The organism is Streptomyces sp. NPDC027962 (assembly GCF_055566095.1).
In genome coordinates this window covers 81,090-194,245 of record NZ_JBVHTA010000007.1, presented here as the reverse complement: position 1 = coordinate 194,245, position 113,156 = coordinate 81,090, and the positions used below count along the sequence as shown (strand labels likewise).

Annotated in this window: 102 protein-coding genes, 2 tRNA genes, 3 pseudogenes and 2 riboswitches (1 of these 109 only partly in view); of the genes and pseudogenes, 57 read left to right on the top strand and 50 right to left on the bottom strand. The window is 70.5% G+C overall.

Going from position 1 to position 113,156, the window contains the following annotated elements:
* On the bottom strand, positions 1–93 hold the start of the coding sequence (locus ACZ4SA_RS09570; RefSeq protein ID WP_468271658.1) for a YciI family protein. The gene continues 207 nt to the left of window position 1, outside the view; only the first 93 of its 300 coding nucleotides appear in the window; the start codon lies at positions 91–93; its stop codon lies off the left edge, out of view.
* A gap of 414 nt (positions 94–507) precedes the next feature.
* Here ACZ4SA_RS09570 and ACZ4SA_RS09565 point away from each other — a divergent pair, with 414 nt between their 5' ends.
* Together ACZ4SA_RS09565 and ACZ4SA_RS09560 are read left to right on the top strand one after the other, a co-directional pair.
* A complete protein-coding gene (locus ACZ4SA_RS09565) occupies positions 508–744 on the top strand; it encodes a hypothetical protein (RefSeq protein WP_468271655.1) in 237 nt (78 codons plus the stop codon).
* Positions 745–781: 37 nt separating this feature from the next.
* Entirely contained in the window at positions 782–1,480 is a 699-nt protein-coding gene (locus ACZ4SA_RS09560; RefSeq protein WP_468271652.1) for an endonuclease V, read from the top strand.
* Between the two features lie 307 nt (positions 1,481–1,787).
* Here the strand turns inward: ACZ4SA_RS09560 and ACZ4SA_RS09555 are convergent, their stop codons facing one another.
* Entirely contained in the window at positions 1,788–2,987 is a 1,200-nt protein-coding gene (locus ACZ4SA_RS09555) for a saccharopine dehydrogenase family protein (protein WP_468271649.1), read from the bottom strand.
* 377 nt (positions 2,988–3,364) lie between these two features.
* Here ACZ4SA_RS09555 and ACZ4SA_RS09550 point away from each other — a divergent pair, with 377 nt between their 5' ends.
* From ACZ4SA_RS09550 to ACZ4SA_RS09535, 4 genes are read left to right on the top strand one after another with little or no spacing between them, the layout of a single operon-like run.
* The gene (locus ACZ4SA_RS09550; protein WP_468271647.1) at positions 3,365–4,516 is read left to right on the top strand and encodes a CaiB/BaiF CoA transferase family protein; all 1,152 of its coding nucleotides are present in this window, start codon (positions 3,365–3,367) and stop codon (positions 4,514–4,516) included.
* The gene (locus ACZ4SA_RS09545; protein ID WP_468271644.1) at positions 4,513–5,655 is read left to right on the top strand and encodes an acyl-CoA dehydrogenase family protein; all 1,143 of its coding nucleotides are present in this window, start codon (positions 4,513–4,515) and stop codon (positions 5,653–5,655) included. The genes ACZ4SA_RS09550 and ACZ4SA_RS09545 overlap by 4 nt, the downstream gene beginning before the upstream one ends.
* A gap of 50 nt (positions 5,656–5,705) precedes the next feature.
* On the top strand, positions 5,706–6,920 hold the full coding sequence (locus tag ACZ4SA_RS09540) for an acetyl-CoA C-acetyltransferase (RefSeq protein WP_468271641.1): 1,215 nt from the start codon (positions 5,706–5,708) through the stop codon (positions 6,918–6,920).
* A 37-nt stretch (positions 6,921–6,957) separates the two neighbouring features.
* Positions 6,958–9,132, top strand: coding sequence for a 3-hydroxyacyl-CoA dehydrogenase NAD-binding domain-containing protein (locus tag ACZ4SA_RS09535; protein WP_468271638.1), 2,175 nt, complete (start codon positions 6,958–6,960; stop codon positions 9,130–9,132).
* Positions 9,133–9,150: 18 nt separating this feature from the next.
* Here ACZ4SA_RS09535 and ACZ4SA_RS09530 read toward each other — a convergent pair whose 3' ends face one another.
* Both ACZ4SA_RS09530 and ACZ4SA_RS09525 read right to left on the bottom strand, forming a co-directional pair.
* On the bottom strand, positions 9,151–9,426 hold the full coding sequence (locus tag ACZ4SA_RS09530; RefSeq protein ID WP_468271634.1) for a DUF2087 domain-containing protein: 276 nt from the start codon (positions 9,424–9,426) through the stop codon (positions 9,151–9,153).
* Positions 9,427–9,528: 102 nt separating this feature from the next.
* Positions 9,529–10,260 (bottom strand): MerR family transcriptional regulator, encoded by a 732-nt coding sequence (locus ACZ4SA_RS09525; RefSeq protein WP_468271631.1) that lies wholly within the window; start codon positions 10,258–10,260, stop codon positions 9,529–9,531.
* Between the two features lie 116 nt (positions 10,261–10,376).
* On the opposite strand from ACZ4SA_RS09525, the gene ACZ4SA_RS09520 reads away from it, so the two are divergent.
* On the top strand, positions 10,377–10,856 hold the full coding sequence (locus ACZ4SA_RS09520) for a macro domain-containing protein (protein ID WP_468271628.1): 480 nt from the start codon (positions 10,377–10,379) through the stop codon (positions 10,854–10,856).
* A gap of 96 nt (positions 10,857–10,952) precedes the next feature.
* Here the strand turns inward: ACZ4SA_RS09520 and ACZ4SA_RS09515 are convergent, their stop codons facing one another.
* The 6 genes from ACZ4SA_RS09515 to ACZ4SA_RS09490 form a co-directional block, all read right to left on the bottom strand.
* Positions 10,953–12,014: a S1 family peptidase gene (locus ACZ4SA_RS09515; RefSeq protein WP_468271625.1), complete on the bottom strand. Its 1,062-nt coding sequence runs from the start codon at positions 12,012–12,014 to the stop codon at positions 10,953–10,955.
* 130 nt (positions 12,015–12,144) lie between these two features.
* Positions 12,145–13,146, bottom strand: coding sequence for a sphingomyelin phosphodiesterase (gene sph, locus ACZ4SA_RS09510; RefSeq protein ID WP_468271622.1), 1,002 nt, complete (start codon positions 13,144–13,146; stop codon positions 12,145–12,147).
* Between the two features lie 121 nt (positions 13,147–13,267).
* Positions 13,268–14,506 (bottom strand): cytochrome P450, encoded by a 1,239-nt coding sequence (locus ACZ4SA_RS09505; RefSeq protein WP_468271619.1) that lies wholly within the window; start codon positions 14,504–14,506, stop codon positions 13,268–13,270.
* Between the two features lie 24 nt (positions 14,507–14,530).
* Positions 14,531–15,922: an NAD(P)/FAD-dependent oxidoreductase gene (locus ACZ4SA_RS09500; protein WP_468271616.1), complete on the bottom strand. Its 1,392-nt coding sequence runs from the start codon at positions 15,920–15,922 to the stop codon at positions 14,531–14,533.
* Positions 15,912–16,139: a ferredoxin gene (locus tag ACZ4SA_RS09495; protein WP_468271614.1), complete on the bottom strand. Its 228-nt coding sequence runs from the start codon at positions 16,137–16,139 to the stop codon at positions 15,912–15,914. Before ACZ4SA_RS09495 ends, ACZ4SA_RS09500 begins: the two co-directional genes overlap by 11 nt.
* A 107-nt stretch (positions 16,140–16,246) precedes the next feature.
* Positions 16,247–16,885 (bottom strand): hypothetical protein, encoded by a 639-nt coding sequence (locus ACZ4SA_RS09490; protein WP_468271612.1) that lies wholly within the window; start codon positions 16,883–16,885, stop codon positions 16,247–16,249.
* A gap of 295 nt (positions 16,886–17,180) precedes the next feature.
* Here ACZ4SA_RS09490 and ACZ4SA_RS09485 point away from each other — a divergent pair, with 295 nt between their 5' ends.
* Complete coding sequence (locus ACZ4SA_RS09485) at positions 17,181–18,050, top strand: oxygenase MpaB family protein (RefSeq protein WP_468271610.1); 870 nt, start codon at positions 17,181–17,183, stop codon at positions 18,048–18,050.
* Here the strand turns inward: ACZ4SA_RS09485 and ACZ4SA_RS09480 are convergent.
* From ACZ4SA_RS09480 to ACZ4SA_RS09465, 4 genes are all read right to left on the bottom strand, one after another.
* Complete coding sequence (locus tag ACZ4SA_RS09480; protein ID WP_468271608.1) at positions 18,025–19,422, bottom strand: GH1 family beta-glucosidase; 1,398 nt, start codon at positions 19,420–19,422, stop codon at positions 18,025–18,027. The genes ACZ4SA_RS09485 and ACZ4SA_RS09480 overlap by 26 nt on opposite strands.
* Positions 19,423–19,667: 245 nt before the next feature.
* The gene (locus ACZ4SA_RS09475; RefSeq protein WP_468271605.1) at positions 19,668–20,579 is read right to left on the bottom strand and encodes a carbohydrate ABC transporter permease; all 912 of its coding nucleotides are present in this window, start codon (positions 20,577–20,579) and stop codon (positions 19,668–19,670) included.
* On the bottom strand, positions 20,576–21,523 hold the full coding sequence (locus ACZ4SA_RS09470) for a carbohydrate ABC transporter permease (RefSeq protein ID WP_468271603.1): 948 nt from the start codon (positions 21,521–21,523) through the stop codon (positions 20,576–20,578). The genes ACZ4SA_RS09475 and ACZ4SA_RS09470 overlap by 4 nt, the downstream gene beginning before the upstream one ends.
* Positions 21,524–21,686: 163 nt before the next feature.
* The gene (locus tag ACZ4SA_RS09465) at positions 21,687–22,991 is read right to left on the bottom strand and encodes an ABC transporter substrate-binding protein (protein WP_468271600.1); all 1,305 of its coding nucleotides are present in this window, start codon (positions 22,989–22,991) and stop codon (positions 21,687–21,689) included.
* Positions 22,992–23,228: 237 nt separating this feature from the next.
* Between ACZ4SA_RS09465 and ACZ4SA_RS09460 the strand changes: the two genes are divergently transcribed.
* Complete coding sequence (locus tag ACZ4SA_RS09460; RefSeq protein WP_468271597.1) at positions 23,229–26,003, top strand: glycosyl hydrolase; 2,775 nt, start codon at positions 23,229–23,231, stop codon at positions 26,001–26,003.
* 35 nt (positions 26,004–26,038) lie between these two features.
* Here ACZ4SA_RS09460 and ACZ4SA_RS09455 read toward each other — a convergent pair whose 3' ends face one another.
* Both ACZ4SA_RS09455 and ACZ4SA_RS09450 read right to left on the bottom strand, forming a co-directional pair.
* On the bottom strand, positions 26,039–27,064 hold the full coding sequence (locus ACZ4SA_RS09455; protein ID WP_468271594.1) for a LacI family DNA-binding transcriptional regulator: 1,026 nt from the start codon (positions 27,062–27,064) through the stop codon (positions 26,039–26,041).
* A 206-nt stretch (positions 27,065–27,270) separates the two neighbouring features.
* Entirely contained in the window at positions 27,271–28,782 is a 1,512-nt protein-coding gene (locus ACZ4SA_RS09450; RefSeq protein WP_468271590.1) for a M1 family metallopeptidase, read from the bottom strand.
* 180 nt (positions 28,783–28,962) lie between these two features.
* On the opposite strand from ACZ4SA_RS09450, the gene ACZ4SA_RS09445 reads away from it, so the two are divergent.
* A complete protein-coding gene (locus ACZ4SA_RS09445) occupies positions 28,963–29,349 on the top strand; it encodes a nuclear transport factor 2 family protein (protein WP_468271587.1) in 387 nt (128 codons plus the stop codon).
* 46 nt (positions 29,350–29,395) lie between these two features.
* On the opposite strand, the pseudogene ACZ4SA_RS09440 reads toward ACZ4SA_RS09445, so the two are convergent.
* Positions 29,396–29,518 (bottom strand): annotated as a pseudogene (locus ACZ4SA_RS09440) (GntR family transcriptional regulator); the annotation flags it as partial.
* A 123-nt stretch (positions 29,519–29,641) separates the two neighbouring features.
* Between ACZ4SA_RS09440 and ACZ4SA_RS09435 the strand changes: the two are divergent.
* The 4 genes from ACZ4SA_RS09435 to ACZ4SA_RS09420 all read left to right on the top strand — a co-directional run bounded on the left by ACZ4SA_RS09435 (position 29,642) and on the right by ACZ4SA_RS09420 (position 36,574).
* Positions 29,642–31,603 (top strand): Xaa-Pro dipeptidyl-peptidase, encoded by a 1,962-nt coding sequence (locus ACZ4SA_RS09435; protein ID WP_468271584.1) that lies wholly within the window; start codon positions 29,642–29,644, stop codon positions 31,601–31,603.
* A complete protein-coding gene (locus ACZ4SA_RS09430; protein WP_468271856.1) occupies positions 31,603–32,880 on the top strand; it encodes a M14 family metallopeptidase in 1,278 nt (425 codons plus the stop codon). Before ACZ4SA_RS09435 ends, ACZ4SA_RS09430 begins: the two co-directional genes overlap by 1 nt.
* 78 nt (positions 32,881–32,958) lie before the next feature.
* Positions 32,959–34,758, top strand: coding sequence for a BCCT family transporter (locus ACZ4SA_RS09425; protein ID WP_468271581.1), 1,800 nt, complete (start codon positions 32,959–32,961; stop codon positions 34,756–34,758).
* Between the two features lie 178 nt (positions 34,759–34,936).
* Entirely contained in the window at positions 34,937–36,574 is a 1,638-nt protein-coding gene (locus ACZ4SA_RS09420) for an ABC-F family ATP-binding cassette domain-containing protein (protein WP_468271578.1), read from the top strand.
* 43 nt (positions 36,575–36,617) lie between these two features.
* Here the strand turns inward: ACZ4SA_RS09420 and ACZ4SA_RS09415 are convergent, their stop codons facing one another.
* From ACZ4SA_RS09415 to ACZ4SA_RS09390, 6 genes are all read right to left on the bottom strand, one after another.
* On the bottom strand, positions 36,618–37,391 hold the full coding sequence (locus tag ACZ4SA_RS09415) for an SDR family NAD(P)-dependent oxidoreductase (protein WP_468271574.1): 774 nt from the start codon (positions 37,389–37,391) through the stop codon (positions 36,618–36,620).
* Positions 37,392–37,422: 31 nt separating this feature from the next.
* Positions 37,423–38,589 (bottom strand): MAB_1171c family putative transporter, encoded by a 1,167-nt coding sequence (locus ACZ4SA_RS09410; RefSeq protein ID WP_468271571.1) that lies wholly within the window; start codon positions 38,587–38,589, stop codon positions 37,423–37,425.
* Entirely contained in the window at positions 38,579–39,070 is a 492-nt protein-coding gene (locus tag ACZ4SA_RS09405; protein WP_468271568.1) for a hypothetical protein, read from the bottom strand. The genes ACZ4SA_RS09410 and ACZ4SA_RS09405 overlap by 11 nt, the downstream gene beginning before the upstream one ends.
* Positions 39,071–39,337: 267 nt before the next feature.
* Positions 39,338–41,722 carry a Tex family protein gene (locus ACZ4SA_RS09400; RefSeq protein WP_468271565.1) on the bottom strand — a complete coding sequence of 795 codons (2,385 nt, stop codon included), beginning with the start codon at positions 41,720–41,722 and terminating at the stop codon, positions 39,338–39,340.
* Between the two features lie 93 nt (positions 41,723–41,815).
* The gene (locus ACZ4SA_RS09395; RefSeq protein ID WP_468271562.1) at positions 41,816–41,947 is read right to left on the bottom strand and encodes an LPFR motif small protein; all 132 of its coding nucleotides are present in this window, start codon (positions 41,945–41,947) and stop codon (positions 41,816–41,818) included.
* An 88-nt stretch (positions 41,948–42,035) separates the two neighbouring features.
* Positions 42,036–42,899, bottom strand: a complete 864-nt coding sequence (locus ACZ4SA_RS09390; RefSeq protein ID WP_468271559.1) for an SCO6745 family protein — start codon at positions 42,897–42,899, stop codon at positions 42,036–42,038.
* A gap of 123 nt (positions 42,900–43,022) precedes the next feature.
* Here ACZ4SA_RS09390 and ACZ4SA_RS09385 point away from each other — a divergent pair, with 123 nt between their 5' ends.
* Positions 43,023–43,991: a GlxA family transcriptional regulator gene (locus ACZ4SA_RS09385; protein ID WP_468271556.1), complete on the top strand. Its 969-nt coding sequence runs from the start codon at positions 43,023–43,025 to the stop codon at positions 43,989–43,991.
* Positions 43,992–44,014: 23 nt separating this feature from the next.
* The gene (locus tag ACZ4SA_RS09380; protein ID WP_468271553.1) at positions 44,015–44,650 is read left to right on the top strand and encodes a DJ-1/PfpI family protein; all 636 of its coding nucleotides are present in this window, start codon (positions 44,015–44,017) and stop codon (positions 44,648–44,650) included.
* Here ACZ4SA_RS09380 and ACZ4SA_RS09375 read toward each other — a convergent pair.
* On the bottom strand, positions 44,643–45,434 hold the full coding sequence (locus tag ACZ4SA_RS09375) for an enoyl-CoA hydratase/isomerase family protein (protein ID WP_468271551.1): 792 nt from the start codon (positions 45,432–45,434) through the stop codon (positions 44,643–44,645). The genes ACZ4SA_RS09380 and ACZ4SA_RS09375 overlap by 8 nt on opposite strands.
* A gap of 328 nt (positions 45,435–45,762) precedes the next feature.
* Between ACZ4SA_RS09375 and ACZ4SA_RS09370 the strand changes: the two genes are divergently transcribed.
* Entirely contained in the window at positions 45,763–46,239 is a 477-nt protein-coding gene (locus ACZ4SA_RS09370; RefSeq protein ID WP_468271548.1) for an ATP-binding protein, read from the top strand.
* 23 nt (positions 46,240–46,262) lie between these two features.
* Here the strand turns inward: ACZ4SA_RS09370 and idi are convergent, their stop codons facing one another.
* The 4 genes from idi to galE all read right to left on the bottom strand — a co-directional run bounded on the left by idi (position 46,263) and on the right by galE (position 50,618).
* Complete coding sequence (gene idi / locus ACZ4SA_RS09365; RefSeq protein WP_468271545.1) at positions 46,263–46,856, bottom strand: isopentenyl-diphosphate Delta-isomerase; 594 nt, start codon at positions 46,854–46,856, stop codon at positions 46,263–46,265.
* Between the two features lie 167 nt (positions 46,857–47,023).
* Positions 47,024–48,271: a bifunctional class I SAM-dependent methyltransferase/N-acetyltransferase gene (locus tag ACZ4SA_RS09360; RefSeq protein ID WP_468271542.1), complete on the bottom strand. Its 1,248-nt coding sequence runs from the start codon at positions 48,269–48,271 to the stop codon at positions 47,024–47,026.
* Between the two features lie 278 nt (positions 48,272–48,549).
* Positions 48,550–49,491, bottom strand: a complete 942-nt coding sequence (locus tag ACZ4SA_RS09355) for a cation diffusion facilitator family transporter (protein ID WP_468271539.1) — start codon at positions 49,489–49,491, stop codon at positions 48,550–48,552.
* A 143-nt stretch (positions 49,492–49,634) separates the two neighbouring features.
* Positions 49,635–50,618, bottom strand: coding sequence for a UDP-glucose 4-epimerase GalE (galE, locus tag ACZ4SA_RS09350; protein ID WP_468271536.1), 984 nt, complete (start codon positions 50,616–50,618; stop codon positions 49,635–49,637).
* Positions 50,619–50,876: 258 nt separating this feature from the next.
* Between galE and ACZ4SA_RS09345 the strand changes: the two genes are divergently transcribed.
* The 17 genes from ACZ4SA_RS09345 to ACZ4SA_RS09265 all read left to right on the top strand — a co-directional run bounded on the left by ACZ4SA_RS09345 (position 50,877) and on the right by ACZ4SA_RS09265 (position 69,348).
* Positions 50,877–52,691 (top strand): DUF5941 domain-containing protein, encoded by a 1,815-nt coding sequence (locus ACZ4SA_RS09345; protein ID WP_468271853.1) that lies wholly within the window; start codon positions 50,877–50,879, stop codon positions 52,689–52,691.
* The gene (locus tag ACZ4SA_RS09340; RefSeq protein WP_468271533.1) at positions 52,688–53,425 is read left to right on the top strand and encodes a phosphocholine cytidylyltransferase family protein; all 738 of its coding nucleotides are present in this window, start codon (positions 52,688–52,690) and stop codon (positions 53,423–53,425) included. Before ACZ4SA_RS09345 ends, ACZ4SA_RS09340 begins: the two co-directional genes overlap by 4 nt.
* On the top strand, positions 53,413–54,474 hold the full coding sequence (locus ACZ4SA_RS09335; RefSeq protein ID WP_468271531.1) for an iron-containing alcohol dehydrogenase family protein: 1,062 nt from the start codon (positions 53,413–53,415) through the stop codon (positions 54,472–54,474). Before ACZ4SA_RS09340 ends, ACZ4SA_RS09335 begins: the two co-directional genes overlap by 13 nt.
* Positions 54,452–55,231, top strand: a complete 780-nt coding sequence (locus ACZ4SA_RS09330; protein ID WP_468271528.1) for a CDP-alcohol phosphatidyltransferase family protein — start codon at positions 54,452–54,454, stop codon at positions 55,229–55,231. Before ACZ4SA_RS09335 ends, ACZ4SA_RS09330 begins: the two co-directional genes overlap by 23 nt.
* Positions 55,228–56,112 (top strand): glycosyltransferase family 2 protein, encoded by an 885-nt coding sequence (locus ACZ4SA_RS09325; protein ID WP_468271524.1) that lies wholly within the window; start codon positions 55,228–55,230, stop codon positions 56,110–56,112. The genes ACZ4SA_RS09330 and ACZ4SA_RS09325 overlap by 4 nt, the downstream gene beginning before the upstream one ends.
* Positions 56,113–56,201: 89 nt before the next feature.
* Positions 56,202–57,131 carry an ABC transporter permease gene (locus ACZ4SA_RS09320; protein WP_468271522.1) on the top strand — a complete coding sequence of 310 codons (930 nt, stop codon included), beginning with the start codon at positions 56,202–56,204 and terminating at the stop codon, positions 57,129–57,131.
* Positions 57,124–57,930 (top strand): ABC transporter ATP-binding protein, encoded by an 807-nt coding sequence (locus ACZ4SA_RS09315; RefSeq protein ID WP_468271519.1) that lies wholly within the window; start codon positions 57,124–57,126, stop codon positions 57,928–57,930. The genes ACZ4SA_RS09320 and ACZ4SA_RS09315 overlap by 8 nt, the downstream gene beginning before the upstream one ends.
* Positions 57,931–58,372: 442 nt before the next feature.
* Positions 58,373–59,293 (top strand): squalene synthase HpnC, encoded by a 921-nt coding sequence (gene hpnC / locus ACZ4SA_RS09310; RefSeq protein WP_468271517.1) that lies wholly within the window; start codon positions 58,373–58,375, stop codon positions 59,291–59,293.
* On the top strand, positions 59,290–60,240 hold the full coding sequence (gene hpnD / locus ACZ4SA_RS09305) for a presqualene diphosphate synthase HpnD (RefSeq protein ID WP_468271514.1): 951 nt from the start codon (positions 59,290–59,292) through the stop codon (positions 60,238–60,240). The genes hpnC and hpnD overlap by 4 nt, the downstream gene beginning before the upstream one ends.
* Positions 60,241–60,667: 427 nt before the next feature.
* Positions 60,668–62,056 carry a hydroxysqualene dehydroxylase HpnE gene (gene hpnE, locus ACZ4SA_RS09300; protein ID WP_468271511.1) on the top strand — a complete coding sequence of 463 codons (1,389 nt, stop codon included), beginning with the start codon at positions 60,668–60,670 and terminating at the stop codon, positions 62,054–62,056.
* Positions 62,053–63,171: a polyprenyl synthetase family protein gene (locus ACZ4SA_RS09295; protein ID WP_468271508.1), complete on the top strand. Its 1,119-nt coding sequence runs from the start codon at positions 62,053–62,055 to the stop codon at positions 63,169–63,171. Before hpnE ends, ACZ4SA_RS09295 begins: the two co-directional genes overlap by 4 nt.
* A 135-nt stretch (positions 63,172–63,306) precedes the next feature.
* Positions 63,307–65,331 (top strand): squalene--hopene cyclase, encoded by a 2,025-nt coding sequence (gene shc / locus ACZ4SA_RS09290; RefSeq protein ID WP_468271506.1) that lies wholly within the window; start codon positions 63,307–63,309, stop codon positions 65,329–65,331.
* Positions 65,331–65,987, top strand: coding sequence for a phosphorylase family protein (locus ACZ4SA_RS09285; protein ID WP_468271503.1), 657 nt, complete (start codon positions 65,331–65,333; stop codon positions 65,985–65,987). Before shc ends, ACZ4SA_RS09285 begins: the two co-directional genes overlap by 1 nt.
* Before the next feature lie 5 nt (positions 65,988–65,992).
* Positions 65,993–67,012 (top strand): adenosyl-hopene transferase HpnH, encoded by a 1,020-nt coding sequence (hpnH, locus tag ACZ4SA_RS09280; RefSeq protein WP_468271500.1) that lies wholly within the window; start codon positions 65,993–65,995, stop codon positions 67,010–67,012.
* 103 nt (positions 67,013–67,115) lie between these two features.
* Positions 67,116–68,510 (top strand): aspartate aminotransferase family protein, encoded by a 1,395-nt coding sequence (locus ACZ4SA_RS09275; RefSeq protein ID WP_468271497.1) that lies wholly within the window; start codon positions 67,116–67,118, stop codon positions 68,508–68,510.
* 64 nt (positions 68,511–68,574) lie between these two features.
* Positions 68,575–69,165 (top strand): helix-turn-helix domain-containing protein, encoded by a 591-nt coding sequence (locus tag ACZ4SA_RS09270; protein WP_468271494.1) that lies wholly within the window; start codon positions 68,575–68,577, stop codon positions 69,163–69,165.
* Between the two features lie 18 nt (positions 69,166–69,183).
* A complete protein-coding gene (locus ACZ4SA_RS09265; protein WP_468271491.1) occupies positions 69,184–69,348 on the top strand; it encodes a DUF6126 family protein in 165 nt (54 codons plus the stop codon).
* A gap of 25 nt (positions 69,349–69,373) precedes the next feature.
* Here the strand turns inward: ACZ4SA_RS09265 and ACZ4SA_RS09260 are convergent, their stop codons facing one another.
* Positions 69,374–70,186 carry a tyrosine-protein phosphatase gene (locus ACZ4SA_RS09260; RefSeq protein ID WP_468271488.1) on the bottom strand — a complete coding sequence of 271 codons (813 nt, stop codon included), beginning with the start codon at positions 70,184–70,186 and terminating at the stop codon, positions 69,374–69,376.
* Positions 70,187–70,861: 675 nt separating this feature from the next.
* Positions 70,862–71,019, top strand: a riboswitch (cyclic di-AMP (ydaO/yuaA leader).
* A 2-nt stretch (positions 71,020–71,021) separates the two neighbouring features.
* Here ACZ4SA_RS09260 and ACZ4SA_RS09255 point away from each other — a divergent pair.
* Positions 71,022–71,948: a M23 family metallopeptidase gene (locus tag ACZ4SA_RS09255; protein ID WP_468271485.1), complete on the top strand. Its 927-nt coding sequence runs from the start codon at positions 71,022–71,024 to the stop codon at positions 71,946–71,948.
* A gap of 238 nt (positions 71,949–72,186) precedes the next feature.
* Positions 72,187–72,978: an SGNH/GDSL hydrolase family protein gene (locus ACZ4SA_RS09250; RefSeq protein ID WP_468271482.1), complete on the top strand. Its 792-nt coding sequence runs from the start codon at positions 72,187–72,189 to the stop codon at positions 72,976–72,978.
* Here the strand turns inward: ACZ4SA_RS09250 and ACZ4SA_RS09245 are convergent.
* The 5 genes from ACZ4SA_RS09245 to ACZ4SA_RS09225 are packed head-to-tail and all read right to left on the bottom strand — an operon-like array spanning position 72,939 to position 78,176.
* A complete protein-coding gene (locus ACZ4SA_RS09245; RefSeq protein ID WP_468271478.1) occupies positions 72,939–73,844 on the bottom strand; it encodes an STM4011 family radical SAM protein in 906 nt (301 codons plus the stop codon). The two genes, ACZ4SA_RS09250 and ACZ4SA_RS09245, sit on opposite strands and share 40 nt — an antisense overlap.
* Positions 73,845–73,854: 10 nt before the next feature.
* Positions 73,855–75,222, bottom strand: a complete 1,368-nt coding sequence (locus ACZ4SA_RS09240; RefSeq protein WP_468271475.1) for an STM4012 family radical SAM protein — start codon at positions 75,220–75,222, stop codon at positions 73,855–73,857.
* The gene (locus tag ACZ4SA_RS09235; protein ID WP_468271850.1) at positions 75,219–76,025 is read right to left on the bottom strand and encodes an STM4013/SEN3800 family hydrolase; all 807 of its coding nucleotides are present in this window, start codon (positions 76,023–76,025) and stop codon (positions 75,219–75,221) included. The genes ACZ4SA_RS09240 and ACZ4SA_RS09235 overlap by 4 nt, the downstream gene beginning before the upstream one ends.
* Positions 76,026–76,068: 43 nt before the next feature.
* Positions 76,069–77,220: an STM4014 family protein gene (locus tag ACZ4SA_RS09230; RefSeq protein WP_468271472.1), complete on the bottom strand. Its 1,152-nt coding sequence runs from the start codon at positions 77,218–77,220 to the stop codon at positions 76,069–76,071.
* Positions 77,217–78,176, bottom strand: coding sequence for an STM4015 family protein (locus ACZ4SA_RS09225; protein WP_468271469.1), 960 nt, complete (start codon positions 78,174–78,176; stop codon positions 77,217–77,219). The genes ACZ4SA_RS09230 and ACZ4SA_RS09225 overlap by 4 nt, the downstream gene beginning before the upstream one ends.
* A gap of 181 nt (positions 78,177–78,357) precedes the next feature.
* On the opposite strand from ACZ4SA_RS09225, the gene ACZ4SA_RS09220 reads away from it, so the two are divergent.
* Together ACZ4SA_RS09220 and ACZ4SA_RS09215 are read left to right on the top strand one after the other, a co-directional pair.
* A complete protein-coding gene (locus ACZ4SA_RS09220; protein ID WP_468271466.1) occupies positions 78,358–78,684 on the top strand; it encodes a hypothetical protein in 327 nt (108 codons plus the stop codon).
* A gap of 61 nt (positions 78,685–78,745) precedes the next feature.
* Positions 78,746–79,771 (top strand): DUF6745 domain-containing protein, encoded by a 1,026-nt coding sequence (locus tag ACZ4SA_RS09215; RefSeq protein WP_468271464.1) that lies wholly within the window; start codon positions 78,746–78,748, stop codon positions 79,769–79,771.
* Positions 79,772–79,801: 30 nt separating this feature from the next.
* Here ACZ4SA_RS09215 and ACZ4SA_RS09210 read toward each other — a convergent pair whose 3' ends face one another.
* A complete protein-coding gene (locus tag ACZ4SA_RS09210) occupies positions 79,802–80,422 on the bottom strand; it encodes a TetR/AcrR family transcriptional regulator (RefSeq protein ID WP_468271461.1) in 621 nt (206 codons plus the stop codon).
* A 75-nt stretch (positions 80,423–80,497) separates the two neighbouring features.
* Positions 80,498–81,079 carry a carboxymuconolactone decarboxylase family protein gene (locus ACZ4SA_RS09205; RefSeq protein ID WP_468271458.1) on the bottom strand — a complete coding sequence of 194 codons (582 nt, stop codon included), beginning with the start codon at positions 81,077–81,079 and terminating at the stop codon, positions 80,498–80,500.
* Positions 81,080–81,372: 293 nt separating this feature from the next.
* On the opposite strand from ACZ4SA_RS09205, the gene ACZ4SA_RS09200 reads away from it, so the two are divergent.
* The 6 genes from ACZ4SA_RS09200 (at position 81,373) to ACZ4SA_RS09175 (ending at position 86,826) form a co-directional block, all read left to right on the top strand.
* Positions 81,373–82,575 carry an MBL fold metallo-hydrolase gene (locus ACZ4SA_RS09200; protein WP_468271455.1) on the top strand — a complete coding sequence of 401 codons (1,203 nt, stop codon included), beginning with the start codon at positions 81,373–81,375 and terminating at the stop codon, positions 82,573–82,575.
* Positions 82,576–82,947: 372 nt separating this feature from the next.
* Complete coding sequence (locus tag ACZ4SA_RS09195; protein ID WP_468271452.1) at positions 82,948–84,849, top strand: sensor histidine kinase; 1,902 nt, start codon at positions 82,948–82,950, stop codon at positions 84,847–84,849.
* A gap of 7 nt (positions 84,850–84,856) precedes the next feature.
* On the top strand, positions 84,857–85,291 hold the full coding sequence (locus ACZ4SA_RS09190) for a roadblock/LC7 domain-containing protein (protein ID WP_468271450.1): 435 nt from the start codon (positions 84,857–84,859) through the stop codon (positions 85,289–85,291).
* Positions 85,292–85,293: 2 nt separating this feature from the next.
* Positions 85,294–85,665, top strand: a complete 372-nt coding sequence (locus ACZ4SA_RS09185; RefSeq protein ID WP_468271447.1) for a DUF742 domain-containing protein — start codon at positions 85,294–85,296, stop codon at positions 85,663–85,665.
* Positions 85,643–86,272: a GTP-binding protein gene (locus ACZ4SA_RS09180; RefSeq protein WP_468271444.1), complete on the top strand. Its 630-nt coding sequence runs from the start codon at positions 85,643–85,645 to the stop codon at positions 86,270–86,272. The genes ACZ4SA_RS09185 and ACZ4SA_RS09180 overlap by 23 nt, the downstream gene beginning before the upstream one ends.
* Entirely contained in the window at positions 86,269–86,826 is a 558-nt protein-coding gene (locus ACZ4SA_RS09175) for a GAF domain-containing protein (RefSeq protein WP_468271441.1), read from the top strand. The genes ACZ4SA_RS09180 and ACZ4SA_RS09175 overlap by 4 nt, the downstream gene beginning before the upstream one ends.
* A gap of 118 nt (positions 86,827–86,944) precedes the next feature.
* Here the strand turns inward: ACZ4SA_RS09175 and ACZ4SA_RS09170 are convergent, their stop codons facing one another.
* The gene (locus ACZ4SA_RS09170) at positions 86,945–88,141 is read right to left on the bottom strand and encodes an acyl-CoA dehydrogenase family protein (RefSeq protein WP_468271438.1); all 1,197 of its coding nucleotides are present in this window, start codon (positions 88,139–88,141) and stop codon (positions 86,945–86,947) included.
* 701 nt (positions 88,142–88,842) lie between these two features.
* Here ACZ4SA_RS09170 and ACZ4SA_RS09165 point away from each other — a divergent pair.
* Positions 88,843–89,595: a L,D-transpeptidase family protein gene (locus ACZ4SA_RS09165; RefSeq protein ID WP_468271435.1), complete on the top strand. Its 753-nt coding sequence runs from the start codon at positions 88,843–88,845 to the stop codon at positions 89,593–89,595.
* A gap of 20 nt (positions 89,596–89,615) precedes the next feature.
* Here the strand turns inward: ACZ4SA_RS09165 and ACZ4SA_RS09160 are convergent, their stop codons facing one another.
* Positions 89,616–90,503 carry a transketolase family protein gene (locus tag ACZ4SA_RS09160; protein ID WP_468271432.1) on the bottom strand — a complete coding sequence of 296 codons (888 nt, stop codon included), beginning with the start codon at positions 90,501–90,503 and terminating at the stop codon, positions 89,616–89,618.
* Between the two features lie 33 nt (positions 90,504–90,536).
* Complete coding sequence (locus ACZ4SA_RS09155) at positions 90,537–91,271, bottom strand: transketolase (RefSeq protein ID WP_468271429.1); 735 nt, start codon at positions 91,269–91,271, stop codon at positions 90,537–90,539.
* A gap of 138 nt (positions 91,272–91,409) precedes the next feature.
* Here ACZ4SA_RS09155 and ACZ4SA_RS09150 point away from each other — a divergent pair.
* Positions 91,410–91,483 (top strand) — tRNA-Pro (locus tag ACZ4SA_RS09150).
* Between the two features lie 324 nt (positions 91,484–91,807).
* Here the strand turns inward: ACZ4SA_RS09150 and ACZ4SA_RS09145 are convergent.
* The 7 genes and pseudogenes from ACZ4SA_RS09145 to ACZ4SA_RS09115 form a co-directional block, all read right to left on the bottom strand.
* On the bottom strand, positions 91,808–92,368 hold the full coding sequence (locus tag ACZ4SA_RS09145) for a DUF7676 family protein (protein WP_468271425.1): 561 nt from the start codon (positions 92,366–92,368) through the stop codon (positions 91,808–91,810).
* Positions 92,365–93,078 (bottom strand): (2Fe-2S)-binding protein, encoded by a 714-nt coding sequence (locus ACZ4SA_RS09140; RefSeq protein WP_468271423.1) that lies wholly within the window; start codon positions 93,076–93,078, stop codon positions 92,365–92,367. Before ACZ4SA_RS09140 ends, ACZ4SA_RS09145 begins: the two co-directional genes overlap by 4 nt.
* Positions 93,072–94,160 (bottom strand): ABC transporter ATP-binding protein, encoded by a 1,089-nt coding sequence (locus ACZ4SA_RS09135; protein WP_468271420.1) that lies wholly within the window; start codon positions 94,158–94,160, stop codon positions 93,072–93,074. The genes ACZ4SA_RS09140 and ACZ4SA_RS09135 overlap by 7 nt, the downstream gene beginning before the upstream one ends.
* Complete coding sequence (locus ACZ4SA_RS09130) at positions 94,157–95,251, bottom strand: FecCD family ABC transporter permease (RefSeq protein ID WP_468271417.1); 1,095 nt, start codon at positions 95,249–95,251, stop codon at positions 94,157–94,159. Before ACZ4SA_RS09130 ends, ACZ4SA_RS09135 begins: the two co-directional genes overlap by 4 nt.
* Positions 95,248–96,480 (bottom strand): ABC transporter substrate-binding protein, encoded by a 1,233-nt coding sequence (locus ACZ4SA_RS09125; protein WP_468271414.1) that lies wholly within the window; start codon positions 96,478–96,480, stop codon positions 95,248–95,250. The genes ACZ4SA_RS09130 and ACZ4SA_RS09125 overlap by 4 nt, the downstream gene beginning before the upstream one ends.
* 295 nt (positions 96,481–96,775) lie before the next feature.
* Positions 96,776–96,949, bottom strand: a riboswitch (cobalamin riboswitch).
* A gap of 229 nt (positions 96,950–97,178) precedes the next feature.
* Positions 97,179–97,469 (bottom strand): TIM barrel protein, encoded by a 291-nt coding sequence (locus tag ACZ4SA_RS09120; RefSeq protein WP_468271411.1) that lies wholly within the window; start codon positions 97,467–97,469, stop codon positions 97,179–97,181.
* A 95-nt stretch (positions 97,470–97,564) separates the two neighbouring features.
* A pseudogene (locus ACZ4SA_RS09115) lies at positions 97,565–97,957 on the bottom strand (hypothetical protein); the annotation flags it as partial.
* Positions 97,958–98,528: 571 nt separating this feature from the next.
* Between ACZ4SA_RS09115 and ACZ4SA_RS09110 the strand changes: the two are divergent.
* Positions 98,529–98,720, top strand: coding sequence for a hypothetical protein (locus tag ACZ4SA_RS09110; RefSeq protein WP_403869923.1), 192 nt, complete (start codon positions 98,529–98,531; stop codon positions 98,718–98,720).
* Positions 98,721–98,921: 201 nt separating this feature from the next.
* On the opposite strand, the gene ACZ4SA_RS09105 is transcribed toward ACZ4SA_RS09110, so the two are convergent.
* Positions 98,922–101,345, bottom strand: a complete 2,424-nt coding sequence (locus ACZ4SA_RS09105; RefSeq protein ID WP_468271408.1) for a SpoIIE family protein phosphatase — start codon at positions 101,343–101,345, stop codon at positions 98,922–98,924.
* A gap of 232 nt (positions 101,346–101,577) precedes the next feature.
* Between ACZ4SA_RS09105 and ACZ4SA_RS09100 the strand changes: the two genes are divergently transcribed.
* From ACZ4SA_RS09100 to ACZ4SA_RS09085, 4 genes are all read left to right on the top strand, one after another.
* Positions 101,578–101,961 carry a DUF488 domain-containing protein gene (locus ACZ4SA_RS09100; RefSeq protein WP_468271406.1) on the top strand — a complete coding sequence of 128 codons (384 nt, stop codon included), beginning with the start codon at positions 101,578–101,580 and terminating at the stop codon, positions 101,959–101,961.
* Positions 101,962–102,146: 185 nt separating this feature from the next.
* Positions 102,147–102,884: a (Fe-S)-binding protein gene (locus ACZ4SA_RS09095; protein ID WP_468271404.1), complete on the top strand. Its 738-nt coding sequence runs from the start codon at positions 102,147–102,149 to the stop codon at positions 102,882–102,884.
* Positions 102,881–104,299, top strand: a complete 1,419-nt coding sequence (locus ACZ4SA_RS09090) for a LutB/LldF family L-lactate oxidation iron-sulfur protein (RefSeq protein ID WP_468271401.1) — start codon at positions 102,881–102,883, stop codon at positions 104,297–104,299. The genes ACZ4SA_RS09095 and ACZ4SA_RS09090 overlap by 4 nt, the downstream gene beginning before the upstream one ends.
* The gene (locus ACZ4SA_RS09085) at positions 104,296–104,943 is read left to right on the top strand and encodes a LutC/YkgG family protein (protein ID WP_468271399.1); all 648 of its coding nucleotides are present in this window, start codon (positions 104,296–104,298) and stop codon (positions 104,941–104,943) included. The genes ACZ4SA_RS09090 and ACZ4SA_RS09085 overlap by 4 nt, the downstream gene beginning before the upstream one ends.
* A 7-nt stretch (positions 104,944–104,950) precedes the next feature.
* Here the strand turns inward: ACZ4SA_RS09085 and ACZ4SA_RS09080 are convergent, their stop codons facing one another.
* Positions 104,951–105,418: a DUF309 domain-containing protein gene (locus ACZ4SA_RS09080; RefSeq protein ID WP_468271396.1), complete on the bottom strand. Its 468-nt coding sequence runs from the start codon at positions 105,416–105,418 to the stop codon at positions 104,951–104,953.
* 145 nt (positions 105,419–105,563) lie between these two features.
* Here ACZ4SA_RS09080 and ACZ4SA_RS09075 point away from each other — a divergent pair.
* Positions 105,564–105,637 (top strand) — tRNA-Pro (locus tag ACZ4SA_RS09075).
* A gap of 669 nt (positions 105,638–106,306) precedes the next feature.
* A complete protein-coding gene (locus ACZ4SA_RS09070; protein WP_468271393.1) occupies positions 106,307–107,476 on the top strand; it encodes an acyltransferase family protein in 1,170 nt (389 codons plus the stop codon).
* Positions 107,477–107,576: 100 nt separating this feature from the next.
* Here ACZ4SA_RS09070 and ACZ4SA_RS09065 read toward each other — a convergent pair whose 3' ends face one another.
* Both ACZ4SA_RS09065 and ACZ4SA_RS09060 read right to left on the bottom strand, forming a co-directional pair.
* Positions 107,577–107,858 (bottom strand): hypothetical protein, encoded by a 282-nt coding sequence (locus ACZ4SA_RS09065; protein WP_468271390.1) that lies wholly within the window; start codon positions 107,856–107,858, stop codon positions 107,577–107,579.
* 658 nt (positions 107,859–108,516) lie between these two features.
* Positions 108,517–109,080: a hypothetical protein gene (locus ACZ4SA_RS09060; protein ID WP_468271877.1), complete on the bottom strand. Its 564-nt coding sequence runs from the start codon at positions 109,078–109,080 to the stop codon at positions 108,517–108,519.
* Positions 109,081–109,158: 78 nt separating this feature from the next.
* On the opposite strand from ACZ4SA_RS09060, the pseudogene ACZ4SA_RS09055 reads away from it, so the two are divergent.
* From ACZ4SA_RS09055 to ACZ4SA_RS09040, 4 genes and pseudogenes are all read left to right on the top strand, one after another.
* Positions 109,159–109,272 (top strand): annotated as a pseudogene (locus tag ACZ4SA_RS09055) (LPXTG cell wall anchor domain-containing protein); the annotation flags it as partial.
* Between the two features lie 494 nt (positions 109,273–109,766).
* Positions 109,767–110,906, top strand: coding sequence for a glycosyltransferase family 4 protein (locus tag ACZ4SA_RS09050; RefSeq protein WP_468271387.1), 1,140 nt, complete (start codon positions 109,767–109,769; stop codon positions 110,904–110,906).
* A gap of 132 nt (positions 110,907–111,038) precedes the next feature.
* A complete protein-coding gene (locus ACZ4SA_RS09045) occupies positions 111,039–112,022 on the top strand; it encodes an NAD-dependent epimerase/dehydratase family protein (protein ID WP_468271384.1) in 984 nt (327 codons plus the stop codon).
* Positions 112,023–112,116: 94 nt separating this feature from the next.
* Entirely contained in the window at positions 112,117–112,911 is a 795-nt protein-coding gene (locus tag ACZ4SA_RS09040; RefSeq protein WP_468271381.1) for an O-methyltransferase, read from the top strand.
* The last annotated feature ends 245 nt before the right edge of the window (positions 112,912–113,156 follow it).

Genomic DNA, 113,156 nt, shown 5'->3' with positions numbered 1-113,156 from the left:
TTCGTAGAGGGCGTCCAGCCAGGCCACATGGGCCTCGAGGAGGGGTTCGACGCGCTCGACCGGTGCGGTGTAGGTCAGTTCCATCACAAACATGATCGCCAGGCTACCGGCGCGGGGCGCACCGGCCGGATCCAGCCGAACCCTGGCGGACCTACCGCGGCCGACTGCAGCGGAACCGCCTCCGGCGGGCCGGCGTCCGTGACCGGTGACCGGACACTGCCGTGTTCCCGCCGTGCACGCCAGGACCGGCAATGAACGGCCTTGAAGTCAGCAGTGTCGCCTGACCAGCAGACACATGGGGGAAGAGGGTTCATGTCGCGCCGACTCATGAAGACCGTGCTGGCAGCCGCCGGTGCCGCCGCCGTCGTAGCCGTCACCCCGTTCACCGCCCAGGCCGCCTCGTACTCGGGTGGCAACTACGGTGCCTAAGCCTTCGAGGGGCAGTACCCGACCGTCGGGGGATGTGCGGGGACGTTCTCCCAGAAGTACGTGCGCCACGCCGAGGGTATGACGCTGCGTTACTACTGCTCCGGCCGGTGCGGTTCGTTCGCCCGGATCGAGAACTCCCGTCCGGGCTGTGTGGCCGTGGCGCAGCGCGCCGACGGCGGCGGCTGGGTCTCGGAGTCCGTCGACCCCGGCATCGACTACGCCTACACCAAGATCACGAACAACCTCGGCGGGCGCCTCTCGCGCGCGATCCTGTCCTGCGACGGCCACGACCTCGCGAGCACGCCCTGGTACTGAGCCGACCGGCTCGTACGGGTCGTAGGCTGGGCGCACCATGAAGATCGTCGAAGCGCCCGCCGACTGGCCCGAGAACGAAGAAGCCGCTCTGGCCGTCCAGGACGAGCTGCGCGAGCGCGTCGTCCTGGACGAGCTCGGCCCGCCACCCGGCAGCGGGCTGGTGACCGGCGTGGACGTGGCGTACGACGACGAACGCGATGTCGTCGCGGCGGCGGCGGTGGTACTGGACGCCGCGACCCTGGACGTCGTCGAAGAGGCGACGGCGATCGGCCGGATCACCTTCCCCTACGTGCCCGGCCTGCTGGCTTTCCGGGAGATCCCGACGGTGCTGGCCGCCCTCGGGTCGCTCACGGCCGGCCCCGGCCTCGTCGTCTGCGACGGCTACGGACGGGCGCACCCCCGCCGGTTCGGGCTCGCCAGCCATCTGGGCGTGCTGACGGGGCTGCCCGCGATCGGCGTGGCGAAGAACCCGTTCGTCTTCAGCTACGACCGGCTCGGCGACGAGCGAGGCGACTTCGCGCCCCTCCTCGCCGACGACGGCGAGGAGGTCGGGCGGGCGCTGCGCACGCAGAAAGCCGTGAAGCCGGTCTTCGTGTCGGCCGGCCACCGAGTCACGCTGCACGCGGCATGCGCGCATACGCTGCGGCTGGCGCGGGACTTCCGCATCCCGGAAACGACGCGCCGCGCGGACGCGCTGTGCCGGCGGGCGCTGCGGGAGGCGTCGGGAACCTGCTGACGAAGGCAGCCCGTCCCGCGTTCGAGCACTCCGCCCGAAGGGCGGCGGTACCGGGCCCCGTGGTCCCCGCCAAGCCGGCAGGCGCTGGGGCGGGGAGGGGAGGGGAACGGCCCGTGACGCGGCCGCCTCCACCCCGCCGTCCCAGGCCGCCAGGCGCAGGAGGCGGTGCCCGTCAGGCCGCCGAGCAGGTCCACGCTGCCGAGCCCGTGACGCGGCGGAGCCGTCACGCGGGGATCCGTCCGTCGGCGCTGCGGGAAGGCGCGAGCCGGGGAGTGGCTCCGCCCGGTAACCGTCCCCGCCCGCCGTCCTACCGCTTGTGCGCCACCCGGAACGTGATGCCCGCCGCGTCCAGTCGCGTCAGCAGTGCGTCACCCATCGCCACCGCCGTCGTCACCTGCCCGGACGTCTTCGGCAGGGAGTCGTGCGCCAGGCACAACGCGGACTCGGCCAGGATCTTCGCCGTCTCGTCGTAGCCCGGGTCACCGCCCGTCACCTCGGTGAAGACGCGACGGCCGCCGCCCTCGCCCACGAATCGGACCGAGAACCAGCTCCGGGCGCGGCGCTTGGCGCTCGGCCCGTCGCCCGGGGCGTAACGCTCCATCAGCCACCGCCGGGCCGCCGGGACCTGGGCGAGGGCGAAGCCCACGCCCACGGCGGCCGGGCCGCCCAGGGCCATCGGCAGGCTCTTGACCGCCGCGTAGTGGCGGTATCGGAAGTCGGGGCCGTAGCGTTCGAGCGCGCGGGCGGAGCGTGCCACGATCTGCGGGTCGATCGTCGGCAGGGGCACTGCCCACGCCCCCGTCTCCCGGCTGAAGCGGGGCCCGCCGAGGGGTGCGCGTGCCCGGCGGTCGACGAGCCGCGGTTCGTGCAGGCGGCGTTCCCGTGCGGCGCGCAGCGACTCCCGGCCCCGGCTCATCGCGGTGAGAGCGGAGGCCATCGTGCCGCCGGAGAACATCGCGTTGGAGCGGACGAAGCCGTCGACCGAGAGCGGCACGCCCTCGGGCAGCTGCTGCACCGTGAAGTACACGCCGAGATCGTGCGGGACCGAGTCGAATCCGCAGGCGTGGACGATTCGTGCCCCGGTCTCCCGGGCCCGCGCGTCGTGCCGCACGTACATCAGGTCCACGAACTCGGGCTCGCCGGTCAGGTCCGCATAGTCCGCGCCGGCGTCCGCGCACGCGGCGACCAAGGCCTCGCCGTACCAGACGTAGGGGCCGACCGTCGTGGCGACGACGCGTGTGGACGCGGCGAGCTCCCGCAGCGACTCCTCGTCGGCCGCGTCCGCCTCGATCAAGGGCAGGCCCGCGCATGCGGGGTTGATGACTGCGAGCTGCTCCCGCAAGTGCTCGAGCTTCTGCCGGTTGCGGCCCGCGACGGCCCAGCGGCAGTCGGCGGGCGCGTGCCGGGCGAGGTACTCGGCCGTCAGCGCCCCGACGAATCCTGTCGCTCCGAAAAGCACGATGTCGTACGGGCGCTGTGCGCGATCCGTCCCGTTCTGGCTGTTCAATGGCTCCTCCGCCGTCAGGGCCGTCCGCAGGAGAGCGCCCCCGCCACCACCGCGCCGACGTCGGTGGTGAGGTCAGGGGCCTGACCGGCGGATCAGGGCCGGACAGACCCTAGCGCGCGAACCGGCCGCGCAGAAGATCCGTTCCCCATCGGTGACGGTGACACGCATCGGTGACGGCGACACGCTTTGGTGACGGCGACACGTATTGGTGGCGCGCATCGTTGAACCCGCAGGGTGCCGCGCGCGATGGCGGCGGTCTCGGAGGATCTAAGCGCTTGCTCGCCCGAAAGCCTTGTGCCGGGTGGAACACGTTCTTACCATCACTGGTGTTACATCACTTGTGTCAAAGCAGTTGTGCCGAAGCCGCTGGGGGCTGGATGTCACTGTCAGGGAACGGCCCGCTGGCCGGCGTGCGCGTCGTGGAGCTGGCGGGCATCGGACCGGGCCCGTTCGCCGCGATGCTCCTCGGCGACCTCGGCGCCGACGTCGTGAGGGTCGACCGCCCCGGCGGCGCCGGCCTCTCCATCGATCCGGCGTACGACCTCACCAACCGCAACAAGCGGTCCGTGCTGATCGACCTCAAGTCCGACGAAGGACCCGCCCAGGTCCTCGACCTGGTCGAGCGTGCCGACGTGCTCATCGAGGGCTACCGGCCCGGCGTCGCCGAGCGTCTTGGTGTCGGCCCCGACGCCTGCCTCGCCCGCAATCCGCGTCTCGTCTACGGGCGGATGACCGGCTGGGGCCAGGAGGGCCCGCTCGCCCCGCGGGCCGGCCACGACATCGGTTACATCGCCCTCACCGGCACCCTCTCCATGATCGGCAAGGCCGACGAGCCGCCCGTCGTCCCCGCCAACCTCGTGGGCGACTACGCGGGCGGCTCGCTCTACCTCGTCATCGGTGTGCTCGCGGCCCTTCAGCACGCCCGCAGCGAGGGCGGCGGTGGGCAGGTCGTCGACGCGGCCATCGTCGACGGCGCGGCGCACCTCGCCACGATGATCCACGGCATGATGGCGGCCGGCGGCTGGCAGGACCGGCGCGGCGCCAACCTGCTCGACGGCGGCTGTCCCTTCTACGGCAGCTACGAGACGGCCGACGGCGCGTACATGGCCGTCGGCGCGCTGGAGCAGCAGTTCTACGACCAGTTCGTCGAGCTGCTCGGGATCAAGGACGAGATCCCGGCCCGCAAGGACTTCGCCCGCTGGGACGAGCTGCGCGACGCGGTCGCAGCCAGGTTCAGGACACGTACCCGCGCCGAGTGGACCGCCCTCTTCGAGGGGTCCGACGCCTGCGTCGCACCCGTGCTCTCGCTGCGCGAAGCCCCCGCCCATCCGCACCTCGCCGCAAGGGAGACTTTCGTCGACCACGGAGGCATCGTCCAGCCCGCGCCCGCACCCCGTTTCTCCGCCACCCCGGCCGCCGTGACCCGGCCGCCGGCCCTGCCCGGCGCGGACACCGCGGACGTCGCCCGCGACTGGGACGTGCGCAGCATCCAGCCCCACGTGCCCCACGAGTCCCGGGAGAACCGATGAAGCGCCGCATCTTCACAGCCGAGCACGAGGCGTTCCGCGAGAGCGTCCGCACCTTCCTCACCAAGGAGGTGCTGCCCCACTACGAGCAGTGGGAGAAGGACGGCATCGTCAGCCGCGACGCCTGGCTCGCCGCAGGCCGTCAGGGCCTGCTCGGCCTCGCCGTGCCGGAGGAGTACGGAGGCGGCGGCAACGCCGACTTCCGCTACGCCGCCGTGCTCCACGAGGAGTTCACCCGCGCGGGCGCGGCCGGTCTCGCCATCGGCCTGCACAACGACATCATCGGCCCGTATCTCACCTCGCTCGCCACCGACGAGCAGAAGCGGCGCTGGCTGCCGGGCTTCTGCAGCGGCGAGACCATCACCGCCATCGCGATGACCGAGCCGGGCGCCGGCTCCGACCTCCAGGGCATACGTACCACCGCCGAGGACCGGGGCGACCACTGGATCCTCAACGGCTCCAAGACCTTCATCTCCAACGGCATCCTCGCCGACCTGGTGATCGTCGTCGCGAAGACGTCACCCGAGGGAGGAGCGCACGGCCTGTCCCTCCTCGTCGTCGAGCGGGGCATGGAGGGATTCGAACGCGGCCGTAACCTGGAGAAGATCGGCCAGAAGTCCCAGGACACCGCGGAGCTGTTCTTCAAGGACGTCCGCGTGCCCAAGGCCAACCTCCTGGGCGAGCTGAACGGCGCCTTCATCCACCTCATGACCAACCTCGCGCAGGAGCGCATGGCGATCGCCGTCTCCGGGATCGCCGCCGCCGAGCACCTGCTGGAGATCACCACCCAGTACGTCAAGGAGCGTGAGGCCTTCGGACGGCCGCTCGCGAAGCTCCAGCACATCCGCTTCGAGATCGCGGAGCTCGCCACCGAGTGCGCCGTCACCCGCGCCTTTCTCGACCGCTGCATCGAAGACCACGCGAACGGCGAACTCGACGCCGTACACGCCTCGATGGCCAAGTGGTGGGCGACCGAGCTGCAGAAGCGCGCGGCGGACCGCTGCCTGCAACTGCACGGCGGATACGGCTACATGAGCGAGTACCCCGTCGCCAGGGCCTTCACGGACGGCCGCATCCAAACGATCTACGGCGGCACGACGGAGATCATGAAGGAGATCATCGGCCGCTCCCTGCTCGGCTGACCCCACCCACACCGTCCCGCACGGCACACCCTCATGAAAGGCTCCAGACAGTGAGCACCGAAGCTTACGTGTACGACGCGATCCGCACCCCGCGCGGGCGCGGGAAGGCCAACGGCGCCCTGCACGGCACCAAGCCGATCGACCTCGTCGTCGGACTGATCCACGAGACCCGGGCCCGTTTCCCCGGCCTCGACCCCGCCGCGATCGACGACATCGTGCTCGGCGTCGTCGGCCCCGTCGGCGACCAGGGCTCCGACATCGCCCGGATCGCCGCCATCGCGGCCGGGCTGCCCGACACCGTCGCCGGCGTCCAGGAGAACCGCTTCTGCGCCTCGGGTCTCGAGGCGGTCAACATGGCTGCCATGAAGGTCCGTTCCGGCTGGGAGGACCTGGTCCTCGCCGGCGGTGTGGAGTCGATGTCCCGGGTGCCGATGGCCTCGGACGGCGGCGCCTGGTTCGCCGACCCGATGACCAACTTCGACACCAACTTCGTCCCGCAGGGCATCGGCGCCGACCTGATCGCCACCCTCGGCGGCTGGTCGCGCCGTGACGTCGACGAGTACGCGGCGATGTCGCAGGAGCGGGCCGCCGCCGCATGGAAGGACGGCCGCTTCGACCGCTCGGTCGTCCCAGTCCGCGACCGCAACGGCCTGGTCGTCCTCGACCACGACGAGCACATGCGGCCCGGCACCACCGCCGACTCCCTCGCCGCCCTCAAGCCCTCCTTCGCGGGCATCGGCGAACTCGGCGGATTCGACGCCGTCGCACTGCAGAAGTACCACTGGGTCGAGAAGATCGACCACGTCCACCACGCGGGCAACTCCTCCGGCATCGTCGACGGCGCGGCCCTCGTCGCCATCGGCTCCAAGGAGGTCGGCGAGCGCCAGGGCCTGACCCCGCGCGCCCGGATCGTCTCCGCCGCCGTCTCCGGCTCCGAGCCGACCATCATGCTCACCGGCCCCGCGCCCGCCACCCGCAAGGCACTCGCCAGGGCCGGGCTGACCATCGACGACATCGATCTCGTCGAGATCAACGAGGCTTTCGCCGGCGTCGTCCTGCGCTTCGCCCAGGACATGGGCCTGTCCCTCGACAAGGTCAACGTCAACGGCGGCGCGATCGCCCTGGGCCACCCGCTCGGTGCGACCGGAGCGATGATCCTCGGCACCCTCATCGACGAACTGGAGCGCCAGGACAAGCGGTACGGCCTCGCCACCCTGTGCGTGGGCGGCGGCATGGGCATCGCCACCGTCGTCGAGCGTCTCTGATCCCCGTCCTCTTCCGCCTTACGGAGCACCCACCACCATGAGCGAGCCCACCACCATCCGCTGGGAACAGGACGAGACCGGCGTCGTCACCCTCGTCCTCGACGACCCGAACCAGTCCGCCAACACGATGAACCAGGCCTTCAAGGCCTCGATCGCGGCCGTCGCCGACCGGGTGGAGGCCGAGCAGGACTCCATCCGCGGCATCATCTTCACCTCCGCGAAGAAGACCTTCTTCGCCGGCGGCGACCTCAAGGAGATGATCCAGGCAGGGCCCGACGACGCGCAGTTCGTCTTCGACGCGGGCATGGGCATCAAGCATGCCCTGCGCCGTATCGAGACCATCGGCAAGCCCGTCGTCGCCGCCGTCAACGGCGCCGCCCTCGGCGGCGGTTACGAGATCGCCCTGGCCTGCCACCACCGCATCGCGCTCGACGCGCCCGGCTCCAAGATCGGCCTGCCCGAGGTCACCCTCGGCCTGCTCCCGGCCGGCGGCGGCGTCACCCGCACCGTACGGCTCATGGGCATCGCCGACGCCCTGCTGAAGGTGCTGCTGCAGGGCACGCAGTACAGCCCGGCGCGGGCGCTGGAGAACGGCCTGATCCACGAAGTCGCCGCGACGAAGGACGAGATGCTCGCGAAGGCCCGCGCCTTCATCGACGCCAACCCCGAATCGCAGCAGCCCTGGGACGTCAAGGGCTACAAGATTCCCGGCGGTACCCCGTCCAACCCGAAGTTCGCCGCCAACCTTCCCGCGTTCCCCGCCAGCCTGCGCAAGCAGACCGCCGGCGCGCCCTACCCGGCGCCGCGCAACATCCTCGCCGCGGCCGTCGAGGGCTCACAGGTCGACTTCGAGACCGCGCAGGTCATCGAGGCCCGCTACTTCACCGAGCTGGTCACCGGCGCGATCGCCAAGAACATGATGCAGGCCTTCTTCTTCGACCTGCAGGCCGTCAACGCCGGCCGCAGCCGCCCGGAAGGCAGCGAGCCGCGCCCCGTGCGCAAGGTCGCCGTCCTCGGCGCCGGCATGATGGGTGCCGGCATCGCCTACTCCTGCGCCCGCGCCGGGATCGACGTCGTCCTCAAGGACGTCACCGCCGAAGCCGCGGCCAAGGGCAAGGGCTATTCGGAGAAGCTGTGCGCCAAGGCGGTGTCCCGGGGCCGCACCACCCAGGAGAAGGCCGACGCGCTGCTGGACAGGATCACGCCGACCTCGGACGCCGCCGACCTCGCCGGCTGCGACGCCGTGATCGAGGCGGTTTTCGAGGACACCGCGCTCAAGCACAAGGTCTTTCAGGAGATCCAGGACGTCGTCGAGCCCGACGCACTCCTGTGCTCCAACACCTCCACGCTCCCCATCACCGTCCTCGCCGAAGGCGTCTCGCGGCCGGACGACTTCGTCGGGCTGCACTTCTTCTCGCCCGTCGACAAGATGCCGCTGGTCGAGATCATCAAGGGCGAGCGCACCGGCGACAGGGCGCTGGCCCGCGCCTTCGACCTGGTCCGGCAGATCAACAAGACGCCGATCGTCGTCAACGACTCCCGCGGCTTCTTCACCTCCCGGGTCATCGGCCAGTTCATCAACGAGGGCGTGGCGATGGTCGGCGAGGGCGTCGACCCCGTCTCCGTCGAACAGGCGGCCGCGCAGGCCGGCTACCCGGCGAAGGTGCTCTCCCTGATGGACGAGCTGACCCTCACCCTGCCGCGCAAGATCCGCAACGAGACCAGGCGGGCGGTCGAGGAGGCGGGCGGCACCTGGACCGGCCACCCCGCGGACGCGGTGATCGACCGGATGGTCGACGAGTTCGGCCGCCCCGGCCGCAGCGGCGGCGCGGGCTTCTACGACTACGACGAGGACGGCAAGCGCGCCGGACTGTGGCCGGGGCTGCGCGAGCACTTCACCCGCGCCGACGCCGAGGTGCCCTTCGAAGACATGAAGGAGCGGATGCTCTTCTCCGAGGCGCTGGACACCGTCCGCTGCCTCGAGGAGGAGGTCCTCACCTCGGTCGCCGACGCCAACATCGGCTCCATCATGGGCATCGGCTTCCCGGCCTGGACGGGCGGAGCCCTCCAGTACATCAACGGCTACGAGGGTGGCCTGCCCGGCTTCGTGGCCCGCGCCCGTGAACTGGCCGCGCGTTACGGCGAGCGCTTCCAGCCGCCCGCGCTGCTCGTCGAGAAGGCGGACCGCGGCGAGGTCTTCACCGACGCCTGACCGTCACGACGGCGGCAGTCACCGGCCACGCCGGTAGCTGCCGCCGTCCTTCGTCCGGGTCAGCAGGCCCGCCACCACCAGATAGCGGCGCAGCGCCGCGCAGTCGTCGTGCACGGTGCGCAGCGCGTCGTTGACCTCGCGCTCGGTGTAGTCGCGGTCGCCGTCGAAGAGCGTTCCGGCGAGGTGCACGAGCAGCTGCTCACGACGGGCCGGCCTGCGGGGGATCGCGGTCAGCCGCCCCTGGGAGAAGAGGGCGTGGACGCCGCGCGCGGAGCTGGTTCCTTGATCGGACATGGCTGGAACCCTCGCGCACGACCACGGCCCGGGCAACGCATTTACGTCCGCCGGCGCTCCGAGGACCCTCCCCACTCGCCCCACTCGCCCGCAGACCGCCGATCACCCTTCCTCGTCCGTGAACGCCGCCCGGAGCTCCTCCCGCAGCGACCGCTGGAACGCCGTCACCAGGGCCTGGATCACCATCGGCTGCATATGGGCGGAGAGCGACTTCATGGCCGCCACGTGGTCGGGGTCCGACTCGCGCTCACGGTAGGGACCCCAGACCTCGTCACGGAACAGCCGGCTCAGGTCCTCGGCCGCGGCCCGCGCATGCTCCAGCAGCACCGTGCGGGACGCCAGGATCGTCTCGTGCGCGATCGGCACGTCCAGGAGCTCCACGCCGAGCCGCAGCAGCCCGCCGTCCAGCCGGAACGCGTCAGCGCCGGCCCGGTCCAGGACCCCCATCGCGGCCAGCCGGTCGACGTCCTTGTCCGACAGCGCCCGCCCGGCCCGGCGCTCCAGCTCCTCGCGAGTGACCTCCTCCGCGGACTCCGGCGCCCACGAGGCGACCAGGGCGCGGTGGATGGCGAGGTCCTGTGCGCTCAAGTCGGGCGGCAGCTGCTCCAGATAGCGTTCGATCGCGGCGAGCGTCATGCCCTGGTGCTGGAGCTCCTCGATCAGGGCCAGCCGGGAGAGATGGTCGTGACCGTAGTGACCGACCCTGCGGGGCCCGATCACGGGCGGAGGCAGCAGTCCACGCGTGCTGTAGAACCGGATGGTGCGCACGGTGACCCCGGCGCGCGCGGCCAGCTCGTCGACGGTGAGCCGCGGCTCCTCTGTTCCGGTCGCCATGACGCTCCTTCTGCTGAAACCGCACCGATGAAACAGTATTGCTGTCTCACCAATGTTGTGAAAGCCGTGGGGGACATCCGGCGGGCGTTGTCAGTGGTGGATCGTACGGTTGCTCCGTGTCCGAGATCAGATATGTCCGGGGGGACGCCACCACGCCGCAGGGCAAAGGCGTCAAGGTGATCGCCCATGTCTGCAATGATCTGGGTGGCTGGGGGAAGGGGTTCGTGCTCGCTCTTTCCCGCCGCCGGCCCGAGCCGGAGGCGGCGTACCGCCGTTGGTACCGGGAGCGCGAGGGCAACGACTTCGCGCTGGGCGCGGTGCAGTTCGTGCAGGTCGGCCCGTATCTGTGGGTGGCCAACATGGTCGGCCAGCGCGGGATGCGGACCGGGAGCAACGGTGTCCCCGTGCGTTACGAGGCCATCGACAAGGCCTTGGTCGCCGTCGCGGACAAGGCGCTGGAGCTCGGCGCCACCGTTCACATGCCGCGCATCGGCTGCGGTCTAGCAGGCGGCAAGTGGCCGCGGATGGAACCGCTGATATCCGAGCGCCTGACGGCTCGCGGCGTCGCGGTCACGGTCTACGACCACGGCGACTGACTCCGCGGCCACCTCCCTGGCCCTACGGCCGGCCCGGCCCCGCACGCCGAAGGCGTGCCCACCGCCGTGGGCACGCCTTCAGGTGGTACGCGAGTGTCAGTAGACGGCGACGCCGAATGCGCCGAGTGCCTCACTGACCGGCTGGTGGAGCGCCGATCCGCCGGCGCCCCTGCAGCCTGCGCTGCCCGAGTGGATGCCCAGGGCTGTCGTGCCGGCGAAGTGGGCGCCGCCGCTGTCGCCGCCCGCGGAGCAGGCGGTGGTGCGGACCAGGTCGTGCACCGGCCCGTCGCCGTAGTTCACCGTGACGTTGACGGCGGTCACCGTGCCGCTGGTGAGTTTGGTGGTGGAGCCGCTCTTGTGGATCGACTGGCCGACGATCGCGTCGGCCGCAGATGTGATGTCCTGGTGGTCGCCGTTGTAGAGGTTGACGTTGCCCGCCGGCAGCGACCCGTCGGTGTAGCGGACGAGACCGTAGTCGTTGGCCGGGAAGCTGGTGCCCTCCCGTGTGCCGATCGAGGGGCCTCCCGAGGTGGCGGACCAGTTGCTGGCGGCATCGGTGCAGTGCCCGGCGGTCAGGAAGTACCGGTCGGCGCCCCTGGACACGTTGAAGGCGGTGGAGCAGCGGTAGCCGCCGCCGTAGATCGCTTCGCCGCCCGCCATCTCCTTCCTGAACGCGCCGTCGATCTGCTTGATGCGGACGGCGTCGCCGAGTGTCGCGGCGACGCTCCTCAGCTTCGTCATCGAGGCCGCGGACACGGTGCTGTCGGCCTCGATCACGACCTGGTTCGTCGAGGGGTCCAGGCCCCAGGAGGTCCCTGTGATCCTCGCCCTGGATTCCAGGGTGTCCACAGCGGCCTGCAGTTGGGCCATGGTGCGGGTGACGAGCTCGGCTCGGGCACCGGTGGCCCGTACCTCCTCGGCGGCTTCCGCGTCGGTGACGGTGACGACGAGTTCACCGCTCTCCGCGTCGAGGTACGAGCCGGCGCTGCGGTCGCCGAGGTCGCGGGCGAGCGAGGTGTGCAGGGAGTACTGGGCGGGCGATGCGGCGACGCCCGGGCTCGGATTCTCGGCGGCGCCGGCCGTTGCGGAGCCGAGTCCGACGGCGGCCAGGGCCAGCAGGGCGGGAAGGCAGATGCGCGCGCGGAGCGTGCGTCTCATGGGGGGCTTCTCCTTCGTACGAGTCCGTGTGGGGGTGCCTGACGGCATGTGGACTGGACCAGTCCGGAGTTGCGGACCCACTGTGGCATGGCCCTGACATGGACACCAGGCCGCCGTCGGCGGCTTGCGCCTACTGGCCGGAGGCAACCACCGGATAGTGGTCGGACAGATTGGTGTACGTGTAGGTGGTGCCCCAACTGGAGACCGACCAGGGTGCGCTCTGCTCCTTGATCACCTCATTGGTCCAGCCGGCAGGCCTGGCGTGCCCCGCACGGTGCAGTACGTGGTCCAGATCCTCGCGGGCGTCGTCGGGGTAGCGCTCGGCCGCGATCGAGTTGTCCTCTGTGTCGAAGGAGTACGGGTGGCCGGTCCGGGCGTCGGCTCCCACCAGACCCCCGTCGGCGAGCATCGAGGCGTACTCGGGTGTGCGCGAGTCCACGTTGAAGTCGCCCGCCACGACGACCTGCTCGGAGGCCGGGATCTTCTTGCCGTCCAGGAAGGCGTCCATCGCACGGAACTGACGGCTGCGCATCTCCGCGGCCTCACCCGCGTCGCAGCCGGGGTCGGTGGACTGCGCGTGGGTGCCGACGACGTGTACCTTCGTGCCGTTCACGTCGAGCACCGCGTAGACGAAGCCCTTGTTCGACCACCAGTCCGCGCCGCACGCGTCCTTGTAGACGTACTGCTCCTTGCGGACGATCGGCCACTTGCTGAGGACGGTCACCCCGCCGTCCTCGGGTGTGGTGGCCGAGTACGAGCCGCTCGTCGCGTCCCAGCCGTCCTTGCTCCGGCCCATCACCGGCGTGCGGTGCGGATACTGCCCGGCGGCGTTGCGCATCAGCGCTTCCGAGGAGGAGTTGTCGAAGGCCTCCTGGAGCACGACGACGTCGTTGCCCCGGAAGAACGGGGCCGCGGGGATGGCGGCGGCGCGGTGGTCCTGGCCCCAGTTGGGGTAAAGCGTCTTGCTGAACAGGAACGCGTTGTACGTGAGGACCTTCAGGCGCGGCGTCTCCGCGCTCGGCGCGGCGGCGGCGGACGGCGCGGCACCGGCGAGCGCGGTGGCGGCGAGTACGGCCGACAGCGCGGCGGAAACGGCGGCGGTGGGAACACGGCGGAGCTCGGAATGCGGCACAGGATCTCCCGTTGCAGGGTGGGGGGTTCCACCGGTCGACGGACCGGCGCCGCACATCAAATCAGCCGTAGTTACCTGCTGGTAATGGGTAGGTGCCCGGATTCTTTACGCCACGCCACGATCAGGGGCGGATCCCGTCGCAGGCGATCGGAAGATGCCGTGGCCCGCGCAGCACGGCGTTCTGCCGGTACGGGGGCGGGTCCTCCAGCAGACGTGGGTTCTCCAGCCTGCGGGCCAGTTCCGACAGGGCGAACTGGGCCTCCAGCCGGGCGAGCGGAGCGCCGAAGCAGCTGTGGATGCCGCTGCCCAGCCCGAGGTGCTGGATGTCCTTTCGGTCCGGGTCGAAGCGGTTCGGGTCATCGAAGCGCTGCGGGTCGCGGTTGCCGGACGCCAGAACCAGCCAGAGGGAGGCGCCCTTGGGGATGGTGACGCCGCGGACCTCGATGTCGGCGAGGGGCGTGCGCTGCGGCAGCAGCTGCACCGGCGGCTCGAAGCGCAGCAGCTCCTCGACGATGGGCACGACCAGCCGCGGATCCGCACGGAGGCGCTGGAGAACGTCGGGGTTGCGCAGCAGGGTGAGCATTCCGTTGGTGACGAGGTTGACGGTGGTCTCATGGCCCGCGATCAGCAACAGCGCCGCTGTGCTGAGCAGTTCCATCGTGGTCATCGTGCCGTCCTCGCTCTTGAGCGTGGCCAGCTCGGAGAGCATGTCGTCTCCGGGGTTCTTGCGGCGCTCCTCGATCAGGCCGGCCAGATACATGCCCAACTGCATCCGGGCGTCGTTCGAGATCTTGCCCCGCTCGGTGGGGTCCGCGCTCGGGTCGGGGTCCAGGCTCGCGGCGATCGTGTCCGCCCAGGCATGGAAGCGCGCCTCGTCCTCGCGCGGCACCCCGAGCAGCCGGCAGATCACCGTCACCGGGAAGGGATACGAGAACTGGTCCACCAGGTCGAACCGGTCGGTGTCGCCGATACCGTCGATGAGGCCGGAGACGATGCCGTGGAGCTCGTCGCGCATCCCGTCGACCCGGTGCGGCGAATGCGGCGGGCCGAAGGGCCGGTTGGTCATGCGCCGCAGCCGGTCGTGTTCCGGCGGGTCGAGCCGCAGGAAGCTCGGCGGCAGGGCGCTCTCCTCCTCCTGGGCCGACTCCGCCAGCGGGTCGTGGGTGGTCGAGGCGAGATTGTGGGCGTCCGAGCTGAGCCGGGGATCGTGCAGGAGGCTGCGGATCTCGTAGTAGGTGCTGACGACGTACGCCCCGTCCTCTTCGTGAAGGACCGGCGTCTTCCGCAGCTCCTCGTAAATCGGATACGGATCGGCGCGGTTGGCGTAGTCCAGGATCTGGTGCAGCAGCGATTGCGTCATGGCGGTTCCTCGTGTCCGTGCGGGTCAGTGCGCGGGGGTGAACGTCATCCGGCGGTCGGCCGGCGAATATCCGCTGACGGTTACAGTCGGGCCGTGGGTGGGGATCGACGGGTCGGGGAAGTCCGCGTCCATCGGGCGCTGTCCGTCCGGGTGCCGGTCGACCGTCGCGAACGACGGCGGGAACGGCGCCGTGGTCTCGATGAGCTCCTGGTAGAACTGCAGCCACCGGGCCTGGTCGAAGGCGACCGCGCCGATGACGCGCCCCTGGTAGCCGTAGACACCGATGAACCTGTGACTCTCGAGCGTGCCCTGCGAGACCAGGATCTCCGTCCCCAGCGACGGCACTCCGACCGACTTGATGTTGACGCCGAACTGCGAGGACCAGAAGGCCGGCACCCACATGTGGGGGAGCCGGTCGGAGCTCTCGCTGAGCATGTTGTGCGCCGCGATCCCGGCCTGCGAGACGGCGTTGCCCCAATGCTCCAGGGACAGGAACTGGTAGCCGAACAAGGGGTGCGGGGAACGGGCGACGTCACCGGCCACATAGATGTCGTCGGTCACGATTCCGCGGATGTCGAAGGCGCGGCAGCCCGCGTCGCAGGCGATGCCGCGGGGGCCGGCGCCGAGCCCGGACCCGGCGAGCCATTCCGTGTTGCGGGTGGCGCCGAGCGATACGACCACCACGTCGGTCTCCACGGTGGAGCCGTCGGACAGATGCGCGGCCCGTACCCGCCCGGACGTGTCGCCCTCGAGGGCGGTCACCATCACCCCGGTGCGCAGGTCCACGCCGTGCTCGCGCTGGAGTTCGGCGGCGACCGCGCCGACGACCCCGCCGAGCGCGCCGACCAGGGGCGCCGCGCCGCGCTCCGCGACCGTGACGGGCAGGCCGCGTTCACGGCAGGCGGAGGCGATCTCCGAGCCGGTGAACCCGGCGCCGATGACAAAGACCCGCTTGGGACCCTCGGCGAGCCGCCGTTCGAGCGCTGCGCCGTCGTCGCGGGTCCGCAGCACGAAGACGCCGTCGAGTTCCGCCTCGTCCTCGCGCGGCCACGGCCGCGCCCGCACCCCGGTGGCGATCAGCAGCCGGTCGTAAGGCACCTCGTCGCCGTCGGCCAGCCGCACCCGCCGGGCGGCCATGTCGAGGCCGGTGGCCGGGACGCCGAGCCGCCAGGTCGCGTCGAGAGCCCGGCACCTGGGCAGCGCGGTGCGGTCGGCGGCGGCCCGGCCCAGCAGCACCTGCTTGGACAGCGGGGGCCGGTCGTACGGCTCGTAGGGCTCGTCGCCGATCATCGTCAGCGAACCGGCGAAGCCCCCTTCGCGCAAGGTCTCCGCTGCCCGCAGGCCCGCCAGGGAGGCGCCGACGACGACGATGCGGCCCTCGCGCTTGAGCCGTTCCAGGGCTCCGTCACCGTCCATCGGACACCGCCTCCGCCTGTGTGTCGACCGCGTCGACGAGGATCGCCTGGACTGGGCAGGCCGCGGCGGCCTGCGCGAGGTTGTCGCGCTGCGCCTCGTCGGCCTCCGGGTTGTACAGCAGCCCCTCCTCGCCGTGCATCGTGAAGATTTCTGGAGCCAGGAACGCGCACTGCGCGTACCCCTGACAGCGGTTCAGGTCGACGACTAGCCTTACCAAGGGATCGGTCCTCTCCAATGGCGCGGTCACCCCCACGCCACCACCCTCGGTGGCGCGCTGGGAAACGGCGACGGCTGGAAGCCGTTGGAGTGAGCGCTGCGGGCGGCTCAGGCCAGGGCGGCGGGCCGGGATGCGGCGGGCCGCCGGCGCAGCAGGATGTACAGACTGACGACCAGCGCCCAGGCCGGGAAGACCAGTTCCAACCAGGGCAGATCCGCCCCCATCACGAGCAGCGTCAGCCCGGCCAGGTAGCCGAGGATCACAAGCGGGCGTGGAAAGACGCCGAGCCGGCGGCCGATGGCCGAGGTCGTGAAGATGAACACCGCCGCCATCCGCATCGCATACGTGGTCAGCAGGGTGTAGGCGAAGAAGCGGCCGAAGGGCGAGTGCTGCTGACTCTCGTCGAGCACGGTCCCCGCCGCCGCGGCGCTGGCGAACAGTGTGGCGACGAAGACCAGGCCGCTGCCCAGGAACACGGTGGAGATGAACTGGTCCTCCGCCTCACCGGCCTGATCGCGCAGGGCGCCCATGAACCACAGGAAGGCGATGCCGGCGAACGGGAGCAGGTCCAGCGCCGTCTGCACGGCGTGCCGCTGCCCGGCGTCGACGGAGACCTCGTCTCCGTCGGCCCCGCCGGGCAGCGCGAGCCGCACCAGGACGATCGCCGCTGCCAGCAGGATCGCGAACACGACCCCCGCGATTCCGGCGGCCCGGGGTGTCCCGAGGCGCTCGTGCTTCTGCTCCATGATCCCTCGCTTCTGTCTGCGCTCTTTCGTACAGACAGCAGCGATCCGGGAACTCGCGCCACCGGAGCGGCTCGGGAGGACGACCGCCATGCGCCGTACAGGTCATGGAGGGGCGGGCCGGCGGGTCCGTCAGGACAGCTGGAGTTTGAAACCGACGTGCGAGCCGACGAAGCCGAGACTGAAGCCGGTGTGGCGCGAGTGCCGCGAGGAACGACTGAGGCCGGTAAGGCGCAAGTGCCCCAGGTCGCATACTGGGGGGTGACGGACCGACCCGCCGCACGCAGGGAGAACACTGATGACCAGGGCAGGCGCGGCCGAGCCCTTGCCGCCACCGCCCGGCGGCGTGCTGTGGAGCCTCGCCGGTGACATCCGCGCCCTGCTGATGCTCCCCGCCGCCCTCACCCTGCAGGTCGCGCACCCGGCCGTCGGGGCCGGCGTCGACGAGCACTCCGTCTTCCGCACCGACCCCTGGGGACGCGGCGAGCGCTCCCTGCGCTCGCTCCAGCTGTGGATCTACGGCGGCGAGGCTGCGGCCGAGGAGGGCCGCAGGCTCCGCCAGCTGCACCGCACCATCCAGGGCACCGACGCCCACGGCCGCCGCTACCACGCCCTCGACCCCGCCTACTACTCGTGGGTGCACGCCACCGGATTCCCGGTCTACCGGCACGCGGCCCGCTATCTGGTGCGCGAACTCACCGAGGCCGAGGAGCGACAGCTGTACGCGGAGTGGCTCCAGGTCGGCCGGATCCTCGGCATCCACGACCGGGACATGCCGCAGACGATCGAGGAGTTCTGGCCGTACTACCGCAAGGTGCTCGCCGACGAACTCGAGGCGACCGTCGTCGTGAGGGAACTGGTGGCCGTGGACCAGCCGGTGCCGCCGCCGGACCGGGGCCCTCTGCCGCTCCGGCTGACGCTGCGCGCCTTGTGGCCCCTGCTGCTTCCGCCACTCGCCCGCTTCCGCCGGTTCATGACCATCGGGCTGATGCCGCCGGACGCCCGCGAGGCCATCGGCCTGCCGTGGACCGACCGGCAGGAGCGCAGCCTGCGGCGCTTCGCCCGGGTCGTACGAGCGGTGGTGCCCGTACTCCCCGAGCGGCTGCGCTACCTCCCGCCGGCCCGTGAAGCGCGGGCCAGGGTCAGGTCAGACCACCGCGCGCGATGACCTCCGCATACCAGTGGGCGCTGTCCTTGAAGGTGCGGCGCTGCGTCGCGAAGTCCACGTGCACGATGCCGAACCGCTTGCTGTAGCCGTACGCCCACTCGAAATTGTCCAGCAGCGACCACAGGAAGTAGCCCCGCACATCCGCGCCGTCCGCGATCGCCCGGTGCACCGCCGACAGATGGGCGTGCAGATACGCCACCCGCTCGGGGTCCTTCACCTCGCCGGACGGGTCGGCGTAGTCGTCGTACGCCGCCCCGTTCTCGGTGATCACCAGGGGGACGCCCGGCAGGTCGTCGCGCAGCCGGATCAGCAGTTCGTGCAGCCCGTCGGCGTCGACCGGCCAGTCCATCGCGGTTCGCGGACCGGGGGCGGGCAGGAACCGCACATGCTGCTCTGCGCCCGCCCACGGCGACGGGGACTCGGAGGAGCCCTCGGCGACGACGGTGGGGGAGTAGTAGTTGATGCCCAGCGAGTCGATCGGCGTGGACGCCACCGCCAGGTCGCCGTCCAGCACGAACGACCAGTCGGTGACCTGTGCCGTGTCCCGCAGCAGATCCTCCGGAAGCCGGCCGTGGAAGACGGGGTCGAGGAAGATGCGGTTGCCGACGGCGTCGATGCGACGGGCCGCATCCAGGTCGGCCGGCGAGTCCGAGTGGGCCCGCACCGCATGGAGGTTGAGCGTCAGCGAGACCTCCGCGGACGGCGGCAGCACGGCGCGCAGCACCTGCGTCGCCCAGCCGTGCGCCAGGTTGAAGTGGTGCGCCGCACGCAGTGACGCGAGGGGGTCGGTGCGGCCGGGCGCGTGCACCCCGTTCCCGTAGCCGAGAAACGCGGCGCACCACGGCTCGTTGAGCGTCGTCCAGGTCGCCACCCGGTCGCCGAGCGCCTCGGCCACGAGGCCCGCGTACTCGCCGAACCGCTGCGCGGTCTCCCGTTGCGGCCAGCCGCCGATGTCCTCGAGCTCCTGCGGCAGATCCCAGTGGTAGAGCGTCGCGACCGGCCGGATACCGGCGTCCCGCAGCTCGTCGACCAGCCTGCGGTAGAAGTCGAGACCCTTCTGCACGGCGGGCCCGCGTCCGGTCGGCTGCACCCGTGGCCAGGAGACCGAGAACCGGTAGTCGGTGACGCCGAGCCGGCGCAGGAGGCCGACGTCCTCGCGCATCCGGTGGTAGTGGTCCGCGGCGATGTCGCCGGTGTCGCCGTTGCGGACCTTGCCCGGGGCGCGGCTGAAGGTGTCCCAGATGGACGGGGTACGGCCGTCCTCGGCGGCGGCGCCCTCGATCTGGTAGGCGGCGGTGGCGGTGCCCCAACGGAATCCGGCGGGGAACCGGAGCGTCGTTGTGGTGTCGGGCCGTGCGTCGAGCGCGGTCATGAGGTGGAACTCCAAGGGGTGAGACGTCTGAGCGGAGAGAGAGGTGAAGGGGCGTCCGCCGGACACCCCTAGGGCGTGTTTCGGAAGTCCCGCCTGGCCCACGACGCCTGGCACACACACTCGCTGCGTTGTCGGAGTCATCCAGGTACGTTCAGTACGAGGATGATCCTCCGCCTTGCGATTGCACGCACCAGACGCCGCGGGCCCCGCCCTGCGGGCGGACGACGCTACTTTCGAAACACGCCCTAGCCCTTGACCGCGCCCTGCATGATGCCGCCGACGATCTGCCGGCCGAGCAGGCCGAAGACCAGCAGCACCGGGAGCGTGCCCAGCAGGGTGCCCGCCATGATCACGGACTGGTCGTGGACGTAACCGCCGCCGAGCTGGCGCAGCGCCACCTGGACGGTCGGCTCCTGCGAGGAGAGCGCGACGATCGGCCAGAAGAAGTCGTTCCAGGCGGCCATGAACGTGAGCATGCCGAGCACGGCCATCCCGGGCCGGGCGATGGGCACCACGATCGACCAGAAGATCCGGGCGGTGGAGGCACCGTCGACACGGGCGGCCTCGATCAGCTCGTCGGGCAGCGACTGCACCAGATACTGGCGCATGAAGAAGACGCCGAAGGCGGACACCAGCCCGGGCAGGATCACGGCCTGCAGCTGATTCACCCACTGCAGCTCGGCGATCAGCATGAAGAGCGGGATGACCCCGAGCTGCGGCGGGATCATCATCGTGCCGACCGTGACGGCCAGCAGCGCGCCACGTCCGCGGAAGCTCAGCTTGGCGAAGGCGAAACCGGCGAGCGTGCAGCACAGGACGGTGCCGACGGTGATGGACCCGGAGACGATGAAGGAGTTGACCAACGCCTTGCCGATGTCCGCCTCCTCCACCACCGCCTCGAAGTTGCGGATCAGGTTGGGGCCGGGCAGCAGCGTCGGCGGGACCTTCGCCAGATCGGCGTTGGAACGGCTGGCGGCGACGATCGTCCAGTAGAACGGGAACGCCGAGACGAGCACCGCGACGATCAGGATGGCGTAGGCGAGCTTGCCGCCCTGCATGGTGCGGCCGGCGCCGGACCTCCCGCGACGGCGCTTCGGTGCCGACCGGTCCGCGGTGGCCGGCTGCTGTTTCGTCGGCGGTGCGGCGAGCGCGGTCATCGCCCGGCCTCCTTGCGGGAACGGCGGCGCGCGATCAGGGCGTTGACCCCGACCAGCACCAGGATCAGCAGGAACATCACCCAGGCGATGGCGGCGGCACGCCCCAGGTGGAAGAAGCCCCAGCCCTGCTCGTACATGTAGAGCCCGAGGGTCTGGTACTGGTGCGAGATGCCGCCGGAGATGGAGCCCTCGAAGAGCAGCGGCTCACCGAAGAGCTGGGTGGCGCCGATCGTGGACACGACCACGGTGAACAGGATCGTGGGGCGCAGGCCGGGCAGCGTCACATGGAAGAACTGCCGCCACCGGGACGCGCCGTCCATCTCCGCCGCCTCGTACAGCTCGCTCGGGATGGACTGCATGCCCGCCAGATAGATCAGTGCGTTGTAGCCGGTCCAGCGCCAGATGACGATGGTCGACACGGCGATCTGCGAGGCGACGGTCCCGGTCTGCCAGTCCACCGGACCGAAACCGATCAGCTCCAGAAGGTAGTTGATGAGTCCGAAGTCGCGGCCGAAGAGCTGGGCGAAGACGAGTGTGGCGGCCGCGACGGACGTGGCGTAGGGCAGCAGCATTGCGGTACGCAGGAAAGTGCGGCCGCGCAGCCGGTAGTTGAGCAGATGCGCCAGCGCCAGTGCCATCACCAGCTGCGGCACGGTGGACAGCGCCCCGATGGTGAACGTGTTGCGCAGCGCGGTCCAGAAGAACTCGTCCTCCAGCAGCGCGGTGTAGTTGCCGAGCCCCCGCCATTCCATGTGGCCCGGGGTCTGCAGCTCGACCCGGTAGAGCGAGACGAACGCCGTGTAGATCAGCGGGAAGAGCCCGAAGGCGGCGAACAGCGTGAAGAACGGGGCGACGTAGGCGTACGGCGAGAGCTTGCGCCAGGCGCGCCGCACGGCCGGCGGCCGCGGTGGCGAGACCGCCTTCGCGGGGGCGGTGAGGGTCACGATGCGGCCCTTCGAGGAGTCGTTACGGGGGTGGAGGGGCCTTCGGGCCGTTCCCGTGCGGGGCGTGGGGCCTTCGGGCCGCTCCTGTGCAGGGGGGAGCCTTCGGGCCGGTCCCGTGCGGGAGTTGACAAAGGGGAGCGGCCCGAAGGAGATGCGTCGGACGTCAGCCGATGGTGTTGTCGACGCCCTTCTTCGCGTTCGCCCAGGCCTTCTCGGACGACGTGCCCTTGCGTTCGACCTCGCTCAGCGCGTTGGTGATCTGCTGGTTGACGTTCTGGTCGTGCACGCCGAGGACCTGAACCGGCGCCGCCTTGGCCGCGTCACCGAAGATCTTGCCGATCGGAGCCCCGGAGAAGTACGGATCGGTCGCGTCCGCGACCTTCTCGATCGCATTGGTGGAGGACGGGAAGTTGCCCTGCTTCTGGAAGAGCTTGGCCTGCTGCTCGGGGGCGGTGAGCCATTCGATCAGTTCGTACGCCTCCTTCTTGTGCTTGGCCGCGCGCGGGATCGAGAGGTACGAGCCGCCCCAGTTGCCCGCGCCGCCGGGCAGCTCGGCGATGTCCCACTTGCCCTGGCCGCTGTCACCGGCCTGGCCCTTGATGTAGCCGAGCATCCAGGCGGGGCAGGGGATGGTGGCGAAGGAGCCGGCGGCGAACGCCTGGTTCCACTGCGGCGACCACTGGTCGAGCTTGGCGCTCAGACCGGCCTCCGCCGCCTCGACGGAGGTGTCCCATGCCGTCTTCAGCGCCGGGTTGCTCTCCCAGATCAGCTCCCCGGAGGCGTCGTAGTAGCGCTCCTCCTCCTGGCCGATCATGATGGAGAAGAGGCTGCCGACGCTGTCCAGCCAGGCGCTCTTCGCGGGCGCCTTGGCCTTGTACTGCTCGCCCAGCTCGAGGTAGCCGTCCCAGGTCGACCACTTCTTCGCGAGCTCCTCGCGGTCGGTCGGCAGACCCGCCTGCTTGAACAGGTCGGTGCGGTAGCACATGGCCTCGGGGCCGACGTCGGTGCCGAGCCCGAGGACCGAGCCGTCCTTGGCGGTGGCGGCGGCCCACTTGAAGTCCGCGAACTGGCTCTTCAGCTTGTCGGCACCGTACTTCTTCAGATCCTCGAACTTGTCGGCCTGCTGCTGGGTGACCGACGCGATCCGGCCGACCTCGATGCCCTGGACGTCCGCGAGGCCGCCGCCGCCGGCGAGCCGGGTCTGGAGCGACTTCCAGTAGTCGGCCTCGTCCTCGGTGTCGGTCTGCTTGATCGTGACGTTCGGGTGCAGCTTCTCGTACTCCGCGTAGAGGCCGGCCTCCTTGTAGCCGAAGGATCCGAACAGGTCGACGGTGAGCGTGATCTTCCCGCCCTCGCCGTCGGAGGCGGTGTCCGACGAACCGGATCCGCAGGCGGCGAGCAGTGCCCCGGCGACCGCGACCGCACCCAGGCGGACGGCGGCCCTCTTGGCGGCTCTGGCTATGGGCATGGGAAGCCTCCTTGGCTTCGGGATGGAGCGAGAGCGTTGAGAGCGCTCTCAGATCTGCGCTTGGAGCGTGCCCCGCGGACGATCTCCCCGTCAAGAGTCGAAGGCATAACGGCTTGGACTCGGGCCCAACTACCGCCTGTGTTCCGTCTATTGACACGTGTGTTTCAGGAGTTTTACGTTTCGGCCATCTGAGAGCGCTCTCGGCCACCCATCCAGTGATGACTTGAGGTGCTGTTCATGCCAGCCCCCCGCAACAGACCAGCCGCAGCGCTGGTCCTCGCCACAGCCCTGGCCACTGTCGGCCTTGGGCCGGCCGCCGCCCCCGCGGCCGCCGCCACCGTACCCGTCGGCTCCGGCAGTTACTCCGACACCCGCCCCGCCGGCACGTCCGGTCCGACGACCAACACAGGCACGCCGGTCACCCCCAAGGTCACCGCGGCGGCCAGGAACCGCCCGGTGCCCACCAACGACTGGTGGTCCTCCCTCGCCTTCCAGCGCTACGGCGACAACCCGTACTCGACTCCCATGTACGGCCATCCCCTCACCTACCAGGCCACCGCCGGTGGGCTGGACGTGGGCTACCCCACCACCCCGGCGATCGTCGGCGACGGCCGCCAGTACGAGTTCGCCCACAAGCGCGATCTCACCATCGGCCTCACCGGTCTCAACTCCGCGGACACCAAGGCCGACGACTGGTCCGACTGGACCGTCACCCCGTACTGGTCCGACGGCACCCGCACCCTGCGCACCACCATCGGCCACGGCCTGCCGTTCGTGTACGCCAAAGGCTCGGGCGGCAACGCCCAGATCACCACCGCCGGCGCCCCCGCCGTCTTCGCCGACCAGGGCAACGTCCTCGGCATCACCGTCGCGGGACACCACTACGCCCTCTTCGCGCCGACCGGCAGCGACTGGAACGTGTCCGGCTCCACCGTCAGCGCCGGACTCGGCTCCAAGGACTACTTCTCCGTCGCCGTCCTGCCCTCCACCGGCGCCCTCGCGACGTACAAGAAGTACGCCTACAGCTTCGTGACCGGCTCCAAGGTCGCCTGGAGCCACACCGGCGGCACGGTCAGGGCCACCTACACCCTCACCACCGAGGCCGAGGAGGGCACCGAGCGCGGCACGCTCCAAGCGCTCTACCGCCACCAGTGGCTGAACACCACCGACCCGCTCACCTCGCACACCTACGTCTCCCCGCGCGGCACCATGAAGGTCCGGGAGTCGGCCTCCTTCACCACCAGCCGGAAGGCCTCGGCCGTACTGCCCGCGCTGCCGAAGGCGGGCGGCGTCGACGCCGCCCGCCTGCGCGGCTACCTGAACGAGGTCACCAACGCCCCCGACCCGTTCGAAGGAGCCACCGACACCTACTGGACCGGCAAGGCCCTCGGCCGGCTCGCCCAGCTCGTCCCCGTCGCCGAGCAGATCGGCGAGACCGGCATTCGCGACAAGCTCCTCGGTCTGATCAGGGGCAAGCTCCAGGAGTGGTTCACGGCGGGCGGAGCCAACGAGTTCAGCTACGACAAGGACTGGAAGACCCTAACCGGCTACCCGGCGTCCTACGGCAGCGACACCGAGCTCAACGACCACCACTTCCACTACAGCTACTACGTCTACGCCGCGGCGATCGTCGCCCAGTACGACCAGGGGTGGGCCGCCGACTCCGCATGGGGCGGGATGGTCAAGACCCTGATCAGGGACACCGCGAACGCCTCCCGCACCGACACCGCCTTCCCCTTCCTGCGCGGCTTCGACGTCTACGCGGGACACAGCTGGGCCTCCGGCCACCAGGGCTTCGCCGCGGGCAACAACCAGGAGTCGTCGTCCGAGTCCACCAACCTCAGCGCCGCGCTGGTGCTGTGGGGCTCAGCCACCGGTGACACCTCGCTGCGCGACCTCGGCACCTATCTGCTGACCACCGAGTCGGAGTCGATCGCCCAGTACTGGTTCGACGCCGACGAACAGGTCTTCCCGGCCTCCTTCGGCCACGACACGGCAGGCATGGTCTGGGGCAGCGGCGCCGCCTACGCCACCTGGTGGACCGCCAACCCCGAGGAGATCCACGGGATCAACGTCCTTCCCGTGACCGGCGGTTCACTGCACCTCGGCGGGGAGAAGGCCGCGATCCGGCGCAACATCGCCGAGATGGAACGCGAGAACGGCGGCCCGGCCGTCGAATGGCGCGACATCCTCTGGGAGTTCCAGTCGCTGGCCGACCCGGCCGCGGCCAAGTCCAAGTGGGACGCGGGCCACGCCGGCTACACCCCCGAACAGGGCGAATCCAAGGCCCACACCTACCACTGGATCAGCACTCTCGACACGCTGGGCGCCCCCGACGCCACGGTGACGGGTGACCTCCCGACCTCTGCGGTCTTCACCAAGGGCACCGTGCGGACGTACGCCGCGCACAACCACGGCTCCACGGCCCGCACGGTGACCTTCTCCGACGGCAAGACGCTGTCCGTGCCCGCCCGCTCGACCGCGACGGGCACCGGAGAGGGCGGCGACCCGGACCCCGATCCCGAGCCTCCCACCGGCAACACCTTCCAGCTGCGCAGCGGGGGAGCCCTCACCACGGCGACCGGCGGCACGGCGGGCAGCGACACCATCGCCTCGGCCGCAGGCGCCAACCACGACGGCACCCCGCACCAGCCGCTCGTCTACGAGGTGAAGGGGGTCAACGGCATCCTCACTCCGGGCGCCGCCACGGCCTTCCGCCTCCAGCTGGACGCGGGCACCACGGTCGGCCTCGGCCAGCAGGCCCGCATCAGCTACGACCTCACCGGCGACGGCAGCTTCGAACGGACGGAGACCTACCACTACTTCGCGACCGACCCGGTGCCCGGCTGGGAGGAGTACGCGCAGTCCCGCGGCCTCAAGGTATCCACCGGCACGCTCGGCAACCTCTCCGGCGGCACCGTGCGCCTCGAGGTGTGGAGCGCGATCGGCAACGGCACCGCGAAGCTCCAGACCGGCACCGACAAGTCCGTACTGGTCATCCCCTTCGGCTGATCCCCGCCCCCACAGGAGGCGGCGGGCGCCGGAGGTCAGGCCGACGCCCGCCGCACCAGTGTGGTCGGAGTGATCACGGACGCCGGGGCGCCGCCCCCGGACTCGTTCAGCAGCTTCATCAACAGCCGGACCATCAGCCGGCCCATGCCCTCGACGTCCTGGCGCACCGTCGTCAGCGCCGGCTCCGTCGTGTCCACGACGGAGGCCATGTCGTCGAAACCGACCAGCGCCACGTCCTGCGGCACCCGCAGGCCGCGCTCGCGCAGGGTGCGCAGCGCGCCCGACGCCATCAGGTCGTTGGAGACGAAGACGCCGTCGACGTCGGGGCGGCGGTCCAGTAGTTCCGCCATCGCCCGTGCGCCGCTCTCCGCCGTGAAGTCGCCCTGGCAGAACAGGCCGGGGTCGGCGTCGATCAGGACGTCGTGGTAGCCGTCGATCCGGTCCAGCGCGGAGGTCTGGTCGCGGGGCCCGGCGATGTGAGCGATGTTCCTGCGGCCCAGGGACACCAGATGGCGCACGGCCTCCCGGGCGCCGCCGCGGTTGTCGGCGTCCACGTAGGGGACGGTGACGTCGGCGCCGGCGGCCGGACGCCCGCCGAAGACCATGGGGATCTTCGTCCTGCCGATGAGCGCGGGCAGCTCGTCGTCGTTGTGCAGAGAGAAGGCGAGCGCACCGTCGACATGGCCGCCGCCCAGATAGCGCGCTATCCGGTCGTGGTCACCGGGGCCCTCCACCCACAGCAGCACCAGCTGGGAGTCGTGCGCCGTCAGCTCACGGCTGATCCCGCGGACCTGCTGCTCGAAGAACGGGTCGGAGAAGATCCGGAACTCGGGCTCCGCGATGATCACGGCGACCGCGCCGTTGCGCCGGGTGACCAGAGTGCGCGCCGCGTGGTTCGGGACGTAGCCGAGCTCCTCGACCGCCTGGCGCACCTTGTCGACCAGCGGTGCGCGTACCCCCGCGCCGCCGTTGACGACCCGGGAGGCCGTGGCCCGGGAGACACCCGCGCGCGCCGCGACGGCTTCCAGGGTGGGGCGGGACCCCGTGGTCTGCTCGGGCAAGGCGGGCGCTCCTCGTCTGCTCCGGTGCTCGGTGAGCCGGTCGGCGGCGTGACCTGACTCCGACAGGATATCCGTCCGGCGTATGCGGGTGAGAGCGCTCCCATGAGAAGCGGCCCGGGTGCCCTGGCGCGAGCCCGGCCGGCGCCTCGTCAGGCAGGGCGCCGGCCGGGCGGTCCTCGGGAGGCGGCCTGTGGCCCTGCCGCGGCCTACTTCCCGTGCGCGTGACCGTGCTCGTGGACCGTGTTCGTCGCCGCGATGCTCTTCCACGACTTCGGCTGCGGCGCCTCCGCGGCTCCCGGACGCGCGATGCTCGCCCGGGCCGCAGCGGGAGCACCGGGCTTCGACGCCTCGTACAGCCAGATGTCGAAGAGTCCGGCGAGAGGCTTGCCCGAGACCCGCTCCGCGTACGCCACGAAGTCGCCCACCGCGGCGTTGCCGTACGCATGCTCGGCCGGCCAGCCCTTGAGGACGGCGAAGAAGTCCTCGTCGCCGATCTTGTTCCGCAGCGCCTGGAGCGCCAGCGCGCCCCGGTCGTAGACGGCCAGGTGGAACTGGTTCTCCGGGCCCGGGTCGCCGGGCCTGACCGTCCAGAACCCGTCGTCGGCCGGATGCTGCGCGTACACGTGGTCGGCCAGCTCCTGCGCCGTGCCCTCGCCCTCCTTCTCCGACCAGAGCCACTGGCTGTACCGGGCGAAGCCCTCGTTGACCCAGATGTCCTTCCAGCCCTTCACGGACACGCTGTCGCCGTACCACTGGTGGGCCAGCTCGTGCACGACCACGGACACGTTGGCGCCGTTCGCGAACTGCCGCGGGCTGTAGAACGGCCGGGTCTGCGTCTCCAGGGCGTAGCCGCTGCCGACGTTCGGCACATAGCCGCCCAGCGCGTTGAACGGGTAGGGACCGAAGACCTCGGTCAGCCACTCGGCGACCTCGCCGGTCCGCTCGATGCTGGCCCGCGCCGCACCCGCGTTGTCACCGAGATCCTTGCTGTACGCGTTCAGGACCGGCAGCCCGTCCGCCGTCGTGTCCGTGGTGATGTCGAACTTCCCGACCGCGAGCGTGGCCAGGTAGCTCGCCTGCGGCTTGTTCGAGCGCCAGTTGAAACGCGTCCAGCCCAGCTTGGAGCTCTGCGAGACGAGCACACCGTTGCTGATCGCCTGCGAGCCGTCCGGCACCGACACCGACACGTCGTACGTCGCCTTGTCCAGCGGATGGTCGTTGCTCGGGAACCACCACACGGCCGAGTCCGGCTCCTGGGCGGCCACCCCGCCGTCCGGGGTGCGGTGCCAGGCGGTCCAGCCGCCGATCTTCAACTCGGAGGGCTTCCCCGCGTACCGCACCACCACCGACACGGACCTGCCCTTGGGGAGCGGCGCGGCCGGGGTGACGACCAGCTCCTGGTCGCCCTCCTTCGTGAAGGCGGCCTTCTTGCCGCCGACCCGCACCTCACGGACACCGAGGCCGAAATCGAGGTTGAAACGGCTCAGATCCTGCGTGGTGGTGGCGAGGATGGTCGCCGTCCCCTCCAGCAGATCCGTCTCCGGCTGGTACTTGAGCCTCAGGTCGTAGTGCGACACGTCGTACCCGCCGTTTCCGGCGGCCGGGTAGTAGGAGTCGCCGATGCCGGGGGCGCCGGCGGAGGAATTCGCGGCCGATGCCGGGATCGCCAGCACCAAGGTGGCCGCGAGCGCGCTCGGGACGATCAGTCTGCGGTGCACGGAAGCTCCAAGTCGTTGAGGCGAACGATCTCTTGACCCTAGACGCGTCCCCGTCCTCGGGTCAGGAGCGAACCTCGGCCTTCCACATGACCGCCATACGGCCGAAAGGCGAGACCGGGCGTGCCGCCGCCGAAGCCGTTACCGGGCTCCGAGACCCCACCCACCTGCGAAGCTGGTCGGATGACGGCAGAGAGCGGCGCAGTACGCGCAGCGATGGACGGTGAGCTGCGCCTGATGGACCCGAGCGTGCGGCTCTCGCACTCGCTCGCCCGGGAGTTGCTGGACCCTGACTTCGTCGAGGTCGGCGCATCAGGCCAGCGGTGGACCTACGAGGAGATGCTGGCCGCACTGCCCGAGTTGGCCGGGGCCGCCAGGAACGGCCCGCGCTACGAGGTGTCCGCCATGACAGGAACCGTACTCGCGCCCGGCCTGGTGCACCTGACGTACGAGACCACGCTCGAAGGAGTCCGGGCGCGGCGCAGCTCGCTCTGGCGCAAACGCGATGCAGATCTGCCGTGGCAGATGCTTTACCACCAGGCGACCCCTGTTCCGCCCGAGGCGGCATGACCCACGACGCGACGGCACGTGACCCTCGGCCCTGCGGTGCCGGGCGTTACTCTGACGCGAACTCGTACTGCAATTCGTACATATGGCCCGCCTTCAGCATGACGGTGGCTTTGATGGGGCGGTGCTCATCGCTGTACACCACGCGCAGAGTGCGGAGTATCGGGAGATTCTCGATTGAGGACGAGGCACTGCGTGCCCGCGTGAGGGTGGCGTTGCGTCGGCCGTGACCGACCGGCCGGGCGACTCGGACGCCCCCTGTCGCAGGGGAGTTGACGGGAGTACCTTCCCGCCCATGCCGAAACGTGCGCGGGGAACCCGCCTGACGTGCAGATCGCTGGTGGTGGCGGCCTCGGCCGCCCTTGTCGCCCTGACGCTCGCGCCCACCGGCGCGCAGGGCGCGACGCCGGCCCGGGAGAGCAGACCGGTCTACTCGTACGACGACGCGATCCGGGAGTCCGTCTGGGTCGACACCCGGCTCGACGGTGACGGCGACGGCAGGACGGACCGCGTCGCCGTCGACATCGTCCGCCCGCGCGAGGCGGCGCAGTGGGGCCGGAAGGTGCCCGTCATCATGGATGCCAGCCCGTACTACGCCTGTTGCGGACGTGGCAACGAGAGCCAGCGCAAGACGTACGACGCCGACGGCGACCCCGTCCAGTTCCCCCTGTACTACGACAACTACTTCGTGCCCCGCGGCTATGCCTTCGTCGCCGTCGACCTCGCCGGCACCAACCGGTCCGACGGTTGCGTCGACGTCGGCGGACGCTCCGACGTCCGGTCGGCGAAGGCCGTCGTCGACTGGCTGAACGGGCGTGCCCGCGCCTACACCAGCCGTACCGGCGGGGAGCGGGCGAGCGCTCGGTGGTCCACAGGTGCCACCGGGATGATCGGCAAGAGCTACGACGGGACTGTCGCCAACGGCGTTGCTGCCACCGGTGTGCGGGGCCTGAAGACCGTCGTCCCGATCGGCGCCATCTCCTCCTGGTACGACTACTACTTCGCTCAGGGCGCGCCCTTGTACGACTCCGGTCCCGAGTGGCTGTCCGACTACGTCGAGAGCCCCGAGGCCCGCGAGCGTTGCGAAGCCGTCCAGCAGCGGCTCGCCGACGGGGCCCCGCGCAGCGGCGAGTTCACACGGATGTGGGACGAGCGCGACTACGTGCCCGACGCCCGCAACGTCCGGGCAAGCGTCTTCGCCGTGCACGGCATGCAGGATCTGAACGTCCGCTCCAAGCACTTCGGCCAGTGGTGGGACGCCCTCGCGGCCAATGGCGTCGAGCGCAAGGTGTGGCTCTCGCAGACAGGGCACGTCGACCCGTTCGACTTCCGGCGAGGCGAGTGGGTACGCACGCTCCACCGCTGGTTCGACCGCTACCTCCTCGGCTACGACAACGGCATCGACCGCGAGCCGATGGCCGACATCGAACGGGCCCCGGACCGGTGGACCACCGACCGCGTCTGGCCGCCCCGCGGCACTGCCGGGGCCACATTGCGCCCAAACAGCGGCGCGCAGCCCGGCGTCGGCACGCTGTCGCTGAAGCCCGCTCGGCCGGGTGCGACCGAGACGTTCACCGACGATCCGCGCCTCGACGAGACCGACTGGGCCGCGGCTCTCCAGACGGCGACGCCCGCCAAGGCCGGGTTCATCACCCGCCCCCTCGGCCGCGACCTGCGGTTGTCCGGCTCCTCGCGGGTGACCGTCACCGCCACCCCCTCGACCACGAGCGCCCACCTGTCGGCCGTCCTCGTGGACCTCGGCCCGGACACCATCCGGGACTACGCCGCCCCCGGCGAAGGCATCACCACCCTTGCGGAGCGTACCTGCTGGGGCGCGAGCACCACCGGCGACAGCTCCTGCTTCAAGGAGACGAAGGCCCGCACCATCGACGTCGGCCGCACCGTGTTCAGCCGAGGCTGGGCCGACCTGGGTGGCTACAAGCCCGATGCGCTGACTCCCGGCAGGGCGTACACGGTCACCATCGACCTGCACGCGAGCGACCACGTGCTCCCGGCGGGTCACCGGCTCGCGCTCATCGTCGCCGGTACCGACAAGGACCTCATCGACCCGCCGGACACCATGCCGCGCATCTCCCTCGATCTCGCCCGTACAGCTGCGAAACTGCCCGTCGTCGGCGGGGCGGCCGCCTTCGTCCGCGCCGTTGCAGGACCCTCTCCGGCCCCCGCCGACTCCCGCCTCGGCGGTGTCGCTGAACCGCGTCAGATCCGTCCGATCCCGGGAGGCATTACCCGATGATGTCCCGCATCCGCATCCTCGCCCTGACGGGTGCCGCCGCCGCGCTCGCCGTACCCCTCATCACGGGTCCCGCCGAGGCCGCGCACACCGCGCCACGGACGGGCTTCGAGTCGAGCGACGGCAAGCGCTGGACCACGCAGCAGGAGGAGCAGAGCTTCCTCGCCGCCGTCGACCGGGGCAGCGACCGGATGTCGCTCGAGCGCATCGGTACGACGAAGCAGGGCCGCCCCCTTCAACTCGCCCACCTCGGGGCGCGCCGCACGTCCCACACCGTGCTGCTGATCTGCTCCCAGCACGGTGACGAGCCGTCGGGCCGGGAAGCATGCCTGACGACGATCCGCGACCTCGCCTACGCCGGGGACGGCACGACCCGCAGGCTGCTGTCCAGGACGCGCATCCTCGTCGTCCCCACCGCCAACCCCGACGGCAGGGCCGCCGGCACCCGGGGCAACTCCGACGGCGTCGACATCAACCGCGACCACATCGCCCTGAAGACCGCGGAGGGCCGGGCCCTCGCCGCCGTCATTCGCGACCGGCGCCCGGACGTCGTCTACGACCTGCACGAGTACGGCGCCACGCCGCCGTACTACGACAAGGACCTGTTCGACCTGTGGCCGCGCAACCTCAACACCGAGACCGGGGTGCGCGACGAGGCGCGGAGTCTCTCCGGCGACTACGTACGGCCCGCCGCGCACAACGAGGGCTTCAGCACCGGCACGTACGGCATCTGGACCGACCCGGTGACCGGCGAGCCGGTCAAACAGACCGCCGGGGACGGCCAGGAACGCATTCTGCGCAACGCCTCCGGGATCAAGAACGCGGTCGGCCTGCTCATCGAGAGCCGTGTCGACGCGCTGACCGAGGAGGAGCAGTCGGATCCCGCCCTGAACAAACGGCGCCGCGTGAACGGCCAACTCGCGGCACTCGGCGGACTGCTGTCGTACGCGGACGAGCGCCGCGGCAGCATCGAGGCGGCGACCACCGCTGCCCGCGTCTCCGGCTTCAGGGACCGGGGCCCGGTCTACCTGGGCGGCGCCGACAACGACCCCGCCGGCCCGGAGGAGACGCTGGCCGACCCGCCCTGCGGGTACCGGCTCGACGCGGAGCAGTACGCACAGGTGAAGGACGAACTGGCGCTGCACGGTGTCTGGTCGCGGCGGGACGGGGAAGGCGCCCTCGTGCCGCTGCGGCAGTCGCAGCGGGAGCTTGTTCCGCTGCTCCTGGATGCGCGCGCGACCTATCACCTCGCACCGGCCGAGCCGGCCACAGCCTGTTGAGGCTATGACGTGCGTCACATGTGGTAGGGGGTAGCGGAGAGCGGAAGACGCTCCGCGAATTGGTGAAAGGTGCCGCTTGTGTCGCACGACGATCAGAAACCTGGCCCACGGTTGCGGCTGCCGGTGAGGGCGGCCCTGCCGGGTCGTCACCCGTACGAGGACAAGGCGCCGGTCACCGATCGGGTGGTGTTCGGTGTGACGGCCGCTCTCACCGTGGCTTTCGTGATCTGGGGATCCATCTTCACCGATGCGCTGGAAAGCGTCTCGGACACGATGCTGAACGGCCTGATGCACAACGGCGGCTGGGCGTTCGTCCTGGCCGCCTCAGGCTTCGTCGTGTTCGCTCTGTGGCTCGCCATCAGCCGTTACGGCAAGATCGAGCTCGGCCAGGAGCACGAGGAACCCGAGTTCCGCACCGTCTCCTGGGTCGCGATGATGTTCAGCGCCGGCATGGGCATCGGCCTGATGTTCTACGGCGTCAGCGAGCCGCTCGCGCACTATGTGAACCCGCCGCCGGGGACCGACCCCGCCGACTCGGCCGACGCCATGCAGACGGCGTTGGCCACGACGCTCTTCCACTGGACCCTCCACCCGTGGGCCATCTACGCCGTGGTCGGTCTCGCCATCGCCTACAGCACCTTCCGGCGCCGCAGGCGACAGACCATCAGCGCCGTCTTCGAGCCGTTGATCGGGAAGAAGCGGGCCGACGGCGCCCCGGGACGAGTGATCGACATCCTCGCGATCTTCGCCACGCTCTTCGGATCGGCCACCTCCCTGGGCCTCGGCGCGCTCCAGATCGGCAGCGGATTCCGGGAACTGGGATGGATGGAAAGGGCCGGTACCGGTCTGCTCATCTCCATCATCGGTGTGCTGACGGCGGCCTTCGTGTTCTCCGCGGTCTCCGGTGTCGAGCGTGGCATCCAGTGGCTGTCGAACACCAACATGGTGCTGGCCGTGGTTCTCGCCGTGTTCGTCTTCATCGCCGGGCCGACCATCCTCGTCCTCGACCTGATCCCGACGTCGCTCGCCTCGTACCTCGGCGACCTGCCGCAGCTCGCCGGGCGCACCGAGGCGGCGACCGGGGGCGGCGGCGTCGCGGACTGGCTGAGCAGCTGGACGGTCTTCTACTGGGCCTGGTGGATCTCCTGGACGCCGTTCGTCGGCATGTTCATCGCCCGCATCAGCCGCGGGCGGACGATCCGTCAGTTCGTCGGCGGCGTCATCCTGGTGCCGAGCACCGTCAGCCTGCTCTGGTTCGCCGTCTTCGGCGGCACGGCCATGAAACTCCAGGAGGGCGGACGGCTCGGGGACGAGACGACGCCCGAGGGCCAGCTCTTCGGTGTGCTCCAGCAGTTCCCGATCGCCGGCGTGATGAGCCTGCTGGTGATGATCCTGGTCGGAATCTTCTTCGTCTCCGGGGCCGACGCCGCCTCGATCGTCATGGGCACGCTCTCCCAGCAGGGCACCTTCGAACCGGCCCGGATCGTCGTCATCTTCTGGGGTGTGGTGACCGGAGCTGTGGCCGCGGTCATGCTGCTCGTCGGAGAGGGCAAGGGCGACGCACTCGCCGGTCTGCAGCATCTGACGATCCTTGTCGCCGCCCCGTTCGTGCTGGTGATGGTGGGCATGTGCGTGGCGCTCATGCGCGACCTGCGCCAGGACCCGCTGATCGTCCGTGGCGAGCTCGCGGAGGAGGCCGTCGAGTCGGCGGTGATCGCAGGTCACGAAAGGTACGCCGGTGACTTCGAGATCCGTATCGGACCGGTCCCTGAGGCGGAGACCGGGACGGACACCCGGCGCCGGACCGAAACCGACCCGGGGACCGGCTCCGAGGGCGGCGGGAGCCGCGGTGAGGACCCGGGGACGGACCGGGGCTGAGTCAAGGATGACCGGTCACCGACGAACGGCGCACGACAGGGAACGGCACAGGCCGGCAGACGCGGCAGGGCGGGCGGGGCAGGACACCGCCCGCCCCGCCGTGCAAGCTGTCGCGTCGGCGGGATCCCGGGAGCTGGTCACCCGGATGCCGCCCCACTGATTTAGGATGCACCCCCTGATGACTGCAACTCTCGTCGCCAAGGATCTCGCCGCCGGCCACGGCGACCGCTCGCTCTTCTCCGGTCTGGATCTTGTCGTCGCACCCGGCGACGTGATCGGCCTCGTCGGCGTCAACGGCGCCGGCAAGTCCACGCTGCTGCGTCTGCTCGCCGGACGCGACCGGCCGGAACAGGGCGAGCTGCGGCTCTCCCCGCCGACCGCCACCGTCGGACACCTCCCTCAGGAGCCCGAACGGCGCGAGGGCGAGAGCGTGCGGGACTTCCTCGCCCGGCGCACCGGTGTGGCCGCCGCGCAGACCGCCATGGACGCCGCCACCCAGGGCCTCGTGGACGGCGACCCGGGAGCCGACGACGCCTATGCGCTCAGCCTGGAGCGCTGGCTCGACCTCGGCGGCGCGGACCTCGACGAGCGCGCGGAGGAGGTCGCCGGCTCCCTCGGTCTGACCGTCGGCCTCGACCAGCCCATGACGTCCCTGTCCGGCGGCCAGGCCGCCCGCGCGGGTCTCGCCTCGCTCCTGCTGTCCCGTTACGACGTGTTCCTGCTCGACGAGCCCACGAACGACCTCGACCTGGACGGCCTCGAACGCCTCGAGACCTTCGTCCAGGGCCTGCGCGCCGGCACGGTCGTCGTCAGCCACGACCGCGAGTTCCTCACCCGCACCGCCACCAAGGTCCTCGAACTGGACCTCGCCCAGCAGCAGATCACCCTCTACGGCGGCGGATACCAGGCCTATCTGGAAGAACGCGAGACCGCCCGTCGGCACGCCCGCGAGGAGTACGACGAGTACGCCGACAAGAAGGCAGCCCTCGAAGGCCGCGCCCAGATGCAGCGCAACTGGATGGAGAAGGGCGTCAAGAACGCCCGCCGCAAGGCGACCGACAACGACAAGATCGGCCGCAAGCTGCGGAGCGAGTCGAGTGAGAAGCAGGCCGCCAAGGCCCGGCAGACCCAGCGCATGATCGAACGGCTCGACGCGGTCGACGAGCCCCGCAAGGAGTGGGAGCTGCGGATGGAGATCGCCGCCGCCCCGCGCTCCGGTTCGGTGGTCGCCACCCTCCGCGAGGCGGAGGTCCGGCGCGGGGGCTTCCACTTCGGGCCTGCCTCGCTCCAGATCGACTGGGCGGACCGCGTGGCCGTCACCGGCGCGAACGGATCGGGGAAGTCCACTCTGCTGGCCGCCCTGCTCGGCAGACTGGCGCTCGACGACGGACACGCGTCCCTCGGCTCCGGCGTGGTCGTCGGCGAGGTCGACCAGGCCCGCGGCCTGTTCTACGGCCCCGAGACCCTGCTGGACGCCTTCTGCGCGGCCGTCCCCGACACCGAACCGGCCGAGGTGCGCACGCTGCTGGCCAAGTTCGGGCTCAAGGCCGGCCATGTGCTCCGCCCGGCGACGACCCTGTCCCCGGGTGAGCGGACCCGTGCCGCGCTCGCCCTCCTCCAGGGCCGAGGCGTCAATCTGCTCGTACTGGACGAGCCGACCAACCACCTCGACCTGGCCGCCATCGAACAGCTGGAGTCCGCGCTCGACTCGTACACCGGGACGCTGCTGCTGGTCACGCACGACCGCCGGATGCTGGACGCCGTGCGGGTGACGCGGCGCGTGGAGGTCGCGGACGGCAAGGTCACGGAGAGCTGACGCGGAAGCCGGGGCGACCCCCGGCGCGCTGACGCCGGTCGGGTCACAGGTCCGCCGGGGGCCGGCGGGTGCGGGCCAGCTTCGTGGCGACCAGGTGCCGCGGCAGATGCCGCACAGCCTGCGCGTACGCCTTGTACCGCCAGCCCGTGACACTCACCGGCCGTCGCCTGGCCAGGTCCTTGAGCGCCTGCGCCACCACGTCGTCCGGGTCGAGCCACACCGCCTCGCGCAGCGCGCTCACGTCCATCCCGGCCCGCTCCTGGAACTCGGTACGGGTGAATCCGGGCACCACGGCCAGTACCCGCACCCCGTACGGGGCGAGGTCCACCCGCAGCGACTCGCTGAACGACGTCACCCACGCCTTGGCGGCGCCGTAGGTGCCCGTGGGCAGCAGCCCCGCCACCGACGACACGTTGACGACCGCTCCGCGACGCCGTGACTGCATGCCGGGCAGTGCGGCGTGCGTGAGCCGCAGCGGCACCTTCACCAGCAGCTCCAGCATCCGCTCCTCGTCCTCGACGGGGCTGTGGGGGAAGGGCGCCGCCAGGCCGAAGCCCGCGTTGTTCACGAGCATGTCCACGGGCCGGGCGGGATCGGACAACCGGTCCGTGACCGCTCGGACTCCGGCCGGTTCGAGCAGGTCCGCGGGCAGGATCTCCGCGGTCACGCCGTACCGGGCGCGCATCCGCTCCGCCCCCGCCTCCAGGCGTTCCTTGTCGCGGGCGACCAGGACGAGGTCGCAGCCCTTGGCGGCGAATCCGCGGGCGAACGCCGCGCCCAGCCCGGCACTGGCGCCGGTGATCAGAACGGTGGTCACGATGTGATCGCTTTCATGAGTCGGTGCGTTTTCATGAGTCGGTGCGGCGCAAGGGGTCGGGACGGAACGAGGCTGTCGCAGCGGACCGGTAGGCGTCGGCCACATCGACGAGGAAGCGCCGCTCGTCGTCGAGGTCGTTGCCGACCATCGCCGGCGCGCTGTACGGCTGCGGCTGCCGGTCGAGCCCGTCCGCCTTGGCGCGTCGGGCCTCCTTGATGACACAGGCGAGTACGGCGGCTTCCGTCTGCCGTGTGCGGCTGAGGTGTTCGCGTGCCTGCTCGTCCGTCCCGGACGGCACGTAGTCGCCCAGCATCAAGATCGCGTCGCGTGTCTCGATCACCTTGCGGTAGACGAGCAGGTCTCGCGGCAGCGGGGGCCACAGCAGTTCCACCGTCCGCGTCGCACGCGGCTCGTGCAGGGCCACGTGCGGAACGGACCGCACGAGGTCCCGCCACAGCGGCCACAGCCGCCAGGCGGTCGACATGTCCGCCGTCGTCCTGCGCAGCACGGCCAGGGTGGGCAGCAGGATGGCCGCCGCCCGCAGCACTCCGTGCAGGTTCATCAGCAGCGGCAGATACGGCATCTGCCAGGCCGTGCCCCACAGCGCCTTCAGCAGGTACCCGATCCAGAACAGCCCCGCCAGAGCGGTGCCGAGCCCGAACAGCCGCAGCCCCGCGGCGAGCCCCGGACTCTCCGCGCGTCTGCTGTAGTGCCAGCACACATACACGCAGACCGTGTTCGCCAGCAGATGGGTGCCCATCAGCGTCAGCCAGTACGCGAGCGAGGGCACCGGGTCGCCGCCCGGCGGCATCCCGTGCTGTCCGTGCCGCGGCGCGACGAGGTCCAGCACCACCATGGCGCCGAGCGGCACGGCCGTCGCCAGCGCCGCCGCCCGCTGCCGGCCGCGGCCGCTCGTGGTGCCGCAGACGAAGTAGAGCACCGCGCCCGCCGACAGCACTCCCGTCAGATTCCGTACCAGGCCGACCACATGGACGAGGCCGGCGTCCCGCTCGGCGTAGGCGACGACCGACGGAAGGTTGAGCGTCATCGCCGCCGCTGCCGTCGCCACCGCGAGCCACAGGCCGCGCTGCTCCGGCGAGCGAAGTGCCGAACGTGCCCGCATCAGCACGGCCGACCAGAGGAGCACCACGCTGGGCACGGCGAGCCAGTCGCCGAACTCCACGATGTCAGCCCGCATCGGACGACCTCACTCCCAGCGCCGAGCCGAGCCGCTCCAGCGTGCCGTCCGGCTCCCTTCCCAAGGGCAGTGCCCCAGCCCTCGTACGGATCAGGCTGGCGAGCATCTCGGCCTCCTGCTCCTCGCGGGTGGTGTAGTCGGTACGGCCGAGGGCGGTGGGATAGCCTCCGCCGCTCTCGGCGCCCTCGAGGAAGTTGTGACCGAAGAGGATGTGGCCCAGTTCGTGCAGGACGATGTGCTCCTGGTGCGGTCGCGAGGTGCGCGCCTCGTAGAAGACGTGATCGACGCTCTCGGTCCCCACCCACAGTCCGCAGACACCGGACTGCGCGGCTTCCTCGGGCAGCGGATGCAGCCGCACGGGGCGGCCCCGCTGCTCGGCTATCCGGGAGCACAACTCGTCGAGGGAGAAAGGATTCGACAGCTCCAGTTGACCGAGAATCGCCTCACAGCGTTGGCGCAGAGCGGCGTGCCCGTATGGCATGTGTTCCCCGTTCGGACCCCTTTTCGGGCAGCGTCGATAGGCGGTAACAGAAGTGGTCATGGTGTCCTGAGCCTTCAAGCGGCGTCTGGGACGGTGGTCCTCAGCGGTGTCGGGCGGTGGCCCGCACCGGAGCGGCGGGCGGGCACTGCGTCATCCCTACCCACCAGCCTGGGGAGTTGGCAAGGCACGACAGGACCGGGGGCCGACGATCAAGCCATCGCCCCGGTCCTGTCGTGCGGTTCCTCCGCCTCCGCCTCTGCCTCCGCGTCAGCCGCGGCCCTTGCCGCCGTCCAGCAGACCGGCCTTGCGCAGGGCGTCCGCCATCGCGCTGTTCGCAGGCGCGGGGGACTGGCGGGCCGGGGCCTGCCGCCCCGCCCCGCCTCCGCCGCCCCGGCGCTCGCGTCCGCCGCCGCCCTGACGCTGCTGCGGGGGCCGGCCGCCGCGGTCGCGGCGGGGCGCTCCCGCGTCCGCCGACTGCGCCGACGCGTCGTCGTCCAGCCGCAGCGTCAGCGAGATCCGCTTGCGCGGAATGTCGATGTCGAGCACCTTCACCTTCACCACGTCGCCCGGCTTGACCACGTCACGCGGGTCCTTGACGAAGGTCTTGGACATCGCGGACACGTGCACCAGACCGTCCTGGTGGACACCGATGTCCACGAACGCCCCGAAAGCGGCGACGTTCGTGACGACGCCCTCCAGAACCATGCCGGAGACCAGGTCGGAGATCTTCTCCACGCCCTCCTTGAAGGTGGCCGTCTTGAACGCGGGCCGTGGGTCGCGGCCCGGCTTCTCCAGCTCCCGCAGGATGTCCGTCACGGTCGGCAGACCGAAGGTCTCGTCGACGAACTCGGCCGGCCGCAGTGACCGCAGTACCGAGGTGTTGCCGATGAGCGAGGCCACCTCGCCGCCGCTCGTCTTCACCATCCGCCGCACCACCGGATACGCCTCCGGGTGCACGCTGGAGGCGTCCAGCGGGTCGTCGCCGCCGCGGATGCGCAGGAAGCCCGCGCACTGCTCGTACGCCTTGGGACCGAGCCGGGCGACGTCCTTGAGCGCCCTGCGGGACCGGAACGGGCCGTTGGAGTCGCGGTGCACCACGATGTTCTCCGCCAGGCCCGCGCCGATGCCGGAGACCCGTGAAAGCAGTGGCGCGGACGCCGTGTTGACGTCGACACCGACTCCGTTCACACAGTCCTCGACGACCGCGTCGAGCGACCGGGACAGCTTCACCTCGGACAGGTCGTGCTGGTACTGCCCGACACCGATCGACTTGGGGTCGATCTTCACCAGCTCGGCGAGGGGGTCCTGCAGACGGCGTGCGATCGACACGGCGCCGCGCAGCGACACGTCCAGGCCGGGCAGCTCCTGCGAGGCGAAGGCCGACGCCGAGTACACGGACGCGCCCGCCTCCGAGACCATCACCTTGGTGAGGCCCAGTTCCGGGTGGCGGGTGATGAGGTCACCGGCGAGCTTGTCCGTCTCGCGGGAGGCCGTTCCGTTGCCGATGGCGACCAGCTCGACCGCGTGCTCCTTGGCGAGCCGGGCCAGCTTCGCCAGCGACTCGTCCCACTTGTTCGCGGGCACGTGCGGATAGACCGTGTCGGTCGCGACGACCTTGCCGGTCGCGTCGACGACCGCGACCTTCACCCCGGTACGGAAGCCGGGGTCGAGACCGAGAGTGGCGCGCGTGCCCGCCGGGGCGGCGAGCAGCAGGTCCCGCAGGTTCGCCGCGAAGACCCGTACCGCCTCGTCCTCCGCGGCCGTACGCAGCCGCAGCCGCAGGTCGATGCCGAGGTGCACCAGGATCCGGGTCCGCCACGCCCAGCGGACGGTGTCGCCGAGCCACTTGTCGCCGGGCCGCCCCTGCTGGGCCACCCCGAAGCGGGCAGCGATGATCCCCTCGTACGACGAAGGGCCCTCGACCGGCTCCTCGGGCTCGAGCACGAGGTCGAGGACCTCTTCCTTCTCGCCGCGGAACATCGCGAGGATCCGGTGCGAGGGCAGCTCCGTGAAGCCCTCCGAGAAGTCGAAGTAGTCGGCGAACTTCGCGCCCGCCTCCTCCTTGCCGTCACGGACCTTCGCAGCCAGCCTGCCCCGCGTCCACATCCGCTCACGCAGTTCGCCGATGAGGTCGGCGTCCTCGGAGAAACGCTCCGCCAGGATCGCCCGTGCGCCCTCCAGAGCCGCGGCCGCGTCCGCGACGCCCTTGTCCGCGTCGACAAACGCCGCCGCGGCCGCGAGCGGCTCGACCGATGGGTCGCGGAGCAGGCCCTCGGCCAGCGGCTCGAGACCCGCCTCGCGTGCGATCTGAGCCTTGGTGCGCCGCTTGGGCTTGAACGGCAGGTAGATGTCCTCGAGCCGCGCCTTGGTGTCGGCGGCCCGGATCTGCGCCTCGAGCGCCTCGGTGAGCTTGCCCTGCTCACGCACGGACTCCAGGATCGTCGTCCGCCGCTCCTCCAGCTCCCGGAGGTATCGCAGCCGTTCCTCGAGCGTGCGCAGCTGCGCGTCGTCGAGCATCTCGGTCGCTTCCTTGCGGTAGCGAGCGATGAACGGCACGGTGGACCCGCCGTCGAGCAGCTCGACGGCCGCCTTCACCTGCCGCTCCCGTACGCCGAGCTCCTCGGCGATCCTGCCTTCGATGGACGTCGTCACGGTTTCCCGACTCGCCTTCTCGTGCTCGCTGTGCTTGAGAGTGCATTGTGCCGGGTGGCCGGGTGCCGTGTCGCGTGCCTCCGGTCGCGCGCCTCAGGCGCGACGGGTGCGGCCGCTGCGCGAGGCGCCGCCGAAGAGCCGGGCCGGCAGGCGGAAGGGAAGCGTCACCACGGTGGCGATCGCCGAGCCGACCGTACGAAGTACGTCTGCTGTCGCGCGGAGCACAATCGACCTCCGGTGTCGGGTGCTTGGGACCAGTCGGGTAACCGCCGGCAGGCCCCGCCAAACGTCGCCGCGCACCCGGCCCTTCGCGTCAGTCCTTGCCGATCAGGTCCGGAGGGAAGGCGCCCGCGACCGCTGCCGTCACCAGGAAGCCGCGCCCCAGCTCGGTGAGCCGTTCGACGCCCGCCGCGCCCAGGTGCTCGTACGGCTCTCGGTCCAGGCGGTCCGTGAGGTCCTCGAGCTCGGCACGCAGGGCGGTGCCCGTCTCGGTCAACTCGCCCTCGGCGTCGAGCAGTCCGCGGTGCCGCAGCCGGTCCTGTGCCGCCTCCCAGTCGGCGCGGCCCCAGCCGCGTGTGGCGAGGATCCAGCGGGGCGCCATGCCCTTGCCGGTCGCGGTGTGGCTCACCAGCGCCTCGAGCGGGTCGAGGCCGGATGCCAGCAGGGCCGCGAGATGCCCGTCCCCGCGGTGCTCGCGCAGCAGCGTCGTCGCGTGCCAGTAGGCGAGGTGCGGCTCCGTCGGCACGGGCAGGTCCGCGTGGGCCGCGTAGAGCGGCCGGGCGTGCCGGGTGCATGCCTCGGTCGCGCGCAGGGCGAGCTCCGCCGCCTCCGCCAGATCCGGGGACGCGATCACGTCGTCGCCGAGCAGCCGCCTCAGCGTGGTGTCGGCGGCACGCAGCCGCGCCGCGAGCACGTCCTGCGGGGACGCGGTGCCCCAGACCGCCGGCAGGTGCTTGGCGACCAGCTCGTGGTTGAAGTTGTAGAAGGCGGCGGTCACGGTGCCCGGTCCGACGGCGCCCAGTGCGGCGCCGCGTCCCGCGAAGTACGCCGCGCTCGCGTCCTCGATGCCGAGGCGGCCCAGTTCCGCGGTGAAGTCGGGCGAGAAGTAGACCGTCGAGTGCATCGGGTTGAGGGCGTTGTGGCAGCGGCGTCCCGCGCGCGGGTGCAGAGAGGTCATGGCGGCAGGTTAGCGACTGCTTAGTACGGCCGGAAGGGCGGAGCGGCGGCCGTACCGCGGATGGCAGGAAAGGTGGGCTCCTCGTCATTGCGGACATGCCCCGTCCGTCGAAGGATGGTGTCCATGACGCGAACCGTGCTGGTCGTCCTCTTCGAGGACGTGCAGGCCCTCGACGTGACCGGGCCGGTCGAAGTGTTCGACGGCGCCGGCCGGGCGAGCGGCGACCGGTCCGCGTACCGGATCCGTACCGCCTCGCTCGACGGGCGACCGGTGCGGACCTCCAGCGGCCTCACCGTCGTGCCGGACGCCGGCCTTGCCGACGCAGCGGCCCCGGACATGCTTCTTGTCCCCGGCGGAGAGGGCACCCGCTGCCCGGATCCACGTCTGATCGACTGGCTGCGCGACAACGCACCATGCGCCGGACGCCTGGTCTCCGTCTGTACCGGCGCCCTGCTGCTGGCCCGGGCGGGACTGCTCGACGGCCGCCGCGCCACCACCCACTGGATGGTCTGCGAGCACCTCGCCGCCAACTATCCGGAGGTCGACGTCCAACCGGAGCCGATCTTCGTCAGGGACGGCCGGCTCTCGACCTCCGCGGGCGTCACCGCGGGCATCGACCTGGCGCTCGCCCTCGTCGAGGAGGACCTGGGCCGTGACGTCGCGCTCACCGTCGCCCGCCACCTGGTCGTCTTTCTGCGGCGCCCCGGCAACCAGGCCCAGTTCAGCGCTCAGCTCGCCGCCCAGACCGCACGGCGGGAACCGCTGCGCGAGGTGCAGCACTGGGTCACCCAGCACCCGGAGGCTGACCTGTCCGTCGACGCGCTCGCGGACCGCGCCGGTCTCTCGCCCCGCCACTTCGCCCGTGCCTTCCACACGGAGACGGGTGCGACGCCGGGCCGCTACGTCGAGCGCGTACGGCTCGAGCACGCCAGAAGGCTCCTGGAGGACACCCCGGACGGCGTCACGAAGATCTCGCGCGCTTGCGGCTACGGCACCAGCGAAGCCATGCGGCGCGCGTTCGTGAAGGCCCTCGGGGTGGCGCCCGCGGAGTACCGCCGCCGCTTCCGTGGCACCGCACAGACCGCCCACTGATCAGCCACAGAAGGGGAATCACCGTGCAGATCGCCATCCTGCTCTTCGACCGTTTCACGTCCTTGGACGCCGTCGGCCCCTACGAGATGCTCTGCCGCCTGCCCGACGCGGAGGTCGTGTTCGTCGCCGAGCGGCCCGGACCCGTGCGCAACGACCGCGACGAGCTCTCCCTCGTCGCCGGCAAATCCTTCGACGAGGTGCCTCGCCCCGACATCGTCCTCGTCCCCGGCGGCCCCGGCCAGAACGACCAGATGGAGAACGAGGCGCTCCTCGGGTGGCTCCGTTCCGTGGACGCGGCCAGCACCTGGACCACCTCGGTGTGCACCGGCTCGCTGCTGCTGGGCGCGGCCGGCCTGCTGGAGGGACGCGAGGCGACGTCGCACTGGCTCGCCCTGGAAGACCTGGAGCGGCTGGGTGCGAAGGCGACCGGCCGGCGTGTCGTGACCGACGGCAAGTACGTCACGGCGGCCGGCGTCTCGTCCGGCATCGACATGGGGCTCACCCTGGTCGGCAGGCTGGCCGGCGACGAGTACGCCCAGGCCGTGCAGGTGATGACGGAGTACGACCCGCAGCCGCCCTACGACGCGGGCTCGCCCGCCAAGGCCCCGGCGCACCTGGTCGAGAAGTTCCGTGCCGAGAGCCGCTTCATGCTCAGCTAGCCCCCGGGGCATGCCCGGTTGCACCCGGCGCCCATGTGAAGCGCGGCGCACGCCGCTCCAGGAAGGCGGCGACCCCCTCCGCGGTGTCGTCGCTGCCGCGCGCCTGCTCCGCCCAGTGCGCCTCACGATCGGTGCGGCCGGCGGTGAACTCCTTGGCCGCGCACTGCGTCAGCTGCGAGCGCGACACCAGGATCCTGGTGAACTCCGCGGCCCGCGGGCCCAGCTTGTCCTCCGGCAGCACCTCGTCGACCAGACCGGTGCGCAGCGCCCGCTCGGTGTCGATCAACTCGCCCGAGTACAGCAGGTACTTGGCCGCCGCCGGCCCCACCAGCGAGGCCAGTCGGCGCGTCGAGCCCGCCGGATAGACGATCCCGAGCTTCGCAGGTGTCACGCCGAACAGGGCGTCGTGCTCCGCGAAGCGCAGATCGCAGGCGGCGGCGAGCTGGCAGCCGCCGCCCACGCAGTAGCCGCGCACGACGGCGAGTGTCGGTTTGGGGAACGCGGCGAGCGCCTCCTCCGCGCGCATGGCCAGCGCCTGCGGGTCCTCGCCGGGTGCACGCAGTGAGGAGATGTCCGCGCCCGCGCAGAAGGTCTCGCCCGCACCGGTCAGCACCAGTGCCCGTACGGCGGGGTCGGCGGCCGGCTCCTCGAGCAGCTCCGGCAGCGCGCGCCACATGTCGGCAGTCATGGCGTTGCGCTTGGCGGGGTTGCTGATCACGACGGTGGCGACACCGTCCGCGACGGTGTGCAGCAACTGCGGCCGGTGGGGCTCGGGGGACTCCATGTGCCGGATGCTATCGGGCAGGCCGGACCCCAAGATCGGGAAGGGCGTGATCGCGACCGGCGCCGGCGGCCGGCGGGTCGTCGGCACCGCCACCGAGCAGGGAGAAGACGCCGATAGGAGGCGCCGATAAGAGTGCTGAAACGATCGGTCCGGAGAAGCGGGCAGAAGGAGCTTCCGACCAGTCACACAACTGACCCTGTCATACGCATCCGGCCAAAAAGCGTCGATAGACGATCACTTCCGTTCAGTGGTACGGCACGGACCAACTGACTACCAACACTTGGTTACTCCAGCGCCAGTGGGACGAGCCGAAGGTGGGTGCCGGACTATGGAGAGCCGCGGGAGCGTGCCTGCGCGGCCGCTGTCGTACGAGGGTGTCTGGCGGTTCACCGCCCCCGCCCTCGACGTGTCCGTCCCGCAGGCCAGGCACGCGGTGCGTGACCTGCTCGCCCGCCAGGGCGTGCCCGTCGCCGCCGACGTCGTGCAGGGTCTGCTGCTGATCGTCTCCGAGCTGGTCACCAACACGGTGCGGCACGCCGCGCTGCTCTCGCCGGAGGTCGCGGTCGAGGTGGCCATCGGCACGCACTGGGTGCGTGTCTCCGTGGAGGACAACCACCCCTACCGGCCCAAGGCGCTGGAGACCGACTCCGCGCAGACCGGCGGGCGCGGGCTGATGCTGGTCCGTGAGATCACCCGGGAGGCCGGGGGGACCTGCGACGTGGAGCACACGGCGAGCGGCGGCAAGATCATCTGGGTCGAGCTGCCGCTGGTCTCCCAGTACGCAGGCGGCGCGACGACCGTGTAGGTGCCGCGCCGCCGCAGAACGCGCTACCAGCCGCCGGCCGGCCCCGTCAGCTCCCTGACCGCGGGGCGGGCGGCGTCGAGCACCGTCATGAACCACGCGGAGAACGGCGCATCTCGGTGCATCTTCGCCAGTTCGTCGGGGGTCACGAAGGCCGTCTCGCCGATCTCCTCGGGGTCCGGTCGCAGCGGGGACTGCACCATCCCGACGAAGAGATGGTTGTACTCCTGCTCGACCAGCCCCGACTCCGGGTCCGGGTGGTTGTAGCGGACCGTGCCGGCCTCGGCGAGCAGCGAGGGCGAGACCCCCAGCTCCTCGTGCGTACGACGAGCGGCCGCCGCGAACGGCGCCTCGCCCGGGTACGGGTGTCCGCAGCAGGTGTTCGACCAGACACCGGGGGAGTGGTACTTGCCGAGCGCCCGGCGCTGCAGCAGCAGCCGCCCCTGCTCGTCGAAGAGGAACACCGAGAAGGCGCGGTGCAGCTGCCCGGGCGCCTGGTGGGCGGAGAGCTTCTCGGCCGTGCCGATGGTGTTGCCCTCCTCGTCGACCAGCTCGAGCAGGATCTCCGGTGATGTTCCGTTCGACGAACTGGTCGCCGCGGTGGCTGGTGTGATCGGCATAACCGTCCTTCGCATCGGTTCTCGGCCCGGCCGCCCTCCCGGAGGAAGGTCCCTGGGCCCCGCTCAGTCTGCCGTACAAAAGCGGCTTGTCGGCACTTCGGCCGGAGCCTGGCATGTCCGCTCCGCCGCGTCGGAACGCGGCGGAGCGGACACGGCCGACAGGTCCGTCAGACGCCGAAGGCCGCCGGATAGCGGACCGTGCCCCGCGGCACGGCCCGGGAGCCGTCCAGCGCCGTCACCATCAGGGCCTCTTCCGGTACCTCGAAAGACGTCCTGATCCCGTACGCCGAGGCGACCTCGAACCCGAACCTCGGGTAGTACTCCGGATGCCCGAGGACGACGACCGGCGCCTCGCCCCGCGCCCGCGCGGCATCGAGCACCGCACGGACGACGGCCTGGCCCGCGCCCCGGCGCTGGTGCCCGGGGGAGACCGCCACCGGGGCCAGAGCCAGCGCGGGAGAGTCACCGATCCGGCACCGCGTCAGCAACGCGTAGGCGGCCACCGACCCGTCCGCCGCCTCCGCGACGTACGACAGCCCCGGCAGCCACGCCTCGCCGTCGAGCCGGAGCCTGTCCACGAGAGCGGACTCCGCCGGAGTGGGGAACGCGGCGGCGTTGACGGCCCGGACGGCCGGGATGTCGGCCGCCGTCTCCGGCCGGGTGTGCCAGCGCGCGTCGGCCGGACGCAGGACGTATCCGGTACAGCAGAACTCCGAGCCGTGCTCCCGGCGCATGGCGATCTCCTCGCGGGTGGCGGCAAGGGCCTCCGCCATGCCGGGGGTTGCCGGGTCCGCGGCATCGGCCCGCTCGCCCAGCGGACCGTAGTACTCGTCCCAGTCGCTCTCGGGCTGCCGGTACAGCCCGAGAACGGTGTAGCCGGCCACGACGGCCGCCGAGCAGTTCCCGGCGGTCGTACGCAGCGTGTAGTGCTGGTCCCAGAAGGCGCGCGCGTCGGCCGGGGGGTTCTCGGCCGTCCACTCGCACTCGGTCAGGACCAGGCTGCCGCCGGGGGCGAGCAGCCGCCGCCACTTCGCGAGGGCGGTGTCGAAACCGATGCCGTAGGCGGAACTCTCCGCCCAGACGACATCGAACGAGCCGTCGGGGAAGGGGAGTTCGCCCATGTCGGCGTTGACCGTACGGATCGCGTCAGCGAGCCCGCGGGCTGCGGCCTTGTGCCGCAGCTCCTCGAGGAACGGCTCGTGCAGATCGACCGCGGTCACGTCGGCGCCGGCCCGCGAGGCCAGCAGCAGGGCGCCGCGGCCCGGGCCGCAGCCCAGGTCGAGCACCCGCGGACGCGCGGGCAGCGGCCCTGCCAGGGCGAGAAGCCGCAGCGAGGTGTCGTCGGAACCAGGACCCTGCCGGGGAAGACCGTGGTGCAGGGCGAAGAAGGCGTTGTGCAAGTCGTTGTCGGACAACGTGGGAACCCTTGTGTACGGGGCTCCGGCCGACGAGGGCGGTCGGATCGGTGGGACCGGACCGGATCAGGGTCGGACGGAAACCCGGAGAATGAGGAAGGACCGGGCGCTGCGCGGGGCAGCCTCCGCTGCGACGGTCATCAACCTCAGCTCCTCTCAAGGGCGTGGGGACGTGAATGTCCCTGCGGAACCCTAGCAGCCACGCCGCTCGACAGCGGTCGCTCAGCGGCAGTTGGCCAGCGGCAGTTGGTCAGCGGCAGTTGGCCAGTGGCAGTTGGTCAGTGGCAGAGCTTCGCCTCGTGCTCCGCGTGACCGAGGGGCTCCAGCTGGAAGGTGCAGTGCTCCACGTCGAAGTGCGCACCGAGGCAGCCCTGGAGGTCGTGCAGCATCTTCTCGTGGCCCACCGAGTCCAGTGCGTCCTGGCTCACCACCACATGCGCGGAGAGCACCGGCATCCCTGAGGTGATCGTCCACGCATGCAGGTCGTGGACGTCCTCCACGCCGGGCAGGGCCAGTATGTGGGCGCGCACCTCACCCATGTCGACGCCCTTCGGAGCAGCCTCCAGCAGCACGTTCAGCGTCTCCCGCAGCAGCCGCACCGTACGCGGAACGATCATCAGGCCGATCACCAGCGACGCGATCGGGTCGGCGTACTGCCAGCCCGTCGCGAGGATGATCCCCGCGGACACCAGCACGGTCACGGATCCGAGCGCGTCCGCCAGCACCTCCAGATACGCGCCCCGGACGTTGAGGCTCTCCTTCTGGCCGCGCATCAGAAGCGTGAGCGAGACCATGTTGGCCGCCAGGCCGGTCAGCGCGAAGACGACGGTCAGACCGCCCCGGGTCTGCGCCGGTTCGATGAAACGCTCCACCGCCTCGAAGAGCAGGAAACCGCCGACCCCCAGCAGAAGAAGACAGTTGGCGAGCGCCGCGAGGATCTCGGCACGGGCGAACCCGAACGTGCGGTTCTGCCCGGACGGCCGGTTGGCGAAATGGATCGCCAGCAGAGCCAGCCCGAGTCCCACCGCGTCCGTCGCCATGTGGGCGGCATCGGCGATGAGGGCGAGCGAGTCCGACAGCACGCCCCCGACGATCTCCAGCACCATCACGCCGAGGGTGATGGAGAGCGCGATGCGCAGCCGTCCCTTGTAGGCCGCGGCCGCAGTACCCGTCGGCGGCGGCCCGCCGTGCGTATGCCCGTGGTCGTGCCCAGCCCCCATGTCGGTGCCCTTCCGTCTGCTGCGCATGCTCGGTCGAGCCCCAAGTCAACTACGGGTGGGGGGTATCCGGCAACACGACGTTGAACACCGTTGTCATATGCTCTGACCTGCGGAAATGGTCGCAGGTCAGAGCGTCGCGACGATCAGCGGGCGGCGGCTTCCGGATGCCTGGCGAGCCAGCCCTCCCAGGCCGAGGCGACCATCTCGTCCACCCCGTGCGACGCCGACCAGCCCAGCTCCTTGGTGATCAGTTCGACCGAGGCGACCGCTTTGGCGGCGTCGCCGGACCGGCGCGGCCCGACCACCGGCTCCAGCCGCCGCCCGGTGATCTCGCCCACCAGATCGGCGAGCTCGCGCACCGAGACACCGACGCCGCGGCCGATGTTCACGGTGAGGTCGCCGGGCTCCTCGGCGCCGGCCAGCCGGCGCGCCACCGTGAGATGGGCGTCCGCGAGATCGGCGACATGAATGTAGTCGCGGATACAGGTCCCGTCAGGTGTCGGGTAGTCCGCACCGAAGATCCGCGGCGCCTCGCCGTGCGTGATCCGGTCGAAGAACATCGGGATGATGTTGAACACCCCGGTGTCAGCCAGCTCGGGGGCGGCCGCACCGGCGACATTGAAGTAACGAAGGCACGCCGTCGACAGGCCGTGCGCCCGCCCGGCCGCCCGGACCAGCCACTCGCCCGTGAGCTTTGTCTCCCCGTACGGGTTGATCGGCTCGCAGACCACCGACTCGGAGATGAGATCCGTCTCGGGCACCCCGTAGACAGCGGCCGACGAGGAGAAGAGGAACCGTCGCACACCGGCCGAGACCACCGCCTCCAGCAGCACCGTCAGACCGTGCACGTTCTCCCGGTAGTACATCAGCGGCTGCTCGACGGACTCGCCGACCTGCTTCTTCGCCGCGAGATGGACGACACCGGTGACGGCGTGGTCGGCGAGTGTGCGTTCCACCACGTCGCGGTCGAGCACCGACCCGCGCACCAGCGGAACGCCGGCGGGCAGCCGCTCGGGGATCCCCGAGGACAGGTCGTCGAGCACGACGACCCGTTCACCGGCCGCCGCCATGGCGTGCGCCACATGCGCCCCGATGTATCCCGCCCCACCTGTGATCAGCCAAGTCATGACGGCCACCCTATGGGGTGCTCCTCGGCGCTCCGTCCGGTTCCGGGCGGTCCGGCCACAGCTCCCCCGGGTCCCTCGCTCGACGGTTTGGAGGGCGGGCGCTGATCGACGATGATGATCTCGGCGGGCCGCCAGGGCGTAAACGGCCGGTGAACTCCCGCTTCCGTTCATCCGATAGCCTCTGCCGACGTGCCGCCGCCCGTGCACCGGGCCGAGCCGCCGTGCACCAGCACCGTCAGCTCCAAGGAGTGAGTTCGTCTGTCGACCGCCATCCTCACCGGTCCGCCGGTACCCGGATCGTCGCTCGAGGGCGATCTGCGGTCGCTGGGCTTCGACGTGCGGGTCGCGAACGGCCCCGAGCACACCGCCGCACTGATCGCGGCAGTCCCCGGTGCCGAACGGGTCGCCCTGATCGATCCCCGGTTCGTGGGTCACGTCCACACTCTGCGACTGGCACTCACCGATCCGCGTTTCCCCACCACCGCCGTCACCGGGGCGCTCAGCGCTCAGCAGGCCGGCCGAGCGGCGCTGACCGGCGCCGTGCACGCCGTCTCCGCCACGGTGCCCGCCGGAGCGGGCGCCGTCGCCGGTGACGGAGTCGTCGACAGTGTCGCCGCGGAGCTCGAGTCCGAGGGCGTGCCCGTGCACCGCCCCGAGCTCGGCTCGCTGGTCGCCGCCGTGCCCTCGGAGGCCGAGGAGCGCCACCGGGCGCGCGCCGCCGTCGAGGCGGTCGACGACGAGGCCGTACGGCTGCGCTCCGCCGTCAAGGCCCACGACGGGTTCTTCACGACGTTCTGCATCAGCCCGTACTCCCGCTATCTCGCCCGCTGGTGCGCCCGGCGCGGACTGACCCCGAACCAGGTCACCACCGCGTCCCTGCTCACCGCGCTGATGGCGGCCGGCTGCGCGGCCACCGGCACCCGCGTCGGATTCGTCGCCGCGGGCCTGCTGCTGCTCTTCTCCTTCGTCCTGGACTGCACGGACGGGCAGCTCGCCCGCTACTCGCTGCAGTACTCGACGATGGGCGCCTGGCTGGACGCCACCTTCGACCGCGCCAAGGAGTACGCCTACTACGCGGGCCTCGCCCTCGGGGCGGCACGCGGCGGCGACGACGTGTGGGCGCTCGCGCTCGGCGCGATGGTGCTGCAGACCTGCCGTCACGTCGTCGACTTCTCGTTCACCGAGGCGAACCACGACGCGACCGCCAACACGAGCCCTACGGCCGCTCTGTCCAGCAAGCTCGACAGCGTCGGCTGGACGGTCTGGCTGCGCCGGATGATAGTGCTGCCGATCGGCGAGCGCTGGGCGATGATCGCCGTGCTCACCGCCGTGACCACACCGCGCATCGTCTTCTACGCGCTGCTGATCGGCTGTTCGCTCGCCGCCTGCTACACCACCGCCGGCCGTGTGCTGCGTTCGCTGACCCGCAAGGCGCACCGCACCGACCGAGCCGCCCGGGCGCTGGCCGACCTCGCCGACTCCGGACCGCTCGCGGAGACCGCCTCGCGCCTCGCCGCCAAGGGCGTACGCACTCTGCCCGGTCCGATACCGCTCGTCGTGGCGGTCATCGGCGGTGCCGCACTGGTGGCGACCGCGGCCCTCACCGACTTCGGCAGCATCTGGACCGTCGTCGCGGCCGTGGTGTACGCGCTCACCTCGGGCGTTGCCGTCGCCCGCCCCCTCAAGGGTGCCCTCGACTGGCTCGTTCCCCCCGTTTTCCGGGCAGCCGAGTACTGCACGATCCTGGTCCTCGCCGCTCACGCGGAGGTGAACGGTGCGCTACCGGCAGCTTTCTGCCTGGTGTCCGCCGTCGCCTACCATCACTACGACACGGTCTACCGCATCCGCGGTGGCACGGGCGCGCCCCCGCACTGGCTGGTGCGCACGATCGGCGGGCACGAGGGGCGGGTCCTGGCAGTCGCGCTGCTCGCCTTCCTGCTCACCGGCACGGACTTCACCCTCGCGTCGGCGTCCCTTGCCGCGGCCGTGGCGCTCGTGGTGCTCGTCGAGAGCATCCGCTTCTGGGTGTCCTCGCAGGCACCCGCCGTACATGACGAAGGAGAACCAGCATGATCGGCCTCGTATTGGCAGCCGGTGCCGGACGGCGTCTGCGCCCCTACACCGACACGCTTCCCAAGGCCCTCGTGCCCGTCGACGGCGGCATCACGGTTCTCGACCTGACGCTGGGCAACTTCGCTGAGATCGGGCTCACCGAGGCCGCGATCGTCGTCGGCTACCGCAAGGAGGCCGTGTACGAGCGCAAGGCGGCGCTCGAGGCGAAGTACGGTCTGAAGCTCACCCTCGTCGACAACGACAAGGCCGAGGAGTGGAACAACGCCTACTCCCTGTGGTGCGCCCGTGACGTCATCGCCGAGGGCGTCATCCTCGCCAACGGCGACACCGTGCACCCGGTCTCCGTCGAGAAGACCCTGCTCGCCGCCCGCGGCAACGGCCAGAAGATCATCCTCGCCCTCGACACGGTGAAGAACCTCGCCGACGAGGAGATGAAGGTGATCACCGAGGGCAACAAGGGTGTCCAGCGCATCACCAAGCTGATGGACCCCGCCTCCGCCACCGGCGAGTACATCGGCGTCACCCTCATCGAGCCCGACGCGGCCGCCGACCTCGCCGACGCCCTCAAGGCCACCTTCGAGCGCGACCCCGACCTCTACTACGAGGACGGCTACCAGGAGCTCGTCAACCGCGGCTTCCGGGTCGACGTCGCCCCCATCGGCGACGTCAGCTGGGTCGAGATCGACAACCACGACGACCTCGCGAAGGGCCGTGAGATCGCGTGCCAGTACTGACCCGGCTGATCCCGTCCCCGGTTGTCGTCGACATCCGGGCGGGAGCCCTGGACGACCTGGCCGGCATCCTCGCCGACCAGCGGATCTCCGCGTCCGGCAAGCTCGCCTTCGCGATCAGCGGCGGCTCCGGCCAGAAGCTTCGCGAGAAGCTCGCGCCCGCGCTGCCCGGTGCCGACTGGTACGAGGTGTGCGACGGCACCATCGACTCCGCCGTCAAACTCGCCGACGACATAAAGGGCAACCGGTACGACGCGGTCGTCGGCCTCGGCGGCGGCAAGATCATCGACGTGGCGAAGTACGCCGCCGCCCGGGTGGGCCTGCCGCTCGCCGCCGTCGCGACCAACCTCGCGCACGACGGCCTGTGCTCGCCGATCTCCATCCTGGACAACGACAACGGCCGCGGTTCCTACGGCGTCCCCTCGCCCATCGCCATGGTCATCGACCTCGACGTGGTGCGCGACGCCCCCGTGCGTTTCGTCCGCTCCGGCATCGGCGACGCGATCTCCAACATCTCGGCCATCGCCGACTGGGAGCTCTCGCACCAGATCAACGGGGAGAACGTCGACGGGCTGGCCGCCGCCATGGCCCGCACCGCCGGCGAGTCCGTGCTGCGCCACCCCGGTGGCGTCGGCGACGACGAGTTCCTCACCGTCCTCGCGCAGGCGCTGGTGCTCTCCGGGATCGCCATGTCCATCAGCGGCGACTCCCGGCCGTCCTCGGGCGCCTGCCACGAGATCAGCCACGCCTTCGACCTGCTGTACCCCAAGCGGGCCGCCAGCCACGGCGAGCAGGTCGGCCTCGGGGCGGCGTTCGCGATGCACCTGCGCGGAGCGACCGAGGACTCGGGCCTGTTCGCCGAGGTGCTGCGCCGGCACGGTCTGCCCGTGCTGCCCGAGGAGATCGGCTTCTCACCGGACGAGTTCGTGCGCGCTGTCGAGTACGCGCCGCAGACCCGCCCGGGCCGTTTCACCGTCCTCGAGCACCTCGCCCTCACCAACGACCAGATCAGGGACGCGTACGCCGACTATGCCAAGACCATCAGTAGCTGAACTCCGCCCGGTCGTTCACCCCGCGGGTGTGAAGGACCGGCGCAGCGGTGAGCACTGGGGCGGCCGCCTGTACATGCGCGAGATCTCACTGCGTATCACCCGCCTCCTGGTCACCACCAAGGTCACGCCGAACCAGCTGACCTACGTGATGACTCTCGCCGGTGTTCTGGCCGCTCCCGCCCTGCTGGTGCCGGGTATATGGGGGGCCGTCCTCGGTGTGGCGGCCGTCCAGCTCTATCTGCTGCTCGACTGCGTCGACGGCGAGGTGGCCCGCTGGAAGCAGCAGTTCTCGCTCTCCGGTGTGTACCTGGACCGGGTCGGCGCCTATCTGTGCGACGCGGCTGTCCTCGTCGGCTTCGGCCTGCGCGCCGCCGACCTGTGGGGCAGCGGCCGGATCGACTGGCTGTGGGCCTTCCTCGGCACCCTGGCCGCGCTCGGCGCGATCCTGATCAAGGCCGAGACCGACCTGGTCGGCGTCGCCCGTCACCAGGGCGGACTGCCGCCGGTCAAGGAGGCGGCGGCCGAGCCGCGCTCGTCCGGCATGGCGCTCGCCCGCCGGGCCGCCGCCGCGCTGAAGTTCCACCGGCTGGTCCTCGGCATCGAGGCGTCCCTGCTCATCCTGGTGCTGGCCGTCCTGGACGAGGCACGCGGCGACCTGTTCTTCACCCGCCTCGGTGTCGCCGTGCTGGCCGGTATCGCGCTGCTCCAGACACTGCTGCACCTGGTGTCCGTCCTCGCGTCGAGCAGGCTGAAATGACCGCTCCCCTGAAGCTGGGCGCCGTCGTCATCACGATGGGCACCAGGCCCGACGAGCTGCGGGCCCTCCTCGACTCGGTCGCCAAGCAGGACGGCGACCGGATCGAGGTGGTCGTCGTCGGCAACGGCGCGCCCGTCATCGACGCGCCCGAGGGCGTGCGCACCGTGGATCTGCCCGAGAACCTGGGCATCCCGGGCGGCCGCAACGTCGGCATCGAGGCCTTCGGGCCCGGCGGCCGCGACGTCGACGTGCTGCTCTTCCTCGACGACGACGGACTGCTGCCCAATGCCGACACCGCGCAGCTGATCCGCGAGGCCTTCGACGCCGACCCCGGGCTGGGCATCGTCAGCTTCCGTATCGCCGACCCGGAGACCGGGTTGACCCAGCGCCGCCACGTGCCGCGGCTGCGTGCCTCCGACCCGATGCGCTCCTCGCGGGTCACGACCTTCCTCGGCGGCGCCAACGCCGTCCGCACGGACGTCCTCGGACAGGTCGGCGGCCTGCCCGACGAGTTCTTCTACGCCCACGAGGAGACCGACCTCGCCTGGCGTGCCCTGGATGCCGGCTGGTCGATCGACTACCGCGCCGACATGGTGCTGCTCCACCCGACGATGCCCCCGTCCCGGCACGCGGTCTACCACCGGATGGTGGCCCGTAACCGGGTGTGGGTCGCCCGTCGCAATCTGCCCGCGCCGCTGGTGCCGGTCTACGTCGGGGTGTGGGTGCTGCTCACTCTTGTGCGACGCCCTTCGCTGCCGGCGCTCAAGGCCTGGTTCGGCGGCTTCATGGAAGGATGGCGGACGCCCTGCGGCCCGCGCCGTCCGATGAAGTGGCGTACTGTGTGGCGACTCACCAGGCTGGGCCGACCTCCTGTCATCTGACAAGCTCGGTTCTGAGAGCATCTGGGCGACAGGCCGCGGACGGCCGCGCCCCGAATTGCCGCGCATCTTGAACACGAAAGTTTCAACTTGTGAGTGACACAACCCATGACGGTGCCATCGCGATGAGCCCCGCACCATCGCCCGACCACGGCCTGTCTCCGGCGCAGCTCGCCGCCAAGTACGGCTTGTCGGTGAGCGGCGCCCGACCGGGCCTGGTCTCGTACGTCAGGCAGCTGTGGGGACGGCGCCACTTCATCCTGGCCTTCTCGCAGGCCAAGCTGACGGCCCAGTACAGCCAGGCGAAGCTCGGCCAGCTCTGGCAGGTGGCGACGCCGCTGCTCAACGCGGTCGTCTACCTGCTGATCTTCGGGGTGATCCTGCAGGCCAGCAGGGGCATGCCGATGAACATCTACATCCCGTTCCTGGTGACGGGTGTGTTCGCGTTCACCTTCACACAGAGCTCCGTGATGGCGGGCGTGCGGGCGATCTCGGGCAACCTGGGGCTGGTGCGCGCACTGCACTTCCCCCGGGCCTCGCTGCCGATCTCGTTCGCTCTGCAGCAGCTCCAGCAACTGCTGTTCTCCATGGTCGTGCTGCTGGCGATCGTGGTGGGCTTCGGCAGCTACCCCTCGCTGTCCTGGCTGCTGGTGCTGCCGGCCCTCGTCCTGCAGTTCGTGTTCAACACCGGCCTGGCCATGATCATGGCCAGGCTGGGTGCGAAGACCCCCGACCTCGCGCAGCTGATGCCGTTCATCATGCGCACCTGGCTCTACGCGTCGGGCGTGATGTTCTCCATCCCGGTGATGCTCGCCGACAAGCCGGCCTGGATCGCGGACGTGCTCATGTACAACCCGGCGGCCATCTACATGGACCTCATCCGGTTCGCGCTGATCGACGGCTACGGCTCCGAGAACCTGCCCTCGCACGTGTGGGCCGCAGGCCTGGGCTGGGCGGCCCTGATCGGCTTCGCGGGCTTCGTGTACTTCTGGAAGGCTGAGGAGCGGTACGGCCGTGGCTGATGAAAACAACGAGCACCGCGTGGACATCGCCAAGGCGCGCATCCCCACGGTAATCGCCGACGACGTGCACATCGTCTACCGGGTCAACGCGGGCGGCGGCGGCAAGGGCAGCGCGACGGCCGCGCTCAGCCGGATCCTCCGCCGCGACAAGGGCGAGTCCCGCGGTGTGCGCAAGGTCCACGCCGTGCGCGGCGTCTCCTTCACCGCCTACCGCGGCGAGGCCATCGGCCTCATCGGCACCAACGGCTCGGGCAAGTCGACCCTGCTGCGCGCCATCGCCGGTCTGCTGCCGACTGAGAGCGGCAAGGTCTACACCGACGGTCAGCCCTCGCTGCTCGGTGTCAACGCCGCGCTGATGAACGACCTCACCGGCGAGCGCAACGTCATACTCGGCGGCCTGGCCATGGGCATGACGCGCGAGGAGATCCGCGAGCGCTACCAGGGGATCGTCGACTTCTCCGGAATCAACGAGAAGGGCGACTTCATCACCCTGCCGATGCGCACCTATTCCTCCGGCATGGCGGCCAGGCTCCGCTTCTCGATCGCCGCGGCCAAGGATCACGACGTACTGATGATCGACGAGGCGCTCGCCACCGGTGACCGCCGCTTCCAGATCCGCTCCGAGGAGCGGATCAGGGAGCTCCGCAAGGAGGCAGGCACGGTGTTCCTGGTCAGCCACAGCAACAAGTCGATCAGGGACACCTGTGACCGTGTGCTGTGGCTGGAGAAGGGGGAGCTGCTGATGGACGGCCCCACCGACGAGGTGATCAAGGCGTACGAGAAGGAGACCGGCAAGTAGCCCCGGTTCCGTTCGCAGGGCGTCTCGCAGGCCCCCGTCGATTCGACCGGCGGGGGCCGCGTCGTGCCGACGCCCGGTACGGCGCGCCGCACCGTGAAGCAGCGTCAACTTGCCTACGCTGCCGGAAGGTTGGACCGGAAAGCGGCGTTGTTGCGATGGGTGCGGCACCCGACGGCGCCTTGGGGCGATGTACAACGTAAGCTGTACCGGTACCGAAACGCGGCAAGTGGGGTTAAAAGCCGTCGGCCGACCGGCCGAGCCCGGCACCGCCGGGCGGCGGATGTACGGCGCAGTATGCGGCGGCGTGTCCGAAATCAGATGTATTGGGTCGGCAGTGTAGAACGGGAGACGTGACGGCCATGACGGGAAATCTCCAGCTCCGCCACTCTCCCGCCGTCCCCGCGTCGGACAGCGAGCGGCTCCCCGCGTCGGGCAGCGCGCAGTGACGGGCACCCCGCAGACGCGCGCGCGGGTCCCCGCCCGCGCCACCCTCGACAAGGCCGCCGACGAGAACTTCCCCGTCGCCCCCTTCTTCCTGCCCCGCGCCTGGCGCAACGACCTCATGGCCGTCTATGGATACGCCCGCCTCGTCGACGACATCGGCGACGGCGATCTCGCACCCGGCGGCGCGGACACCGGCCACCTCGGCGTCGGCCCCGACCAGGCCGACGACCGGCTCGCCGTGCTCGACGCGTTCGAGACCGACCTCGGCCGCGTCTTCGACGAGGCGGGCGACGCCCCCCGCCATCCGCTGCTGCGCGCCCTGCGGCCCACGGTCCGCCGCGGTTCGCTCACTCCCGGGCCGTTCCTCGGCCTGATCGCCGCCAACCGGCAGGACCAGCTCGTCCGCCGCTACGAGACGTACGACGATCTCCTCGCCTACTGCGAGCTGTCCGCGAACCCCGTCGGCAGGCTGGTTCTCGGCATCACCGGCACCGCCAGTCCCGAACGCGTGCGCCGCTCGGACGCCGTGTGCACGGCCCTCCAGATCGTGGAGCACCTCCAGGACGTCGTCGAGGACCTGGCGCGCGACCGCGTCTATCTGCCCGCACAGGACATGAAACGTTTCCACGTGGCCGAATCCGACCTCGCCGCGCCGACCGCCAACGCGTCGGTGCGTGCGCTGATCGCCTTCGAGGCATGGCGCGCCCGTGCGCTGCTGGACGAGGGCACACCCCTCGTCGGCAGCGTCGACGGCCGGCTGCGGCTGCTGCTCGCGGGTTTCGTCGCCGGTGGGCGTGCCGCCCTCGCCGCGATCGCCTCGGCCGGACATGATGTGCTGCCCGGGCCGCCCAGAGCCACCAAGGCGAACCTGCTGCGTCACGTGGGAGCAGTCTTGCGAGAAGCGCGTAGAGAGGGATGAGCCGGACGATGGAGGGACCGATCCAGGTGCCCGCGCCGGTGCAGGCCGCGTACAGCTATTGCGAGGCCGTCACCGGACAGCAGGCCCGCAACTTCGCCTACGGCATCAGGCTGCTGCCGCCGGAGAAGCGCCAGGCCATGTCGGCGCTGTACGCGTTCTCCCGGCGCGTCGACGACATCGGCGACGGCACGCTGAAGCCCGAGGCCAAGCGCGACCGGCTCGAGGGCATGCGCGAGCTGCTGGAGCGCATCAGGAAGGGCGCCGTCGACGAGGACGACACCGACCCCGTCGCCGTCGCCCTTTCGGACGCCGCACGCCGCTTCCCCCTCCCGCTCGGCGGCCTCGACGAGCTCATCGACGGCGTGCTGATGGACGTCCGGGGCGAGAGCTACGAGACGTGGGACGACCTCAAGGTGTACTGCCGGTGCGTGGCGGGTGCGATCGGGCGTCTCTCGCTCGGCGTGTTCGGCACCCAGCCAGGCGCGCGCGGCGCCGACCGCGCCTTCGAGTACGCCGACACGCTGGGCCTTGCCCTGCAACTGACCAACATCCTCAGGGACGTTCGGGAGGACGCGGCCAACGGCCGTACCTACCTGCCCGCGGACGACCTTGCCAAGTTCGGCTGCTCCGACGGCTTCCACAGCATCGAACCGCCGCCCGGCTCCGACTTCGCGGGCCTCGTCCACTTCGAAGCACGCCGCGCCCGTGCCCTGTTCGCCGAGGGCTACCGCCTGCTGCCCATGCTCGACCGGCGCAGCGGCGCGTGCGTCGCCGCGATGGCAGGCATCTACCGCCGCCTGCTCGACCGCATCGAGCGCGACCCCGAGGCCGTGCTGCGCCGGCGCGTCTCCCTGCCGGGGCGGGAGAAGGCATACGTCGCCGTCCGTGGCCTGTCCGGCCTGGACGCCCGCCACATCGTCCGCCAGACCCACGGGGGTCGCCGATGACGCCCACGACCCACCTGCCGGCCGGCTGCCGGGCCTTCCCGCACGCGCCCGCCGCCCACCCTCGAAGGGCCACCCGGCGGGCTTCCGCCCCGGCCCTGACAGTGATGGCCGGGGCGCGGCCCGGGCCCGGAGCCGGCCTGCGCCGGTGGGCGGCGCACGCGCCCGCCGCCCACCCTCCAAGGGCCACCCGGCCGACCTTCGCCGCGTCCCCGACTGTCGTGTCCGGGGCGCGTTTCGGGGCCGGGTTTGCGGTGTCGCGTCGCCATGGCCGCTGCCGGCAGGGCCCGATGGCGGCTGCCCCGCCGTGGCCCGGGCCCGGGTCTGCGGTGTCGTGTCGGTGTGACCGCCGCCGCGAGGGCATGGCGGCGGCCGCCGCGTCGCGGCCGCAGGGCGGGACGCCGGCCGTCCGCGTGAGGGAGGCGAGCGCATGACGGACGACGACATCACCCGCTCCCGGCACGCCGTCGTGATCGGCGGCGGCCTCGCCGGGGTCACGGCGGCACTCCAGCTCGCCGACGCCGGGGTGCGGGTCACCCTGCTCGAGAGCCGTCCTCGGCTCGGCGGGCTTGCCTTCTCGTTCCGTCGCGGCGACCTCACCGTCGACAACGGCCAGCACGTGTACCTGCGGTGCTGCACCGCCTACCGCTGGTTCCTCGACCGCATCAACGGCGCCCGTCTCGCTCCGGTCCAGGACCGCCTGGACGTCCCCGTGCTCGATGTCGCCGCCCAGGGCGGGCCGCGCCTCGGCCGGCTGCGGCGCACCGCGCTGCCCGTGCCGCTGCACCTCGCGGCGAGCCTGGCCGGCTATCCGCACCTTTCCCTCGCGGAGCGGGCCGGCGTCGCCCGCGCCGCGCTCGCGCTCAAGCGGCTCGACCCCGCCGACCCGGCGCTGGACGGCATCGACTTCGCCACCTGGCTCGGCCGCCACGGCCAGTCCCGGCGGGCCGTCGCCGCGCTGTGGGACCTCGTCGGTGTGGCGACGCTCAACGCCAGGGCCGCGCAGGCGTCCATGGGCCTGGCGGCGATGGTCTTCAAGACCGGGCTGCTCTCCGAGCCGGGGGCCGCCGACATCGGCTGGGCCCATGTTCCCCTCGGCGAACTGCACGACACGCTCGCCCGCAAGACCCTCGACGGGGCGGGGGTGCGCACCGAACTGTCCACCCGGGTACGGGAGATCAGCCGGTCGGCTGACGGCCGCTGGCAGGTCGAGGCGGACGGCGAGCAGCTCGACGCCGACACCGTCGTACTCGCCGTCCCGCAGCGCGAGGCCCACGCCTTGCTCCCGGACAGCGCACTGGCGGACCGTGACCGGCTCCTCGACATCGGCACTGCGCCGATCCTCAACGTCCATGTCGTGTACGACCGCAAGGTGTTGCGCCGCCCGTTCTTCGCCGCGCTCGGCACGCCGGTCCAGTGGGTCTTCGACCGCACGGAGGCGTCCGGGCTGAAGGACGGCCAGTATCTGGCTCTCTCGCAGTCGGCCGCGCAGGACGAGATCGACGAGCCTGTCGCCGCCCTGCGAAGCCGCTATCTGCCCGAGCTGGTACGGCTGTTGCCCGCCGCGCGCGGGGCCGGGGTGCGAGATTTCTTCGTCACCCGGGAGCGGACAGCGACGTTCGCGCCGGCCCCCGGCGTCGGCCGCCTGCGCCCGGATGCGCACACACGTGCCCCCGGCCTGTACCTTGCTGGCGCGTGGACTGCCACCGGCTGGCCCGCGACCATGGAGGGCGCCGTGCGCAGCGGGTTCAGTGCCGCTGGTGCTGCGCTCCTCGCGCTCGGCCGCCGCCATGAACATCCGCTCAAGGAGGCGGCGTGAGCACCAGTACTGGAACCAGAGGAGAAAGCGTGCCGACAGTGCACTCGGCGTACCCGGCTGACGACACCGCACAGAGCCCGGAGAACATCGACGTCTCCGCGCTGCTGGAGCGCGGACGCACCATGTCCACGCCGGTGCTGCGCGCCGCCGTGGAGCGGCTCGCGCCGCCCATGGACACCGTCGCCGCCTATCACTTCGGGTGGATCGACGCACAGGGACAGCCGTCAGAGGGCGATGGCGGCAAGGCCGTCCGCCCGGCGCTCGCGCTGCTGTCGGCGGAGGCGGCGGGCGCCGCACCGGAGATCGGCATCCCGGGGGCGGTCGCCGTCGAGCTGGTGCACAACTTCTCGCTCCTGCACGACGATTTGATGGACGGCGACGAGCAGCGCCGCCACCGCGACACGGTCTGGAAGGTGCACGGCCCCGCGCAGGCGATCCTCGTCGGCGACGCGCTGTTCGCACTGGCGAACGAGGTGCTGCTGGAGATCGGCACGGTGGAGGCCGGGCGGGCGACCCGCCGGCTGACGACCGCCACCCGGAAGCTGATCGACGGCCAGGCACAGGACATCTCCTACGAGCACCGCGAGCGGGTCACCGTCGAGGAGTGCCTCGAGATGGAGGGCAACAAGACCGGCGCGCTGCTGGCGTGCGCCGTCTCCATCGGCGCGGTGCTCGGCGGCGCCGACGACAGGACTGCCGACGCGCTCGAGGCGTACGGCTACCACCTCGGCCTCGCCTTCCAGGCCGTCGACGACCTGCTCGGCATCTGGGGCGACCCGGATGCCACGGGCAAGCAGACCTGGAGCGACCTGCGCCAGCGCAAGAAGTCCCTGCCGGTCGTCGCGGCGCTGGCCGCAGGCGGGCCGGCCTCGGAGCGGCTCGGCGCTCTGCTCGCCGCCGACGCCAAGAGCAACGACGTCGACAGCTTCTCCGAGGAGGAGTTCGCCACCCGGGCGGCTCTGATCGAGGAGGCCGGCGGCCGCGAGTGGACCTCCCAGGAGGCCCGTCGCCAGCACGCCGTCGCGATCGGGGCCCTCAGCGCCGTCGACATGCCGGAACGGGTCCGTGCGCAGCTCGTCGCGCTCGCGGACTTCGTCGTCGTACGAAAGAGATGATCCCCATCAGCATCGCCAGGACCACCCGGAGCAACAGCCGCACCATATGAAGCGCGTCGCCGGCCGGTGACTCACCCGTCACCGGCCGACGTCAGACCCCAGCTCAGCAGAGACCACTGCCACGAAGGGGAAGCCATGACAGCGACGACCGACGGAAGCAGCGGGCCCGTGCGGGCCGGCGCCGCAGCTGCCGGCGACACGAGCTCGACCACCGCCGCCAGGACCACCGCTGCGGGCACAGACGCACGGGGGGCGGCTGCGAGGGCCGCCGAACGGGCCGTTGAGCACCTGCTCGCGCGGCAGGACGCCCAGGGCTGGTGGAAGGGCGACCTCGAGACCAATGTGACGATGGACGCGGAGGACCTGCTGCTGCGGCAGTTCCTCGGCATCCAGGACGCGAAGACCGTCGAGGCCTCCGCCCGCTTCATCCGCGGGCAGCAGCGCGACGACGGCACCTGGACGACCTTCCACGGCGGACCGGGCGAACTGTCCACCACCGTCGAGGCCTATGTCGCCCTCCGACTGGCCGGAGACCGGCCGGACGACCCGCACATGCAGCGCGCCGCCTCGTGGGTGCGCAGCCGGGGCGGCATCGCCGCGAGCCGTGTCTTCACCCGGATCTGGCTGGCCCTGTTCGGCTGGTGGAGGTGGGACGACCTGCCGGAACTCCCGCCCGAGCTGGTCTTCCTGCCGAAGTGGTTCCCGCTGAACATCTACGACTTCGGCTGCTGGGCGCGGCAGACCATCGTGCCGCTCACCGTCGTCTCCGCGAAGCGGCCCGTACGCCCCGCGCCGTTCGCCCTGGAGGAGCTCCACACCGACCCGGCGATGCCCAACCCGCAGCGGCGGCTCGCCCCCGCGGCCAGCTGGGACGGCTTCTTCCAGCGCGCCGACAAGGCACTGCACCTCTACCACAAGGTCGCCCCCCGCAGGCTGCGTCGTGCGGCGACGAACGCCGCCGCCCGCTGGATCATCGAGCGGCAGGAGAACGACGGCTGCTGGGGCGGCATCCAGCCGCCCGCCGTGTACTCGGTGATCGCCCTGCATCTGATGGGGTACGACCTCGAGCACCCCGTCATGCGGGCAGGGCTCGAGTCCCTCGACCGCTTCGCCGTCTGGCACGCGGAGGACGGCCTTCCCGTACGGATGATCGAGGCGTGTCAGTCCCCGGTCTGGGACACCTGCCTGGCCACCATCGCCCTCGCGGACGCCAATCTGCCCGCCGACCACCCCGCGCTGGTGAAGGCCGCCGACTGGATGCTGAGCGAGCAGATCGTGCGGCCGGGCGACTGGTCCGTGCGCAGGCCGCAACTGGTCCCCGGCGGCTGGGCGTTCGAGTTCCACAACGACAACTACCCGGACATCGACGACACGGCAGAGGTCGTGCTCGCCCTCCGGCGGGTCAAGCACCCCGACCCGGAGCGTGTGGATGCGGCCGTCGCCCGCGGTGCCCGCTGGAGCCTCGGCATGCAGTCCCGCAACGGCGCCTGGGGGGCGTTCGACGCGGACAACACCAGCCGGTTCCCCAACCGGCTGCCGTTCTGCGACTTCGGCGAGGTCATCGACCCGCCGTCGGCCGACGTCACCGCGCACGTCGTCGAGATGCTCGCCCTCGAGGGCTTGGCTCACGACCCGCGCACCCGGCGGGGAATCCACTGGCTGCTCGCGGAGCAGGAGCCGAACGGTGCCTGGTTCGGCCGCTGGGGCGTCAACTACGTCTACGGGACGGGCGCCGTGGTGCCGGCCCTGACCGCCGCCGGGCTCCCCGCCTCCCACCCGGCGATCCGGCGGGCCGTCGCCTGGCTGGAGTCCGTCCAGAACGAGGACGGCGGCTGGGGCGAGGACCTGCGGTCCTACCGGGAGGAGAGGTCGATCGGCCGTGGCGCGTCCACGGCCTCGCAGACCGGCTGGGCGCTGCTCGCCCTGCTGGCGGCGGGGGAGCGGGAGAGCAAGGCGGCCGAGCGGGGCGTCGGCTGGCTCGCGCGGACGCAGCGGCCGGACGGCTCCTGGGACGAGCCGTACTTCACCGGCACCGGATTCCCCTGGGACTTCTCCATCAACTACCACCTCTACCGGCAGGTCTTCCCCCTCACCGCGCTCGGCCGCTATGTGCACGGCGTACCGTTCGCCGACCGTGCGGGCGCCCGCGAGGGGGGCTGATGGGCGACTCACAAGAGCCGCCGGCCGGCTCAGTCGTGCCGCTGCTGATCGCCTGTGCGCTCGGCATCGAGAAGTTCGCCCTGCGCGCCGGCGACCGCGGCGGAACCTGCGGCGACGTGACCGTCCTGCGCACGGGCATGGGGCCGGTCAACGCCGGGCGCGCCGTGCGCGACGCATGCACGGCCGGGCCGCTGCGGGACGCGGCGGTCGTCGCCTCGGGCTTCTGCGCCGGGTTCGCCCCCGGCATGCACCCGGGGGACCTGGTGGTCGCGGAGGAGACCCGGCTCGGCGGCATGTCCACCGTCTGCAGCAACACGGGCGTCCTGGTGCGGGCCGTGGCAAGGGCCGTACCAGGACGCACGGTGCACACCGGGCCGCTGACCGGCCTGGACCATGTCGTACGCGGCCATGAACGTGCCGACCTGCTGGCCACGGGAGTGATCGCCGGGGACATGGAGTCCGCGGCCACGGTAGGCAGTGCGCTTCGGGCCGGGCCGCGTCCGGTTGCGGCCGTCCGGGTGGTCGTGGACGCACCGGAGCATGAACTGGTTCGTATTGGAACATTTCGCGGTGGAATATCAGCCTTCCGCGTTCTTCGTGCCGTAACGCCCGCTTTTCTCGAATGGCACCGTTCTTTGCTGCTCCCCAGGAGGTGAGCCAGATGGCCATGCCGCTCCGCCAGACCATCAGGGTCGGGACGTATCTCTTCGAACAGAAGCTCCGCAAGCGCGACAAGTTCCCTCTGATCGTCGAACTCGAGCCGCTTTACGCCTGCAATCTCGCCTGCGAGGGCTGCGGGAAGATCCAGCACCCCGCCGGAGTGCTCAAGCAGCGGATGCCGGTGGCCCAGGCGGTCGGAGCGGTGCTGGAGTCCGGTGCCCCGATGGTCTCCATCGCCGGCGGCGAACCACTGATGCACCCTCAGATCGACGAGATCGTTGGCCAGTTGGTCGCCCGCAGGAAGTACGTCTTCCTCTGCACGAATGCCCTCCTGCTGCGCAAGAAGATCGAGAAGTTCAAGCCCTCCCCGTACTTCGCCTTCGCCGTCCACATCGACGGACTGCGGGAGCGGCACGACGAATCGGTCGCCAAGGAGGGCGTGTTCGACGAAGCCGTCGAGGCGATCAAGGAGGCCAAGAGCCGGGGTTTCAGGGTCACCACCAACTCGACCTTCTTCAACACGGACACCCCGCAGACCGTCATCGAGGTGCTCAACTACCTCAACGACGACCTCCAGGTGGACGAGATGATGATCTCGCCCGCGTACGCCTACGAGAAGGCACCCGACCAGGAGCACTTCCTCGGCGTCGAACAGACCAGGGAGCTGTTCAGGAAGTCCTTCGCCGGCGGCAACCGGCGCCGCTGGCGGCTCAACCACTCGCCGCTCTTCCTGGACTTCCTGGAGGGCAAGGCCGACTTCCCCTGTACGGCGTGGGCGATCCCCAACTACTCCCTCTTCGGCTGGCAGCGCCCCTGCTACCTGATGAGCGACGGTTACGTCCCGACCTACCGCGAGCTCGTCGAGGACACCGACTGGGGGAAGTACGGCCGCGGCAAGGACCCGCGCTGTGCCAACTGCATGGCCCACTGCGGCTACGAACCGACCGCCGTGCTCGCCACCATGGGCTCGCTCAAGGAGTCCCTCCGGGCCGCCCGGGAGACGCTGTCGGGCAGCCGCTGACCGTCGTCGCGTGACCTTCACCCGCCCCTCCCGCGCCCCGGGCGTGGGAGGCGCCCCTGTCAAGGAGGGCCGAGCAATGACCGAGGTCAAGGAGGGTCGAGCAATGACCGAGCAGCCCAAGGGCTTCGATCTGGCGGAGCTCCTTGCGAGCCGCGGTGCCGAGCGGTACGAGCTGCACACCCGGCACCTCAACCACCAGCTGCCGCGGATGCTCCGCACCATCGGATTCGACAAGGTCTACCAGCGGGCCGAGGGCGCCTACTTCTACGACGCGGAAGGCAACGACTACCTCGACATGCTCGCCGGCTTCGGCGTGATGGGGCTCGGCCGTCACCACCCCGTCGTACGCAAGGCACTGCACGACGTTCTGGACGCCCAGCTCGCCGACCTCACCCGCTTCGACTGCCAGCCGCTGCCGGGGCTGCTGGCGGAGAAGCTGCTCGTCCACACCCCGCACCTGGAGCGGGTCTACTTCGGCAACAGCGGAACCGAGGCCGTGGAGGCGGCACTGAAGTTTGCCAGATACGCCACGGGCCGACCGAGGATCCTGTACTGCACGCACGCCTTCCACGGGCTGACCACCGGCTCGCTCTCGGTCAACGGCGAGGCCGCGTTCCGCGACGGCTTCGCCCCGCTGCTGCCCGACACCGCGATCGCGATGGGCGACCTCGCCGCACTCGAGCGTGAGCTGGTGCGCGGCGACGTGGCGGGCTTCGTCGTGGAACCGGTCCAGGGCAAGGGCGTGCACCCCACCCCGCCGGGATTCCTGCGCGCGGCCCAGGAGCTGCTGCACAAGTACAAGGCCCTGCTGATTGTGGACGAGGTGCAGACGGGTCTCGGGCGCACCGGTGACTTCTACGCCTTCCAGTACGAGGCGGGCGTCGAGCCGGACCTCGTCTGTGTGGCCAAGGCCCTGTCGGGCGGCTATGTGCCCGTCGGCGCCACCCTCGGCAGGGACTGGATCTTCAAGAAGGTCTACTCGTCGATGGACCGGGTGCTGGTGCACTCGGCGAGCTTCGGCTCCAACGCCCAGGCGATGGCCGCCGGGCTCGCCGTGCTCTCCGTGCTGGAGGACGAGCATGTGGTGGCGAACGCGCGGGTGACCGGCGAGCTGTTGCGCGCCCGGCTGGCGGCGCTCGTCGACCGCTACGAGCTACTGCACGCCGTACGCGGACGCGGCCTGATGATCGGCATCGAGTTCGGCCGCCCGGAGTCGATCAAGCTGCGCAGCCGCTGGACCGTGCTGCAGGCTGCTCGCAAGGGGCTGTTCGCGCAGATGGTGGTGGTGCCGCTGATGCAGCGGCACCGGATTCTCACGCAGGTGTCCGGGGACCACATGGAAGTGATCAAACTGATTCCGCCGCTGATCATCGGCGAATGCGAGGTCGACCGCTTCGTGACGGCGTTCGAAGCCGTGATGGACGACGCCCATGGCGGCAGTGGTCTGATGTGGGACTTCGGCAAGACACTCGTGAAGCAGGCGGTGGCGAACCGCTGAGCGGGTCCTTTGCCTCTGAGGTAAGGAATTTGCCACAGAGGCAGGGATCTGGCGCAATGGAGGCATGACCACCTCCGTCGAGCCGCCGCCCGACGGGCTGCCCGAGATGGCGCCCCGGCTGCGCGAACTGCGCCGCCGCCGCGGTCTCACCCTCGAGTCGGCCGCCCAGCGGGCGGGACTGTCGCCCGCCCACCTGTCCCGGCTCGAGACGGGCCGCCGCCAGCCGTCGCTGCCGATGCTGCTCGCCCTCGCCCGGATCTACGGTACGACCGTGGCGGAGCTCGTCGGTGAGCAGCCACCGGAGAAGGAACCGGTCGTCCGCGCCCGCCGCGAACCCGCGGCGGCCGACGGCTGGCACTACCAACGGGCCGGCGCCCCCGGCCGGGCGATGCAGGCCCTGCGGGTGACGGTCCCGTACGGAACCCAGGGCGATCTGGAACGCGTACACCCCGGCGAGGAGTGGCTCCATGTCGTGGAGGGACGGCTCCGGCTCACCCTCGGCGGCACGGTGTACGACCTGGCTCCCGGAGACAGCGCGCACTTCGACTCGCTCACCCCGCACCGCATCGCGGCTGCCGGCCCCGAGGGGGTCGAGCTACTGTTCGTACACACCCTGCTGCAGGCTTCGGAACTGCACGCCACCTCTGCGCGGTAAGGAAGGCGATCGAAGGCCATGTCCCACGACCCCTTGGACCGACGCGCCTCGGGCGGCGGGAGCTCCCGCGAGGAGCGGTTCCCCCGCGGGCTGGTGATCCGGCTCTTCCTCTATCTGATCGCGGGCCACGTCATCGCCGGATTCCTCTACCTGCTGTTCCTGGTGGGCGGGCAGAACCAGTAGCCCGCTGCCGCAGCCGACCGGTGCCTCAGCCCTCGTCGAGGAGCCGTGCGCGCAGTCGCTTGCGGGTCTCGGGGGAGAGCTTGAGGCCCTCGGTGAGGTACCGCTCCTGCGTGCCCCAGTTCTGCTCGATCGCGTCGAAGGCGGCGGCCAGGTACTCGGCGCGGGCGTCGAAGAGCGGGCTGAGCAGCTCCATCACCTCGGGGGACATGGCGTCGGGGGAGCTGTCGGTGCGCCGGACCTTGTAGCGGCGGTGCGGATCGTTGGACTTGAGGTAGTCCGCCTCGATCGCGTCCCGCTCCACGCCGACGGCCAGAAGTGACACGGCGATCGACAGCCCGGCGCGGTCCTTGCCGGCGGCGCAGTGCATCAGGGCCGGGACGCTGTCCTCGGCCAGGGCGTGCAGAACCTGGCTGTGCTCGGCCGTACGCTCCTTGATGATCATGCGGTAGGAGGCGATCATCCGCCCGGCGCCCTTGCCGTCGTCGAGGATGGCCTTGAGCTGATCGAGGTTGCCGTCCCGGACCATCTTCCAGAACTCGGCGCCGTCGGCCGGGTCGCTCAGCGGCAGATTCACATTGCGCACGCCGGGCAGCTCGACGTCCGGGCCCTCCAGCCGCTGGTCGGCGGCGTTGCGGAAGTCGAAGATCGTATGGAGTCCCAGGGTCGTGAGGAACGTCGCGTCGCCCGCCGTCGCGTGCGCCAGGTGTCCGCTGCGGAACAGTCGGCCGTGCCGCACCCGCCGCCCGTCCACAGTCGGCAGTCCGCCCACGTCCCGGAAGTTGCGGACGCCGGTCAGATCCGGCTCTGTCGAGGGGGCCTGCGGCAGCTGCTGCGTCACGAGGACTCCTTCAGGTACTGCCGTCGGCGCTGCTCGCCGACGATGGCGCGGCTCCGACGATACGACACCCGTTCATGAGGCACTCATCTCGGCCATGAACCAATGGTGTTGACGGCCGCGCGCCGATTTCCTCGGGGCGTGGCCCCGGCGGTCCGCGCGGCGGGTGATGTGCGGACCTGTGCGGTCCTGCGAAGGCGAGCCTCCACACCCAGGGGGCGAAATGGTGCATCTGTATAGAGTGCGAGCATTTCGGGCGACGGTGACAGGGGGGTGATCTCGGCCTCCCGTTGCCATGACCGGCACCGCATTCCCGTTCCTTCGATGGGGGTGGAAGCGAGGGGCGACAGTGCGTTGCGTTAAGTGCGGGAGTAGATGACTAAATGCATCTTCTGTCCGAATTGCTCGTTTCGGCATAACGTGCCCCGTAAGCAGGGGAGATGGGTTGCGGTCCGTGAGCAGCGTCATATCTGTGACGTTCTGTGGCCGCGTCCGGCGCGCGAGTTCCCTTCTCGGTAAGGGGATTGATGCTCCGTTGTCCACGGAGGGTGACCGGGAAATCCCCGTTGATATCAGTCCCGTCATTGATCGGGGAAAATCGTGGCTTGTCCGGGACTGCCCGACTCGCCTACGGTCACGCTCAATCCGGACGGACCGCCTAATCCTGCCGCCGCCCGGAATTCGAACCCACCCACGTGTGGCAGGAGCGGGGGACCCAGGTAGTACGCCGATTCCGGTCAATTCGGACGGCTTGGGGTGAAGTCGTGCACGTTCGCGACCGGGCATCTCCAGCCCGAACCCGACAGCTCACCTCGCAGGCGCCGGAGAGGAAAGCGCCATGCCCGCAAAGGGTAAGCACCGCCGTCCCAAGACCAACCCGATCACCCGCGGCTTCGTCGTCGCCGGTACGGGTGGCGCCGCCATCGCGCTGCCCCTGTTCGGCGCCACCTCTGCCAACGCCGCACCCGCGGCGGCTCCGGCCACCGCTCCGGAGCAGGCCGCCGCCGTGGCCCCTGCCGCCGTCGAGGCCGCCGCCCTTCAGGGCGCCAAGAAGGCCCCGCAGACGTACACCGTCGTCCCCGGCGACTACCTGTCGAAGATCGCCGAAGAGCGGAACGTCCGCGGCGGCTGGAAGCAGCTCTTCAACGACAACCGCCGCGCCATAGGCGCCGACCCCGCGCTGATCCACCCGGGTCTCGAGCTGACGATCGGTGCCAAGTCCAAGGTCAAGAACGACCCCGAGCCCCGCGCCGAGTCGCAGCCCCGTCCCTCGCGTGACGACTCGCGGCCCGCCGCTCCGCAGGCCGAGGCTCCCGCGAAGGAGGCTCCCGCGAAGGAAGCCGCCACCCCGGCGCCGGCGTCCGGCTTCTCCGCCCCGGTCGACGCCGGCGTCACCACGCAGTACCGCGCCTCCGGCGCCATGTGGTCCAGCGGTTACCACACCGGCGTCGACTTCGCCGCCCCCTCCGGCACCTCTGTGAAGGCCGTCGCCGCGGGCACCGTCGTCTCCGCCGGCTGGAGCGGCGCGTACGGCAACGAGGTCGTCATCCAGCACACGGACGGCACCTACTCCCAGTACGCCCACCTCTCCTCGCTGGGCGTCTCCAGCGGTCAGTCCGTGTCCGGTGGTCAGCAGATCGGCCTCTCCGGCTCCACGGGCAACTCCTCCGGCCCGCACCTGCACTTCGAGATCCGGACCGGCCCGAGCTACGGCTCCGACATCGACCCGCTGGCCTACCTCAGGGCGCACGGCGTCTCCCTCTGATCCGTCCGATCCGACCCGTCCGATCGCCTTGGGTCCCAGCTGATCTGACATGGCGTCGGCCTCCGGAGCGGCAAGCACCGGTGGCCGGCCCACATGGCAAGCCCTCGCCACGCATTGCGGAGCGGGGGCTTCCGCGTATTCCGGATCGGCAGAATCCTGACCGGTGGCAAAGATCACTCCGCGTCAACCCCTCCTTACGGTCGCGTAGGTCACATCCGTAAAGGAAAGATGTGCTCCCGTGGCAGACGATTCGAGAACAGAGATCAGTAACGCATTCGGGTCGTACGCGGCGATCGGTGACAGCTTCACCGAGGGCGTGGGGGACCCGGGGCCCGACGGGACATACGTCGGCTGGGCGGACCGTTTCGCGGTCCTGCTCGCCGACCGCAGGCCCGAACACACCTTCAGGTACGCCAACCTCGCCGTACGCGGGCGTCTCCTCGACCAGATCGTCGAGGAACAGGTGCCGAGGGCGAAGGAACTCGCTCCGGACCTGGTGACCTTCTGCGCCGGCGGCAACGACATCATCAGGCCCGGCTCCGACCCGGACGCCGTCGCCGAGCGCTTCGAACGGGCCGTCGCCGACCTCACGCGCTCGGTGGGCACCGTCATGGTGACCACCGGTTTCGATACCCGTGACGTGCCGGTCCTGCGTCATCTGCGCGGCAGGATCGCCACCTACACGGCCCATGTGCGGGCCATCGCGGACCGCTACGACTGCCCGGTGCTCGACCTGTGGTCGCTCAAATCCGTCCAGGACCGGCGGGCTTGGGACGCGGACCGGCTGCACCTGTCGCCGGAAGGCCACACCCGGGTGGCCCTGCGCGCCGCGCAGGTGCTCGGTCTCGAGGTCCCCGCGGACCCCGACCAGTCCTGGCCGCCGCTGCCCCCGCGAGGGACGTTCGAGGTGCGCCGCGACGACATCCAGTGGGCGCGCGAACACCTGGTCCCCTGGATCGGACGCCGACTGCGCGGCGAGAGCTCCGGCGATCACGTGGCTGCCAAGCGCCCCGACCTGCTCCCGCTCTGAGGCAGGGCGCTCCCCGCGGCGGGGAGCGCCGCGGGGATGCGTTCGAGGACACCGCCCGCGAAGGCGTCGTACAGCGGGAGCGTCTCCAGGTGGACGTAGCCGATGTGGCAGTCGCAGACGGCGAGGGGGCAGGCGCGGGGGCGCAACGCCCGGCGGTACGAGCCGTCGTACAGATTGCCGAGCTCCGCCCGCACGAAGTGGCACCTGCGGACGGTCCCCTCGCCGTCCACCGAGATCACCGACTCGCCCGTACGGCACGGCAGGCCGGCCGAGCGGTGCGGATGGCGGCTGTAGGGGAACAGCGGATCGAGCTCGGTCCAGGCGTCCGCGTCGGCGTCCGTGAGTTCTTGGCCCTCGGGCGCGTTCACCCACAGGTAGACGTGCTCGGGGAGGTCCGCGCGCAGCCGGCGCCCCTGCTCCAGATGGCCGGGGAAGCCGACGATCCCCACACTGAAACGGATCTCCCTCCGGCTCAAATCGCGGCATTTGGTGAGGAAGCGTTCATGCGGCGTCTGCTCCGGGTGGTACGTGCACCACAGGGCGAGCTTCGCCGGATCCGCGTCGGACATCCAGTCGGTGCGGCAGCTCAGGTTCGTCTGGATCGCGACCCGCCGGACGTGCGGAAGGTGTGACAGCTCGATCATGGCCCGCCGGTACCAGGATCGGACGAGCCCCTCTCCCCACGGGGTGAACAGCACCGACAGACGGTCGTCGCCCTGCGCCGCCGCCCACGCCACGAAACGCTCGAGCGCCGCACGATCGGCGCGCAGCTGCTCGCGGCTGTCGCGGCGCTTGGCGAACGGGCAGTAGGGACAGTCGTAGTCGCAGGACGCGAGGGGTCCGCGGTAAAGGATCGTCAGGTCCATGGACGGGGGCTCACTTCAGCTCGTACGCGGCCATGGCGGCGCGCACCGCCGGCGAGAACAGCTCGGGGCCCAGCGCGTCCGAGTGGGCGAGCCCCTCGGCCGTCAGCCGCAGCCGGTCGGGTGCCGCCGCGCCGTCGAGCCAGCCGCGGGCGGCGAACCGCTCCAGTTCCGAACGGAAGTGGTCGGCCGGGTCCGCGCCGAACCGCTCGCGGTAGTCGGCCACCTCCATCCCCTCGGCCTGGAGCAGGGACTGGAGCAGATGCCGACGCCGTGCCTCGTCCGCGTCGACGTACCGGCCCACCTCGGCCCGGGAGAAGTCCTCGCTCTGGGTGTAGCCGTCGATGATGCCGCGTATCTCCCGCATGTCGACGGCGTAGTCGAACGAATAGTGGAGAGCCGAGGTGTAGGAACGGGCGCCGCAGCCCAGGCCGATCATGCCGTCCGTCTGGCACGCGTAGTCGTCGGCGGCGGCCGGCGGGGCGCCCGCGCGGCGGAACATGCGCATCGAGACCTGCTCGTACCCGCGAGCGAGAAGATGGTCGCGGCCCGTGCGGTACAGACGCAGCCGCTGCTCGTCCCAGGCGGCGTCCGCATCCTCCGTCGCGCCCCCGGCTGCCTCGCCCAGCCTGCCGAGACCGGTCAGAGGACGCACGTACAGCGGATACAGGTACAGCTCCTCCGGCTGCCACGCGAGCGCTGCGTCGAGCGAGGCGAGCCAGGTCCGCTCGGTCTGGCCGTCGATGCCGTAGATCAGATCGATGTTGAGGACGGGGATCCGGGTGTCCCGGATGCGGCCGAGGGCCGCCTCGGTATCGGCTCGGCGCTGCGGCCGCACGGCGGCCCTCGCCTCCGCGTCGACGAAACTCTGCACGCCGATGCTGATCCGGGTCGTGCCGCGTCCGGCAAGCACCGAAAGCCGGTCCGCGGTCGCCGTCGCGGGAGACGTCTCGACCGACAGCGGCACCGCCCCGAGGTCCGCGCCCATCCGCTTCTCGGCGATGTCGCAGAGCCGCTCGAGCTCTTCCGCCGTCAGGAAGGTCGGCGTCCCGCCCCCGAACGCGGCCGCCGCGAAGCGCACCGGGGCGTCGTCCCCCAGGGCGTCGCGCACGGCGACGGCCTGGCGGTCGAGGGCATCCAGATACCGACCGGTCAGCTCCCCCGGCGCGCCGATCCGGGTGAAGAGATTGCAGAAGCCGCAGCGGACCTCGCAGAACGGTATGTGCACATAGAGCGAGAGCGCGTCCTTGCGCTCGTGCGCCCACAGCCGGCGCAGTGCCGGCCGCTCCTCACCGAGCGGGCGGTAGGCGGTCTTGTGCGGATAGGCGTAGACATAGCTCTGGTACGGACGCGGGCTGGGGTGCGCGGCGGGGGTGCTCATGTGGATGCCTCGAGGAAGAAGTGGGCGTAGGGGACGGTCCAGACGGCCTCGTGACCGAGGCGGTGGCCGGTGAAACCGCCGTCGCCGTACGCGGTTCCGTGGTCTGAGCAGACCATCGCGAAGCACCGGCGGCGACTGCTCGCGGCTGCGAACAGCCGGCCGATGTGGCGGTCCACGTACTCGAGCGCCGCCCCGTGCGTCTCGCGGGAGTCTTGGGCGGCGCTGGTCGCGCCGGGCTGATGAAACCAGTTGGGCTGGTGCAACGAGGGGACGTTGACGAACAGGAACAGTCTGCGGTCGCGCGGCAGCCCGGCCACGACCTGCTCGGCGCGCGCCACCTGCGCCTCGAAAGACGTGGGCGACGCGACCCCGAACTCCGGCTCCCAGTGGCTCTCCTGGAACAGGCCGGGCAGCACGGACCCGAGCGGCCCCTGCTTGTTGAAGAACCCGACACCACCGATGCACACCGTGCGGTAGCCGGCCTCCGCCAGCCCGGAGACAAGATCGGGGGTGTCGAATACGAAGGTCCGGCCGGCGGTCGTCTCACTGCCTGCGAACCGGGACGCGAACAGCCGGGGATGCGGACCCTGCGACGCCGGGGTCGGCAGGAATCCCGCGAACATCGCCTGATGGGAGGCGTAGGTGAAGCTGCCGGGCGCATGCCGCTTCTCCCAGACGCCGCCCGGAAGATGACGGGCCAGATGCGGGATCCGGCCGGCGGCCGCCAGCTCGGCGGCGACGTCGAAACGCAAGGTGTCGAGCGTGACGAGCAGTAGATCGTCCCTCCCGACCACCTCGTTCATGTCGGGGGTGACGTCTGTCTGCTGGTCCGGAACAGTGTGGTGGTCATGCGCTTGCACGGTGGTGGTTCCTCGTCCTGCGTAGTACGGCGGCGACCTGCGCCGCATAGGTGTCCAGGCCCTCTGCGCAACTGCCCGGCAGGCCGGTCAGCCCCGGCAGCAGGTCCCCGAAGGCATTGACCTCGCCGACGGCGAAGCGCCGCCAGCCGGTCGAGGGCAGCAGGTCGACTCCGACGCGGGAGGCGCCGGGGAAGCACGCCGCCGCACGCTCGCACAACGCGAGCGTGCCGGCCCAACTCCCGCCCGCCGCCTGCGTCGCCGCCCGGGCGGCCGCAAGGTCGCCGCGTCCACCGCCCAAATGGAGATTGGTCATGGGGAAGCGGCTGGTGCGCACCACCGCGTGCGTGGCCCGGCCGGCGACGACCACGACCCGCAGATCGGCGGCCTTGCCCTGCTGCGAGGCCTTGGGCAGCCAGCGTTCGATGTGCAGCCCGTCGGGCGCGAGGGCGTCGACCAGCGCGGCGACCTCGCGCTCGGTGCTGTAGCGCCGCACACGCAGGGAGTTGAAGAGGCTCCCGTCCGGCGCCCGCTCCACCGATGTGGTGGCCTGCACCCGCCCGCGGCTCGCCGTCTCCAGCGCGAGCACGCCGGAAGCGGACGAGCCGTGCGCGAGCTTGACGAACACCCGCCGCAACCCGTGCGCCGCCAGCAGTGCGCGCACGTCGTCCCAGCCGCGCACCGGCGGCGAAACGGCACCCGATGTCGGCGACGCCGGTACCGGCACATGCGCCGCCATCAGGCGCGCGTGGCACAGCCGCTTGTCGAACAGCACAGCCAGGTCGGCCGGATGGTCGAGCAGCTCCGCACCGCCGGCGTCCGCGAGGATCTCGATCTCCCGTACGGCGGCCGTGAACCGCTCGTACCAGAGCGCAGTGCCCTCCACACGCGTCGGGTCGTCCGTACCGCGCAACGCGCGCTCCACCCGGGGGTCCTCACCCGGCGAGTCGATCCGCACCAGCTCGGCCGGGCGGAACTCCGCCCGGCCGAGCAGCACGTCGAGCCAGGGCACCACCCGCGCAGCGGGCAGACCGGCGGCGCCCAGCGCGTCCTGGAAGAACGTGACGCGGCGGTTGTCCGGATTGCCGACGACCGCGAGACGGGGACCGGGACGGGGGCGGTCGTCGGCGGAGCCGGTCACTCCGCCACGGCCGTGTAGCGGTCTTCCCTGTCATTGGTACCGGAGCGCTCGCTCTCCGAGACGTCGAGCTCCACCCCCGCGGGTATCAGGGCGTCGGACAGTCGCTGCACCATCGCCTGGCTCATGAAGTGGTGGTGCAGATCCAGCTTCTTGAGGTGGGTGAGCGGCTGGCCGGTCAACAACGCCTCCGCGCCGTCGTCGCCCAGCGTGCCCATCGACAGGTCCAGCGTCTTCAGACGGGCCACGACCGGTGCGCCCGCGACCGCGACTGCGATCTCGTCCTGGATCTCGCTGTTGCGCAGCGCCAGGTGCGAAAGACTGGGCAGCCGAGTGCCGGACAGGAACGGCCCCAGGTCCGACACATCCGCGTTCGCCCCGTACCAGGACGTGCCCAGCCAGACGTCGAGATGCTCCAGCGCGGGCAGCTCACTCGCCGCCATACCGCGCACCACCTCCACGTCCAGGCCGCCCGTCTCGACGACCAGGGAACGCAGCCGCTCGTGCTTCACCGCGGGGAACACCAGCCCCTGTCCGCCGCGCACGCCGAACTGCTCCAACTCCGGGAAACCGTCGAGGAGTGGTGTCACCTCGCCCTGGTTGATCCAGGAGATCTCGCACTCCTCGAACGTGATGTCGGCGAGGAACAACCCCCGCAGCCGCGGCAGCCGTTCCTTCGCGGCGAGCAGCGCGGCTATGACCTCATCGGGCCCCGCGTCGTAGGCGTCGCTCCACGAACCGACGATCAGTGCACGCACTTGCGTGGTGTCCACCGCCGCGGCGAAACGGGCGAACGCATCCGGCCAGTCCTCATCGCTCTCGTACGAGTCGACGGAGATCCGCCACGCGACGCTCGCCGGCGCCGGCAGCTCCGCCTTCCCGGCAGCCTGCGCATCGGCATCGGGAAAGTCGAACGCGGGCAGGCCGTACCACTCCTGCAGATGGTTCGAGATGGTCATGACGGGCTCCAGACACCGGACGAGGCTTGATCGCTGACGTGCGAGCAGTTCTACCAAGCGGCACTGACATCGACGCTCGCGGGTCGGCCGCGGGGTGGTGGCGAGCGCCGTTGTCAGACCCTCCGCCTAACTTCGAGAACAGGTCGGACGCACTCGGCGACCCGACGGGAAGGGGAGAGCCATGTACCGGCAGGGAGACGTGCTGATCGTGCCCGTAGCGCAGGACGCCGTACCGCCGCACGTCACCGAGGCGCCGGCGGAGCCACGGGACTCCCGCGGCCGGATGGTGCTCGCCCTCGGAGAGGTCACCGGCCACGCCCACGCGGTGACGGGACCGGGCCGACTGGTCCGCGAGCCGGGCCCGTTCGGGCCCATGCTCCTTCATCTGCCCGAAGGCGGCCGGGTGGTGCACGAGGAGCACGCGGCGATACCGCTGCCGAAGGGGTGGTACCGGGTGGTGCGCCAGCGCGAGTACCTGCCGGGAGCAGTGCGGATCGTCGCCGACTGACCCGTCGCGGGCACGTCGGCCGGGCAGCAGACATCGAACGACAACAGGGGACGGGACTTACATGCTGTATGCGGACAAGTGGCGGGCGATCGCCGTGGCGACCGGACCGGCCGACAGGGCGGCCGCGGAGAAGGGCGTACGGCTCGCTTACCGTACGGCCGGGCTCACAGCGCCGGACCGGATCATCTGGGCCGACTCGCCCCTGGCGGGAATGCACGCCGTCCGGGCCCTCGCCGACCCGGGACGCTCCGTGCGCGACGACGTCCGGACCCGCCCCTGGGCAGACGAACGGCGCCGCGTCCACGACGAGCTCGGCCCGGGCGGCTGGACCGCGCTGTGGAGCAGTACCGGAGCGCTGCTGTGGGACAGCACCCGAGCTCTGGCCGAGCGCATACGCTCCGGGGTGGTGGACGCTCTCCTCGAGAAGGCGCCAGAGGAAGGCCCCCAACGCGCCGAGGTGGAGACCGGCGTCCGTGTCGTCCTGCTCGACGCGATCCTCGGACAGCACGACGCCGCATGGCTCGCCGCCTTCGACGGCCGCAGCGAGCGGCTGGAGGGCCTCGCACGCATCGCCGCCCACGCCGGCTGGTGGTGGCCGTATGAGAACGCCGTCGTGATCTGCGAACGGCCCTCGCAGCTGCATCGCGACGAGGCCGGCCGCCTGGACAGCGGCGAAGGCCCCGCGCTGGTCTTCCCGGACGGGTTCGCCCTCCATGCCTGGCGCGGCATGCCCGTCCCCGCCGAATTCCTGCAGGAGCTCACCGCCCTGACGCCGGAACGGATACGCACACAGGAGAACGCGGAACTGCGCCGCGTGATGCTCGAGTACTACGGATACGACCGCTACCTCGCGGAGTCCGGAGCCGAGCCTGTGCACCGCGACGAGACCGGCATCCTGTGGCGGATCGCCCTCGCGGACGACGAGGACGTGGTGACGGTCGAGGTCGTCAACTCCACACCCGAACCCGACGGCACCCACCGCACATACTGGCTGCGCGTGCCGCCCACGACCGGGACGGCGAAGGAAGGCGTCGCCTGGACCTTCGGCATACAGGCCGACGCCTATGAGCTGTTGCAGCAGACCTGAAGCCACTCCTTCCCCGCAGGGGGCGGTGGTTCAGCGTGCCGTGGCCGTCAACGCGGCGTGGTCGATGCCGAGTTCGCGGGCGAGGGCCTCGTCGGTCCACTGGAGCATCGCCGCGCGGGTCAGCGTCCCGGCGTACGACGTCATCTGCACGGCCAGCCCGTCCAGGAACGCCGTCAGCCGCCAGGCCGCCGCCGCGGGATCCGGGCACGGGAACTCGCCGGCGGCCGCGCCCTCCGCAATGACCTCCGTCAGGGCCGACTTCCACTGCTGGTCGAGGCCGCGGGAGACGTCACGCAGCGCCGGTTCGCGCAGCGAGACGGCCCACGCCTCGATCCACAGCCGCCAGCCCTTCGCCTGCCCCGTCGGCGCGTACCAGCGCACCGCGGCGCGAAGGCGGCGCAGGGCGGAGGTGCGCCGGCCGAGCAGCTTGCGCAGATGGGCCAGGTCCGCGTCGGCGGCATGGGTGAAGGCGGCAGCGACCAACTTCTCCTTCGTGGAGAAGTGGTAGAGCACCAGGGCGCTGCTCACGCCCAGGGCCGCGGCGACGTCCGCGATCCTGACCGCCGCCACACCCCGCTCTTCGATCTGTTCGACCGCGGCGCTGAGCAGCTCCTCGCGCCTCTCCGCCACGCTCAACCGAACTCTGGCCACGGCGTCACAGTACACAGCCGATCTTGGACGAAGTCCAGGCCTTTCAGGAGAGCGGTTCCGACCGGGCCGGACCCCCTATTCGGCTGTGGCCGCAGCCTTTCCCGGCCCGCGAGCGGGCACCTCGCAGTGGTCCTTGAAACCCTGACTGGTCAGGCCCAGGGCGGTGTTCATCCTCGAGCGCAGGTTCTCCACCGCCACCATCGCGGTCAGCTCGACGAACGCCGCCTCACCGAGCGCGGCAACCAGCCGCTGCGCGACTTCGTCGTCGATCTCCGGCGGGTTCGACGTCATGGCCTCCGCGAAGTCCATGACGTCGCGCTCCAGCGGCGTGTACGCGTCACTTTCCCGCCAGACAGGCACGTCGTGCACCTTACGGGCGTCCATGCCTCGCCGCCGGTTCTCCCAGTACCCGAAGTCCATGCACCAGCTGCAGCCGATCGACGCGGCGGAGGCCATCACCGCGAGCGCCTTGAGGTCCGGGTCCAGCTTGTTCCACTTGCCGACCGCCATTTCGAAACGCAGATCTGCCCGGAGTACCCGGGGATTGTGCCCGAGAGCGCGGACCGGGTCGAGGGCCTTGCCGTAGGTGCGCCTGGAGTACCACTCCGTGGCGCGCAGGAAGAGCGAGCGGCGCGGGTCGAGGGAAATGCGGGCCATGACGTGCTCCTCGTTCGTGAAGCCGGCTGGTTTCACGGATACGACGGAACGGCTGCTCAGGAATGTGACATCGGGGCGGCGGGAGTTTCAGGAACACCGGGGTGCCGGTGGGCGTTGCCGGATCAGGGCCTTCCGACCGGCGCGACCGTGCGGCGTGGTCCTTGGGCGCTGCGTCCGACGTCGGCCCGGTCACGTGACCGGGCCGACGTCGGACCGTGACCGGGTCGTCACCCCCATGACCACACGTACCCATAACCGCACATAATGGAAAAATCCGAGCATCAGGAGGTGCCGTGTCCGGCGCAGGTTCCACCCACTCGCTGAGTTCCCGGCTGCGCTCGCTCAGATCGGCCGCCTTCGGGGCCGATCCGACCGGCGAGCGCATGGCACGCATCCGCCGCTCGCCGAACTTCTCCGACGGCGTCTTCCAGAACCCGGTGGGGGCCAGGACCAGGCCGTCAGGGGCCTCCATGGTCGAATTCGCCAAGATCTACTTCGCCAAGGAGACCAGGGCCCGCCGCGTGCCCGTCGGACCTGTGCCCGTTCACCCCACGACACTCGCCGATCTGGCCAAGCCCGCCGCCTCCGGGCTGCGGCTCACCTGGATGGGGCATTCGAGCGTCCTCGCGGAGATCGACGGGCGCCGTGTGCTGTTCGACCCCGTCTGGGGAGAGCGGTGCTCTCCCTTTGCCTTCGTGGGACCCAAGCGGCTGCACCCCGTCCCGGCGCCTCTCCTGGCCCTCGGCAGCGTCGACGTCGTCGTGATCTCCCACGACCACTACGACCACCTCGACCTGCCCACCATCCGCGCCCTCGCCTCCACGGACACCGTTTTCGCCGTCCCGCTCGGCGTGGGCGCACACCTCGAGCGGTGGGGCGTGTCCCCGGACCGCGTGCGCGAACTGGACTGGAACGAGTCCACAGAGGTCAACGGCATCCGACTGACCGCGACGCCCGCGCGGCACTTCTGCGGACGCGGACTGCGCAACCAGCAGCACACGCTGTGGGCCTCCTGGGCCGTCGCGGGCCCCGAGCACCGCATCTACCACAGCGGCGACACCGGGTACTTCCCCGGCTTCCATGACATCGGTGCGGCGCACGGCCCGTTCGACGCGACGATGATCCAGATCGGCGCGTACTCCGAGTACTGGCCCGACATCCACATGACCCCGGCGGAGGGCATGCGCGCGCACCTCGACCTGCAGGGCGGCCGCCCGGCCGGTGTGATGTTGCCGATCCACTGGGGCACGTTCAACCTCGCCCCGCACGCGTGGGCGGAGCCGGGCGAATGGACACGAGACGCGGCCGAAGAGGTCGGTCAGTTGGTCTCGTCCCCCCGGCCCGGCGAGCCGTTCGAGCCTGCGGGCCCCGTCCCCAGCGACCCCTGGTGGCGAGAGGTGGCCCACTCGATCGCACGGCCGTGGCGCAAGCCGGAACCAGCACTCGACCTGGTGCCCGAGGACAGAACCACCTCTGAAGCCGTGGCCGAAGGCTGAGACAGCGAGGCGGTCCGCGGAAGGCCGGCGCGGACTTCGCCGGGACCAAGGCGCCCCTGAGGCCGGCTCGGTAAGCGGGGCCCACAGCCGTCGGTCGGCAGAGGCGGGCGGGGCGGCCCCGTCCGCGCCGCCCACCGTGCCCGCCTCGCCCGCCCGCCGGTAGTTCGTGCTGTCGTGCGAGCCCTCATACCAGAGCGGGACGAATAGCGGGCAACTTTGGCAACTGCCCATCGCACATGTACGCCGCACGACTACCGTGTGTGGCCGGTGATCGACGGTGGGCTCTCGTTCGCGTGCCCGGGTTCCGCCGTGGAGTCTTGCCGACCACACGCACTACGCCGATTCCTGGGGCCCCCCGTACCAAGGACGCTGATGTCTCAACTACGCGCACCAGCCGCGCGGTCCGACCGCCGAGAGGGCGGACGTCACGGCCGGCCAGGCGCCCGCTCCCTGACGTCCGCGGGCAGGACGCCGTCCGCGGCCGCACAGCCGGAAGCCCGCATACGACCCCAACTCCTGCGCACCGCCGTCCTGCCCACCGTGGTGGCCGCCCTCAGCGGCGCCACAGCGGTGGTCGTCACGCTGCGGGCCACCACTCCCGAACCGTCCGCCGGCCTGTGGGCCGTGCTGACCGCCATGGCCGCCCTGGCCATAACCGCCGTGGCCGTTGCCGCGCGCGGTGCCGACCGCACGGCCAAGTCCGTGCTCGACCGATGCTCCGAGCTGCGTCGCTCCACCGCTCGCGGCCACGCGGAGCTCCGCACGGTCGTCGACATGCTCAGACGCGGTGAGGTCCCGCCGCCCAACCGTGCGTCGTCCGCGCGGTCGCCCGCGCGGGGGGACGAGTTCGACCTGCTGGCACAGGAGTTGTCACACTCGCACGACGCCGCTGTGACGGCGGTCGTGCAGGCGTCCCGGCTCTCCAGCAGCGTGGGCAACGAGCAGAAGGTCGAGGTCTTCGTCAACCTCGCCCGCAGGCTTCAGTCCCTCGTGCACCGCGAGATCCAGCTGCTCGACGAGCTGGAGAACGAGGTCGAGGACCCCGAGCTGCTCAAGGGCCTCTTCCACGTCGACCACCTCGCCACGCGTATCCGCAGGCACGCCGAGAATCTCGCCGTCCTCGGCGGCGCCATCTCCCGCCGGCAGTGGTCCAACCCGGTCACCATGACCGAGGTACTCAGATCCGCCATCGCCGAGGTGGAGCAGTACCCCAGGGTCAAGCTGGTGCCTCCGATCGACGGCACACTGCGCGGCCACGCGGTCGCCGACGTGATCCACCTGCTGGCGGAACTGGTGGAGAACGCCACGCTGTTCTCCGCCCCGCACACCCAGGTGCTGTTGCGCGCCCAGCATGTGACAGCCGGACTGGCCGTCGAGGTGGAGGACCGCGGCCTCGGCATGCCGTTGCAGGAGCAGGACAAGATGAACGCCCTGCTCACGGACCCCGACCAGGTCAATGTGGCCCATCTGCTGCAGGACGGCCGGATCGGTCTGTTCGTCGTCTCCGCGCTGGCCCGCCGTCATGGCATCGCCGTACGGCTCCAGTCGAACATCTACGGCGGCGTCCAGGCGGTGCTCGTGCTGCCGCAAGGTCTGCTGGGTGCCGAGCGGGAGAAGCCGGGCAGGCCGGAGGCGGTCGCCGCCGCCCATGCCGGAGGGCACGCGGGCGACAGCCATGGACACACCGGCGGATACGCCGGTGGACACACGGGCGCACCCCACATCGCGGCGATGTCACCGCCCGCCATGCCCCAGCCGGCACTGCCTGCTCAGCCGGGACCGGTGCCGGCGCAGCGCGAACCGGTCCCTGCCGCCATGGCACATGAGCCGCTGCCCGTCAGGGGGGAGCACTCCGCCCGTCCGAACCCGGCAGCCGCCCGCCCGGGCGCCGGCCACACCGCACCACCGAACGGCGCCGCTCCCGCGCCCGGCCCGGCGACGGTCGAACCGCCGTCCGGCCCGGTCGTGCGCGGCACCATGGGTCGTCCGCAACTGCCCAAGCGCCGTAGCCAGGAACACCTGGTCCCGCAGTTGCGGGACACCCCGGCGCCTCGTACGGACAACGAGCCCGCCCTGCACGACCCGGGCCTGATGGCCGCCTTCCAGCGGGGTATCGGGCTCGCGGAGGTCCAGCCGGAGCGGGTGACACACGATTCCGGACAACAGTATCGCCCTGAACAGCAGCACCACTCCGGACAAGAGCCCCATCACACCCAGTCCCGCCACTCCCGGCCCCACGACCCCCTGAGCCACGACCCGACCACCAAGGAGTAGATGCACCATGGCGAGCGATGTGCCGAACGGCCATGTCTCGGACCTCGACTGGCTGTTGAGCGGTCTGGTCCAGCGTGTGCCGTACACACGAAATGCGGTACTGCTCTCCTCCGACGGCCTGGTGAAGTCGGTGCATGGCCTGGACAACGACAGTGCCGACCACATGGCCGCCCTCGCCTCCGGCCTTTACTCACTGGGCCGCAGCGCAGGAGCGCGGTTCGGCGAGGGTGGGGAGGTGCGCCAGGTCGTGGTCGAGCTCGACTCCACGCTGCTGTTCGTCTCCACGGCCGGTTCCGGTACCTGTCTCGCCGTGCTCGCCGGACGGGAAGCGGACGCCGCCGTGCTCGGATACGAGATGGCGATGCTGGTCAAGAGCGTTCGCCCGTACCTGGCCACGCCTGTCAGACAGTCCGCCGGAGCACCGGGCGCCGCGGGACGATGACCATGCCCTCGCCGAAGGACGGGCCGCTTCTCGACGACGCGGCGGGCAGGCTGATCCGTCCGTACACAGTGAGCGGCGGCCGCACCCGTCCGACGGCGGCGCTCGACCTGCTCTCCATGGTGATGGCCACCGGGAACGCGCCGCAGGTGCATCTCGGTCCGGAGCACACCGTGGCGCTGGGACTGTGCCACGGCCCCACGTCCGTCGCCGAGATCTCCGCCCACTTACGGCTCCCGGCCGTTGTCACCAAGGTGCTTCTCTCCGACCTCGTGGACTGCGGCGCCCTCACCGCGCGGGCACCGCGCAGCCACGACACATCCACGGACCGTTCATTGCTGGAGGCGGTGCTCGATGGCTTACGACGACGGCTCTGATAACCACGGCGCCGACGACGGCGACCAATTCCCCACGGCGCTCAAGATTCTGATCGCCGGGGGGTTCGGGGTCGGAAAGACGACCTTCGTGGGAGCGGTCAGCGAGATCGACCCGCTCAGTACCGAGGAACTGCTCACCCAGGTCAGCGTGGCCACGGACAGCCTGGACGGCATAGAGTCCAAGACGACCACTACGGTCGCCATGGACTTCGGCCGCATCACCTTGGACGCCCGCCATGTGCTCTACCTTTTCGGAACACCCGGACAGGAGCGCTTCTGGTTCATGTGGGACGAGCTCTCGGAAGGCGCCCTGGGGGCCGTCGTGCTCGCCGACACCCGCCGGCTGGAGGACTCGTTCTCAGCCGTCGACTTCTTCGAGCGGCGCGGCATCGGATTCGTCGTGGCCGTCAACGAGTTCGACGGCGCCTACCGCTACGAGCCGGACGAGGTGCGTGCAGCGATCGATCTCAGGCCGGAGGTGCCGGTCGTGCTCTGCGACGCGCGCATCGCCAGCTCCGGCATCGGGACGCTGGTCACCCTCGTTCAGCATCTGCTCACCACCACCGTCGTGCCGGGCCCGGCACCGAGCTATGGAGCACCGACATGACGTACGACCCCACCGGCCACCTCCTGCTGACGCCCGTCGACCGCGAGGCGCCGGCCCGCGTGCAGCGGCTGCGCCAGCTGGGATTCGGCGACCGGCCGGACGCGGCCTTCGACGACTTCGCCCGCAAGCTTGCCGAAGTGACCGGCGCCCCGTTCTCCATGGTCAACTTCATCGACGAGAACCGGCAGTTCTTCGCGGGGCTGCACACTCCCTCGGGCAGCCACAGCGGTGCGGCCACGAGCGGCACCGAGGTCAGCCGGTTCATGGCACGCGACCACGGCTACTGCCCCCATGTGGTCGTGCGCCGCAAGGCGCTTGTCCTGGAGGACGTCTGCGACTACCCCCGTTTCGCGGGCAACCCCGTCGTCGACGAGATCGGCATCCGTTCCTATCTGGGGGCGCCGCTGATTGACCGCACCGGGATGGCGCTGGGCACGATCTGCGTCGTCGACACAGAGCCCCGGCCGTGGGGTCGGGCCGGGCTCGAGACGATCAAGTCGTTGGCGGCGGAGCTGATCGAGCAGATCCACCGCCGGGAGGACCGCGGCATCTGAGGCGACGTCCCGCGGCCGGCCCGGGCCGCCTCCGGGCCGGCCGGCCGGTGGGCCCGGGCCGACGGTCTGCCGCGGCGACCCCGCCGGCGCCACGCGACCCCACCGGCGGGGCCGGCGGTCAGCCCGCCGGAACCATGCGTGCCTCCTCGGACAGCCGCTGCGACCACTGCCCCTTCGCCGTCCCAAGCGCGACCTCCGCCAGCCTCAGCAGTTGGACGTCCGACGTGCCGGCGGGCGCGAACATATGGTGCGCGTCGCGCAGATAGCGCTCGATGGGGCAGTCGGTGAACAGGCCCGCGGCGGCGTGGATCTCCATGGCGTTGCGGGCCGAGTCGATCGCCGACTCGACGTTCACCAACTTGGCGTTCATCAGCTCCGCATCGCACGGCATACCCGCGTCCAGCAGATGCACGGCGTGGTACGCGGAGAGCCGGGACGTCATCAGCCGTGACTGCATCAAGCCGAGCTTCAGTTTCACGGTGGGCAGTTCGTGCAGCGGCTTGCCGTAGCGGTGGCGCTCCTCGCAGGAGCGGGTGGTCTCCTCCAGGATCGCCCGGTGGATGCCGAGCGACACGGCTGTCAGGTTGGCCCTTCCGTACAGGACGCTCGAGGAGTACGCGACAGCGAGCCCGTCGCCTTCGTCCCCGAGCCGGTTGGCGGCGGGGACCCTGCAGTTGTCGAAGTACAGCTCTCCGAAGCTGAACCCGTGCAGCCCCATCGTCGGCTGTTCGTCGCCCACCCGGACTCCGGGGCGGTCCGACTCGACGAGGAACGCCGTCAGCCCCTTCGACCCCGGGCCGGTCCTGACCACCACGCCGTGCAGATCTCCGACGTGGCTGTTACCGACAAACACTTTTCGGCCATTGAGGACGTAGTCGTCGCCGTCCCTCACCGCGGTGGCGCTCATGCCCAGTACGTGTCCGCCCGACTCCGGCTCGGTGACGGCGATGGTCGGCAGGCACTCCCCGGCGGCGATGGAAGGCAGCCACGTCTTCTTCTGCTCGTCGCTGCCGAAATGGACAATCTTGGCCACACCCAGCTGCGATGCCTGCACCATGGCGCCCATGGCGCCGCTGACCCGGGAGAGCTCCTCGATGATGATGGTCTTGGCAAGGTGGCCCAGCGCCATACCGCCGTACTCGCTGCTGATGGTGGCGCCGATCCAGCCCTGCCGAGCGATCAGGTCGGACAGCTCCCGGTGGACCGAGCGGGCGGCTTCCATGGCCGGGATCCGTGGTCGCACCTCTCTCTCGGCGAACTCCCTGACGATGGACCGAAGTTGGTGATGCAGCCGACTGGCGAAGTATCCGTCCATCACGAGCTCCCCTCCCGAAACGCCTGCTCGCGCGGTTGTTCGAGCAGGTGGTGCATCGGCAGTGCTACCGTCCCGAACAGGCCGACCTCCTCAGCCTGTTGACCCTTTCATGGGGGAACAAGGTCGATGTCATCTTTGGCCGAAATAAAGTCCATTGACGTTTGATTGATCAAGTGATGCGCGTGGTACACGACCGGTCCTGTCCATTCGTACGGCATTCCCAGGAAACGTCCTCCTGCCACATGCCAACGGCAAAGGTTTCGTGGGGTAATGGTCCAACCGGTGGTCAGAGCTCCGGCGCGCGCCGCGGTGGCGACCGGCGCGCGTGGCGCGTGTCGGTCGCAGTCACGTCAGTGCGCGCCCCCGGCCCGCCGGCCGCAGCGGGGGAGAGCGGCACCTCGGAAACTGCTCGACGCCCATCCGGAACTGGCTCCTCCGAAGCGATGAGGCGTCGGACTGACGGGTGGTCAGGCGTGCGGTCCGATGGTCGGGGGTGCAACGCCAGGGGGTGGGGGCGCGCCCGGGCCCTCCGTGGGACGCGGTCCGGGGCCGTCTGCGGGGAGTACCCGGTCCGTCCGCCGGGCCGGATGGACGCGCGGCCCGTGCCTCGGACGGGTGAGTGAGGGCGCAGGGCAACCGCTTCCCCTTCCGGACCGGGTACGCATTGCCGGGCCGTTCCACGACGCCGGGAGGACCTGCCCATGCCCGCCACCAGACGCGCCGCGAACACCCTCGCCGCCACTGCTTGTGTCGCACTGCTGCTCACCGGCTGCACGGAGCCGCCGCCCGCTCCGGAGCCGGGCGCGAAGGCCCAGGGCGGCCCCACCGGACGTCCCGGCCCCGACCCGCGGACCCTGCCCGCCAATCACATCCCCGGCCTGGGGCCCGACTTCCGTTCCAGGATTCCGGACGCCACCCTCCAGGCACTCGTGGTGACCGGGGAGACGTCGGACACCAACGTCGCCACAGCGGTGCTGTACGAACGGGTGGCAGGTGGGTCGTGGCGGTCCGTCGCCGGCCCCTGGCCCGCGCACAACGGCGTGCGCGGCTGGACCGACGACCACTACGCCGGCGACCTGCGCACCCCCATCGGCGTCTTCGGTCTGGGGGACGCGGGCGGGCGTTCACCCGATCCCGGGACCCGGCTGCCGTACGACGAGGACGAGGAGTTCGTGGCCTCGGGCACCGGTTTCCTCGGCGAGCCCCTCGAGGGCTCCTTCGACTACGTGGTCGCCATCGACTACAACCGGGTGTCGGGCACCTCTCCGCTGGACAAGGAACGACCGCTCGGACCGGAGAAGGGCAACGGGCTCTGGGTCCACGTGGACCACGAAGGGCCCACCCAGGGGTGCATCTCGCTGGCCAAGGACCGGATGCGCGAGCTGCTGCGCGCGCTCGACCCGGGCAGGCGGCCGGTCATCGTCATGGGCCCCGCCCCCGAGCTGCGGAAGTGACCGAGGGTTTGTCGCCGCCGTCACATGAGTGCCGCGATGCGGGCGCGCAGGGCCTTGGGATCCAGTCCGTGGGCGGCCAGGTGCTCGTCGATCGTGCCGTACCGGCGCAGCTCGCGCCGGGACACCCCCAGGCCCAGCACACGGTGCGGCACGTCCGCGAGGGTGCCGTTCGCAGCCGGCGTCGACGTGCCCGCGAGGTAGGGCTCGACGATCACCACATCGGCCCGGTCACCCGCCGCCCGCCGGACGGCCTCGTCGTCGAAGGGGCGCACTGTCGTCGCGTACAGCACGGTCACGTCCAGGCCCTCCGTCGCCGCGAGGACGTTGTCCAGCATGGGGCCGACCGCGATCACGGCCGGGCCGCGACCCTCGCGCACGGCAAGGAACCGGCCGCCCGCGAACGGCCTGGCCTCGGCGTTGCTCTGCAGTGACAGGCGCACATACACCCGGCTGTCACCAGCAGCTGCGCTCCGCAGCAGTGCCTCGGCCTCGTCCGGGTGGCCGGGGACGTGGACCGTCCACCCGTCCAGGGTGTCCAGCAGTGCCACGTCACCCGGCGCCATGTGCGTGTAGCCGCCCGCGGGCCAGTCGTAGGATGCTCCTGCGCTGACCAGCACCCCGCCGGTGCCCTGATGGCCGAAGTCCAGCTTCACCTGCTCGAACGGCCGCTCGACGAGGAAGCTCGAAAAAGTGTGCATGATCGGCCGCATCCCGGTGAGCGCGATACCGCCGCCGGCGCCGATCAGCAGCTGCTCCCGGATGCCCACGTTGATCACCCGCTCCGGATGGCGCCGCTGCGCCTCCTCGAACCCCGCGACGCTGATCTCCGCGAGCACCAGGGCAAGGCGGGGGTCCTCGTCCAGGAGGCGGGTGGTGGTGGCGACGAAGCGGTCACGCATGGTGTCCATGGTCGACAGTCCTCTCGGCGGTGACGTACGTAATCAGACGTTCTTGGGTTCGACGCGGGCGACGACCGCCCTCGGCCTGCCCGGATGCGGCTCCGTGAAGGCGGCGAACAGTGCATTGTGGTCGCGGCCGTCGACCGTCCGGGCCGACCAGCCGGCAGCCTCGAACCGCGACGCGATCCCGCCGGGCCAGCCGTGCGTGGCGGACGAGTTGTCGATGACGAGCGCGTGGAGCTGGTCGAGCCCGGCGGGGCCGGCGTAGGCGATGGCCTCGTGATTGCTGCCCTCGTCCAGCTCGGCGTCGCCGATGAGAACCCAGACCCGTGGGTCGGTCAGCCCCTGTGCGCGCAACCCGAGAGCGGTGCCCACCGCCAGCGGAAGTCCGTGCCCGAGTGAACCGCTGCCGATCTCGGCCCCCGGCACGAGGACCCGGTCCGGGTGGTGGCCGAGGGGCGAGTCGTAGGAGCCGAAACCGGGCAGCCACGCGACGGGTACGAAGCCCTTGGCGGCGAGGACCGCGTAGTACGCCATGGGGCCGTGCCCCTTGGACAGCAGGAACCGGTCGCGTCCGGGGTCGTGGGCGGTTTCCGGCGACACGCGCAGGACGCGGTGGTAGAGGACCCAGAGCGCGTCGAGCGTGGATGTGGCGGCCGGCCCGTGTTTCTCGTCGCCCGTCATCAGGGCCATCAGCCGGTCGAGGTCGTCGAAGCCGAACGCCCGGGTGCTGGATGCCGAGGCGCCGGACGCGAAGGTGGAAGCCGTGTTCGTCATGCCACCCACCGTGCAACCTCAAGTTTGCTTGAGGTCAAGCGCGGCGGGTCGTGGAATACGGGTTCGTGACCAGTGGCCGGAGTGCGGTATTGTTCTCATGTCCGTTCGGCGGGGGGAAACCCCAGGTCAGACGGGCACCGGGACGTGGCGCAGCTTGGTAGCGCACTTGACTGGGGGTCAAGGGGTCGCAGGTTCAAATCCTGTCGTCCCGACTCGGAGGAGTCGCAGATCGAGGGGCCGTTTCAGAGCAATCTGAAGCGGCCCCTCGATCATGCTCGGGCCGTTTGCGGCACCAGCCTTCTCGCGCGCGTCAGGAGACGGTCGCGTTCTGTGGTCGCGGGCCCGGTATGCCGCGAGTCGGGTGAAGAGCGGGGCCCGAGCACCGTGATCCTGCGGAGGTCGGGGTGCGGGTAGGGCGTTCGGTGGTCGTCGGCGAACCGTGCCGGCGACCTTGCGTGGCGCATGGATGTGGACGGGCCTGTCCGAGCGAGGGGCCCCGAGGGTGCCCGTCCCCGGATGCGCAACGGTCCGGCCGGTCAGCTGCTGTGCGAGAAGCCTTTCCCACTGCGGTCCAGCGGGTCGGCCGGCAGGCCGAGGTAGCGGTGGCGCAGTGCGTCCCAGGCGGCGAGCCGGCTGAAGTCCGGAGTGTCCCGGATGCCTTGCTGATCGGTGAGAAAGGGGTTGGGCAGCAGGACGGTCATCATTTGTTCGTCGCGGCCGTTGAAGAGGCGCAGTCCCCAGCTGACAGGGGTGCCGTCGGCGCTCACGCTGCGGTACAGCTCAGCACGTGAGCAGCGGCGGACGCGGCCGAGTTCGGGGCCCGAGGCGGTGTGGTCACCGATGCAGAGGTGGAAGTGCCAGGCGCCGAAGTCGACGGTGGCGTAGCCGTCGTTCATGGTGATGGCGGTCGGCGCGCAGGGGGCGCCGACTTCCCAGGCAGCGCCTTCGATGATGGGGCCGAAATTGATCTGCTGCCAGTGGTCGGTGAAAAGGGTGGTGATCAGGTCGAGGAGGGTTGCCTCGTCCGTGGGGAGGGCCCAGACGTGCTGGGTGCCGCCGCTCTCGGTTTCGACGACGGTCGGTTGCGTGGCGGTCATCGGGTTCTCTCCTTGGTGTTGAGGACGCAGTCGCCGCAAGTGCCCGCTCGGGGCACACGGTAGTAGAGGCAGCAGCTGCGGCGGCGGAAGGCGATCCTCCCGCGGCTGTCGACGGCGAAGGTGCCGGCGCCGTCGAGCGGGTCCCGGTCGAGAAGGCCGCGGGCGAACCCGACGGCGGACGAGGACGCCGACGGAGCGCGAGCGGTCAGTACCCGCAGTGCGCCGACGAGGGCCGATGCCGCGTTGCCGCGCAGGATCCGGGCGGACACACCGCAGGTCCGGTGGACCGCGTCGGCCAGCGGGATCAGGTTCTGCCCCGCGACTGTGTCGTGCAGGACCGTGCCTGGGTCACCCGACAGCTCGCGGGGAGTGGGAAGCCACAGGTCGATGGGACCGGCGAGGGCCGGTCGCCACCACAGCGTCTCCGGATTCAGGTCGGGGACCCGTCCGGTCAGGGCGGCGGAAGCGAGCGCGACGGACCAGAGCCGTGAGGCCGTTCCGAGCTGGACGGTGGACGCAGCAACGCGGATCTGATCGGTGTCGAGCCGGCGTGCAACGTCCTGCACGCACTCGCGCAGGGTTCCGGTATCCGTGTACAGCTCGGCAAGGGGGCGGAAAGAGGCGGCGTCCTGCCGTTCGCCGCAGGTCACCGCGAAGTACGGGCCGATCGTGGACACCTGTTCCAGCAGGGTGGCTGTGGTGTTCACCATGTGCGCACCGACCGGGTCAGTTCCCGGAAGGACGCGGTGCTCACGGCCGTGCCGTCCCGGCGCAGCGTCAGGTTGCCGTCGGCGTCGGAGCTCACTTGCGCCTCGCCGCCCGCAGCCGTGGTCCGGACGGCCAGGTCCTCGCGTTCCAGCGCGCGCTGCACCAGGGGCAGCAGGCCGGCCGGGGCGTTCACCGTCACTTCGGCGCGGGAAGCCCGGCGCAGTCCGAAGCTGCCGGAGAGCGGGTCGAAGGCCAGGTGGTCGGCGTCGAAGGCGGCGCCGATGGCGCCGGTACGGATCAGGTCCTCGGGGGCTCCGCTGTGCACGACGGAGGAGCGGTCGACCAGCCAGACGGCGTCGGCGACCCGCAGGGCGAGTTCGAGGTCATGGGTGCTGACCACGACGGTGAGACCCTTCTCCCGTGCGAGGTCGCGCAGGAGCACGGTCAGCGCGACACGCGAAGGCACGTCGAGGAAGGCGGTCGGCTCGTCGAGGAGGACGACCTCGGGTTCCTGGGCGAGCGCCCGGGCGGTGAGGACCCGTTGGCGTTCACCGTCGGAGAGTTCGGCGGCCGGCCGCTCGGCCAAGTGCGCTGCACCCACTGCCTTGAGCGCCCACTGCACCGCGGCGTGATCGGTGGATGTCAGACGGCCTGTGAAGCGGGTGTGGGGGTGCCGGCCCAGCGCCACCAGCTCCCGCGCCGACAGCAGCCCCGCATCCACGCGGTCGGTGAGGACAACGGCCAGACGCCGGGCAAGTGCGGCGGGGGACTCGTCGGTGATGCTGCGGCCACCGAGCCGTACGCGTCCGGAGAGAGGCGGGAGCAGCCCGCACAGGGTGCGCAACAGAGTCGACTTGCCGGCGCCGTTCGGTCCCAGCAGGACGGTCAGCTCACCGGCGCTGGCTTCGAGATCCAGATCCGACAGCACCGCCTGCCGGCCCCCCCGCCGCCAAGTGCTGCGCGTCCGATGACCGACGGTGAGTCCGTCCGTGGCGAGCCCGCCGGGGTGCGGGGTCCTGCCGGTGGCGGATGTGTGCTGCACCGGCGTGCCGGTCGTCCCTGTCGTGTCGGTCGCGTTGGTCATGAGGTCACTCCTTGCAGTCCACGGCGACTGCGGATGAGGAACGCGATGACGACTGGTGCGCCGAACAGCGAGGTGATCGCGTTGAGCGGCAGTACCGCGTCCATACCGGGTGGTTGGCTCAGGAGCGCGCAGCTCAGGGCGAGGAACGCCCCGGCGAGCATGGAAGCCGGGACCAGGACGCGGTGGTCGGAGGTGCGCAGGGCGACACGCGTCAGATGAGGAACGGCAAGTCCGAGGAAAGCGATCGGTCCGCAGAACGCGGTGGCCGCCCCGGCCAGCAGGGAGGTGCCGAACAGCGCCAGGTCGCGGGCACGCCGCACGTTCAGGCCCATCGTGCGGGCGTAGTCCTCGCCGAGCAGCAGGGCGTTCAGCCTCTTGGTGGTCAGCAACGCGGCCACCAGTCCGGTGCCGATGACGGGCAGCATCACCGCGAGGTCCGGCCAGGTGGTGGCACTGAAACTGCCCAGTCCCCACACCACGAACTGCTGCGCCCGCTCGGGTTGGGCGTACACGAGCATCACACTGACCACTGCGGTGGCCGCCGAGCCGATCATCACTCCGATGACGAGCAGGGTGACCGCCGAACGCACCCAGCGCGACAGGAGCAGCACGAGCGCCAGCACGGCTCCGGCCCCGAGCGATCCGGCGAGCACCACACCGATGCGCCCCAGCCCGGCCAGGTCACCGGTGAAGCTTCCGGCAACGCCTCCTGTACTGACCACGACCGCCGCGACGCCCATGCTCGCCCCCGAACTCACCCCCAGGGAGAAGGGGTCGGCGAGAGCGTTGCGGAACAGTGTCTGCATCTGGACGCCGGCCACGGCGAGAGCCGCGCCCACGGCGGTGGCGGTCAGCGCACGGGGCAGCCGCACCTCCCCGACGATGACGGTCCACCGGGGATCGGCTCCCGGGTCGCCCATGAGGACGCGCATCACGTCACCGACGGGCACCTGGTAGGAGCCGACGGCGATCGTGAGGACGAACAGTGCCGCAGTGCCGACGGCCAACGCGCCGACTACGACCGTGCGTCGACGCCGTGTTGCCGGCAGATGCGGAGCCACGGCCGGTGGTGCCGCCGTTCGGGCGGTCACGCCTTGGGCACCTTGGCGTAGAAAGTGAAGTTGTGGTCTTCGGCCTGATCCGGGTGGAGGAGTGCGAAGAGGTCGGCAAGGACCAGATCGGGGCGCAGCACGCCTCGTTCGTAGAAGTCGTTGCCGCCGCCCGGCGGCTGGGCCTTCGTGTTCGTCCACACCTCGCCGGACCTCACGGCGCGGAGGTTGCCGTACCGGCGGTCGGCCTCGAGTGCGGCGCCCGTCGACTTCCACTGTTCGCCGACCAGCCAGACCGGCGCATCACCGCCCTTGGCGTAGACCGCCTCGAAGTTCAACTGCAGGTTGCCGGTGCTCTTGTCGTCGGCCCACGGGTGGGTGCCGCCCGCGTCCTTGAGCAATTTCCCCAGGTAACTGCCGCCGGAGGGCATGCTCCACGTGCCCTGGTACATCGTGCCCGGCAGCACCTTGACGGGCTCGGCCCTGGAGACCGCGTCGGCCGCCTTGGCGGCGACCTTCGCGTAGTCGCTCTCGACCGTGTCGAAGACGTCACCGGCGCGCTTCTCCGCTCCGGTGAGTGCGGCCATCGCCTTGACCCACTCGGCGCGCCCCAGCGGGCTGGACTCCAGCCACTCGGCGTTGGCGACGACCGCGATGCCGGCCTGCCGCAGCTTCGGGTACTGAGGATCGTCGGTTCCCTGCGTCATCAGTACGTCGGGCCTGGCGCCGATGACCTGCTCGGCGTTGAGCGCGTTGTCCTTGGCGTACTCGGCGACCTTGCCCGACGTCACCCGCTCACGGACCTCCGCGGAGCTGATGAACGCTCCGTTCGCCACACCGGTGAGCACCGGGAGGGTGCCGGTATCCGTCAGCAGTGGCAGGTGTGTCGTCGACGCGGAGTACAGGCTCTTGATCGGCACCGTGATCTGCTGTGCCTCGGCCAGGTCACCGGTCAGCTTCGGCTTGGGCGCACCGCACTTGATCAGGACGTAGGACTCCGGTTTCCCCTTGGGGAACGGCTCCTTCACCGTCAGGACCTGGTAACTCCTTTCGTAGCGGAGGGAGAAGTTCTCGGCGTGCTCCACCGTGGACTTGACCGGGAAGTAGTCCTTGGCCGGGTCGAAGTCGTCGATGCAGCCGCCGTCTTCGGAAGCGCGGGAGTCCCCGGGCGGAGCGTCACCGTCACCGCACGCGGTGAGTGTGAGCCCCAGCGCGAGCAGAGCCGCGGCGAGGGCACGGCGGCGGACAGGGAGGGCTGGTCCTACGGGCACGAGGGCTCCTGGCATGCGTCGATGCGCGCCCGGTTCATCGGACGCGGAAAGGTGACCGAGAGGTGCACTCTCAGAAGGTCAGATCGTCAGAAGGTCAGAGGGCCCGGAAGCCGAAAGGGCGAAAGGCCGAAAAGGCGCCGGACGCCGGAAGGCCGTTCAGCGCCAGGCCGACACGGCCGCAGCGGCATTACGGCGCATCCGTACTCGACGGTCGGCCAGGAGGGGAAACTTCACGCAAGCACGTGGGCACACGAGTGCCACCGTCCTCTCTCGGGGAGATCCGCCCCGGTACGTCGAGGTGCGACGGCGTGAGTCTCCTGACTCGGGATCGATGCTTCCCCGGCCTTCCCACCCAGACGGGCGGTGGCTTCGGCGGAGTCGCTCCCCCTACACAGTGGCGGTACCGTGCCGGAATCTCACCGGCTTCCTCGTTCCGCCGTCGCTTGTCGGACGGAAGCATCCCAGATCACCGTCCCCCCGCACCACCCCCTACAACTGTGCGACGAACCACATGGCAGCCAACTCGCATGCACGGCAGGGGCCGAGAGGCGTGTCGCACCTCGACGTCCGGTACGTGAGCCGCTGCATCCGTGTTCCACCGGCTGCTTCTGGGGTGGCGGTGCAGGTGGTTCTTCCCGATGCCAAGGGCACGGGAGCGGAGCGGTCCAGGAAGCCGAAGCCACCCGTGATGACGATCCTCATGCGTAGTCCTCACGGTAGTTGTCGAGCCGGCCGAGCCCCCCGCTGCCGGCGCGGGGGCGGTACTCGCAGCCGATCCACCCGTCGAAGCCCAGGGCGTCGACGACGTCGAACAGGTGGCGGACGCCGAGTTCGCCCAGGTCGGGCTCGTGGTGGTCGGGAACGCCCGCGATCCGCAGATGGCCGACGCGGCCGGTCGGCAGGTCGCGTCGCAGGGCCGTGGTGAGGTCGCCCTCGACGATCTGGCAGTGGTAGAGGTCGGGTTGCACCTTGGGATTCGCGGCGCCCACCTCCCGCACCACGGCGTGGGCTCGGCCTGCCTGTGCAGGAAGTACCCCGGCATGTCACGGCCGTTGATGGGCTCGATCAGGATGTCGACGCCCACCGCCGCGGCTTGTTCCGCGGCGTGGGCGAGGCTGGCCAGGCAGGTGTCGCAGGCTTCGGCGAGTTCCGCCGGCTGAGCGTCCGGCGGCACCGGACCGGGCATGACGTGCACCCGCGGGCAGCCCAGCGCCGCGGCGTACTCGAGCGCCCTGTCGATCCCGGAGCGCACCTCCGCCTCGCGGCCGGGGCAGTGCGCATCAGCCACGCCTTGGGGTCGCGGAAGTCGTCCCAGACCCGGCCGTGCACCGTCTGGTGCGCGGCGTCGTCGGCGATCGCCGCTCCACGACGGCCTTCCCGCCGTCGGTGAGCACTTGGCGCTGCGCACGCCGTTGTCGAGGTGGAACAGCGTGGCGACACCGATGACGAGCGCGGGGATCGCCTCGAGCAGGAACATCCCCTGCCCGCCCTGCCCGCCCTGCCGGCCGTTCGCGCCGTGGAACCGCTCCATGATCCAGCCGGAGAGCGGGTCGCCGAAGATGCCGGCCACCGGGATGGCGGACATGAACATCGCGCGGCCCGCAGGCTACGGGCCATTCCGGGCCCCATGGCTCCGAGGCCCGCCAGGCCCACGCGCGGCCGTACCGGCCTGTCCTCCCCCTTCGTGTCCGCCCTCGCCTTGCTGTGCCGTCCGGGCGTGGCCCGGCCTTCGGGTTCGTGCAGCGATCGGGTCGTATGATGACCTGATGGCATGCGTATGCCGTGACGTCCGTCATATCGGGTGGCCGTCGGCCGGCCGGTCGCCGGTCACCTGCCCCGAATCCGCGAGTTTCGCCCTGGCCGCCCCGGGCACCCGTGCGCCCCTGGTCCTGCGGCACACCGCAGATCCGGCGCAGCCCGCCGGCCGGAGGCCTTCGCCCAGCCGGGTCACGGAGGTTCCAGGGCGAGCGTCGAGTGGAACTTTCCAGCGATGCCCGTCGCTGCGACGGAGCACCTGACGGCTCAGCCGAACGAAGCACGGAGGCACCATGAACGCAGACGCCAACCCGGACGACAGGGTGACACCCGACAGCCGGCTCCACACCGGCTCGGAGGGAGAGGTGACCGCGGAGGACGTGGTTCTCGCCTCGGGCCGCGAGATCACGCCGAAGAGCCTGGCGTGGGCGGAGCGCCGCCTGGCGGAGAAGGGCCGCGCCGCACTCGACGAGCTGCTTCCCTGAGGGGCGCGTTCCACTCGGCGGGTTGCTTCCCCGCGGGACGAGCCTGCCTGCGGGACGAGCTGTGTCCCTGAGGGACGAGCCGCTTCCCTGCAGGGCGAGTCGCTGCGCCCCTGAGGTTCGAGCGGTGCCGTCCCGCGGTGCGAAACCGTCGGTGCCGGCCGAGCGCTGCCTCGTGGGCGGGGCACCGGCGCCGGGGACGTGTCAGCCCGCGTCGCCCGACACGATCATCTCCGCCCACACCTGCTTTCCGCCGCTGAGCGGCACCGAGCCCCACGCCGCCGTCGTCGCCTCGACGATGAGCAGCCCGCGGCCGCCGGTCGCCTCCCAGTCCACGTTCGCCGGTTTCACAGGGCTGCGGGGTGAGGCGTCGTTCACCGCGATCCGCAGGCGGTCCGCGGACAGGGTCAGGTCCAGCCGCACCTCCCCCTGCGTATGCGCGATGGCGTTGGTGACCAGCTCGGACACCACCAGAAGGGCCCTGTCCTTCTCCTCGGCCAGACCCCAGGCGCGCAGGGTGCGGGCGGCGAAGCGGCGGGCGTGCTGGACGGCGTTGGGGAGCCGCCACACCGTCCAGTGGGTCCGTACGGGCCGGACCCGCGTCCCGTCGTAGCGCAGGAGCAGCACGGCCACGTCGTCGTCGCGCCCGTTGGCGCTGCGGAGGAGCTCGTCGGCGACACGCCCGATGTCGGACAGGTCGGCGGCGCCGACGACATCGCGCACGCGGCGCATCCCGTGCTCCAGGGGGAGGTGCGCCGACTCCACGAGACCGTCCGTCACCATCGTGACGAGGGTGCCCGGGATGAGGCCGGCCTCGGTCATGGTGAACTCCGCATCGGCGAGCACACCGAGCGGCGGCCCGCCGTCCACGACCAGCTCCTCGGTCGTGCCGTCCGGGTGACGCAGTACCGGGGGCAGATGCCCGGCCCGTACGAAGCGGGCAATGCCTTCCTCCATGTCGAGGTCGGCGTAGAGGCAGGTGGCGAAGAGGTCCGTCTCCATGCCGACGAGCAGCCGGTTGGCACGGGACACCACCACGTCGGGCGGATGGCCCTCCACGGCGTAGGCCCGCACCGCCGTGCGCATCTGGCCCATGATGGTGGCGGCTCCCGCGCTGTGGCCCTGAACGTCGCCGATGACCAGCGCCACGTGCCCGTCGGCGAGCGGAATCACGTCGTACCAGTCGCCGCCGACCTCCAGCCCGACCGTTGCCGGCAGATAACGGGCGACGGCCACGCCTCCGGGCAGCACCGGCAACTTGCGGGGGAGGAGACTGCGCTGGAGCATCCTGGCGAGTTCGTGCCCCGCGTCCAGCGCGTGGGCGCGCCTCAGGGCGCTGCCCACCAGGCCGGCGACCGCCGTCAGCAGCGACCGTTCCTCCGGGGTGAACTCGTGCTCCGTGTTCCAGCCCACCAGGCACACACCGACCACCCGCCCGTCGGCGGGCAACGGCAGGACCGCCAGTCCGCCGGGGCCGATGCCGAGGAGACCGGGCTCGAGCTCGGCGCCCGGCGGCCACAGGCTCATATGGCCCTGGCGCATCGCTCTCTGCAGTGTGGGCAGGGCGTGGCACGACGCGTCCGGCCACTCGGAGCGCCATTCGGCCTGCCACACGCCGGGCCACGCGTCCGGCTCGGGCGGGTCGAGGACGGTGACCAGGAGCCGGTCGGCCTCCAGCTCGGCGACGGCGATCCGGCTCGCGTCCAGCGGAATGCGCAGGGCTTCGACCACCAGCCTGCTGACGTCCCGTACGGTCGCCGCTCCCGCCAGCCGCGCGGACAGCCCCTGCACGATGGACACCTCGTGGTCGGTGGGGCGCAGATAGACGGCGTCGGCGACCACGCCGAGCACTCGTTCCGGCGTGCCGTCGGCGCCGAACCGCAGTCGGCAGCGCAGGCCCAGCCAGCGCAGCTCACCGCCCGGGCGGCGGATGCGGAAGGCCAGCTGCTCGCCCGCGGACGACAGCCGACCCGGTTCGACGATGGACATCAGGGCCGGGATGTCGTCCGGGACGGCGCAGGCCAGCAGGGTCTCCACCCGCCCGTCGAAGTCCTCCGGGGCGATCCCGAGCAATTCGAGAACCTGGGCGTCCGCGTCCATCAGGCCGGTTTCCAGTTCCAGCGTGAACGCCCCGCCCTGGAGCGGCACCAGTGTGGGCCCCAGATGCGGGCGCGGCTGGGCCACCCGTCCCGCCACGAGTCCCGCCGACTCGAGCCCGGAGGCCACCTGATCGGCGTACAGCTCCAGCAGGCTGCGGCGGTCGGCGTCGAAGCCGTCCGCCACCTCGCCCGCCACGATGAGGCAGCCCAGCTTGGTGGCCTCGCGGCCCAGCGGCAGCGCTCCGAGCGAGAACTTGGGCAGCAGCGTTCCGGCGCCCACCGGGTGTCCACCAGTGGTTTCGCCCTGCGTGTACGCGGACAGCTCCCCCGGGCTCAGCCACACGGGCCGGGCCGCACGGTAGGCGTCCGTGGCGGGGGAGCGGCTCCCCAGGTTGATGAATGCCGGCAGTCCGTACGCTCCGCCGCGCTCACCCACGACCTCGGTCAGCCGCAGCTCGTCGCCGCTCTCCGTGAGCACATAGACAGCGACCAGCTCAGCCCCGCAGAACGCAAAGTTTTGCCGTGTCAAAGCGCGCACCGCCTCCACGCGCGGTCAGGTACCGCGTTGCTCCCATGCTGCCGTTGTTCGCAGGGTGGGAGCTAGTCAGGAGACGAAGGTGGCGGCGGGAAAACACCAGGATGACGGGCAGGGGCCGCCCGTGCGAGGACGGACCGTGCCGGATACGCCGAAAGAGGGCGGGCGGCACGTCCGTCGCGCCGTCCGCATGCGGGCGGCGCGACGGTCTGTGACCCTGGGAGGCATGCAGCGAGGCGGCGGGAAGGCGGAGATACGGGTCCGCAGGGTCTACGAAGCGCCCGGGCCGGACGACGGTGTACGGGTCCTGGTCGACCGGCTCTGGCCGCGTGGCCTGAGCAAGGAGGACGCCCGCGTCGACGAGTGGCCCAAGTCCCTGACGCCGTCGGCGGAGCTGCGGCGCTGGTACCACGGGCCGGACGGGGAGTACAAGGAGTTCTGCCGCCGTTACGAGGCCGAACTCGCCGGGCCCGCCGCCGCGGAGGCGCTCCAGCGGCTCCGTACCCTCGTGGCCGAGGGCCCGCTGACCCTGCTGACGGCGGCCAAGGAGCCCGACCGCAGTCACACGTCCGTCCTGCAGAAGCTCCTCCAGGGCCTGCGGGCGCGCTGAGGTGTTCTTCGCATACGACTTCGTCGGACGCGAGGAAAGCCATGACCAACCCGATGTTTTCAGCAACCTCCGTCGGTCAAATGCCGCTGTTGCTGTGCCGATCCTCGGAGTGAATGGCCAATGGTCCGATGTTTTGGTCAGCCCGGGTGGTTCGCACAGCGCCTGAAGCGGCATATCCTCCGGCCATGCGTGTCGCACTCTTCGTCACTTGCGTCAATGACGCGGTGTTCCCCGCCACGGGCATCGCGACGGTGAGACTCCTCGAGCGGCTGGGCGTCGAGGTGGACTTCCCCACCGCCCAGACGTGCTGCGGGCAGCCGCAGTTCAACACGGGCTACCGACGGGAGACCGAGCCGCTCGTGCGCCGCACCGTCCGGGCATTCGAGGGGTACGAGTGCGTGGTCACGCCCTCCGGATCCTGCGCAGCCATGGTCCGGCACCACTACCCCCGGCTCGGCGGCCCCGCGGCCGCGGACCTGGCCTCGAGGACGTACGAGCTGACCGAGTTCCTGGTCGACGTCCTCCAAGTCACCGATGTCGGCGCGTACTTCCCGCACACCGTCACCCATCACCCCTCGTGCCACGGCCTGCGGCTGCTGGGCCTCGGTGACCGGCCCCGCCGGCTGCTGGAGTCGGTGAAGGGGCTGGAGCTGCGCGAACTGCCGGGCGCGGCCGAGTGCTGCGGCTTCGGCGGCACGTTCGCCGTCAAGAACGCGGACGTGTCCGCCGCCATGGGCCGGGACAAGGTCCGCAGCGCCGTCTCCACCGGAGCCTCGGTGCTGTGCGGGGCCGACAACTCCTGTCTGATGCACATCGACGGCATCCTGCGCCGCCAGGACGAGCCGCTGCGCGCCCTCCACATCGCCGACATCCTCGCCTGCACGGAGGAACACCCCTTCAAGACGGAGGAGACCCCCGCATGAGCGGAGCCTTTCTCGGTATGCCGTCCTTCCCTGAAGCGGCACGCAGGGCCGTGGGCAACCCGATCCTGCGCGCCAACCTCCGCCACGCGACCCACACCATCCGCGACAAGCGGGCCAAAGCCGTGGCGGAACTCGACGACTGGGCGCGGCTGCGCGAGGCCGGCAAGCGGATCAAGGACCATACGCTCCGCCATCTCGACCGCTACCTCGTGCAGTTGGAGAGCGCAGTTGCCGAAGCAGGCGGCACTGTGCACTGGGCCGCCGACGCGGCGGAGGCCAACCGGATCGTCGCCGACCTCGTCAAGGCGACCGGAGAGCGCGAGGTCGTCAAGGTCAAGTCGATGGCCACCCAGGAGATCGGCCTCAACGAGGCATTGGAGGCCGAGGGTATCGCCGCCTACGAGACCGATCTGGCCGAGCTGATCGTGCAGCTCGGCGAGGACCGGCCCTCGCACATCCTCGTCCCCGCCATCCATCGCAACCGGGGCGAGATCCGCGACATCTTCGCGCGCTCGATGGGCAGTTGGGGGCGACCGGCCCCAGAGGGGCTGTCCGACAGCCCCGCCGACCTGGCGGAGGCCGCCCGACTGCATCTGCGGGAGAAGTTCCTGCGCGCCAAGGTCGGGGTCTCGGGGGCGAACTTCATGGTCGCGGAGACCGGCACCATGGTCGTCATCGAGTCCGAGGGCAACGGCCGTATGTGCCTGACGCTGCCGGAGACGCTGATCTCCGTGGTCGGCATCGAGAAGGTGGTGCCGAGCTGGCGGGACCTCGAGGTGTTCCTGCAGACCCTGCCCCGCTCCTCGACCGCCGAACGGATGAACCCCTACACCTCCATGTGGACCGGGACGGCCGACGGGGACGGCCCCCGGACCTTCCACCTGGTGCTGCTCGACAACGGCCGGACCGCGACCCTCGCCGACGAGGTGGGACGCCAGGCCCTGCGCTGCATCCGCTGCTCGGCCTGCCTCAACGTCTGCCCCGTCTACGAACGGGCCGGCGGCCACGCGTACGGCTCCGTCTACCCCGGCCCGATCGGCGCGATCCTGAGCCCCCAACTGCGCGGCACGCGGAGCGACATCGACGCCTCCCTGCCGTACGCCTCCTCGCTGTGCGGCGCCTGCTACGAGGTGTGCCCCGTCGCCATCGACATCCCCGAGGTACTGGTCCACCTCCGGGAACGAGTTGCCGACCAGGGCGGAAAGGGCCACCGCCTGGAGAAGGCCGCCATCAAGGCCGCGGGCTGGCTGCTCGACCATCCGGCCGCGCTCGCCGCCGGTGAACGCGCCGCGTCGAGGACGCGCAGGCTGCACCCCAGGAAGCCGCCGGGCGCGGGGGCGTGGACCGCGTCAAGGGAACTGCCGCAGATGCCCGCCGAATCGTTCCGCGAGTGGTGGAGGAAGAACCGCACATGAGCACCGGTACTCCCGCGCAGGGAACCCGCGAGCGCATCCTCGCCGGGGTCCGGGCCGCCGTGGCCGACGCCCCGCAGGCGCCGGAGGCGGCCCGCGACTACCTGGACAGTCACTCTCCCGACGATCCTTCCGTCGTTCTCGACCTCCTGCACGAGAACCTCGCCGACTACCGGGCCATCGTCCACCGATGCACCGAGGCGCAACTGCCGGAACTCCTCGCCCGGTTGCTGGTGGGACACGGGGCGCGTTCGGTGGCCGTCCCCGAGGGGCTGCCGGGCGCGTGGCTCGCGGGCACCGATGCCGAACAGCGCCGCGACCTGGCCCTGACCCCGTACGAGCTGGATGCGACCGACGCCGTGGTGACCGGCTGCGCACTGGCGATCGCGGAGACGGGCACGATCGTCCTGGACGCGGGCCCCGCCCAGGGCAGGCGCGCTCTCACCCTCGTACCGGACCTGCACATCTGCGTCGTCCGCGTCCCCGAGCAGGTCGTGGCGTCCGTACCGCAGGCGATGCCGCGGCTCGACCCCACCCGTCCGCTGACCTGGATCTCCGGCCCGTCCGCCACGAGCGACATCGAACTCGACCGCGTCGAGGGCGTGCACGGCCCCCGCACCCTGGAGGTGGTCCTGCTGCTGAGCTGAATCGCTGCTACTGGACCAGCCGCGGCGCCTCCGCGGCAGGGTCCACCGGGCCGGTCAGCCGGCCCGCCAGATCACGGGCCCACGCGACCAGCCCCGGCACGTCGATACCGTGAAGGGCCGGGGACTCCGCGATCCGGTCGGCGCCGCGCAGCAGCAGCCGGGCGCCGCCCGTGGTGTTGCCGCGGGCCGCGTGAGTGAGGCCCACCGCGAGCTGGGCCAGCCCCCGCCACAACTCGCCTTCATCCTTGGGGCCCGACTTCCACGCGTCCTCGAACACCTCGTGGGCGTGGAACGGCATACCCGCGTCTAGCAGGTGCTGTGCCTCCAGGAGAGTCTGCTCGGGTGTGCGCAGCACGCCCTCCGGCTGGCGCTCCACGCCGGGCGCGCCATGGGGGAGAGGGCGGCCGAGGCCGTCCCGCGGGCGGGCGTTACGGGCGCGGCCCGCGGCGTCGCGGTCCCTGCGTGACTGGTCCATGCCGCAATTGTCCCCCTTCCCGGCACCGTACCGTCGCGCTCGTGACCGCCCCGGAGCGTGACCGCAGGCCGGGCGACAGCCGACCCCGCAGAGTGAGGTAATGTTCTCTTGCGCACTCGGTCCGGGAAACCGGCGGAACGCGCATCGGGACGTGGCGCAGCTTGGTAGCGCACTTGACTGGGGGTCAAGGGGTCGCAGGTTCAAATCCTGTCGTCCCGACTCGAAAGAGTCGCAGGTCAGAGGCCGTATCGGAGGAATCCGACACGGCCTTTTGATCGTTTTTGGGGCCAGTTGGGGACCAACTCGCCTTGACCGCGTCAGCGGGCGACCACGATCGGACTCGGCAGGGACCGAGGCGCGCGGAGCGCGCTGAGGCGGGCCGAGAGGGCGGCGCCGACTGCGGTGATCTTATGGACGTACGGATCGTGCCTCAAGCGCGGGCTCGAAATGTCGAAGGTCTCGGCTGCTACCGCCGCACGTCGAAGCCAGGTCTCAACCTCGTCGTCGTCCAAGCCGCGGCCGAGGCCGACGCCCGCCCACCACCTCCCCAGCGATGCGGCTGCCGCCGGTCAATAAGGATCACAGCTGCGGAGTCGCGTTCTCCGCCCGCCTCAGCGGGCTGCGGGCCCCGCGAGCGCTTCACGGCGTGGGTGCTCGTCCCCGAGCCCGGTGAACATCCGGGCGTCGGAATTGGCCGACGCGGGCGTCGCTCGTGTTGTCAACCGCAATTCCAGTATGAGCGTCGCCTCCGAGATCCGTGCCGTGCGGCACGTGAGTGAATTCCCACTGAAACACGTTCGGGTGACTTCGGATCCCGATTCGCTGTCCGGCTCGGCGGCATAGCGTTGCCCCGTCAAGGGACCGATCCTGGCCGACTGGGGATACTTCGTGGTGCCGAAAGTGGATGGACGCAAGAAGGATCGAGCCTTCAAGACACTCGACGGAATTCGCGGTGTCGCCGCGCTGTGCATCGTCGTTCTGCACTCGCACCGGTACTTCGGGGACCCGCTGCCATCCGCGCAGATGGCCGTTGACCTCTTCTTCGTGCTGAGTGGCTTCGTCCTCGCGCACGCCTACGAGGAGCGCTTCCGCGAAGGTATGAGTCCTTGGCGCTTCATGCTGTCGCGGTACGCGCGGCTCTATCCGGTGTACCTGCTGGGCATCATTCTGGGCTTGGTGCAGGCGCTGTGCATGATGTGGTACCACGGGCAGGAGGTGATGGAGAACCATCCGGAACAGCATTGGACGTGGTCCCAACTCCTGCTGGATCTTCCCTTCGCTGCCTTGATGCTTCCCGATCCGTTCGCCGCTGCGCTGTTCCCACTCAACGGCATCATGTGGTCGATCTTCTTCGAACTGCTCGCCAACCTTGTGTGGGTACTGTCCCGCCGTCTCCTCGAATCCACCAAGGTTCTCGTTGGTGTCGTCCTGGTCTCCGGGGCACTTTTCACCGGCGCTGCCCTCTGGTGGGACTCCACCGCTCTCGGCGTCGGCTGGCACACATTCGCCGGTGGTCTCGTGAGAGTTCTGTACTCGTTCATGCTGGGAGTTCTGCTCCATCGTTTCCACCGCGCCGCACGCGTACCTCGAATCCACCCACTCCTACTGCTCGGAGTTCTGCCGGCGCTTGCCGCCTTCGACCTGGGCACCGTCGGCCAGCTGTTCTGTGCACTGGTGGTGCTTCCCTTGCTCGTCCTGCTCGGAGCAAAGGCCGAGCCGCAGGGGGGCACGGCCTTTCTGTGCAGCAGGATCGGACTCGCCTCGTACGCGGTGTACGCCCTGCACAAGAGGTTGTACATGCTCAGCTGCGGAATCCTTCTGCAGTTCTTCGGCCTTCGGGTGGAGCAGTACGCGCCATGGAGCGGCCTGGTCTTCCTCGTGTTGCTGGTTGCTGGTTGCGTGCTGCTGGCCGACCGATTCGAAGCTCCTGCCAGGCGGGCGCTGTCGCGCCGCCTCATCCCGTCCCCGGTCGTGACGTCGGTGGTCATTGCGTCACCTCCCCGGCACTCCGACGAGTCCCCAGAAAGACAGCCGAAGCGTCAGTCAGTCGGAGAATAAGACCTCCCGGCGATGCCATGACTCATCCTCACTGTCAGTCGAAGAGTGCGACGAGTCCGCTCACCCAGACCGCCAGGAAGGCGAGGACGGCGACGAGGCATCAGACCCCCGCAGGGAAGCCGGTGAACGGCCCGCCGCGGGCGTCCGGCTCGTCGTCGCAGGCACGGGGGACGCTGCCCCGGTCGAGGGGTGTCCCACGGCGTCGGAGCAGGCTGATCGTAGGGCCACCAACTGTTCCGTGGCGAAGGGCGAAGGGCGAAGGGCGAGGGGCCGATGACGCAGGGCCCTGCCACGCCAGCGCCCGCATGTGCTGCCGAGGGGTACGGTGCCTGGCCTCGAAGAGAGAGGTCTCGTCCGCGTCCCGGTCCTCCACCAAGTACATCCACCGTCTCGCCTCCGCGGGATCGCCGTGCAACCCACCTCGGCCAAGGGGGGGCGAAGTGTCAGTTGGCGCGGGAAGGGCGAAACCTGTCCGCGCAGGCGCTGACGCGCGAGGGGGATCCCGGCCGAGGCCAGGTCCGCATCGACGCGGGCAAGGGTTCCATCAGGGGCCTGAGCTCATCATCGCCAACTGGGCGCCACGGCCCGACCGGGTTTCGCTCGGCTGCCTCGACGCCCACCGGCGACGTGCGACGGACCGCAGCAGATCCGGAACGTGATCGCGAGCGATGAGGGCCACACGAGTGCCATTTGTACACCGTCCTGCCGAGTCCCGTGGCGCGCCTGTTTGGAGGGAGTCGTCCAGGTATATGGATCCGAAGTGTTCTGGACGGCAGACGCCGGTCGACAAAAAAAGAAATCCATCCCTGATCAAGCACCGTCCGAAGGAGCCCGAAACCATGCCCAGACGCTCCGGATGGCGAGTCGCCCTGGCCGCCTCCATCGTAGGCCTCGTTGCCGCAGTTCCCCTCATTGCTGCTGAGCCGGCGCTCGCGCAATACCCGCCGGCCCCAAGTCTTCAGCTCGATGACGTCACCGTGTCTCCCGGCGATGAGATCAACTTCGTCGCGACCGGGCATCAGCCGAACGAACAGGCCGGATCAAGTCTCCTTCCTGTGGACGGAGGCGGAGCCGGCGCTGCCGGAGCGGCGAACACGGCCGCACTGAGAGGATCGCCCGCATTCCCGCAGGCCCTTTCGGCCGAACGCACCCAATCCGACGGCGACGGCGACGGGGACGGCGACGGCGACGGCGGTCGGGAGGTAGTGGAACTCGACACCCACTTCGCGGACGAGAACGGCCGCGTGGAGGACACGGTCACGATTCCTGGGCACGCTCGGCCCGGCCAGTACGACTTTCAACTCGAAGGTCAGGAGTCGGGTCTCGTGCAGACCGCGCGGGTGACCATCTCCGGCGACGGTGACGGTGACGGTGACGGTGACGGCGACGGTGACCACGGTCGACCCGGCAACGGTGACGGTGACGGTGACCACGGTCGACCCGGCGACGGTGACGGTGACCACGGTCGACCCGGCAACGGTGACGGTGACGGTGACCACGGCCGACCCGGACACGGTGGCGAGGACTACGGCCGACCCGGACACGGTGACGGTGACCACGGCCGACCCGGACACGGTGGCGACGACGGCCACGACGATTCCCATGATGACCAGGGGGACCGCGGCGACTCTGATAGCGGCGGCAAACCGTCCGATGGCGACAACTCCTCGCTCGCCGCAACCGGGTCGTCGGACGGAACGATGGCCATGCTCGCCGCGGCAGGCGGCCTCGTGCTGCTCGGCGGAGGGGCGCTGGTGCTTGCGAAGCGTCGGCGTACGGGGGCTCAGCAGAAGTAAGCCGAAACCTGCGCGTAGCATCGGCAGAATCTCGGACAGCACACAGCTGCCCGAGATTCTGCCTGTTTGAGGCGACGAACCATGCCGAGCAGACGACGCGGCGGCTGCTCGCTGCCGGTGACCCGCTTCTGTAGCTCCGTTGAGGTGGCCGAGCCAACGAGCATGCCGGCATGGCATTGGCGCGCGAATGTCAACTGCCGGAAGCCCGCTCGAGCCGTACGAGGAAGTGCGCCTTGCTGTGACCGGCTCACAGGCCGCGGAGCCGCCGCTCACACGGAGTGAGTGGCCATTGCGGTGGGAAAGGCTGCCATCGCCATTTCCTACGGTTTCGCTGCGGCCCTTACAACTCGGTCGTGTGTCGCTCCTGGTCAACACGCGATATGGGATCATGCGTCGCGTGGCGCGATGCTCGATTGACATTCGATTCAATCGCCGCGCAGGGCGTCGCCCTAACTGTGGCGACTGAACAAGCCCGCAGCAGAGGTGGCACATGAATGGAGCGGATTGTCGTGCATATTCTGCGTCTGAGCTACCGAGTTCCCCCGATGCCGGGTGGGATGGAACGGCATGTGGAATGCCTGACGCGGGAGCAACTGGGCCGCGGGCACCGTGTGACCTTGGCCTTTCGTCACGGAACGGCGGTGCCGGATGGGGCTGCGCGCCTGTCCTTGAGCAGGACTGCTCTGTCCCGCTTGCTGGCGCTGAGATCCGACAAAGCCGCTTTCGCGGCGGAGGCGTCGGCGGCGATCCCGAAGTTGGTCGGCGGCTCACATGCGCATGGCGTGGACATGCTCCATCTGCACGGTGACCAGATCGAGGCCCTGTGGCTGGGTCCCCTGGGCCGCCGCCTCGGCATCCCGCTGTGCATGACGGTCCATGCCAGACTGTCCGACCGGCGACGGCGGCTGGCCACGCACGCGTTCCGGTTCGTGGACGCGTTCATCGCTCTCGGTTCGGGGGCCGCGAGTGATCTGGTGGCGTGCGGCGTGCCGGAGCGACGCATCCTCACCATGTCCAGTGGTCTCGAGCTGTCCCGCATGCCACCGGCCGTCGGCCCCGAAAGCCGGGAGCGCGGACTGATCGTCAGTGTTGGCGCGCTGGACCCCATGAAGAACCATGGCCTGCTCATCGAAGCGTTTCACGAATTGGCCCGTAGTCGACCCGGGCTGCGCCTCGTCATTGCGGGCGAGGGTCCGGAGCGGGAACGGCTTACTGAACTCGCGGCTGCCGGACCGGGAGTAGAACTGGCCGGTGCGCTGTGTCGGGACGACGTCTACGCACTGGTGCGCCGCGCCGAGGCGTTCGTCCTGGCATCGCGACGTCTGCCAGGGAAGGGCGAGGGCGTACCCACAGCCGCGCTGGAGGCGTTGGCGCTGGGCACCCCGGTCGTCGTGTCGTCGGAGGCTTCACTCGACCCGGTGGTCACGATCCCGGACGCGTACCGAGTCTTTCGCGCCGGAGTGAAGGCGGATCTGGTGGGCACATTGCGCGCCCTGCTCGACGACGACCTGGGGCGACGCGTCATGAGTGAGCGTGGGAGACGTGCGGCCGCGGAGCTGGGCTGGCCCGTGGTCGCGGGAAGGGTCGAGGACTGGTTTCGCGTGGCGCTGGAACGTCGTCATTCGTGCGCGTGATCCGGGTCATTCGGCGGCGCAATGGCGTGTCCAACGGTGCAATAACGGGGCAGATCGGAATACTGGGGCTGTTCAGTCACTCAGGGTTATTTCGATGGGTGCGGGTGGGCAACTGCAGAGAGGGAAAGCGCGATGAGTGGAGCACCGGCAATCGAGGACGCAGTGGTCACCGGAGCCGCTGGATTCATCGGCTCACACGTGGTCGACGCTCTGCTGCAGCGTGGCGCGAGGGTGGTCGGCGTCGACCGTCGATCGCCCGCAGAAGATCCCGAGGCGGCACGTAACCTCTCCAAGGCGTTGGAGCATCCTGCGTTCAAGCTGGTTGAATGCGACCTCGTCAGCGACGAGATCAAACCGTGGGCGAACGGCGCGGACGCGGTCTTCCATCTCGCCGGCGTGCCGGGGGTCCGGCCGTCATGGGGAGGTGCGTTCTCCGAGTACCTCGAGTGCAACGTCCTGGCCACGCAGCGGTTGATGGAGACGTGTGTCTCGCTGGGCGTCCGCCGTGTCGTTCTCGCTTCCTCGTCCAGTGTCTACGGCGACGGCCCGGGCCCGTTCCGTGAAGACGGTCTCACAGCCCCGCTCTCGCCGTACGGGGTGACCAAGCTCGCCGCCGAGCGCCTCGCTCTCGCCTACGCCCTCGCGCCGGAGAGCCCCACCAGCGTGGTCGCGTTGCGCTACTTCACGGTGTACGGCCCGCGGCAACGACCGGACATGGCCATCGGCCGCATGCTGCGCGCCGTGCTGACCGGTCGGCCGCTGCGGCTGTACGGGGACGGCCGCCAGCGCAGGGACTTCACATACATCGGGGACATCGTGGCTGCGACCCTCGCTGCCGCGACGGCGACGGCGACCGCAGAGGCGGTCAACGTCGGTGGTGGCGACAGTGTCTCCATGCTCGACGTCCTGCGTCGCGTCGCCAAGGTCACCGGGCAGGAGGTCCCGATCCTCAGCGATGCGCAGCAGCCGGGCGACGTCCAGGTCACTGCCGCTGACATCACCAAGGCACATGCCCTGCTCGGATATGACCCCTCCGTGTCGTTGATCGAGGGAATTGAGCGGCAGTGGGACTGGCTGTCCACTCACGAGTCGGCATCCACAAGCGCCCTGTCCTGACGGGTGTTTCCTGAAATGGATGCGAATGAATGGCCCTCGCAGTCGCCTTGGCTTGACCCCTTGCTTGTCTGTCCGGTTCAGCTGCCGTGGAAATGTGGGTGACTTCGTGGGTCGCTTGTCGATGGTCCGCCAATGGGTCAAGTACTCGGGATTGATTCCTGTCGCTTCGCTGGCCAGCGGATATCTCGCCGTGCATGCCGTTCCGACCGGAGTACGGCGGTATACGGCGCCGACGATTGCCGACTTCGTCGAGCATGCTGAATCCCTCGTTACTACGGCGGCCGCCTTCGTCCAGACGCTGGGATGGAGCATGCCTCAGATCTCAGAGGTGCTGGACGAATATCAGGAAGTCGAGTCACGACTGAACAAGCGTTACAAGGAATGTGCGCTGGAGTTTCCCGTGACCCACGGCGTGGAAGCCGAGACCGGCGCCTTCCTCTACGCTGTTGCTCGGTTGCTCAAGCCGAAGGTCGTGGTCGAGACCGGAGTTGCGGACGGTCGCTCTTCGTTCATCATCATCTCCGCTCTCGAGCGGAACGGCTGCGGAACTCTGTACAGCTTCGACATCAAACCCCAGGTGGGCAAGTTGGTGGGGCCTCACCCGCAATGGCATCTGGAGATCTCCAAGGCAGAGGAGGCAGTGTCCGCCTTCGTCAGAGCACTGCCCCGGCTCGGGGCGATCGACCTGTTCTTTCATGACAGCGACCATCGCTACCTCAGCCAGCTCATTGAGTACGAACAGGCGTGGCGCTTCATGACACCGGGCAGCGTGTTCGCCAGTGACGATGTCGACGACAGCCGTGCGTACCTGGACTTCTGTCACAGGAACGGAACGAGTCCTTCCCTGCTCCTCGATCGTAGGAAGGTCATCGGTGCGGTTCGCCGATGACCTGGATCGTCCAACTCCTCGGCGGCTCGTTCTGCCCCAGGAGCTCCGGCGGATGCGGTGACACCGGCTTTGAACGGTTCGGTGGCCCCGGCGGGGCATCGAGCTGTTCAACAGCAGATCACCGCCACACCTGGTGTCGGCGTATTCGCTGTCCCGGAAGGGGGGGGGGGGGGGGGGGAGGGGGAGGGGGGGGGGGGGGGGGGGGGGGGGGGGTGTGGGGGGGGGGGGAGGGGGGGAAGTGTCGG

Bases quoted from the DNA above. Each gene is read 5' to 3' on its own strand.
- ACZ4SA_RS09565 (WP_468271655.1), top strand. From the start codon at position 508: ATGACGCTGCGTTACTACTGCTCCGGCCGGTGCGGTTCGTTCGCCCGG.
- ACZ4SA_RS09560 (WP_468271652.1), top strand. From the start codon at position 782: ATGAAGATCGTCGAAGCGCCCGCCGACTGGCCCGAGAACGAAGAAGCC.
- ACZ4SA_RS09550 (WP_468271647.1), top strand. From the start codon at position 3,365: ATGTCACTGTCAGGGAACGGCCCGCTGGCCGGCGTGCGCGTCGTGGAG.
- ACZ4SA_RS09545 (WP_468271644.1), top strand. From the start codon at position 4,513: ATGAAGCGCCGCATCTTCACAGCCGAGCACGAGGCGTTCCGCGAGAGC.
- ACZ4SA_RS09535 (WP_468271638.1), top strand. From the start codon at position 6,958: ATGAGCGAGCCCACCACCATCCGCTGGGAACAGGACGAGACCGGCGTC.
- ACZ4SA_RS09530 (WP_468271634.1), bottom strand. From the start codon at position 9,426: ATGTCCGATCAAGGAACCAGCTCCGCGCGCGGCGTCCACGCCCTCTTC.
- ACZ4SA_RS09525 (WP_468271631.1), bottom strand. From the start codon at position 10,260: ATGGCGACCGGAACAGAGGAGCCGCGGCTCACCGTCGACGAGCTGGCC.
- ACZ4SA_RS09515 (WP_468271625.1), bottom strand. From the start codon at position 12,014: ATGAGACGCACGCTCCGCGCGCGCATCTGCCTTCCCGCCCTGCTGGCC.
- ACZ4SA_RS09505 (WP_468271619.1), bottom strand. From the start codon at position 14,506: ATGACGCAATCGCTGCTGCACCAGATCCTGGACTACGCCAACCGCGCC.
- ACZ4SA_RS09500 (WP_468271616.1), bottom strand. From the start codon at position 15,922: ATGGACGGTGACGGAGCCCTGGAACGGCTCAAGCGCGAGGGCCGCATC.
- ACZ4SA_RS09490 (WP_468271612.1), bottom strand. From the start codon at position 16,885: ATGGAGCAGAAGCACGAGCGCCTCGGGACACCCCGGGCCGCCGGAATC.
- ACZ4SA_RS09485 (WP_468271610.1), top strand. From the start codon at position 17,181: ATGACCAGGGCAGGCGCGGCCGAGCCCTTGCCGCCACCGCCCGGCGGC.
- ACZ4SA_RS09480 (WP_468271608.1), bottom strand. From the start codon at position 19,422: ATGACCGCGCTCGACGCACGGCCCGACACCACAACGACGCTCCGGTTC.
- ACZ4SA_RS09475 (WP_468271605.1), bottom strand. From the start codon at position 20,579: ATGACCGCGCTCGCCGCACCGCCGACGAAACAGCAGCCGGCCACCGCG.
- ACZ4SA_RS09465 (WP_468271600.1), bottom strand. From the start codon at position 22,991: ATGCCCATAGCCAGAGCCGCCAAGAGGGCCGCCGTCCGCCTGGGTGCG.
- ACZ4SA_RS09460 (WP_468271597.1), top strand. From the start codon at position 23,229: ATGCCAGCCCCCCGCAACAGACCAGCCGCAGCGCTGGTCCTCGCCACA.
- ACZ4SA_RS09445 (WP_468271587.1), top strand. From the start codon at position 28,963: ATGACGGCAGAGAGCGGCGCAGTACGCGCAGCGATGGACGGTGAGCTG.
- ACZ4SA_RS09435 (WP_468271584.1), top strand. From the start codon at position 29,642: ATGCCGAAACGTGCGCGGGGAACCCGCCTGACGTGCAGATCGCTGGTG.
- ACZ4SA_RS09430 (WP_468271856.1), top strand. From the start codon at position 31,603: ATGTCCCGCATCCGCATCCTCGCCCTGACGGGTGCCGCCGCCGCGCTC.
- ACZ4SA_RS09420 (WP_468271578.1), top strand. From the start codon at position 34,937: ATGACTGCAACTCTCGTCGCCAAGGATCTCGCCGCCGGCCACGGCGAC.
- ACZ4SA_RS09410 (WP_468271571.1), bottom strand. From the start codon at position 38,589: ATGCGGGCTGACATCGTGGAGTTCGGCGACTGGCTCGCCGTGCCCAGC.
- ACZ4SA_RS09405 (WP_468271568.1), bottom strand. From the start codon at position 39,070: ATGCCATACGGGCACGCCGCTCTGCGCCAACGCTGTGAGGCGATTCTC.
- ACZ4SA_RS09390 (WP_468271559.1), bottom strand. From the start codon at position 42,899: ATGACCTCTCTGCACCCGCGCGCGGGACGCCGCTGCCACAACGCCCTC.
- ACZ4SA_RS09385 (WP_468271556.1), top strand. From the start codon at position 43,023: ATGACGCGAACCGTGCTGGTCGTCCTCTTCGAGGACGTGCAGGCCCTC.
- ACZ4SA_RS09375 (WP_468271551.1), bottom strand. From the start codon at position 45,434: ATGGAGTCCCCCGAGCCCCACCGGCCGCAGTTGCTGCACACCGTCGCG.
- ACZ4SA_RS09370 (WP_468271548.1), top strand. From the start codon at position 45,763: ATGGAGAGCCGCGGGAGCGTGCCTGCGCGGCCGCTGTCGTACGAGGGT.
- idi (WP_468271545.1), bottom strand. From the start codon at position 46,856: ATGCCGATCACACCAGCCACCGCGGCGACCAGTTCGTCGAACGGAACA.
- ACZ4SA_RS09355 (WP_468271539.1), bottom strand. From the start codon at position 49,491: ATGGGGGCTGGGCACGACCACGGGCATACGCACGGCGGGCCGCCGCCG.
- galE (WP_468271536.1), bottom strand. From the start codon at position 50,618: ATGACTTGGCTGATCACAGGTGGGGCGGGATACATCGGGGCGCATGTG.
- ACZ4SA_RS09340 (WP_468271533.1), top strand. From the start codon at position 52,688: ATGATCGGCCTCGTATTGGCAGCCGGTGCCGGACGGCGTCTGCGCCCC.
- ACZ4SA_RS09330 (WP_468271528.1), top strand. From the start codon at position 54,452: ATGCCAAGACCATCAGTAGCTGAACTCCGCCCGGTCGTTCACCCCGCG.
- ACZ4SA_RS09325 (WP_468271524.1), top strand. From the start codon at position 55,228: ATGACCGCTCCCCTGAAGCTGGGCGCCGTCGTCATCACGATGGGCACC.
- hpnD (WP_468271514.1), top strand. From the start codon at position 59,290: ATGAGCCGGACGATGGAGGGACCGATCCAGGTGCCCGCGCCGGTGCAG.
- hpnE (WP_468271511.1), top strand. From the start codon at position 60,668: ATGACGGACGACGACATCACCCGCTCCCGGCACGCCGTCGTGATCGGC.
- shc (WP_468271506.1), top strand. From the start codon at position 63,307: ATGACAGCGACGACCGACGGAAGCAGCGGGCCCGTGCGGGCCGGCGCC.
- ACZ4SA_RS09285 (WP_468271503.1), top strand. From the start codon at position 65,331: ATGGGCGACTCACAAGAGCCGCCGGCCGGCTCAGTCGTGCCGCTGCTG.
- hpnH (WP_468271500.1), top strand. From the start codon at position 65,993: ATGGCCATGCCGCTCCGCCAGACCATCAGGGTCGGGACGTATCTCTTC.
- ACZ4SA_RS09275 (WP_468271497.1), top strand. From the start codon at position 67,116: ATGACCGAGCAGCCCAAGGGCTTCGATCTGGCGGAGCTCCTTGCGAGC.
- ACZ4SA_RS09270 (WP_468271494.1), top strand. From the start codon at position 68,575: ATGACCACCTCCGTCGAGCCGCCGCCCGACGGGCTGCCCGAGATGGCG.
- ACZ4SA_RS09265 (WP_468271491.1), top strand. From the start codon at position 69,184: ATGTCCCACGACCCCTTGGACCGACGCGCCTCGGGCGGCGGGAGCTCC.
- ACZ4SA_RS09255 (WP_468271485.1), top strand. From the start codon at position 71,022: ATGCCCGCAAAGGGTAAGCACCGCCGTCCCAAGACCAACCCGATCACC.
- ACZ4SA_RS09245 (WP_468271478.1), bottom strand. From the start codon at position 73,844: ATGGACCTGACGATCCTTTACCGCGGACCCCTCGCGTCCTGCGACTAC.
- ACZ4SA_RS09240 (WP_468271475.1), bottom strand. From the start codon at position 75,222: ATGAGCACCCCCGCCGCGCACCCCAGCCCGCGTCCGTACCAGAGCTAT.
- ACZ4SA_RS09235 (WP_468271850.1), bottom strand. From the start codon at position 76,025: ATGAACGAGGTGGTCGGGAGGGACGATCTACTGCTCGTCACGCTCGAC.
- ACZ4SA_RS09225 (WP_468271469.1), bottom strand. From the start codon at position 78,176: ATGACCATCTCGAACCATCTGCAGGAGTGGTACGGCCTGCCCGCGTTC.
- ACZ4SA_RS09220 (WP_468271466.1), top strand. From the start codon at position 78,358: ATGTACCGGCAGGGAGACGTGCTGATCGTGCCCGTAGCGCAGGACGCC.
- ACZ4SA_RS09215 (WP_468271464.1), top strand. From the start codon at position 78,746: ATGCTGTATGCGGACAAGTGGCGGGCGATCGCCGTGGCGACCGGACCG.
- ACZ4SA_RS09205 (WP_468271458.1), bottom strand. From the start codon at position 81,079: ATGGCCCGCATTTCCCTCGACCCGCGCCGCTCGCTCTTCCTGCGCGCC.
- ACZ4SA_RS09195 (WP_468271452.1), top strand. From the start codon at position 82,948: ATGTCTCAACTACGCGCACCAGCCGCGCGGTCCGACCGCCGAGAGGGC.
- ACZ4SA_RS09190 (WP_468271450.1), top strand. From the start codon at position 84,857: ATGGCGAGCGATGTGCCGAACGGCCATGTCTCGGACCTCGACTGGCTG.
- ACZ4SA_RS09185 (WP_468271447.1), top strand. From the start codon at position 85,294: ATGCCCTCGCCGAAGGACGGGCCGCTTCTCGACGACGCGGCGGGCAGG.
- ACZ4SA_RS09180 (WP_468271444.1), top strand. From the start codon at position 85,643: ATGGCTTACGACGACGGCTCTGATAACCACGGCGCCGACGACGGCGAC.
- ACZ4SA_RS09175 (WP_468271441.1), top strand. From the start codon at position 86,269: ATGACGTACGACCCCACCGGCCACCTCCTGCTGACGCCCGTCGACCGC.
- ACZ4SA_RS09170 (WP_468271438.1), bottom strand. From the start codon at position 88,141: ATGGACGGATACTTCGCCAGTCGGCTGCATCACCAACTTCGGTCCATC.
- ACZ4SA_RS09165 (WP_468271435.1), top strand. From the start codon at position 88,843: ATGCCCGCCACCAGACGCGCCGCGAACACCCTCGCCGCCACTGCTTGT.
- ACZ4SA_RS09160 (WP_468271432.1), bottom strand. From the start codon at position 90,503: ATGGACACCATGCGTGACCGCTTCGTCGCCACCACCACCCGCCTCCTG.
- ACZ4SA_RS09155 (WP_468271429.1), bottom strand. From the start codon at position 91,271: ATGACGAACACGGCTTCCACCTTCGCGTCCGGCGCCTCGGCATCCAGC.
- ACZ4SA_RS09145 (WP_468271425.1), bottom strand. From the start codon at position 92,368: ATGACCGCCACGCAACCGACCGTCGTCGAAACCGAGAGCGGCGGCACC.
- ACZ4SA_RS09140 (WP_468271423.1), bottom strand. From the start codon at position 93,078: ATGGTGAACACCACAGCCACCCTGCTGGAACAGGTGTCCACGATCGGC.
- ACZ4SA_RS09135 (WP_468271420.1), bottom strand. From the start codon at position 94,160: ATGACCAACGCGACCGACACGACAGGGACGACCGGCACGCCGGTGCAG.
- ACZ4SA_RS09110 (WP_403869923.1), top strand. From the start codon at position 98,529: ATGAACGCAGACGCCAACCCGGACGACAGGGTGACACCCGACAGCCGG.
- ACZ4SA_RS09100 (WP_468271406.1), top strand. From the start codon at position 101,578: ATGCAGCGAGGCGGCGGGAAGGCGGAGATACGGGTCCGCAGGGTCTAC.
- ACZ4SA_RS09095 (WP_468271404.1), top strand. From the start codon at position 102,147: ATGCGTGTCGCACTCTTCGTCACTTGCGTCAATGACGCGGTGTTCCCC.
- ACZ4SA_RS09090 (WP_468271401.1), top strand. From the start codon at position 102,881: ATGAGCGGAGCCTTTCTCGGTATGCCGTCCTTCCCTGAAGCGGCACGC.
- ACZ4SA_RS09085 (WP_468271399.1), top strand. From the start codon at position 104,296: ATGAGCACCGGTACTCCCGCGCAGGGAACCCGCGAGCGCATCCTCGCC.
- ACZ4SA_RS09080 (WP_468271396.1), bottom strand. From the start codon at position 105,418: ATGGACCAGTCACGCAGGGACCGCGACGCCGCGGGCCGCGCCCGTAAC.
- ACZ4SA_RS09065 (WP_468271390.1), bottom strand. From the start codon at position 107,858: ATGTACTTGGTGGAGGACCGGGACGCGGACGAGACCTCTCTCTTCGAG.
- ACZ4SA_RS09060 (WP_468271877.1), bottom strand. From the start codon at position 109,080: ATGGGAATCGTCGTGGCCGTCGTCGCCACCGTGTCCGGGTCGGCCGTG.
- ACZ4SA_RS09050 (WP_468271387.1), top strand. From the start codon at position 109,767: ATGGAGCGGATTGTCGTGCATATTCTGCGTCTGAGCTACCGAGTTCCC.
- ACZ4SA_RS09045 (WP_468271384.1), top strand. From the start codon at position 111,039: ATGAGTGGAGCACCGGCAATCGAGGACGCAGTGGTCACCGGAGCCGCT.